General features: G+C 41.5%; 93 protein-coding genes and 1 tRNA gene (1 of these 94 running past the window's edge). 73 read left to right on the top strand and 21 right to left on the bottom strand.

Features of this window, described 5'->3' with window-relative positions; all coding sequences use genetic code 11:
- Window positions 1-736, bottom strand: partial view of a S1C family serine protease gene (locus tag H1A14_RS17935; RefSeq protein WP_228527851.1) — the 5' portion only. 713 nt of this gene lie to the left of the window's left edge; the window shows 736 of its 1,449 coding nt (coding positions 1-736); it begins with the start codon at window positions 734-736; its stop codon lies beyond the left edge, outside the window.
- 272 nt (window positions 737-1,008) lie between these two features.
- Here H1A14_RS17935 and H1A14_RS17930 point away from each other — a divergent pair, with 272 nt between their 5' ends.
- The 9 genes from H1A14_RS17930 (at window position 1,009) to H1A14_RS17890 (ending at window position 16,189) form a co-directional block, all read left to right on the top strand.
- Window positions 1,009-2,175 (top strand): 1-deoxy-D-xylulose-5-phosphate reductoisomerase, encoded by a 1,167-nt coding sequence (locus tag H1A14_RS17930; protein ID WP_194777667.1) that lies wholly within the window; start codon window positions 1,009-1,011, stop codon window positions 2,173-2,175.
- Window positions 2,176-2,178: 3 nt separating this feature from the next.
- Window positions 2,179-3,498, top strand: a complete 1,320-nt coding sequence (rseP, locus tag H1A14_RS17925; protein WP_194777666.1) for an RIP metalloprotease RseP — start codon at window positions 2,179-2,181, stop codon at window positions 3,496-3,498.
- 204 nt (window positions 3,499-3,702) lie between these two features.
- A complete protein-coding gene (locus tag H1A14_RS17920) occupies window positions 3,703-4,917 on the top strand; it encodes a hypothetical protein (protein ID WP_194777665.1) in 1,215 nt (404 codons plus the stop codon).
- Window positions 4,918-5,790: 873 nt separating this feature from the next.
- Window positions 5,791-8,409 carry a glycosyl hydrolase-related protein gene (locus tag H1A14_RS17915; RefSeq protein WP_194777664.1) on the top strand — a complete coding sequence of 873 codons (2,619 nt, stop codon included), beginning with the start codon at window positions 5,791-5,793 and terminating at the stop codon, window positions 8,407-8,409.
- Window positions 8,410-8,635: 226 nt separating this feature from the next.
- A complete protein-coding gene (locus tag H1A14_RS17910; protein ID WP_194777663.1) occupies window positions 8,636-10,630 on the top strand; it encodes a right-handed parallel beta-helix repeat-containing protein in 1,995 nt (664 codons plus the stop codon).
- Window positions 10,631-10,693: 63 nt separating this feature from the next.
- On the top strand, window positions 10,694-13,246 hold the full coding sequence (locus H1A14_RS17905; protein WP_194777662.1) for a glycosyl hydrolase-related protein: 2,553 nt from the start codon (window positions 10,694-10,696) through the stop codon (window positions 13,244-13,246).
- 126 nt (window positions 13,247-13,372) lie between these two features.
- Window positions 13,373-14,296 carry an ROK family protein gene (locus tag H1A14_RS17900; RefSeq protein ID WP_194777661.1) on the top strand — a complete coding sequence of 308 codons (924 nt, stop codon included), beginning with the start codon at window positions 13,373-13,375 and terminating at the stop codon, window positions 14,294-14,296.
- A 19-nt stretch (window positions 14,297-14,315) separates the two neighbouring features.
- Window positions 14,316-15,257 carry a DMT family transporter gene (locus tag H1A14_RS17895; protein ID WP_194777660.1) on the top strand — a complete coding sequence of 314 codons (942 nt, stop codon included), beginning with the start codon at window positions 14,316-14,318 and terminating at the stop codon, window positions 15,255-15,257.
- A gap of 8 nt (window positions 15,258-15,265) precedes the next feature.
- Window positions 15,266-16,189 (top strand): SIS domain-containing protein, encoded by a 924-nt coding sequence (locus H1A14_RS17890; RefSeq protein ID WP_194777659.1) that lies wholly within the window; start codon window positions 15,266-15,268, stop codon window positions 16,187-16,189.
- Window positions 16,190-16,331: 142 nt separating this feature from the next.
- Here the strand turns inward: H1A14_RS17890 and H1A14_RS17885 are convergent, their stop codons facing one another.
- Window positions 16,332-17,201 carry an AraC family transcriptional regulator gene (locus H1A14_RS17885; protein ID WP_194777658.1) on the bottom strand — a complete coding sequence of 290 codons (870 nt, stop codon included), beginning with the start codon at window positions 17,199-17,201 and terminating at the stop codon, window positions 16,332-16,334.
- Window positions 17,202-17,547: 346 nt separating this feature from the next.
- Between H1A14_RS17885 and H1A14_RS17880 the strand changes: the two genes are divergently transcribed.
- The 10 genes from H1A14_RS17880 to H1A14_RS17835 all read left to right on the top strand — a co-directional run bounded on the left by H1A14_RS17880 (window position 17,548) and on the right by H1A14_RS17835 (window position 29,643).
- Entirely contained in the window at window positions 17,548-18,480 is a 933-nt protein-coding gene (locus H1A14_RS17880; protein WP_194777657.1) for a sugar phosphate isomerase/epimerase family protein, read from the top strand.
- Between the two features lie 23 nt (window positions 18,481-18,503).
- Complete coding sequence (locus H1A14_RS17875; protein ID WP_194777656.1) at window positions 18,504-19,703, top strand: Gfo/Idh/MocA family protein; 1,200 nt, start codon at window positions 18,504-18,506, stop codon at window positions 19,701-19,703.
- Window positions 19,704-20,050: 347 nt separating this feature from the next.
- Window positions 20,051-20,908 (top strand): phytanoyl-CoA dioxygenase family protein, encoded by an 858-nt coding sequence (locus tag H1A14_RS17870; RefSeq protein ID WP_194777655.1) that lies wholly within the window; start codon window positions 20,051-20,053, stop codon window positions 20,906-20,908.
- A 101-nt stretch (window positions 20,909-21,009) separates the two neighbouring features.
- On the top strand, window positions 21,010-22,395 hold the full coding sequence (locus H1A14_RS17865) for a sugar porter family MFS transporter (RefSeq protein ID WP_194777654.1): 1,386 nt from the start codon (window positions 21,010-21,012) through the stop codon (window positions 22,393-22,395).
- 25 nt (window positions 22,396-22,420) lie between these two features.
- Complete coding sequence (locus H1A14_RS17860; protein ID WP_194777653.1) at window positions 22,421-23,263, top strand: sugar phosphate isomerase/epimerase family protein; 843 nt, start codon at window positions 22,421-22,423, stop codon at window positions 23,261-23,263.
- Between the two features lies 1 nt (window position 23,264).
- Window positions 23,265-24,119 carry a sugar phosphate isomerase/epimerase family protein gene (locus H1A14_RS17855; protein WP_228527850.1) on the top strand — a complete coding sequence of 285 codons (855 nt, stop codon included), beginning with the start codon at window positions 23,265-23,267 and terminating at the stop codon, window positions 24,117-24,119.
- Window positions 24,116-26,233 carry a glycoside hydrolase family 36 protein gene (locus tag H1A14_RS17850; RefSeq protein WP_194777652.1) on the top strand — a complete coding sequence of 706 codons (2,118 nt, stop codon included), beginning with the start codon at window positions 24,116-24,118 and terminating at the stop codon, window positions 26,231-26,233. The genes H1A14_RS17855 and H1A14_RS17850 overlap by 4 nt, the downstream gene beginning before the upstream one ends.
- Window positions 26,234-26,310: 77 nt before the next feature.
- Window positions 26,311-27,600 (top strand): polysaccharide pyruvyl transferase family protein, encoded by a 1,290-nt coding sequence (locus tag H1A14_RS17845; protein ID WP_317174905.1) that lies wholly within the window; start codon window positions 26,311-26,313, stop codon window positions 27,598-27,600.
- A 38-nt stretch (window positions 27,601-27,638) separates the two neighbouring features.
- On the top strand, window positions 27,639-28,196 hold the full coding sequence (locus H1A14_RS17840; protein ID WP_194777651.1) for a hypothetical protein: 558 nt from the start codon (window positions 27,639-27,641) through the stop codon (window positions 28,194-28,196).
- Window positions 28,197-29,298: 1,102 nt separating this feature from the next.
- Window positions 29,299-29,643 (top strand): hypothetical protein, encoded by a 345-nt coding sequence (locus tag H1A14_RS17835; protein ID WP_194777650.1) that lies wholly within the window; start codon window positions 29,299-29,301, stop codon window positions 29,641-29,643.
- 146 nt (window positions 29,644-29,789) lie between these two features.
- Here H1A14_RS17835 and H1A14_RS17830 read toward each other — a convergent pair whose 3' ends face one another.
- Together H1A14_RS17830 and H1A14_RS17825 are read right to left on the bottom strand one after the other, a co-directional pair.
- Window positions 29,790-30,581: a DUF481 domain-containing protein gene (locus H1A14_RS17830; RefSeq protein ID WP_194777649.1), complete on the bottom strand. Its 792-nt coding sequence runs from the start codon at window positions 30,579-30,581 to the stop codon at window positions 29,790-29,792.
- A gap of 18 nt (window positions 30,582-30,599) precedes the next feature.
- Complete coding sequence (locus tag H1A14_RS17825) at window positions 30,600-35,513, bottom strand: sigma-54-dependent Fis family transcriptional regulator (protein WP_194777648.1); 4,914 nt, start codon at window positions 35,511-35,513, stop codon at window positions 30,600-30,602.
- A gap of 151 nt (window positions 35,514-35,664) precedes the next feature.
- Between H1A14_RS17825 and H1A14_RS17820 the strand changes: the two genes are divergently transcribed.
- The 21 genes from H1A14_RS17820 (at window position 35,665) to H1A14_RS17725 (ending at window position 56,596) form a co-directional block, all read left to right on the top strand.
- Window positions 35,665-36,369 carry an SDR family oxidoreductase gene (locus H1A14_RS17820; protein WP_194777647.1) on the top strand — a complete coding sequence of 235 codons (705 nt, stop codon included), beginning with the start codon at window positions 35,665-35,667 and terminating at the stop codon, window positions 36,367-36,369.
- Between the two features lie 159 nt (window positions 36,370-36,528).
- Window positions 36,529-37,542 (top strand): alpha/beta hydrolase, encoded by a 1,014-nt coding sequence (locus tag H1A14_RS17815; protein WP_194777646.1) that lies wholly within the window; start codon window positions 36,529-36,531, stop codon window positions 37,540-37,542.
- 220 nt (window positions 37,543-37,762) lie between these two features.
- Entirely contained in the window at window positions 37,763-38,479 is a 717-nt protein-coding gene (locus tag H1A14_RS17810) for an alpha/beta fold hydrolase (protein ID WP_194777645.1), read from the top strand.
- Window positions 38,480-38,797: 318 nt separating this feature from the next.
- Window positions 38,798-39,385 (top strand): YdeI/OmpD-associated family protein, encoded by a 588-nt coding sequence (locus tag H1A14_RS17805; RefSeq protein ID WP_194777644.1) that lies wholly within the window; start codon window positions 38,798-38,800, stop codon window positions 39,383-39,385.
- 113 nt (window positions 39,386-39,498) lie between these two features.
- The gene (locus H1A14_RS17800) at window positions 39,499-40,068 is read left to right on the top strand and encodes a Crp/Fnr family transcriptional regulator (protein ID WP_194777643.1); all 570 of its coding nucleotides are present in this window, start codon (window positions 39,499-39,501) and stop codon (window positions 40,066-40,068) included.
- 77 nt (window positions 40,069-40,145) lie between these two features.
- A complete protein-coding gene (locus tag H1A14_RS17795; protein WP_194777642.1) occupies window positions 40,146-40,925 on the top strand; it encodes a hypothetical protein in 780 nt (259 codons plus the stop codon).
- A 174-nt stretch (window positions 40,926-41,099) separates the two neighbouring features.
- Window positions 41,100-41,621: a hypothetical protein gene (locus H1A14_RS17790; RefSeq protein ID WP_194777641.1), complete on the top strand. Its 522-nt coding sequence runs from the start codon at window positions 41,100-41,102 to the stop codon at window positions 41,619-41,621.
- Window positions 41,622-41,723: 102 nt separating this feature from the next.
- Window positions 41,724-41,843 (top strand): hypothetical protein, encoded by a 120-nt coding sequence (locus H1A14_RS23445; RefSeq protein ID WP_394355336.1) that lies wholly within the window; start codon window positions 41,724-41,726, stop codon window positions 41,841-41,843.
- A gap of 162 nt (window positions 41,844-42,005) precedes the next feature.
- Complete coding sequence (locus H1A14_RS17785; RefSeq protein ID WP_194777640.1) at window positions 42,006-42,380, top strand: cupin domain-containing protein; 375 nt, start codon at window positions 42,006-42,008, stop codon at window positions 42,378-42,380.
- 172 nt (window positions 42,381-42,552) lie between these two features.
- On the top strand, window positions 42,553-43,059 hold the full coding sequence (locus H1A14_RS17780) for a GNAT family N-acetyltransferase (protein WP_194777639.1): 507 nt from the start codon (window positions 42,553-42,555) through the stop codon (window positions 43,057-43,059).
- A gap of 393 nt (window positions 43,060-43,452) precedes the next feature.
- Complete coding sequence (locus H1A14_RS17775; RefSeq protein WP_194777638.1) at window positions 43,453-45,198, top strand: hypothetical protein; 1,746 nt, start codon at window positions 43,453-43,455, stop codon at window positions 45,196-45,198.
- Window positions 45,199-45,453: 255 nt separating this feature from the next.
- Complete coding sequence (locus H1A14_RS17770; RefSeq protein WP_194777637.1) at window positions 45,454-46,083, top strand: DUF4145 domain-containing protein; 630 nt, start codon at window positions 45,454-45,456, stop codon at window positions 46,081-46,083.
- A gap of 153 nt (window positions 46,084-46,236) precedes the next feature.
- On the top strand, window positions 46,237-46,935 hold the full coding sequence (locus H1A14_RS17765) for a hypothetical protein (RefSeq protein ID WP_194777636.1): 699 nt from the start codon (window positions 46,237-46,239) through the stop codon (window positions 46,933-46,935).
- Between the two features lie 25 nt (window positions 46,936-46,960).
- Window positions 46,961-47,383 carry a DUF1761 domain-containing protein gene (locus tag H1A14_RS17760; protein ID WP_194777635.1) on the top strand — a complete coding sequence of 141 codons (423 nt, stop codon included), beginning with the start codon at window positions 46,961-46,963 and terminating at the stop codon, window positions 47,381-47,383.
- Between the two features lie 184 nt (window positions 47,384-47,567).
- Window positions 47,568-48,452 (top strand): AraC family transcriptional regulator, encoded by an 885-nt coding sequence (locus tag H1A14_RS17755; protein ID WP_194777634.1) that lies wholly within the window; start codon window positions 47,568-47,570, stop codon window positions 48,450-48,452.
- A 72-nt stretch (window positions 48,453-48,524) separates the two neighbouring features.
- Window positions 48,525-49,076 (top strand): carboxymuconolactone decarboxylase family protein, encoded by a 552-nt coding sequence (locus H1A14_RS17750; protein WP_194777633.1) that lies wholly within the window; start codon window positions 48,525-48,527, stop codon window positions 49,074-49,076.
- Complete coding sequence (locus tag H1A14_RS17745; RefSeq protein WP_194777632.1) at window positions 49,070-49,900, top strand: oxidoreductase; 831 nt, start codon at window positions 49,070-49,072, stop codon at window positions 49,898-49,900. Before H1A14_RS17750 ends, H1A14_RS17745 begins: the two co-directional genes overlap by 7 nt.
- Window positions 49,901-50,773: 873 nt before the next feature.
- Window positions 50,774-53,257, top strand: coding sequence for an endopeptidase La (lon, locus tag H1A14_RS17740; RefSeq protein WP_194777631.1), 2,484 nt, complete (start codon window positions 50,774-50,776; stop codon window positions 53,255-53,257).
- Window positions 53,258-53,291: 34 nt separating this feature from the next.
- Window positions 53,292-54,263 (top strand): type IX secretion system protein PorQ, encoded by a 972-nt coding sequence (gene porQ / locus H1A14_RS17735; protein WP_228527862.1) that lies wholly within the window; start codon window positions 53,292-53,294, stop codon window positions 54,261-54,263.
- Window positions 54,264-54,367: 104 nt separating this feature from the next.
- Complete coding sequence (gene hslU / locus H1A14_RS17730; RefSeq protein WP_194777629.1) at window positions 54,368-55,768, top strand: ATP-dependent protease ATPase subunit HslU; 1,401 nt, start codon at window positions 54,368-54,370, stop codon at window positions 55,766-55,768.
- Window positions 55,769-55,858: 90 nt separating this feature from the next.
- Entirely contained in the window at window positions 55,859-56,596 is a 738-nt protein-coding gene (locus H1A14_RS17725; protein WP_194777628.1) for an SDR family NAD(P)-dependent oxidoreductase, read from the top strand.
- Between the two features lie 51 nt (window positions 56,597-56,647).
- Here the strand turns inward: H1A14_RS17725 and H1A14_RS17720 are convergent, their stop codons facing one another.
- Entirely contained in the window at window positions 56,648-57,136 is a 489-nt protein-coding gene (locus tag H1A14_RS17720) for a SixA phosphatase family protein (RefSeq protein ID WP_194777627.1), read from the bottom strand.
- 91 nt (window positions 57,137-57,227) lie between these two features.
- Here H1A14_RS17720 and H1A14_RS17715 point away from each other — a divergent pair, with 91 nt between their 5' ends.
- The gene (locus tag H1A14_RS17715) at window positions 57,228-57,422 is read left to right on the top strand and encodes a cold-shock protein (RefSeq protein WP_194777626.1); all 195 of its coding nucleotides are present in this window, start codon (window positions 57,228-57,230) and stop codon (window positions 57,420-57,422) included.
- 48 nt (window positions 57,423-57,470) lie between these two features.
- On the opposite strand, the gene H1A14_RS17710 is transcribed toward H1A14_RS17715, so the two are convergent.
- Window positions 57,471-57,887, bottom strand: coding sequence for a hypothetical protein (locus tag H1A14_RS17710; protein ID WP_194777625.1), 417 nt, complete (start codon window positions 57,885-57,887; stop codon window positions 57,471-57,473).
- A gap of 172 nt (window positions 57,888-58,059) precedes the next feature.
- Between H1A14_RS17710 and H1A14_RS17705 the strand changes: the two genes are divergently transcribed.
- Window positions 58,060-58,407, top strand: coding sequence for a hypothetical protein (locus H1A14_RS17705; RefSeq protein ID WP_194777624.1), 348 nt, complete (start codon window positions 58,060-58,062; stop codon window positions 58,405-58,407).
- Window positions 58,408-58,432: 25 nt separating this feature from the next.
- Here the strand turns inward: H1A14_RS17705 and H1A14_RS17700 are convergent, their stop codons facing one another.
- Entirely contained in the window at window positions 58,433-58,720 is a 288-nt protein-coding gene (locus H1A14_RS17700) for a hypothetical protein (protein ID WP_194777623.1), read from the bottom strand.
- Window positions 58,717-60,426, bottom strand: coding sequence for a helix-hairpin-helix domain-containing protein (locus H1A14_RS17695; RefSeq protein ID WP_194777622.1), 1,710 nt, complete (start codon window positions 60,424-60,426; stop codon window positions 58,717-58,719). Before H1A14_RS17695 ends, H1A14_RS17700 begins: the two co-directional genes overlap by 4 nt.
- Window positions 60,427-60,543: 117 nt before the next feature.
- Here H1A14_RS17695 and H1A14_RS17690 point away from each other — a divergent pair, with 117 nt between their 5' ends.
- From H1A14_RS17690 to H1A14_RS17675, 4 genes are read left to right on the top strand one after another with little or no spacing between them, the layout of a single operon-like run.
- The gene (locus H1A14_RS17690) at window positions 60,544-60,954 is read left to right on the top strand and encodes an EVE domain-containing protein (RefSeq protein ID WP_194777621.1); all 411 of its coding nucleotides are present in this window, start codon (window positions 60,544-60,546) and stop codon (window positions 60,952-60,954) included.
- Complete coding sequence (locus H1A14_RS17685; protein ID WP_228527849.1) at window positions 60,951-62,567, top strand: transcriptional regulator; 1,617 nt, start codon at window positions 60,951-60,953, stop codon at window positions 62,565-62,567. Before H1A14_RS17690 ends, H1A14_RS17685 begins: the two co-directional genes overlap by 4 nt.
- Window positions 62,568-62,600: 33 nt before the next feature.
- Window positions 62,601-63,143, top strand: coding sequence for a bifunctional pyr operon transcriptional regulator/uracil phosphoribosyltransferase PyrR (gene pyrR, locus H1A14_RS17680; RefSeq protein ID WP_194777620.1), 543 nt, complete (start codon window positions 62,601-62,603; stop codon window positions 63,141-63,143).
- Window positions 63,144-63,152: 9 nt separating this feature from the next.
- Window positions 63,153-64,076 carry an aspartate carbamoyltransferase catalytic subunit gene (locus H1A14_RS17675; RefSeq protein WP_194777619.1) on the top strand — a complete coding sequence of 308 codons (924 nt, stop codon included), beginning with the start codon at window positions 63,153-63,155 and terminating at the stop codon, window positions 64,074-64,076.
- Window positions 64,077-64,090: 14 nt separating this feature from the next.
- Here H1A14_RS17675 and H1A14_RS17670 read toward each other — a convergent pair whose 3' ends face one another.
- Window positions 64,091-64,693, bottom strand: coding sequence for a hypothetical protein (locus H1A14_RS17670; protein WP_194777618.1), 603 nt, complete (start codon window positions 64,691-64,693; stop codon window positions 64,091-64,093).
- Window positions 64,694-65,075: 382 nt separating this feature from the next.
- Here H1A14_RS17670 and H1A14_RS17665 point away from each other — a divergent pair, with 382 nt between their 5' ends.
- From H1A14_RS17665 to H1A14_RS17650, 4 genes are all read left to right on the top strand, one after another.
- Window positions 65,076-65,792, top strand: coding sequence for an ABC transporter ATP-binding protein (locus H1A14_RS17665; protein ID WP_194777617.1), 717 nt, complete (start codon window positions 65,076-65,078; stop codon window positions 65,790-65,792).
- Window positions 65,785-67,434: a putative ABC exporter domain-containing protein gene (locus H1A14_RS17660; protein WP_194777616.1), complete on the top strand. Its 1,650-nt coding sequence runs from the start codon at window positions 65,785-65,787 to the stop codon at window positions 67,432-67,434. Before H1A14_RS17665 ends, H1A14_RS17660 begins: the two co-directional genes overlap by 8 nt.
- 192 nt (window positions 67,435-67,626) lie before the next feature.
- The gene (locus H1A14_RS17655) at window positions 67,627-68,994 is read left to right on the top strand and encodes a cystathionine beta-synthase (RefSeq protein ID WP_194777615.1); all 1,368 of its coding nucleotides are present in this window, start codon (window positions 67,627-67,629) and stop codon (window positions 68,992-68,994) included.
- Between the two features lie 185 nt (window positions 68,995-69,179).
- Window positions 69,180-71,753 carry an ATP-binding protein gene (locus H1A14_RS17650; RefSeq protein ID WP_228527848.1) on the top strand — a complete coding sequence of 858 codons (2,574 nt, stop codon included), beginning with the start codon at window positions 69,180-69,182 and terminating at the stop codon, window positions 71,751-71,753.
- A gap of 2 nt (window positions 71,754-71,755) precedes the next feature.
- On the opposite strand, the gene H1A14_RS17645 is transcribed toward H1A14_RS17650, so the two are convergent.
- From H1A14_RS17645 to H1A14_RS17635, 3 genes are all read right to left on the bottom strand, one after another.
- On the bottom strand, window positions 71,756-73,102 hold the full coding sequence (locus H1A14_RS17645; protein ID WP_194777614.1) for a sigma-54-dependent transcriptional regulator: 1,347 nt from the start codon (window positions 73,100-73,102) through the stop codon (window positions 71,756-71,758).
- 95 nt (window positions 73,103-73,197) lie between these two features.
- Window positions 73,198-73,524, bottom strand: coding sequence for a hypothetical protein (locus H1A14_RS17640; RefSeq protein ID WP_194777613.1), 327 nt, complete (start codon window positions 73,522-73,524; stop codon window positions 73,198-73,200).
- Window positions 73,525-73,813: 289 nt separating this feature from the next.
- Complete coding sequence (locus H1A14_RS17635) at window positions 73,814-74,542, bottom strand: lysophospholipid acyltransferase family protein (protein WP_194777612.1); 729 nt, start codon at window positions 74,540-74,542, stop codon at window positions 73,814-73,816.
- Between the two features lie 151 nt (window positions 74,543-74,693).
- Here H1A14_RS17635 and murI point away from each other — a divergent pair, with 151 nt between their 5' ends.
- Both murI and H1A14_RS17625 read left to right on the top strand, forming a co-directional pair.
- A complete protein-coding gene (murI, locus tag H1A14_RS17630; protein ID WP_194777611.1) occupies window positions 74,694-75,506 on the top strand; it encodes a glutamate racemase in 813 nt (270 codons plus the stop codon).
- A 194-nt stretch (window positions 75,507-75,700) separates the two neighbouring features.
- Window positions 75,701-77,584: an amidophosphoribosyltransferase gene (locus tag H1A14_RS17625; RefSeq protein WP_194777610.1), complete on the top strand. Its 1,884-nt coding sequence runs from the start codon at window positions 75,701-75,703 to the stop codon at window positions 77,582-77,584.
- A 51-nt stretch (window positions 77,585-77,635) separates the two neighbouring features.
- On the opposite strand, the gene H1A14_RS17620 is transcribed toward H1A14_RS17625, so the two are convergent.
- The 3 genes from H1A14_RS17620 to H1A14_RS17610 are packed head-to-tail and all read right to left on the bottom strand — an operon-like array spanning window position 77,636 to window position 80,182.
- Window positions 77,636-77,992 (bottom strand): response regulator, encoded by a 357-nt coding sequence (locus H1A14_RS17620; protein WP_194777609.1) that lies wholly within the window; start codon window positions 77,990-77,992, stop codon window positions 77,636-77,638.
- Between the two features lie 40 nt (window positions 77,993-78,032).
- Window positions 78,033-79,400 carry an ATP-grasp domain-containing protein gene (locus tag H1A14_RS17615; RefSeq protein ID WP_194777608.1) on the bottom strand — a complete coding sequence of 456 codons (1,368 nt, stop codon included), beginning with the start codon at window positions 79,398-79,400 and terminating at the stop codon, window positions 78,033-78,035.
- 29 nt (window positions 79,401-79,429) lie between these two features.
- Window positions 79,430-80,182: a sulfite exporter TauE/SafE family protein gene (locus H1A14_RS17610; protein ID WP_194777607.1), complete on the bottom strand. Its 753-nt coding sequence runs from the start codon at window positions 80,180-80,182 to the stop codon at window positions 79,430-79,432.
- A 191-nt stretch (window positions 80,183-80,373) separates the two neighbouring features.
- On the opposite strand from H1A14_RS17610, the gene H1A14_RS17605 reads away from it, so the two are divergent.
- Window positions 80,374-81,420, top strand: coding sequence for a M42 family metallopeptidase (locus H1A14_RS17605; RefSeq protein ID WP_194777606.1), 1,047 nt, complete (start codon window positions 80,374-80,376; stop codon window positions 81,418-81,420).
- A 57-nt stretch (window positions 81,421-81,477) separates the two neighbouring features.
- On the opposite strand, the gene H1A14_RS17600 is transcribed toward H1A14_RS17605, so the two are convergent.
- Both H1A14_RS17600 and H1A14_RS17595 read right to left on the bottom strand, forming a co-directional pair.
- Window positions 81,478-81,924 (bottom strand): hypothetical protein, encoded by a 447-nt coding sequence (locus H1A14_RS17600; protein ID WP_194777605.1) that lies wholly within the window; start codon window positions 81,922-81,924, stop codon window positions 81,478-81,480.
- Window positions 81,921-82,517 (bottom strand): acyl carrier protein phosphodiesterase, encoded by a 597-nt coding sequence (locus H1A14_RS17595; RefSeq protein ID WP_194777604.1) that lies wholly within the window; start codon window positions 82,515-82,517, stop codon window positions 81,921-81,923. The genes H1A14_RS17600 and H1A14_RS17595 overlap by 4 nt, the downstream gene beginning before the upstream one ends.
- A 75-nt stretch (window positions 82,518-82,592) precedes the next feature.
- Here H1A14_RS17595 and H1A14_RS17590 point away from each other — a divergent pair, with 75 nt between their 5' ends.
- From H1A14_RS17590 to lpxB, 14 genes are all read left to right on the top strand, one after another.
- Window positions 82,593-84,527 carry an AAA domain-containing protein gene (locus tag H1A14_RS17590; RefSeq protein ID WP_194777603.1) on the top strand — a complete coding sequence of 645 codons (1,935 nt, stop codon included), beginning with the start codon at window positions 82,593-82,595 and terminating at the stop codon, window positions 84,525-84,527.
- A 158-nt stretch (window positions 84,528-84,685) separates the two neighbouring features.
- On the top strand, window positions 84,686-86,473 hold the full coding sequence (lepA, locus tag H1A14_RS17585) for a translation elongation factor 4 (RefSeq protein ID WP_194777602.1): 1,788 nt from the start codon (window positions 84,686-84,688) through the stop codon (window positions 86,471-86,473).
- Window positions 86,474-86,639: 166 nt separating this feature from the next.
- Window positions 86,640-87,005 (top strand): four helix bundle protein, encoded by a 366-nt coding sequence (locus tag H1A14_RS17580; RefSeq protein WP_194777601.1) that lies wholly within the window; start codon window positions 86,640-86,642, stop codon window positions 87,003-87,005.
- 201 nt (window positions 87,006-87,206) lie between these two features.
- Entirely contained in the window at window positions 87,207-88,094 is an 888-nt protein-coding gene (locus tag H1A14_RS17575) for a bifunctional 5,10-methylenetetrahydrofolate dehydrogenase/5,10-methenyltetrahydrofolate cyclohydrolase (protein WP_194777600.1), read from the top strand.
- Window positions 88,095-88,181: 87 nt separating this feature from the next.
- Window positions 88,182-88,811, top strand: coding sequence for a 7-carboxy-7-deazaguanine synthase QueE (locus H1A14_RS17570; RefSeq protein WP_194777599.1), 630 nt, complete (start codon window positions 88,182-88,184; stop codon window positions 88,809-88,811).
- 4 nt (window positions 88,812-88,815) lie between these two features.
- Window positions 88,816-90,738 (top strand): OmpA family protein, encoded by a 1,923-nt coding sequence (locus H1A14_RS17565; RefSeq protein WP_194777598.1) that lies wholly within the window; start codon window positions 88,816-88,818, stop codon window positions 90,736-90,738.
- A 560-nt stretch (window positions 90,739-91,298) separates the two neighbouring features.
- The gene (locus H1A14_RS17560; protein ID WP_194777597.1) at window positions 91,299-94,280 is read left to right on the top strand and encodes a SusC/RagA family TonB-linked outer membrane protein; all 2,982 of its coding nucleotides are present in this window, start codon (window positions 91,299-91,301) and stop codon (window positions 94,278-94,280) included.
- 13 nt (window positions 94,281-94,293) lie between these two features.
- The gene (locus H1A14_RS17555; protein WP_194777596.1) at window positions 94,294-95,751 is read left to right on the top strand and encodes a RagB/SusD family nutrient uptake outer membrane protein; all 1,458 of its coding nucleotides are present in this window, start codon (window positions 94,294-94,296) and stop codon (window positions 95,749-95,751) included.
- Window positions 95,752-95,763: 12 nt separating this feature from the next.
- Entirely contained in the window at window positions 95,764-96,606 is an 843-nt protein-coding gene (locus H1A14_RS17550; protein ID WP_194777595.1) for a Calx-beta domain-containing protein, read from the top strand.
- A gap of 161 nt (window positions 96,607-96,767) precedes the next feature.
- A complete protein-coding gene (locus tag H1A14_RS17545) occupies window positions 96,768-100,226 on the top strand; it encodes a S8 family serine peptidase (RefSeq protein WP_194777594.1) in 3,459 nt (1,152 codons plus the stop codon).
- 1 nt (window position 100,227) lies between these two features.
- On the top strand, window positions 100,228-100,929 hold the full coding sequence (locus H1A14_RS17540) for a hypothetical protein (protein WP_194777593.1): 702 nt from the start codon (window positions 100,228-100,230) through the stop codon (window positions 100,927-100,929).
- 126 nt (window positions 100,930-101,055) lie between these two features.
- Window positions 101,056-101,475 carry a 6-pyruvoyl trahydropterin synthase family protein gene (locus H1A14_RS17535; protein ID WP_194777710.1) on the top strand — a complete coding sequence of 140 codons (420 nt, stop codon included), beginning with the start codon at window positions 101,056-101,058 and terminating at the stop codon, window positions 101,473-101,475.
- Between the two features lie 106 nt (window positions 101,476-101,581).
- Window positions 101,582-102,004: a four helix bundle protein gene (locus H1A14_RS17530; protein ID WP_228527846.1), complete on the top strand. Its 423-nt coding sequence runs from the start codon at window positions 101,582-101,584 to the stop codon at window positions 102,002-102,004.
- A 78-nt stretch (window positions 102,005-102,082) separates the two neighbouring features.
- A complete protein-coding gene (gene lpxB, locus H1A14_RS17525) occupies window positions 102,083-103,189 on the top strand; it encodes a lipid-A-disaccharide synthase (RefSeq protein WP_194777592.1) in 1,107 nt (368 codons plus the stop codon).
- A 157-nt stretch (window positions 103,190-103,346) separates the two neighbouring features.
- Here the strand turns inward: lpxB and clpX are convergent, their stop codons facing one another.
- From clpX to H1A14_RS17505, 4 genes are all read right to left on the bottom strand, one after another.
- A complete protein-coding gene (gene clpX, locus H1A14_RS17520; protein ID WP_194777591.1) occupies window positions 103,347-104,582 on the bottom strand; it encodes an ATP-dependent Clp protease ATP-binding subunit ClpX in 1,236 nt (411 codons plus the stop codon).
- 2 nt (window positions 104,583-104,584) lie between these two features.
- Window positions 104,585-105,256, bottom strand: a complete 672-nt coding sequence (locus tag H1A14_RS17515) for a ClpP family protease (protein ID WP_317174904.1) — start codon at window positions 105,254-105,256, stop codon at window positions 104,585-104,587.
- Between the two features lie 89 nt (window positions 105,257-105,345).
- Complete coding sequence (locus H1A14_RS17510; protein ID WP_194777590.1) at window positions 105,346-106,674, bottom strand: trigger factor; 1,329 nt, start codon at window positions 106,672-106,674, stop codon at window positions 105,346-105,348.
- Between the two features lie 114 nt (window positions 106,675-106,788).
- Window positions 106,789-106,870 (bottom strand) — tRNA-Leu (locus H1A14_RS17505).
- Between the two features lie 168 nt (window positions 106,871-107,038).
- On the opposite strand from H1A14_RS17505, the gene H1A14_RS17500 reads away from it, so the two are divergent.
- The 6 genes from H1A14_RS17500 to H1A14_RS17475 all read left to right on the top strand — a co-directional run bounded on the left by H1A14_RS17500 (window position 107,039) and on the right by H1A14_RS17475 (window position 115,130).
- Window positions 107,039-109,258 (top strand): RelA/SpoT family protein, encoded by a 2,220-nt coding sequence (locus H1A14_RS17500; protein WP_194777589.1) that lies wholly within the window; start codon window positions 107,039-107,041, stop codon window positions 109,256-109,258.
- 59 nt (window positions 109,259-109,317) lie between these two features.
- Complete coding sequence (locus tag H1A14_RS17495) at window positions 109,318-109,785, top strand: Fur family transcriptional regulator (RefSeq protein WP_194777588.1); 468 nt, start codon at window positions 109,318-109,320, stop codon at window positions 109,783-109,785.
- Between the two features lie 103 nt (window positions 109,786-109,888).
- A complete protein-coding gene (locus tag H1A14_RS17490; protein WP_194777587.1) occupies window positions 109,889-110,233 on the top strand; it encodes an STAS domain-containing protein in 345 nt (114 codons plus the stop codon).
- Window positions 110,234-110,360: 127 nt separating this feature from the next.
- Window positions 110,361-111,632 (top strand): adenylosuccinate synthase, encoded by a 1,272-nt coding sequence (locus H1A14_RS17485; protein ID WP_194777586.1) that lies wholly within the window; start codon window positions 110,361-110,363, stop codon window positions 111,630-111,632.
- Window positions 111,633-111,804: 172 nt separating this feature from the next.
- The gene (locus tag H1A14_RS17480) at window positions 111,805-114,105 is read left to right on the top strand and encodes a PKD domain-containing protein (protein WP_194777585.1); all 2,301 of its coding nucleotides are present in this window, start codon (window positions 111,805-111,807) and stop codon (window positions 114,103-114,105) included.
- The gene (locus H1A14_RS17475) at window positions 114,102-115,130 is read left to right on the top strand and encodes a PorP/SprF family type IX secretion system membrane protein (RefSeq protein WP_317174903.1); all 1,029 of its coding nucleotides are present in this window, start codon (window positions 114,102-114,104) and stop codon (window positions 115,128-115,130) included. The genes H1A14_RS17480 and H1A14_RS17475 overlap by 4 nt, the downstream gene beginning before the upstream one ends.
- The last annotated feature ends 213 nt before the right edge of the window (window positions 115,131-115,343 follow it).

Genomic DNA, 115,343 nt, shown 5'->3' with positions numbered 1-115,343 from the left:
TGCCCACCAATCTGCCTTCCACATCGACCAAGGCCCCGCCTGAATTTCCGGGGTTGATGGGCGCATCTGTTTGAATAAAGGACTCCAAAGGAAAGTCTCCACCCAGGATATTGATCTGCCTTTCTTTGGCAGAGACTATGCCTGCCGTGACCGTGGAAGTCAGGTTAAAGGGATTGCCCACCGCCAATACCCATTCTCCGATTTTCAGATCCTTGCTGGTGCCGAGTTGGATTTGGGCCAGGTTTTGGGCCTCAATTTTCAATACAGCGATGTCAGTATTTTTGTCAGTACCTATTAGCTTAGCAGGATAAGTTCTTTTTTTGTGTACCACTTCGATGGTCTCCGCTCGGTCTATGACGTGGTTGTTGGTGATAATGTAGCCATCCTGACTGATGATTACCCCCGAACCGGTACTTACCCGCTGGGAAGGACCGCCGCCGAAGAAGAAGTCAAACATGCTGTATCTTCTGGGGTCCGTGCCTGAAAAATTCTTGATAAAAACCACTGATTCCGTACTGTTTTCAGAAGCCTCCACGAAGGAAACCGGCATGTCCCTGATCATTCTTTGAACAGGTTCTTCCAGATTCACCCGATAGCCATCTGTATCTGAGTAGGGCAGTGAGGCAAACGCTTCGGGGTGAGGAGCATGGAAGAAAGAGACAAAAACCCAGGCACCAATAAATCCGGCAACAAGGGCAATAGTGAAAGTGAGTACGGGTTTGGATATGTTCATCATTGGACTACCTTACGTGCTTCGAATGATTTGGATGAATTAATTAACAAATTTTAAATTTTTTTTAATCCATCATGCTGTTGTAAAGCTGTTTTGGATCAAAAATGCTTCATTTACCCGATTTCATAAAAGGTGCCAAACTGACAAAAAAATAAAATATGGAAAAAAAAGCAGGCAAAACGCCCTTAACCTTGTAAATTTGTCAGCGTATTGCCATAACTTTTGCTTTTCATGGGATGTTATCCCTTAAAGCCCCTTTCGGAAAAAACAGATACATGTCAAATAGAAAGCGGATAGCCATTTTAGGCTCCACAGGAAGCATAGGTACACAAACACTCGAAGTAATCAGAAATCACCCTGAACGATTTGAAGTAGAGGTACTGACCGCCCACAACAATGCGGATTTACTGATCGCGCAGGCATTGGAATTTCAGCCCAACTGTGTGGTGATAGGCAATGAGGACCTCTATGTGCAGGTCAAGCAGGCCCTCGATCCCCAATACATCAAAGTGTATGCGGGGGAAATTGCGCTGACCCATGTGGTGGAAATGGATTCCATAGATATGGTATTGACAGCCTTGGTGGGTTATGCCGGATTGATCCCTACTATACACGCGATCAGGGCCAAAAAGCCCATTGCCTTGGCCAACAAAGAAACTTTGGTTGTGGCGGGGGAATTGATCACCCGATTGGCAAGGGAAAATGCGGTGAATATTTATCCCATTGACTCTGAGCATTCGGCGATATTCCAGTGTTTGGTAGGGGAGTTTCACAACCCTATCGAAAAGCTCATCTTGACTGCCTCTGGGGGGCCATTTAGAGGCAAAGACAGGGATTTTCTAAAGACTGTGACCAAAGCCCAGGCTTTGAAACATCCCAATTGGGATATGGGGGCCAAGATCACCATAGACTCCGCCTCTTTGATGAACAAAGGGCTCGAGGTGATAGAAGCCAAATGGTTGTTTGGGGTGGATGCCAAGCAGATTGAAGTGATCGTTCATCCTCAGTCTATCGTGCATTCTTTGATACAATTTACAGATGGATCCATCAAAGCGCAACTCGGACTACCCGATATGCGTATCCCCATTCAGTTTGCTCTTTCTTATCCGGAAAGGATACCGTCTGATTTTCCCAGGTTTGATTTTGCTCAATATGCCTCCTTGACATTTGAACAACCGGACCCGAAGACCTTTCAAAACCTGCAATTGGCATACGATGCCCTCAACCGGGCAGGCAATGCTCCCTGTATTTTAAATGCGGCCAATGAAATAGCTGTGGCTTCATTTTTGAAGGAAGAATTGGGCTTTCTGGAAATGTCGGACCTGATCAGAGCCATGATGCATGAAGTAGAGTACATCAGGCACCCTTCCTTGGCAGATTATGTTGAAACTGACAGGATGACAAGAATTAGGGCCAAAGAATATTTAAAGCGTAAAAATTAAGAAATGGATACATTAGTGATGGTAGCCCAACTTCTGTTGGGGTTGTCAATTTTGGTAGGATTACACGAGTTGGGCCACCTGCTTACCGCCAAGATGTTTGGCATGCGGGTGGAAAAATTTTCCATCGGTTTTCCGCCAAAAATTGTCGGTTTTAAATGGGGAGAAACGGAATATTCCATCGGAGCCATACCCTTGGGAGGTTTTGTGAAAATCTCGGGGATGGTTGATGAATCTTTAGATACAGAAAAACTTTCCGGGGAACCGGAACCATGGGAATTCAGGGCCAAGCCGGCCTGGCAGCGTTTGATTGTGATGTTAGGAGGAATTATCGTCAATGTCCTTACCGGGGTTTTGATCTTTATTGCCTTGGTGTACAATCGAGGAGAAACATATTATTCCAGGGATCAGGTCATTGAGCACGGCATAGTGGCTTTTGACATTGGACAGCAGATTGGCTTTCAGGACGGGGATAAGGTCTTGGACATCAATGGTCAGCCTTATGAAAGCCTCTCTGATCTCAGCAGCGGAGATGCCCTGCTTAGCGATGAAGGATATTACACAGTAGAGCGCGACGGCGAGGTAATCCGAATAGATATTCCACGAGGTTTCATCAATTCTTTTTCCAATCAGAAAAGCATGTCTCAGTTCATTGACATTGCTATACCGTTCGAAATAAGGGAAATTGATCCCAAAGGAAATGTAGCCCATCTTGATTTAAAGGAGGGGGATAGGGTAGTGGCAGTGAATGATAAGCCCATTCGTTATTTCAGTGACTTCAAACAAGTTCTGGAAGAAAACACGGCCTTGTCTGTGCAGATGACCTTTCAAAGAGGAGAAGAGGTATTTACTGAACCTGTAGAAGTCAGTCCCAAAGGAACCATCGGTATCTATGTCAATCCCTATGTAGAACCTGTCCAAAGGAAATATACATTCGCCCAGTCCATTCCAAAAGGAACTGAAAGGGCTTTCAGTGTGGTGATCTTGAATGCCCGTGCTTTGGGTAAAATGTTTACCGGGGAGGTTTCCACCAAAAATGTGAGTGGACCCATTGGAATGGCCAAAATCTACGGTGATACCTGGGACTGGGTGAAATTTTGGAGCATCACAGGTCTGATTTCCATGATCCTGGCATTTATGAATTTGTTGCCCATTCCTGCCTTGGATGGTGGGCACGTCATGTTTTTACTGTATGAAATGATCTCAGGCCAAAGTCCATCCGACCGTTTTTTGGAAAATGCCCAAAAGGTGGGTATGGTGCTCTTGTTGGCTTTGATGGTATTTGCCATCGGCAATGACATCTTAAAGATCTTTACCGGAGGTTAAGCATTGTATTTCTCAAAATTTTAAAGGAGGGTTTTGCCCTCCTTTTTTTGTTTATGACGTAAGTTATCCCGGATGGAAAAGTCATTGTATCAAGCCTTTTTATTGGATTAAAATACATCTTTAGGTTGTTAAAAATATTTTTAGTTGAAAAGCTTTTTATTTCTGGTTTTCTGATTATCATTGCTTGATTTTAACCCCAAGGATATGCCATTCAAATCCATGTTTTTAGGAGCTTTGTTTTTGTGTTCCATGATGCTTACTCCCGCACTTTTCGCCCAAAACCAATCAGATTTCATTCAATTGAATGATGGAGAAAAAAGAACGGGAAAAGTAATCCTGAATGAAGATGACAAAACCCACACCTCCCTTCTGTTTTTAGGGGATAGTGGCAAAAAAGAAAGGTATGGACCGGCCGACCTTCATTCATTTTATGCAGCCGATTTTGGTTTTTTCATTTCCGAATACCTGATTCAGGGAAGGGAGAAGGTTTTTGTACAGGTTTTGGTCAAAGGAGAAAAGGACCTGTTGTATTACAAAGGCCGGTTTTATCTGTCCTCTGAAGGAAAATTTCTGCCCTTGATCAAAGAGAATTTACAAAGCGACGGCAAGCAGAATACTTACGTCACCAAAGAACAGTACAAGGGATTTCTTTCCTATGCCTTTTTTCAGGAATCCTGTCAGTTGGAAATGAATCGGAGGATAGGAGAAACTGGCTTAAGAAAAAACCAATTGATTGATTTGTTTGCTTTTTACCACGAATGCGCAGGAAAGGATTTTCAGGTGTACCATGTTAAACAATCATCCATCAGGTTCCAAAAAACCTTGGCAATAGGGTCTTCTCAGTTGACAACGGATAGTGGTATTGAAAGCATAAATCCTTCTATTTCTCTACAGTCAACTGTCCGGATGCATTTCCCCAGAATCACCAACCGATTTTTTCTGGAAGCAGGCTTGAATTTCCAGGAATTTGATTTGGAGTACCGGAGTGAGACTGTCAATGTAAATACGTATTACCTTACCGAGGAAGACTTTGAATTGAGAATGATAGGTATTCCGATTACCCTGAATTATACATTCTATTCCAATCGAAATCTAAAGCTTTACGGGGGGCTTGGGGCAAGCTATTATTTCTTATCCAAAAACACGAATTGGATGCAAGGGACCAGAACTCAGAAGTACGTTTTCGTGAATAGGGATGATGATATCACCTATTTTGATCCCCTTCCACTTGAATTCCCCAAAACCAGACTGATGAGAAGCCTTAAAGCCGGGGTAGAGTTTCCTGTCAAAAAAATCGGGGCCTTGATGTTCGAAGTTCAACTTGACGCCACCAACAGGTTGCTGGCTGAACAGGGATTGAATGGGAACAGCAGGGTGTTCAGTTACCTTACCAGTTACAGGTTGGGATTTAGGTTTTGATCGGGAATTCAACCCTATATTATATTCAGATGTAAAATTTGAAAAGTATTTCAATCCATTGAGACAATTTTATTGAGAAATACGTCACGATAGATAAATACTGTCATGAAATCCTGTGGTCTATTGTTTGCTTTTTCCCTCCTTTGCATGACTTCATGTCATGAAAGAATGGAACCAAGTTTTGCCTGTTCTGTTTCAGACCCCATTGAAAACATTGGATGGCTTTCAGAGCGGGTTCAAGAGTTGGAAGCAAACCTGTTTCCTTCCTATTTTTATATAATCAAGGCCAGTTACCTTTCGAAAACTGTATTTGTAATCCTAAGCTGTTGTCCAAGCTGTTCCTCTCCTAAACCTTCAGTTATAAACTGCGAAGGGGAAACAATCGGCCACTTAGGGATAGATGAGGGTGGGATTGACTATAGTCGTTTTAAAGATGTCGAGGTTATTTGGAAGGGAAAAAAATTTGCCTGTATTATATAATGTCTCCAACATGGAGGTGTTTAGTAATGAAGTTAGAGGTGATTTGCATTAACAACATTTTAACTTTTCAGAATTTCCAATTCCATTTTCCACATTGGTTCATCCATGGTGTTAGGCCGTTGATTTAGCGTTTGCTGACCCTATCACCTTATTTTTTTCTACCCTTTTGATCAACATCTGATGAAATTGTATTACAACTGGCAATTGGAGTACAATTTTTTTTAGGGTTACTCTGGTATTTTTGGATTGACCAAATTACTGTTTCCTTTAAGCCTATTCCGCTTTGTTTTTTAATCTTTTATTTATCTAAAAGACAATGAAAATTTTGCCTATGGATTAAATACAAAGCGATAGGAATAAAGGAAAACATCAATGGATCAAAAAACCTTGAAAATGAAGAAAAACGTTTCTACGCTCATTACAATTGCTGTTGTTTTGCTCTCTGTTCCATACACGCTGTATGCTCAGCAGGTCAAGAGATTGTATATCGCCATCGATGACCACACAGATTATATGTGGACAGCCAATGAGGTAGATTACGATTCCGCTTTTGTCCATATGTTAGATTACTACTTGGATGAGATTGATGCGACCAAAGACAATCCTTCTGACTTTCAGGCGAGGTTCAATTGTGATGGGAGCATTTGGCTCCAAGCCTATCAAAAACACAGGACAGCCAAACAATTTGATAGGTTAATTGCTGCCATCAAATCCGGTCATATCAGTAGTCCGCTCAATGCGGTCATCAATTGCTTTGGCTCCCAACCTACTGAGGCGGTGATCAGGGGGATGTTTTATGCAGGTCAGTTGGAAAGGGATTATGATGTCAGATTCCGCATGGCAGGAGGGATGGAAAACAACACTATTCCTTTGGGATTGAGCTCCCTTTGGGCCGGCTCCGGAGCAAAATACAGTTGGTATGGAATCGGCGGATATGCCAGTCAGATGTCCTATGAATACCGGGAAAACCGCCGCAACCAACTTTACCGATACACCGGTTTGGATTCTTCCAGTGTGATCATGAAATGGTACACTTATCAGGAAGGTGTATTGACACCATTTGGTAGTTATGCCGAAACCAGGACCACCTTCAAGTCCACGGATGTGGTCAGTGAATTGGCGACGCTGATTCCCCGAATGGAGAAAATGGCGGATACCATTTCTGCAGAATCAAAGTATCCATACAATGCGGTGGGGAATTTCGGGTATGGTCATGATGACCTTGAAACTTACCGGGCACCGGAATTTATCCAAGTTGCCCAAAATACGACAACTCCGGAAAGGAAAGTCAGGGTTTCTGTTTTGGAGGACTTTTTTGAGGACATAGGAAAAAACTACCCCAGCCTTCCTTCCGAGACCTTGAGCTATGGAAATGAATGGGATTTATATACCGCTTCCATGAACGAGACCACTGCAAAAATGCGAAGGTCTACAGAGAAGTTGCGTACTGCTGAGGCTCTTGCCACAATTGTTTCCTTGAAAAAACCTGGATTTGACAAACAGTTGAAAGCATCAAGGGAGAAAGCTTGGGATTCATTTGGGCTGTATTGGGAACACGATTGGACAGCAGATAGCAAAGTTGCGATTGCTGAAAGGGCGGATTGGCAGATCAGGTTGCAGGAAAACCTTGAAAACTATGTGGATTCCCTTCAATTGCTTAGTGCCGATCATCTAGGGAGTCTGATCAACAGTGACAATCAAAACAGGTTTTATGTCTTCAATCCCCTTAGCTGGGAAAGAAATGATTATGCGGATTTTGAATACAGTGGGCAAGATCCGGTCAGGGTCATTGACCTAACCGATAAAAAAGAAGTTCCAAATCAATTGATCCAAAAGGGGGATAAAACCTACATCAGGATAGCAGCAACCAACATCCCCTCTATGGGATATAAAGTATTTGAAATCCAAAAAGGAAATCCAAAGCAAGGGAAAAACCCGTTCACAATTTCGGGAGAATATGTTTCAAATGAATTTTTCAAAGTAAGACTCAGCCCTTCAGGTGCCATTACGGAAATCATTGATCTGAAAGCCAATAACCGTCAACTGGTCAATACCTCAAATGGCAGGTTTGTCAATGGTTTGGGAGTCAATGACCCGAATGTTGGAAGTAAGATTGAAATCGAAAATGAAGGCCCTGTTTCCGTCACTTTGAAGGCTATTTCAAATGATCCGGTCAAGCATACGGTAAGGGTAACGCTATTTGCAGACCTACCAATGATTGAGATTCAGGACAGTATACAGGAAAATTTTAGAGATGTGAATACCTGGTCTTTTGACTTTGACCTCAATAAGCCTACCACAAGGCATGAGGAATTAGGTGCGATCTTAACCGTAAAAACTGAAGATAACGGAGGTCATTATTCTTCCCAACAGGCAAGGTATGATTGGCAGACCTTCAACCATTTTGCCACTTTGAGTGAAGACCAATATGGTGTCACCATTTCCAATATTGACTGTAGTTTTTTCAGTTTGGGAGAGAGTGGTGTTTATTCCTTGGACGAAACCTCATCCTATCTACAGGCTTTGGCAGGCGGTCAGGTGGATACCAAATGGGAGGATGGCAATGCGTTGGGATTCCCCAACCAAAATGGGCAGACCGACTTTCTGTATCAATTTGCCCTGAAAACACATCAGGGAGATTTCGATCCCATTGAGGAAATGAGATTCTCTCTAGAACACCAAAATCCCCTTTTCACGGGCAAAGTGACAGGGGATCATTTACAAAGCAATGAAACCACCTATTCGCTTTTAACCATCGATAACCCAGATGTTTTGCTTTGGAGTGTTAAGCCTGCAGAAGAAGGAATTGAAAAGGGCATCATGGCGAGATGCTGGAATATGAATGCAAATCCATTGACGATCAAAATCAAACTGAAACTTCCCATCCAACAAGCTTGGCAAACCACGCATATAGAAACTGATTTGGTGGAGTTGGAGCCAAGTGGGAATACCTTGCCTGTCGATTTCAACCAACATCAGCTCAAAACTTTTAGAATCATTCCCCGAAAGTAAATAAAACCAAAAAGTAATAGTGAAAACAAAATATGTATGTACTCAATAATACCAGTAAAATGGTAATTCAATATAATTCTTGGAATTAGACTGACATGTCCGGTACATCCCTGCCTGCCGGCAGGCAGGGGTCATCGGTCATCGGACTTCCAATAAATCCGAAATAAAAAAATAGTTTTCTTACAAAGAAGCTGAAAACCATTAAAAATTCTTAACCCACAAACCTATGATAGCCTATTTCGATTCTTTTTCAGATTTCCTGAAAGCAAACCTTAAGCTTGCTTTCAGGATTTCATTTTCATTTATGCTGATCTTGGCGGTTGTTTTCACAGACACCCAAGCCCAAGCCATATACACCACCGACTTCAACAAAGAAGAACATTACTGGAAAGATTATGAGCCAAAAGCCCAATGGGACAGCTTATCCGCCTTTGTTGACAATCAAAAGTTATCGGCTAAAGCGGAATGGGGAAAGTTCGGCACGGTGGACATTGCAAACACCACCATTCCTTCTGATGGTTTAAAACTGACCATCCATGAACTCGGAACAACCAAGGAATGGAAAGCATCCCTGAATTCCGGATTGTTGCCTATCCAAAACCAGGAAAAAAATTTGGGGAAACTGACCATCAGTTTTGACCATGCGGTTTCCACCAACCGTCCCATCCTCGTCAAAATCGAATCTTTTGACAAGGAAAAAAGGAGGACAGGAGCACTGGAAAAGCATGTATATCCGGCCACTTCTGATTTTTATCTTCGCTCAACCATGGAACTTTCGGAAATGCAAGCTTCAGGGACGGGGAAATTCAACCCGGAGGATCCATTCGTACAGTTTAGCTTTCAAATCAGCAACTTGGAAATAGCTGATTTCAATGAAGACTCCGTCGCCCTTCGAATCGATAATTTTGCATACAGCAAACCTGCTTTTTATGTAAGTCCACAGGGAAATAACAACAATGACGGACGTACGGAAAAAACAGCATTTGCAGATCCACAGAAAGCATTGGATGTAGCAAAAAAGGGAGACATCATTTTGTTAATGGATGGCACCTACCAAAATCCTGACCCGAAAAACTCCAATCAACTTGCTGTGGCGCATTTTAGACGTCCCGGAGGTCCAGCTGCCTATATTACCCTAAAAAATTACCCTGGTCACAAACCTGTGATTTTATGTCACGGAAGCGATGGCGTGATGATTTCACAGGGAAGTAAATACGATTTTAGTGAGACCCCGCTTTTTTCCTATCTCGAAATCCGGGGATTGACTATTCGTGGTAATAGTGAAGAAGTTTTCACGCTATATCCAGATGAAATCGGACACCCCACAAAAAATACCGAAACCAAGGGGATTAATATTGATGCAACCTATGCACCGACAAGGATGTACCATCATATCAGAATTGCGGATAATATGGTGGAATACTTTGGGTCAGATGGGATTTTTGCTTCAGCCATTGATTACCTAACCCTTGAAAACAATATCATCCGGTTTAACAATTATACTACTGTTGCCTATGCGATGGCAGGATTTTCCTTGATGATGTATTCGGATTTTGACAAGGTGGATAATGTGACCAAAATTTTGGTGAGAGGAAATGAGGTTTATGGTAATCAGCGCAAAGTACATAAGAAAATAGGTGAGCCTAAAATTTTCAATGGCAATGGGATGCTGTTTGATGCCAATTCTGAAGAGTACCTCTATCCCGATGCATACCTTGGAAGAACGCTGATCCAAAATAACCTTGTTTATGGAAATGGAGGAGGAGGTATACAAAATTGGGGAAGTCACCGGTTGGACATCGTCAACAATACCTTATACCACAATGGGATTACTCCTGACCTCAAATGGGGAAACTTGGGATTTGATTTTTGTAAGGATGTCAATGTAGTCAACAACATAGTGGTTGCCCTTGATGACCGTCCTTTGGATAGATGGCTGGAAAAAAGGGAAGATAGAAATACGGCAAATATTGTCAGGGTCAACAACCTGTATTTCGGTGGTGTCATACCCAATGTCAAAGGGCAGGGAGACATCGTAGCAGATCCGCTTTTCGTCAATCCCACTTTGGATCATCATACCGCTGACTTCAACTTAAAAGAAAATAGCCCTGCTATTGGTGCCGGGATTTTTCAAAAAGAAAATATTCCGGTCATCGATATCAATGGCAAATGGAGACAGATAAAAAGCACAGGCGTGACATTGGGATCATTGGAAAAGTAAGTGTTCGAACATAAGTAGATTACTTGTCCTTGTTTCTTTTCTTTCCAGACTAAATATTAATTAATGAAAAGTATACCAATTGTTTTATTTGCCTTGTTAGCTGCTGGAATAACCCAAACATTTGGACAGGTCACTCCTAAGCAAGTCTACATTTCCAATGACGACCATACGGATTATATGTGGACGGGAAACGAGGCGCAATACAGGGAGGCGTTTATGAAAATGTTGGATTATTATATCGCACAAAGTGACAGCACCTTATCGCTGCCATCTCCGTATCAGGGAAGATTTAATGCCGATGGGACTTTTTGGTTGTGGGAATATGAAAAAAACAAAAGCCCTGAAGCTTTTCAAAAACTGATAGACAAGATCAAATCCGGTCATATCAGTGTGCCTTACAATGCCTTGGTTTCATGCTATGGCGCCAATAACGTGGAGGGGGTTTTGAGGGGGATGTATTACGCCGGAGAACTGGAAAGGAAATATGGATTGGAACTGGATCAAGCTGTGGCGATGGAAAATCAGACCCTACCCCTCGGTTTAGGGTCCCTTTGGGCAGGGTCGGGTGTGAAGTACAGTTGGAAGGGCGTATGTGACTGTGCGACCAAAGTTTCTGGATTGAGTCAAAGGGATAAGGAAATCTATTGGTACAGTGGATTGGACAGTTCGCAGGTATTGATGAAATGGTATTCCATCGTACCGGGCAAGGAAGGAAACAAGCAACTTGGTGGCTATGCTGAAGCTCGGGATCCTGCATTGGCAGTTGACCAGTTGAGTGAATTGTGTGAGGCACCGAATTATCCTTACCGGATTGCAGGGGCTTTTGGATATGGTTGGGATGACTTGGAAACCACCACGAATGCCTTTATCAAAACTGCCCAGGAAAAAACCACTGCTGACCAGCAGGTGATCGTTTCCAACCAATCTGATTTTTTTAAGGCATTCAAAGCAGCCTATGGACACCACCTGCCCAAAGAGTCTTTGGCTTATGGAAATGAATGGGACGTCTATAGTGCCTCCATGGCAGAGGTTTCATCCCAAGTCAAGCGGTCCATTGAGAAATTGAGGGCAGCTGAAGCCATGGCTACAATCGCACTGCAAAGTAACCTGACTTTCTTGGACCATTTGGAAGAAAAAAAGAGGGAGGCTTGGATGGCTTTGGGTTTGTATTATGAGCATGACTGGACGGCTGATGGACCTGTATCACGCGACGAAAGGGCAATATGGCAAAGGAAAATAGAAGCGCAATTGACTGATTATGTAGATGAATTGTATGAACTGGCACAAAAGGAACTGGGTAAGCAAATCAAAGGGAAATCCAACAAAACCCGTTTCTATGCTTTCAATCCTTTGGGTTGGACAAGGACAGATTTTTGCGATTTTCCTTACAACGGACCCACAGATGTCAAAGTGATTGATCTGGATTCAAATCTTGATGTACCTTTCCAATTTATTAAGGAACAGGGATTTAAATCCATCCGGATTTTGGCAAAAGAAATCCCATCGGCAGGGTATAAAGTTTACGAAATTAGGAAAGGTAAATCAAGGCCATTTTCAGCAGCTGCAAAAGCTGAAGGAGAGTTTATCGAAAATGATTTTTTCAAACTGAAGCTTACAAACCAGGGAGTCATCACCAGTTTGATTGATAAAAAGAATGGTAATAAAGAGTTGGCTTCACAGATCAATGGGAAATTCATGAATGACTTAGGTTCGGGTGATAAAAGTGGGGAAGAATTAGAGGTGCTAAATTCAGGACCCGTTTCTCTGACAATTGTGGCTAAAGGAAAATCGCCTTTGGCACATACCACCAAAATTACGCTTTTCAAAGATATCCCAAGAATTGACATCCATAATCAGATTACCGAGAATTTTGGAGAAACCCATTCCTGGACTTTTTCCCATAGTCTGGAAGGGTCGGAAGTATGGCACGAGGAACTGGGTGCGGTCATCAAAGCCAAACCCTATACAGAAGGTGGACATTATGCAAATAAAAACGGAAGGTTTGATTGGTTGACATTAAATCATTTTGCAGCGATTGAAGCAGGGGATATTAGCCTGACCTTGTCCAATCCGGATTGTTCCTTTATGAAATTGGGAAATAGTGAGTTGGATAATCTCGATTCAAAAACCCCACAACTCTCCATTTTGGCGGGAGGACAGGTAGATGGAAAAGGCTTAGGGATTTTGGACCAAGATGGGGATTCCCTTTTTATCCAAAGATTTGCATTGGGAACACAGCCGGTTTATGAGGCTGCATCCTCCATGCGCTTTGCATTGGAACACCAAAACCCATTGGTTTCCGGTCCGGTTTCCAATGAAAAGGGAGAATTACCAGAACATACCTACTCGTTTTTGAACATTGAAAACCCCAATATTTTGCTTTGGAGCCTCAAACCTTCCGAAGATGGAAATGAAAATGGATTTGTAACCAGATTCTGGAATCTTGGAAATCAGGATCAAACCACAAAAGTTTCTTTCCATAAGTCCATAAGCTCAGCATTCCATACCACCCATGTGGAAACAGATATCAGTCCGGCAACAGTTGGGAGTGGTGTTTTGCAAGAAAAAATTGGCCAAAATCAGATCAAGACCTTTCGAATCAAATTCAATAAATGAAAATAAAAATCATGTCCAAATGCTCAAATGTTGGCAAACATCCGTCATCGGTCATCGGACAATTTACTGAAACAAATATTTGATGATTGTCCTTAAACAATAGATAAACATTAGACTAAAGCACCCATGACCAAACTAGCCATAGGAATAGATATCGGAGGGACAATGACCAAAATTGGTTTGGTGCACCTGGATCAAGTCAGGGTCTTGGAAATCTTTCTAACTAGCACTGAAAAAGTAGATGCCAACAGTTTTATCAGCAACCTTAGCCAAGGAATCGGTACCCTAAGGGAAAAGGCGAAAAATGTATTCCATGCAGATGTGGTGGGCATCGGAATCGGAGTTTCGGGATTTGTTTTTGAAAATGGGCTGGTGGATACAACCTACGGTTTTCAACAGTTTATGGAAGATTATCCTTTGGCAGTTATCATCCAAAAGTTGACAGGCTTGACCTGCAAAGTGGACAATGATGCAAGATTGGTTGTATTGGGGGAGGCCTTGGCAGGAAAAGGGGTAGGTTTTGAAAGGGTTATGGGATTGACATTGGGTACAGGCTTGGGAATTGGTTTTGTGAATCGTGGCAAGTTGTATGATGAATTGCCATTTGCCCATATGGCAGGACATATGACGATTAAGGAAAATGGGGAGAAATGCTATTGTAGTAAAACAGGATGCCTTGAATCACTGGTCTCAGCCTCAGGATTGATGGCAAAAGCAGATAGTCTGAACTGGTTTACCCAAAATCCCCAATACCATAACGAACTCAAATCCCTGTTTGAAGCAGCACAATCAGGCAATGTACCTGCAAGACAAATCATCGAAGAACTCATCCAAAATCTCAAAATTGGGATATCTAATTTCATCAATATTTATGCTCCTGAAATGATTGTATTGGGTGGCGGCATGTCCAAAAGCCTCCATCCATACCTCCCACAAATAAGTCAGATCAAGGATTTGGCGCCATTTAAAAATTATAAGGTCCAGATCAGCTGCTCCGATTTGGGAGAAAAAGCAGGGGTCATTGGAGCAGCCGCACTATTCAAAAATTAATTAAATAAAAATGAAAAACATGTTTTTATCAAACGTACCCCGATGGTTGCTTTTCTCTATACTGGCAGCATTCTGTTGGGGAGTATGGGGCATATTGGCAAAGTTCGTTTCAGCAGACATCAGTCCCTTCACCAACCATATTTTATTTACCATTGGGATGTTGTTTACAGTGCCTTTTATTATCAAAAAGTGCAAGAAAAGTACTTTCAATTTAAATGGGATTATATGGGGCCTTGTAGCGGGCATCCTGGCCGTCATCGGGAATGTTGCCGTTTACCAATCTTTTGGAAGTGGGGGATTGGCTGCGGTCGTAATTCCTGTCACCAACCTTTATCCTTTGGTGACGATCGTGATCGCTTTGTTGGTGTTCAAAGAAAAGATGCATTGGATGAATGGAATCGGGATTTTAATCGTGGTTCCGGCCATCATCATGTTGTCGGGACAGGCTGAAATTTTCGATGACCCATCCCTTTTCTTTTCCAATCTGGGTTTGAATACCTGGTTGATATTTGCTTTGATTGCGCTGCTTTTTTGGGGGTTGTTCAGTGCAGCCCAGAAGGTGGCCACCAATTACATCTCCGCGGAGTGGTCTTACCTCAGTTTTATCGGTTCTTCGATTTTGATATCGCTGGGATTTATCGCTTTCGGTTATGTCCATTTTGATTTCAGCAGCCAAACCTTGATGGTGGGCTCTTTGGTGGGCATGTTGAATGGATTGGGCGTACTGTCAAGTTTTGTGGCGTATAGTTCTCAAGGAAAGGCTTCAAAAGTAACTACCATTGCCGGCGCCTTACAACCTGTCTTTACGATTGCCTTGGCCATCTTGCTTTTAGGAGAAAGGTTGTCCATCATAGAGACCATCGGGATCAGTCTGGCCATTTTAGGTTCTTTATTCCTTTCGGTTGAGAAAGAAAAAGAAGTTATCCCCTTCGATAATCCTTATATTTATAAAAATCAATAAGACATACGATGGAAAATATTCTCCAGGAATTGATGGGTATTCCTCAAAGAGCAGAGGATTTTTGGCATAAAGCTCCGGATTACAAATTGCCTTTGGGTGTTCCCTATTTAGGGATGGGCTCATCTTACTATGCCCCAATGGCTTTCAAATATATGGGCATTGACATTCACCCTGAGATGGCTTCTGAGTATTACTATTACTTGAAAAAAGAAAAGAAGCTTCCCAATGCCGTGATCATTTCCCAGTCAGGTAAAAGTACTGAGTCGCTTTGGTGTTCGGCTCTATTTGAAAAATACATCAGCATCACCAATGATCCCCAAAGTCCGCTTTCCACATCCCCTTTTTCATCGGAAACCATTGAATTGCGGGCTGGTGAGGAACTGTACTCCTCTTCCAAAACCTTTGTCAATACGTTGTTGGCCTTGTTTAAGGGTTTTGGATTAGACGCCTCAGGTTCGGTTGAGCTAATGATAAAAAATTTTGATGCATACATCAAAAAAGGAGAGGAGATGGCTGATCTGTTATTTGATCAGTGGAATCAAAACCACATCCATGGCATTTATATCTTGGGAAGCGGGCCCAATATAGGGGCGGCCATGAACGCCGCTTTGATTCTGAGTGAAATCACCAAAAAGAATTTCCATGGCCTTTCTATGGCCCAATACGACCACGGTCCAAAAGAAACCGCCAAGGGAAGTGTGGTGATTCAGATCCTTGCAAAAGGGCAGGCTTATGAAAGAGCCCTCAAACTCAATCAAACCATTCAAAATGCAGGAGCAATAGTACTTACAATAGAAGAGCCTGCCGCGTCAGAAAATTTTTCTATCCTTCATAACATCATCCCATTCAACTTTATGGCTTATTTCCTTTCCAAAAAACTGGGGATAGTGGATGTTTTTGAGGTGGGGGGAAAGGTGACAGAAGTGGAGTAGGGTTTTCTTAAAGAAGTGGCTTTTTCACTAATACCATTCCTTGTTCATATAAGTTGAAATATTTTTTTCTGTGTACTTCGGTAAGGCGTAAAGTTATATCAAGGTGTTGAAGTTTAAAGGAAGAAGCGGATAACCATTTTTTTCACTTATGAAACTGCCTGGTATAAGCCAAAGGATTGATCTGGTATTTGTTTTTGAACTGACGGTTGAAATTGGAAAGGTTGTTGAACCCGCTTTCAAAACAGATTTCGGAAACACTCTTGTTGTTCTCCTGAAGCAGTTTGGTGGCATGGTTCAGCCTCACTTCATTGACAAAATTGACAAATGACTTTCTTGTCCTCTGGCTGAAATACCTTGAAAAAGAATTGGGAGACAAATTGACGAAATCTGCGACTTCATTGATGCTGATTTCATTTTTGAAATTGTTCATGACAAATTCAAAGATTTTGTTCATCCGGTCTGACTCAGCTTCGTTCTTGCCGATCATGTGGGACTGGGAAATGGGTGTGAGGTCAGCAGATTCGGATAGCAGATTGAGGATTTCCAATAGCTTGATCCATCGTGGCATCCCTTTTAGGGAAAGCATTTCATAAAGTATGTTGATACATTCAGTCTTGGTTTCCCCATGGATGTCCAAGCCAAGTTGGGATTTGACAAACAGGTTTTTGATGTTTTTTGCCTCTGGAAGGTCAAGAAAATTTTCTCCAAGGGATTTTTCAAGAAAATGGATGACTATGGACCTCGCTTCTTTTACACCTGATTTTTCTTCCTCGTAGTAGAATTCATCATTTCGATACAAATGGGGAAGATTCGGTCCAATAAATGCCAGGTCACCTTCATCAAAATCTGCAACTGAATCGCCAATAAATCGCTTCCCTGTGCTCTCCTGCACCAAGACAATTTCATACTCGGGATGAAAATGCCAAGGCGTGGGGAAAAACTGGTATTCGAAGGACTTGACGACAAAGGATTCCTCCGGCTCAGGCGGTAAATGCTCCAGTACTGCTTTCAATGGATATGTATTTTGATAAGGATCTTGCCAAAATTAAAGATATATTGAATAAATAGTACCATTTTGAAACAGAAATAATGTAGTCATGACAAATCAGGTTAGCTAATTTTATAAATTAAGGTTTACATTCATGGTCTAAAGTGATGAATCTCCTTCTAAATAAATCTCATAACCTTAAAATTTGCTATGGTGGAAAAGGTGAATTCAAATTCTCCAAAAGGTTGAAAAGCTTTTTTGAAATATAAATTTTAGGTTGCGATAGTGGATTGCGATACCTAACTGGATGAAAGGATCATATTTAGTTGCTTATTGATTGCTTTAATACCTACAATAGCCCAAGAACCGAATGAAAAAATCACCCTCCCAATCCCGAAGATCCTTTCTACACAAGTCTGCACTTACATCAGCAGGATTGATTTTTTTGCCTCAGATGGTAAACTCAGCGAGCAGTATGGATTTGAAACCAAAAATCCCAATTTACGGTCACCTTTGGGTGTACGCAAGCAAGTTTCCGCCAAACTGGGATGCTTACCCTGATTTGGAGACTGTATTCGCTGATATGAGTTATGCTGGCTTGGATGGAGTTGAATTGATGGAGTCTATCCTAAGGCATGAAGATGCTGTGTCAAAGCTCAAAGACTATAAAAACAAATACAATATTGCTGTATCGGGGTCTTCATATGGTGTGGGGATGAACCTGTGGGATGCTGGCCAACACCAAAAAATCGCAGATGATTTGGCCTTAGTTATTCCCCGATTGGCTGAAGTTGGAGGCAAAACCTTCGGAGTATCAGTAGGAAAAGCCGATCAAAAAAAATCGGAAGCTGAGTTGGATGCACAGGCAAAAACGCTGAAAGTCCTGATGAGCATCTGTGAAGATCATGGGATAGTGGCAAATCTCCACAACCATACTTATGAAATCGAAAATGACTTACATGATCTGAAAGGCACCTTGGCTAGAATCCCTGACCTTAAATTGGGACCTGACATCAATTGGCTGATCAGAGGTGGCGTCGATCCAGTAACATTTATCAAAACCTACGGAAAACAGATAGTATATGTACATCTTCGTGATCAATATGACCATGGTGAGTGGACAGAATACTTGGGACAAGGAAATACTGACTTTGAAGGCATTGCCAATGCTTTACGAGCGCAGGGATTTGAGGGTCAAGCTGCCATTGAACTGGCTTTTCCAAATGATTTTAGTCCCACTATTCCCCTTAAAGAAAGTTGGAAGCTAAGCAGGAAATTCGTCAAAAAAACTTTTGGCTGGTGATTCACAAAAAAAAACGCAAGACTATGAATATTTTAATGTTAGGATCAGGCTTTATAGCCCGTTTTTATGCTACCTCTCTTCACGCGCAAAGGAGGATAGACCGTGTCACAATGGTGTATTCGAGAAACAAAGATAATGCAGCGAGATTTGCTACGGATTTTGGTATTCAGCATTATACCGACAACATGGAGGAGGCCATTTCCAATCCAGATATTGAGGTGGTAATCATATCGTTGCCCAACCATTTACATGAAGAAGCTGTACAAGCTTGTGCTTCAGCCAAAAAACATGTTTTATGCACAAAGCCGCTGGGAAGAACAGCGGCTGAAGCTAAGAGAATGCTCCAAATGGTGGAGGATGCAGGGATATTTGCTGGATACTTGGAAGACTTATGTTATACGCCGAAGTTTTTGAAATCACTTCAAACGGTTAATTCAGGTGGATTAGGCAGAGTGCTCTGGACAAAATCCCGAGAAGCCCACCCCGGGCCACACAGTGATTGGTTTTGGGACAAGGAAAAATCGGGAGGAGGGGCAATGATCGATCTTGCCTGTCATTGTATCGAAATCGGAAGAAATTACATCGGAAAAAATGTAAGACCCATAGAAGTGATGTGTTGGGCAGATACACAGGTACATCCTATTGAGGCTGAAGACCACGCCATAGGGTTGGTTAAATATGCCAATGGAGCCATCAGTCAATTTGAGGTAAGCTGGTGCTTTAGGGGTGGGATGGATTTGAGGGATGAAGTCATGGGGACTGAAGGTACCATTTGGATCAATAATTTTCTCCGGACGGGATTTGAAACTTTTACCACTGGTGTAGGGGATGATTATGTGGCTGAAAAGGCTGAGGTAAACAAAGGTTGGTTGTTTCCAGTAGGCGATGAGGCACACGAATTAGGGTATCCGAATATGTTTACGGATATGTTTTCTGCCATAGAAGAAAACCGCGAACCATTGGAAACTTTTTATGATGGATACATCGTCAATGCGATCTTAGATGCAGCTTATAAATCAGCTGTGACTAGACTTTGGGAACCTGTACTAATCCAAGATTGGAGAGGAGAAGAACAGACCAAAACCCACAAATCAGAAGTATCATACGACGATGCCCACTTTCTGATCAAGGAGGAAAAACTACCCAATGGAGATATGAAATTTATCCTAAAGCATAAAAATACAGGTGAACTCTCACAAAAAGTCATACCATCAAAAAAATAAATATGGTTATCCGATTCTTTGCCAGTAACCCAATATTCATCTTCAAAAGGGTTGGAAGTCCGAAGTCGGAAGTCACCCACATTTTGTCGGGCAGGCCCGCCATGATCACTTATTTCTGGTGGAAGAGCTTTGATGTTGGAATGAATTGATTTCCAATAGATTTATTTACAAAATGATGCTGCAGATTCAAGCGGTAGATTTTCCTGAACTGCATTCAATTCCCAAGAATTCTGATAAGGTCCTATTAAAATTATGGAAATATTGAATAAATAGTACCATTTTAAATCAAAAACAATGTAGTCTTCCAACGATATGCGCAGTAATTTTCACCATTAAATTCGATAACAATGACCTATTCAAACCTAACTCCGGCTCAAGTATCTGATTTCAATCGAGATGGCTATGTCCTGATTAAAGGATTTTGCTCCAAAGATGAAGTGAACAAAATGTACCAATCTGCGATTCAGGACGATGCCATGCGAAAAAATGCGCTAGAGGTGAACGACCTTTCTGGCAAGAAAAGCAAGCTGTCATTGTGGTTTAAACCTGGCAATGATGTCTTCGGGTACTTGACCCGGAGTAAAAAAATGGTGCATTCGGTTGCCCAACTGCTCGACAGCGATGCTCCTGTTTGTCATTTTCACTCCAAACTGATGCAGAAAGAACCTAAAGTAGGAGGTGCATGGGAATGGCATCAGGATTATGGTTATTGGTACAAAAACCAGTTTATGTTTCCTGACCAGATGATGAGTGTGATGGTGGCATTGACAGAAGCAAACAAGGAAAACGGATGCCTACAAGTCATCAAAGGCTCCCACAAAATTGGGAGGGTCAACCATGGATTTTCCGGTGAACAAGTCGGTGCAGACCTGGTGATGGTAGAAAACTCGCTCAAGACCATGGAGTTGGTGTATTGTGAAATCCAACCGGGAGATGCTTTATTCTTTCACAGCAACCTGCTTCACAGATCAGAAGCCAACCTCTCAGAGCACCCACGTTGGTCCATTATTTCCTGTTACAGTTCCCAATCCAACCTGGCCTATAACGAAACGTCAACATCCTGGAAGACTCCTGTAGATATTGTACCCGATGAAGCCATTTTGGCCTGGGACGCAGATTCACTTTCAGAAGCTGACTTTTTAAGGAAGGAAAATGATCCTGCATTGAAAGAAACAGGTTGGGAGAAAAATGTGAAGTCATCCTAGCATTATTTTCATCAATTGCAATACCAATTACATTAAACCCAAATGGAAATGTCTGAAAATAAACTTTTTAGACTAGGATTTCCAGAAACCAAAATCAATAAATGGCAATCATCCTCACCCATTCCAATGAAATAACCGCAGATATTGATATCAATTACAACCGGAAATTTGTCTACCTCATCAGTGCTGTAGTGGCTTTGGGCGGAATCCTATTTGGTTTTGACCTGGTCATCATTTCAGGTACGGTGCCTTTTTTTACGGAATACTTTGGGCTGAACGAAGCTTCCACCGGATGGGCAGTGGGTTGCATCAATCTGGGCGCGGCCATTGGTGCTTTGGTAGCAGGAAAACTCAGTGCAGCCATTGGCAGGAAAAAAGTACTCTTATTTTGTGCCTTTCTGTTTGCCGTCACCGGCGTGGCAACAGGTTGGGCGGGGGATTTCACTTGGTTTATCCTGGCAAGGCTGGCAAGTGGCGTTGCAGTTGGGATAGCGGCATTGGTCTGTCCGATGTATATCGCAGAAGTGGCACCCGCACCGATGAGAGGCCGCTTGGTTTCTTTTTATCAATTGGCCATCGTCTCCGGATTATTGTTGGCTTACTTATCCAACTACCTTTTGCTCAATACCGGAATCAACAATTGGCGCTGGATGTTTTCCTCTCAGACCGTGCCGGCCATGCTGTTTTTTGTTGGACTTTTTTTCATCCCCGAAAGTCCAAGGTGGTTGGTCAAGAAGGGAAACAGGTCTGCGGCAAAACAAGTGCTTTCAAAAATCGGGGGGAATGAATACGGCGAATCAGAGACCCAAAATATCCAAAACAGCTTTTTGACCGAAGTCAAAGAAAGCCTCAAGGACCTATTCAAAATGGACGTCAGGCACATTGTCTTTATAGGAGCGATGGTGGCCATCTTCTCTCAGGCAGGAGGACAAAATTCGATCTTTTCCTATGCCCCGGTGATTTTTCAACAGGCAGGTGTCGCGACTGAGGCCGCTTTTCTCCAATCAGTGATCATCGGATTGGTCAATTTTGTATTTACTTTTTTTGCCATCTATTTTATAGATAAAATCGGAAGAAGAAAACTGTTGCTCTACGGTTCGATCTTGTTGTGTTTCGATGCTTTGGCTTTGGCATGCTGCTTTTACGCTGAAGCATCAGGCCTATTGATATTGGTTTTTGTATTGGGATTTATTGGCATCTATGCCGCTACCCTTGGTCCGGTGACCTGGGTGATCCTTTCAGAAATTTTCCCCAATCGCATCCGGAGCAATTCCATGGCATTGGCCACCTTGTGCCTTTGGATTGCAAACTTCTTTACCACGGCATCATTTCCGGTTTTAAAGGCAGAATTTGGGCTCTTTGGCACTTTTGCCATCCATGCCGGAATCTGCTTTGTCTATTTTCTTTTTGTAAAAAAGAATATCCCTGAAACCAAAGGAAAGTCCCTTGAGGAAATTGAGACCCAGTTAATCAAAAAGTACATATGATAAAATTTTTCAACCCCTTTCTTATATGAAGCTGCTGTTCTTTTGCCCTCTTTGGGGTTCGGAATCCATGCCTTTTGAGCAATTTCTGCATCAGGTAAAAGATGCAGGATATGACGGGGTGGAAATGAGCTTTCCTTTGGAGGAAAAGGAAAGGGATGCAAAAGCTGAATTGATAGATTCATTTGGACTAAAACTCATTGCCCAACATTGGGAAACCGTGGACAGGGATTTTGATTTGCACCGCCGCAATTTTGAACTCAGGCTTTGCAATCTGGCAAAAACCCAACCCCTCTTTATCAATTCCCAAACAGGAAAGGATTATTATTCCTTTGATCAAAATCGAGCGCTGTTCGATTTGGCAAAAGGTATTGAAAAGGAAACCGGGATTCCGATTGTCCATGAAACCCATCGGGGTAAATGGAGTTTTGCAGCACATATCACCAAAGCATACCTTGCACAGCTTCCTGACCTTAAAATCACCTTGGATTTTTCCCATTGGTGTGTGACGGCGGAGTCTTTTTTGAAAGATCAAAAAGATGCGGTGGAGCAAGCGATCCGTGCCGCAGCACATCTCCATGCCAGGGTGGGCTATAGTGAAGGCCCTCAGGTTCCTGACCCAAGGGTTTCAGTTTGGGAACCTGCTTTAAACCATCATTTGAATTGGTGGGATCAAGTGATCGAATCAAACAAAAATCAAAAATTCTTTACCGTAACCCCGGAATTTGGAGCGCCACCCTATATGGTGCTACATCCTCTGACCGGCGACCCTTTGGCGGACCAATGGGACATCAATGTGTGGATGATGAATCTAATGAAAAAGAGGTATTCCAAGGTATCTGATCCGGTCTCTTTTAAAGAAAATAAATAACATGATGATCAAGCAATTAACCTTTTCTGTTTTGGCATTTCTCTTATTCTTTGGAAACACAGCGGCACAAACCCTACTGTTTCCCGACACTCCCGGAATGGTATCCTATACCTATCGCAACAGCTTCCAGCAGGATGTAGCGGCGACGTTGGATACCCTTCAGGCCATGGGCATCAAAGACATGGAATTTTCCAATCTTTTTGGCAAATCAGCTGCTGAACTACGGGCTATGTTGGATGAAAGAGGGATGTATTGTTCGTCCTTTGGTGTGAGCTACCAAGATTTGATGAACAAAACTGATCAGGTTGGAAAAGATGCCAATATATTAGGAGCAAAATATGTCCGTGTGGCCTGGATTCCCCATGATACTCCTTTTGACTTGGCTGCGGCTGAAAAGGCAATAGCTGATTTCAATATGGCTGGGAAAATCCTGAAAGACAAGTTTGATCTTGTTTTCTGCTACCATAACCACGGTTATGAATTTCACCCTCATGAAGTCGGGACCCTTTTTGACCTCATGATCCAAAAAACCGACCCCAACTATGTAAGCTTCGAAATGGACATTTTGTGGACATTCTTCCCTGGAGCCGATCCGGTCTACTATTTGGAAAAATATGGAGATCGATTCAAGTTGATGCATTTGAAAGACCTGAAAAAAGGAGTGGACGGAAACCTATCAGGTGGCACTCCTGTGAAAAATGATGTGGCATTGGGAACTGGCCAATTGGATATTCCGGCGATTCTGATCGCTGCAAAAAAAGCAAATGTGAAGCATTACTACATTGAAGATGAAAGCCCCACTTATTACAAGCAAGTCCCTCAAAGCATGGAATATTTGAAAAGTCTGAAAAAATGAAAAAACTGCTGTCCATACTGGCCGTATCCTTAATTTTCAATGTGGAATCATTTGCCCAATATGCCAAATGGACGGATGGCGAATTGATGCTCAACAACGGCGTCGTCGAAAGAAACATTTCCCTACCAACGAATGATGGGAAGTTTATCACAACTGCCTACCAACCACTTGACGGTGAATTCAACTATTTTACAACTAATAACATTGACTTCCAATTTGAATTTGGAGAAGAACTCTATTCGGGGAACAGTCAATGGAAACTGATCGGGATTGAAACTGCACAGGATTCCTTTGAGGGAAACGGAGCTATGGTCACGCTTCAAAGCCACGATGACCAACTTCAGGTGGCTGTAAAATTTTTGCTCTATCCCAATCTTCCTGTCATCAGAAAAAGCCTGACCGTTAAAAATCTTGGTCCAAATGAAGCTGCCTTGGAATCTGTGGATGTGGAGCGGTTTTCTGTTACCGGTTATCTGCCTACCACATTCAGTTGGATGTACAGTGATTATGGCAGACGGAAGTCCATCGGTCCTTATGAAGGCAATATGCAGGATGCATTGCTTATCGTCCACAACATGGATTGGGAAGCAGGGATACTTATTGGCAATGAAGCAACAGGTGTCTTGAAAAGAACTTCTGTGTTTTGGGAATCCCCGGAAATCTCAGCAGGACTGACGCATAAAGAGGCAAGATTTCCCTTTCGGAAATGGATCAAACCCGGCGAAACTTTTGAAACACCTCAGGTCTTTACCATGGTTTACAACAAGCAACGGGAACCCAACGATATCCTCAGCCTGACTTTACCGGATTTTGTGAGGAAACACATGAGGATCCGGCTTTCGGAATTGGATGAAAAGCCCACTTTTGTGTACAATACCTGGGAACCATTTAAGAAAGATATCAACGAAAAGCTGATCATGGAACTGGCTGATGCCGCAGCGGCTGCCGGGATGAAGGAATTTGTCATTGATGATGGCTGGCAAAACAATTATGGGGATTGGGGCATCGATAAGACCAAGTTCCCCAATGGCCTCAAACCCGTGTTTGACTACATCAAATCCCTCGGCATGAAACCCGGATTATGGATCAGTGTCGGTAGTGCAGCTCCGGACAGCAAGGTTTACCATGCACATCCGGAATGGTTTGTCCGAGGAAAAGACGGGGAGTTCAGCAATCTCCATATAGAAATAGATGATACCGATATCAGATCGGCATGCTTCAGTACCGGCTGGAAAGACTACATCAAAGATATCTTATTGGAATTGACCTTGGATCATGGTTTGGAATACCTCAAACTTGATTTTGCAGTGGTATCGAGTGCCTATGTGTTTAATCCTGAAGTATCCGGTTGCTATGCAGAAGACCATGATCACCACAAGGATCACCATGAATCCCTGTATGTGAATTATGAGCGCATGTGGGAGCTTTTTGATGCGCTTCATGCCGCTAAGCCCGACTTGTTTATCGACTGTACATTTGAAGCCATGGGAGGTTTGCAACTGATCGATTTTGCCATGCTCAAGCATGCGGAAGGGAATTGGCTGTCCAACTATGATGGAACCAAAGGGGAGAAGACAGATTTACGGGTCAGGAACATGGCTTGGTGGAGGTCGCCTGCCATGCCCGCCACAGCCCTTGTCATCGGCAATCCACAGATGCAGGACAAAGGATGGGAAATGCATATCCAATCCATCGCAGGGGCTTTACCAATCATGCTTGGCGATCCAAGACAATTGTCTCAAGAGGACCTTATTAAGTACCGAGGCTATGCGGATTGGCTCCAAGCCATGGAACAGAAGCACAGCATCATGAGCTTCAGGCAGGATCTGTTTGGTTTTGGCGAGCCGATGGAGGGACATTGGGACGGCTTTCAACGGATCAATACCGATACCAAAAGCGGCGGGATCGTGGGAGTTTTCAGACATGGTGCGGCTGATCCCAACAGAAAGGTTTTGGTCAAATACCTTGCACCTGAAAAAATGTATCAGGTCAGAAATTTAGATGGAAAATTGATTAAAAGCCTGACCGGTCAAGAAATGGAAAAATCGGGATTTGAGGTCGAATTAGACAGCAAGTATGAAGGACGATTATTTGAAATTGAAACATTAGATTAAATTGCATCTAAAATGAGATATTAAAGCTGATGAAAAGATGTTGGATATTTGGGTATGTTTATGAAAAGAATTAAAACGTGAAAAGAAGAGTAGCAATTGGTAAAATCGGGACTATATCCGCTTCCCTGTTGATTTCAGATATGCTGTTTTCCAGCTGCGGACACAGCAATTCTTTAAAGGGCAAAACCATTTTATTGGTGTCCGGATGGCAAGATGTAAACATTGGAGATATCGCGCATACGCCTGGTTTGCTGAATGTATTCCAAACCTATATGCCGGAAGTCAAAATCATCCTGTGGAAAAGAAGCAAAAGTGAAGAGGTGGGAAAACTCCTCAAAAAGAATTTTCCAAAGGTGGACATCCTTTACGGAAATGTCGATAAGGAAAAAAATGTAGACAATCCCGAAGTCATGGAAGCCTTGGAAAAGGCAGATGTGATGGTGCATGGATCGGGACCTATGTTGGTGGGTGCGGACAACCTGTCATTCTGGATGGAAAATACCGACAAGCCATTTGGGGTTTTTGGAACCACGCTTCAGAGCCCCAGCGAATACCATCAGCACATTTTAAAAAAGTCAAGTTTTATCTATACGAGAGAAACCATTTCCATAGAGCATCTTGAAAAAGTAGGCATCAAGGGCGAACATATCAAGTTCGCTCCTGATGCCACCTTTTTTATGGATATCAGAGACGATAAAAAAGGTGATCGGTTTTTGGAAGAGGCAGGGCTGGAGGACAGGAAATTTATATGTGTGATCCCGAGATTAAGGTTTACCCCCTATCACCAATTCAATCCCAACAACAACGGCTGGTCTGAGGCCAAAATCAATGAGGTTGAAACCGTCAATGCGGCAAAGAAAGAGATAGACCATGCCAAATTGAGGGAAGCCATGATCGCCTATGTCAAAGAAACCGGTAACAAAGTTCTGGTGTGTCCCGAAATGACCTATCAGGTAGATATCATGGATGAATTATTAATCGATCCTTTGCCTGATGACATCAAGCCATTTGTGTTGAAGAGAGGCTATTGGTTTCCTGATGAAGCGGCCTCTGTGTACCGAAAGGCATTGGCAGTATTGAGTTTTGAATGCCATTCCCCAATCATTGCAGCGGTAAACGAGACGCCGTTTTTCTACCTTAGGCAACCTGAGGATACGATCAAAGGGCATATGTATTATGACCTTGGTTTTGATGATTGGACCTTTGAGATTGAACAAACCGAAGGAAGTCAGATTACCAACCGGCTCAAAGAAATCTGGACTGACTTTCCCGGTGCCCAAGATTTTCTGAAGAAAAATATGGGACATGTTGGTGATATTTATAAAGAAAGTGTGGAAGAATTGAGGAAGCTTATCTCATTGGCATAATTTATCTTTGTGACATTCTCAATCAAAATTCCAACGATATGACCAAGAAAATCATCCTTTCTACCCTCGTATCCACCGTGATACTTTTCCTTTGGAGCGGATTGACCCAAATGTTTCCATGGGGTGTGCCCACTGCGCAAAGTGTTTTCTCGCAATCTGAACAGCAGACGGAAAGTTTTCAGACCGCCGATCTTATTGAAGTTCCTGCCAATAGCCTGACAACCGATAAGTTTGACGAGCAATTTGTCAACAAAATCAGCACTTTGACGACCGACCAAACCTTCTCTTGGATCATCAGCAAACCTGTGGGCTATTACAGTGCCAGTGACTATTTTATCAAAGAGATAATTACCCAGCTTATTGTCGCCTTGTTCTTGGCAGCTATGCTTGTGCTGACCATTGAACTTCCCAATCAAAAAAGGTTGCTTCTCATTACGATCAGTGGGTTACTTGCCGTTACCGCCATTTACGGGCAATTGATGAATTGGTGGGGAGTTCCTGCCATCTACGCTATGGGTGCTGGGATCAACCTGATCATCGGTTGGGTTTTATCGGCTTTTGTATCTACCAAATTCATCATCAAACGAATAAAATAAATGAAATGTCAGTCCAAGAATTTTTGAGTACCTACGATCCCAGAGTTTAGGAGGTTTTTTTTCAGCTTAGAAGAATAGCCAGAGAACTACTTCCCGAAATGGAAGAGATTTTTTTTGAAGGTTAATAAGCTTGAAGCTCAAAGCTGAAAGCTAGTAAATTAAGAAATCAGGATATCAGAGAAAAAGCTCAAAGCTCAAAGGTGAAAGCTGAAAGCAGAGAAACAGGGTATCGGAAAACTGATCATAAGCTAAAAGAAATAAGCTGAAAGTGGGTAAAAAAAGATAAAGAGGATATTAGAACATCAGGGGAACAACTGGAAGTGGGCCAATTACAAACTAAAATCACAATCTTAGTGTCAAATCGTTCCACAGACCGCGCGGTGGGTGGCCGGAAAACCGAAGAATAAAAGCTGGAAGCTCGAAACTCAAAGCTGAAAGTAGGGAGACCAGAAAACAGATAAACAGAATATCGGAGGAAAAGCCATGTTTTTTCGTCACTCTGCCTGCCTGAGGTAGAGGATCGCCGAAGAGTCTTCGATCTTTCGAAGCGTCACCTAAAACTTTACCGTCACCCTGAGCTCGCCGAAGGGACTTCGTCCTTCGGAGCGAATGGTCTTCGTATTTCTGCCATTCCGTCAGGAGGACTTCGGCAGGCTCAGCATGACGCGATGGTGAGAGCCCCATCATTCTATAGAATGCGCGGTGGGTGGCCGGAAAACCGAGGGTGCGTTTGGCCTTGTGGGTGGAAGGTTTTTTTCCCGGCTAGATCTTTTGGTTATTATAAATCATGCCAAAAGAACAGAGGAAATAAGGTATTTCAAACCAGTTAAAGCAAGCCAAAAATTTTGACGGTAAGTTTACCAGACCAAAAAGACGACCATTGAAAACGGCTGAGCTAAATGTTTTCAGAACGGAAGATCGTTCGTGCCTAAAGCACTTTAAAAAAGTAAATTAATCGCAATTCCATGATTTAAAACCCACGGTTATTAGACCGGTCGCTCCTACGGAGCTATAAATTGTATAAACAAGCTAAAAATTGAAAAGGATTACAACCTTTTCCACCTTCTTTTACGTTACCTTTATTGGAATAAAACAAAAAATTATGGAAATTTTTATAGCTGTATTCATCGTAGGTTTCCTGATTGCTTTGATATTTTTTCCTTTGGCATATTTCACAAGGAGAAGTTCGGATATCAGGCTGTTGGGAGATCAGATGGAGTTTCACTATCCGATGAAGAAAAAAGAAATCAACTTAAATCAGGATCTTAAAAGCTGGAACATCCAAGAAGCAAATTTCCTTTGGATAGGTAAGGTCTTCTCCATCAATATGGAGCTTGAAAGCGGTAAGTGGCACCATGTGAACACCCGGTTCAACAGAGAAAGCTTTGAGCAAATTTATGCTTACCTGGATTCTACCTATTCTGAAAGAAGAAAAAAGACTAAATAGCCATACTCCCATTCTTGGGGTGGCTGGTGTTTGAGGTAGAGGACCTTAAAGCAATGATTTGGAAAGCGATGCGGCAAAGAGGTTTTGATACACTTTCCTTAATAAAATATTCGGGAAAATTCAGGTCCTTAGGTCAGCCACTTGCCTTAGTATTTTTCAGGTTGCTTATTCGATTTAAAAATGTAGGAAAGCCCCCAAATCCAGAGTAAATCATTTTGCTTTACACGGGAATTGGTCACATTTTCAAATGCATAGATTATTCTAGTCTGTAATGAAAAGGATTTGATCAGCTTTTGGTCAAGGCCGAAAACCATATGATACCTATAATTTACCCTCTTTTCCAACGATTGTTGCCAATAAACTTCATAGTTTAGCTTTAACGAATTCTCATTGAATTCATGGAATCCGCTCAAATAGACGGTGTTCCAGTATGATTTGATTTGGTTGTTTCCGTTAAATTCGATGAAATTGAAATTCCTATCCGTAAACGTTGATTTTTCATAAAGTAGATTTGAAGAGAGCTTGATATTATGCGCTTGTTTTTGCAGGAGCTGATAAGTCAATCCCAAACCATAGAATGCTCTCAAGTCAATATTCCTTCTAAAATTGGTGGAAATATACCCTATGGCATAAGGATAAACTTTATTCAGCGGCTTATAATAAAGATAGTTTCTACTTGTCAAGTCATCATCTGCTTTGTTGTCGAAAATCTCCTGATAGAGATGGTTGTTCTGGGTTTTGAAAACAAAAGCTGGAGAAATCCATGATGAAAAATCAAACTGAGAGGCAATGCGTATTAGCTCGACATTACCGGTTTGAAATGAACCTCCAGAACGAAGTTGCAACTGAATCTGAGCCGTATCACTTTCATTGATCTGTGCTCTCAGGGAATACACACTCAGAAAAATGAACAATAAGCTAAGGAGGACTTTATTCATCTGTGGTCGCCATTTTGATTATTGGTGAAGCCTCCTGATTCCTAGTTTTTTCATCCTGAACTCCAGCGTACTGGGTTTTAAGTCCAACAATTCAGCAGCTCCGCCTAGCCCACTGACTTTCCAGTTGCAATGCTTAAGCGCTTTTAGGATATGTGTTTTTTCATTGTCGGCAAGCGTGCTAAGATGCCCATTATCTTCATAGTTTTCTCTGTCCTGATGAATCTTAGGAAGATGGATTTCTTTTAAGATTCGCTCTGTACTCAAAATGCAGCTTCTTTCTAAAACATGTTCCAGTTCTCTGATATTGCCCGGCCATGGGTAACTCGTCAGCTGGGTCATCACTTTATTGGATACACCTGCCACCTGCTTTCCTAATTTTTTTTGATACTTACCCAGAAAATGATGCACAAGAGGGGGAATGTCTTCTTTTCTTTCCCGCAAGGGTGGAAGGTGAATAGGGAACACGTTTAGCCGATAATATAAGTCAGAACGAAATTTTCCTGCCTGAACTTCCTTTTGCAAGTCCCGGTTTGTGGCAGAAAGGACTCTTACGTTGGTTTTAATCACCTTGCTTCCTCCCAATCTTTCCAGTTCCCTTTCCTGAAGCACACGAAGTAACTTTGCTTGAAGGTCCAAAGGCAATTCACCGACTTCATCCAAAAAGATGGTGCTTTCATGGGCAAGTTCAAATTTGCCTATTCTACGCTCTATGGCCCCTGTAAATGCCCCTCTTTCATGTCCAAAAAGTTCGCTTTCTATCAATTGGGCAGGAAGGGCTGCACAGTTTAATTTAATTAATGTTTTGCCTCTGCGATCAGAAGCCTCATGTATGGCGCGCGCGATTAATTCTTTACCGGTACCGGTTTCCCCTGTAATCAATACCGTAGTATCGGTTTTCGATACCAGCTTGATGTTGTGATAAATATTTTGCAGGGCAGGACTTTCTCCAATGATTTCACCGAAGTTGTATTTTCCCAGAATTTCTTCTTCCAAGTAAGCATTCTGCTCCTCCAATTTTTGATTAAGGTATTCTATTTCCTTTGCGCGTTCTTCTAACTCAGATGAAGAAATAAGATTGGAGATGGTGATGGCTACCAAATCCCCTATACCTTGAATCATGGGATAAATATCTTCCGGATTGGCAAGTTCATCCTGCCAATGCCAGAACATGGCTCCAAAAGGCTGTTCATTGAGTCTAAGTACATAGACGGTGGTACTTTCGGTACCTGCTTTATGCATCAAATTTGCCCAAGCGTGATCTGGGTGGCTTTTCAAAATATCTGCTACTTTGGCATAAAAGGGAAGCCTTTTCTCGAATACCTGTTCTCCGGATATAAATGGATCAAGATGAAGTGGAACATTTTTATTGAAGTTGCCCCTATATTCTTTATCCGCTTGATAGATAGCCAATACTTCAGGGCTTGATTCATGCTGTACTGCTTTATAGCTTTTTTTGTCTTCTGAAAGCAATGTCAGGACAATCCCTTCTGCATTGATCAGTGATTTTATCCTTTCAAATATCAATGCCGTGACGCCATGAATACTTCTCTTTAATGAGAGTTCTGTACTCAGGCGCAGCAAGAGTGCTTTTTCTTCTGCTCTCTTGGTGATGTCTTCATTTGCAAGAATATTGGCAATGGCAACAGAAATTTGCTCACTCAAACTTTGAAACATAAACAAATTTTCTTCTGAGTAAAAGTTCTCCTGCTTGGAATTGAAACAAATTGCACCGATTTTTTTGCCGTTGGCATACATGGGACCACCGATAAAGTGTTTTAATCCATAGGCAAGTCCCGCATTAAATTGTGATTCGGCAAAACTCCCTTTGGATAGTTCAGCTTCAGTTTCCATGGAACGGATAACAATTGTTTCCTTCATCCACCAACTATCAATATTTGATTCGCTTAGTTTCCAGGGTCCGAGGTCATTGGAATTTTCAAGTGCCTGTTGGAGGTCATCTGGATATGCATGGCTATCTAAAACTTCATAAATCACATCTCTATCTAGATCTGTGATAAATAGTCCTGCACTATCAAAAGGAAATACCGGGGTGATATTTCCGTAGATGACTTTTAATAAATCTTGTTTGTTGGAGATCCTGGAGATGGCGCCAGAAATTTTTAGAAGTCTTGATTTTTCAATTTCTCTTTTTAGTATTTCTTCATTGGCAAGGATATTCGCCAGTGCAATAGCAATTAAATCTGTGATAGATCGTGCCAAGGAAATTGTTTTCTCTGCGATATTTTCTCTGCTTTCAAAATGGTAATGCTGGACACCAATTATTTTACCCCCAACTTTTAATTTGATATATAGGTTAAATTCAATTCCGGCAGTTCTCAATATTTCTATTGATTCTGGGTTTGATCTTGCTAAGGGCTTTTTTTCTTCCAAGGTGAGGGTACAGACATCACCTTGCTGAAGAACCCACTCATCAGAAGTATCTTTTATGGGTACGTACACATGAAAAAGTTTCTTTAAATTTTCCGGAAGCTCGTTGGACACCACATCACTTGAAAAAAGGTAATAACAGTATTTCGAATAATCGGGCGAATAAATTGTAGAAACTGAGGCTTTAAATCCAAGGATTGGTTTGACCTTTTCAATCATCACTTTCCAAAGTTCATTTGTATCTCGGATAGTTGCGATTGATTCGCTCAAGCTTAATAAAACAGATTTCTCTTTTTCACTTTCAAGGATTTCCTCTTTCGTCAATATATTGGCAAGGCTAGATGCAATTCGATCTGCAAGTGCCAATAAAAGCGTTTCCTTTTCAATTGGGATTGTTTGATGTTTGGTGAAATTTAGGCTAAATACCCCAAAGATTTTTCCCCGCTGAACCAAAGGGCACATCCATGCAGAAATATAACCTCCTTTTTTTAGGTCTTCCAATAAATGACCGTCTGAATAGGTAGAATAATCCTTTTGGTAGTTAAACACAATGGGTAATTTTTTTGTGTCAAACTGTTGAAGGATCCATTCCACCACTGAATTTTTGAGGGGTAACAATTGGTTGTCTTTGTAATAACCTTTGTTATTCAAAAAATCATTTACTTCCGAATTGTCGATGTGCGGATATACTACAGAAAGATCATAAACCCCCTTGGCATTTTCGTCAATGACTAAAACACCTGTATCATAAAAATTGAAGATGGGTTTCACTTCTCTGATAATGACCTGCAACAATTCATCTGCTTTGGTTGTGTTGCTTAGTTTTTGGCTGATGTTGAGCAGTATGTCTTTTTCTTTTTCCCTTTCTAATAGTTCTTCGTTGGCTAAAATGTTAGAAAATGCAAGTGCCATAATTTCGGCAATCTGCGTAAACAGGCTTAATGAGGCGGCATTAGGTTTGTTTTCTTCCTTAAAAAGGAGGTTGAATAAGCCCAAAGTTTTTCCACCTGTTGTCAGTGGAGAACAGATGTAGTAAACCAACCCATGTTCTATTTCCAATTTCAAAAGGTCAGTATTCCGGTTTAAGGATAAAACATCTTTAAGTTTACCTATTTCCGGTTTACGATACATGTAATGTTCTACAATGGAATCAGGAAATGGAATGGTTCCATCTTCGACATTGTAAACCCCCTTATAAACCTCTCCATTGAAAAATTTGGCCTCTTCCAAATAGGGTATTTCCTGAGAATACAAATTGTGGTAATCAATGAAGTATTTATGGTCTTTATCAACAATACTAAAACCGGCATCATCATGATGAAATATTGGCCACAGCAACTCATTGATGCTTTTTAATAGATCGACCTTATTGTTGATTTGTGAAATTGAATTACTGATATCCAGGAGAAGTGATTTTTCTTTTTCCCGCTCTTTTATTTCCTCATTGGACAAAATATTGCTAACAGCCGAGGCAACCATATTGGCAATAACCTTGAATGTATCAAAATATTTAGGTGAATAAGTTCCTTGTGTTTGTGAATCAAAAAAAAGGGAACCTATTGTTTTTCCATGAGATATTAATGGTGTAAACATAAATTCTTTTAACCCGGCATCAGTCATGATGGTAGCAAATGGATGGTTTGCCTCAATCACTTCTTTTATTGAAAAGATTCCTGTGGAATTAAAAGCTATTTCTGTGAAGTGATCCAAAGGAATATAATCCGTAAAACCTGCAAGGTTTAAATTTTTTGCCGCATCAGTCTCCTGAAAATTTTCAATATTCGTCCAGTCTTGCCAATGGGTCCCCGCTTTATTTAGTACAAGAATACCCGTGTCATCGATGGGTATGATTGGTTTTATTTCATTGATAATCGTCGTAAATAATTCCTTTCTGTTGTCAATAGCTGCAATATGCTCGCTGATATCCAAAAGGATGGCTTTGGTACGGTTTTCATTTACTAGTTCTTCTTGGGCCAGAATATTGGCTACAGCAACCGAAACCTGTGCTGCTATTGCCTCAAATAAATTGAAGTGTTCCTGTTTAAAATGATTTTTTTTTAGGCTATTGAGCCAAAAAGTTCCGTAGGTAATACCATTTGATTTTAATACGGTAACCAAGCCCTCCTTATAACCAACTTCTTCAAGAATCTCAAAAAATGGATAATCGAATTCCTTTAAGCGTAAGTTATAATCTTCAATTATGGGTGAATTGCTCTTTTCAAGTCTTTTAATCACATCTTCCAAATAGGAACCTGGGTGTTTGATGCGTTTTAAATCAGTATGTTCCTGTAATTTTTTGTTTGCATTTGAATCGTCCCAGCCAGGAATATTTACAGCCATATCATAGTGATACATGCCATCTTTTTCAACAATCAAAATACCTGTATCATCAAAAGGAATTAGCTGACTTACCTTCTCACGAATGGAGGCTAAAAGTTCAACCGCGGTTTTCGCTTCGGTAATGGCCTTGTTTATTTCCAAAAGTTGGTTCAATTCACCAACAGTGAATTTATTACCTGTTTTGTTTTCTCTACTGAAATCCATAAAACTTGTTTCCTTAAATATTGGGATTCATCCTGTGAATTCCCAGTATGTTGTGATTATCAAATTGTTAATTTTTTACATAAGTTATTGAATATCAAATAGATATAAAAATGGCACGATTAGAGTATAAAGGGTTCAAAAGCGAGGACCTATGAATGGATTTCAAGTAGCTCTAGTAACAGGAGCCAATCGGGGTATAGGACTGGAGGTGTGCAGGCAGTTGGCAGAAAAGAACCATCAGGTAATCCTTACCTGCCGTGACCATGTAAAAGGCAATGAAGCAATAAGAAGTCTTAACGGCCTGTCTCCAAAAGTACTGTTTCATCCCCTTGATGTAACTAGCCCTAAAAGCATCGCTATTCTGGAGAAGTTTGTCTCCCGGGAAATTGGACGATTGGATATACTGATCAATAACGCGGCGATCAATTATGATACTTGGCAATCAACCCTGAATGCAGATTTGATACAGGTTGCCACTACGTTGGAAACCAATCTGATGGGTCCTTGGAGAATGATACAGACCTTTTACCCCTTGATGGAAAAGCACCATTTCGGGCGAATCGTCAATGTGTCGAGTGGGGCGGGTTCCTTTTCATCCCTCACTCCCGGTACACCGGCATACAGCATTTCTAAAGCCGCCCTAAACATGCTTACCCTTAAAGCGGCAGGTGAACTGAAAGGCTTCGGGATTCTGGTCAATGCCGTTTGTCCAGGCTGGGTTCGAACTGAAATGGGAGGACCATCTGCACCCAAAAGCCCGGCACAGGGAGCTGAGGGGATAGTGTGGGCTGCACAATTGCCTGATGGCGGGCCAAGTGGAAAGTTTTTCAGAGATCAAGCAGAAATCAAATGGTGACTATTTTGAAAACACAACGATCCATCTTATTGACAATGGTTTTGGTCTTACGGGGATCATACACAAATCCTACTGGACTTTTACTACAAAAAGGAACAGGTCAATCTATCGCAATCTTATCTCAAAGCATTTTCATAAACATTTAAATTAAGATAAATCATGAAACTTCTAACATTAATTCTTGGAGTAACGCTAATTATGGGATGCTCTGATAACAATAAAGATCTAAATGAAAATACGATGGAAAAAATAACAGGAAAAGTAGAATTTAAAGCTGGTAAAAACAAAGTGACTTTCACAAGTGGTGGCGAAACATTGGTAGGTGATTTATATCTGCCTACTGATTACAAAGAGGGGAAAGTCTATCCTGCAGCACCTATCTTGGGCCCAATGACCTTTGCCAAAGAGCAAGCTCCAACAGAGTACGCACAAAGGTTTGCCAATAAAGGCATGGTGGCCTTAGCTTTTGATCCTCGCTATCGTGGAGAAAGCTCAGGAGAGCCAAGAGAATTAGAAGATCCCATTGCTAAGGTGGAAGACGCTAAGGCTGCTGCACATTATCTAAGTTCTCTACCCATGGTTGATAAAGAAAAAGTGGTTGGGTTTGCTGTTTGCCAAGGAAGTTCAGCCATGTTAAGAGCGGTATCGGAAGAAGATATTTTTAAAGGATTGGTAACAGTAGCAGGTCATTACCGAGATCGCGAAGGAGATATTCAGTGGATGGGCACTGAGGATGCTTTAGATAAGCGCCTTGCAGAAGGCAGGGATGCCTTAAAAACTTATCAGGAAACTGGAGAGGTCATAAATGTGCCGGCTGTTGACGAAACAAGGATGGATGTTGGGATGCCTGGAAAATTTGTTTATGACTGGTATATCCAATGGGCCAATAAAGGCATCTGGGTTAATAACTATCCGAAAATGAGTGATGCTGCTTTATTGGAGTTTGAATCTTTTTCGGCTGCTCAAAACCTTCAAAAACCTTATTTGATGATCCATAGTGACAATAGCTTTCTGCCTGCTGTAGCCAAAAGACAGTTTGAAGCAGTACCTGCTAGTAAAAAGAAATTGCAATGGGAAGACGAAACCGGTCACTTTCAGTATTATGAGGATCCGGTAATACTGGACAGAACTGTTGATCAGGCAGTGGAATGGTATACTTCAATATTCCATTAATCAGGCGCACAACTAACCGACATTTCATAGGAATGGAGATCGGATTAAAAATCCAAAAATCATCTAAGAGGACCTATGCCAAAACATTTTCACATCAAGTTTATCAAAAATTAAAATCTACATCAGTATGAAAAACTCAACAATTTTAGCCGCTGCTATGCTTCTGTGCTCAGCCGCTGTTTTCTTCGCGTTCAATTCAAAAAAACAACCTCCAAAAACAATGAAAACCTACGTATTAGTACACGGCGCATGGGCAGGTAAATTTGCCTGGGATCAGGTAAAAACCGCTTTAGAAAGTAAAGAGGCAAAAGTAATTACATTTGACCTGCCTGCACATGGTGATGACAACACCCCTGTAGCCGGCATTACCCTTGAAACTTATGTGGATGTGGTGACCGACATCATAAACCAACAGGAAGGCAAGGTCATCCTGGTCGGGCACAGTATGGGAGGGATGGTGATTTCACAGGTGGCAGAAAATATACCTGCAAAAATTGAAAAATTAGTGTATGTATCCGCTTATCTGCCTGCAAACGGGCAGGATATCGAGACGCTCTCAGCAACAGATGCGGGCAGTTTAATAGGCCCTAATTTGGTTTTTCTTCCGGATTATTCAGCTTCTACCATCAAGCCTGACATTGCGGTAAAAGTATTTGCAGATGATTGCACGGATGATGTGAAGCAATTGGTGCTGGAAAAACATAAGGCGGAACCTTTGGCTCCTTTTCAGGGTAAAGTTACTTTGACGGAATCTAACTTTGGCGCCATCCCAAAGTATTATGTGAAAACAGCAAAAGATGTAGGGGTGAGTACTGCCAATCAAGAGCGCATGATTCAAGCCAACGGCACTTTGAAGCAAGTATATACCATAGACAGTGGACACAGTCCCTATTTTGCCAAACCCACTGAATTGGTAAAAATCTTGAAAGAGGTTTAAAACCATGAAAATTTACTTGATGTGAATGGAACAGCGGGATCACACCCGCTTTTTTTAAACTATTTTTTAGTGAGGGTTGGGCTAAAAATTCTTTGTAATTTAGCTGAAAACAAATGGTGCAGGATAATAATACCACGTGTTTTGTATATTGAGATTGGAAATGACTGAGTAGGTTTATCGAGTAAACTTTTACCTATTATTAGGAGAGAGGCTTAATTGCAATTCCAGTTGTTTGGGCCACCTATGCAAGTTTGATAATTGTTGGAGAAATGAAACCTGTAAAAACTAGTTTAATTTTGAAGAAATTTTAAGTTGGTAATGGAAATTTACAACGGCATTCAGGCTTTTCACGCCAAGACCAGAATGGAATGGCGAAAATGGTTGGAGGAAAACCACCAATCAGAAAAATCTGTTTGGCTTATCATTTATAGGAAAGAAAGCGAAATACAGAGTGTTTATTACCCCGAAGCGGTGGATGAGGCATTGTGTTTTGGTTGGATAGACAGCAAACCCAACAAACGGGACGAAAACAGCTACTATCAATTCTTTGCAAAGAGAAACCCTAAGAGCAATTGGAGTAAAGTGAACAAACAAAAAGTCGACAAACTCATCGCGCAAGGACTTATGGAAAGTGCAGGAACTAAGATGATAGAAATTGCCAAGCAGAATGGGACTTGGACTGCGTTGGATGAAGTAGATAATTTGACAATTCCGGATGATTTGCAGGAGCTTTTTTCAAAGAACAAACCTGCATTCGAAAATTGGGAGAACTTTGCACGGTCATCAAGAAGGGGGATTCTTGAATGGATAATGAACGCCAAAAAAGCTGAGACCCGGCGAAAGCGGATAGAAGAAACCGTATCACTCGCAGAAAAGAATATCAAAGCAAATCATTATAGACAATGACCAACAAGTGGACAAAAAATATCGGTACACTGTCGCTACAATTAGAAGACGTTTTGGGGATGAACTTTGAAGAAAAGAATCTAAAATTGCCAACAAGTTCAAAAAATTGACCATTGGAAGAGTTACTTTTAAAAATAGGCAACTACTCCAAAGAAGAGATAGACGCATTGAAAAATGTCGCCAAAAAAATGGCATTGCCTAAAAGCACGGTATTCTTTAGGGGCGAATCGGTTTTTAACAGGTTGTACTTTCTGGAAAGTGGGATTGTCAGGTCTTACAGGCTGATTGACGGTGAGGATTTTACTTACTTTTTCTTTTTTCAAAATGAATTTGTAGTTGATTTTGAAAGTTTCCTTAAAGATGAAAAGAGCCCTTTCTTTTTTGAAACTTTGGAAGACTCAACCGTCTTTTGTTTTGAAAAAAAAGATATCTACATGTTATATGATTTATATCCCAAATTTGAAAAGATTGGAAGAATTATGGCTGAGAATGCCTATTTAAGTGCAGCCAGCAGATTAAAGCAATATCAAACGGATAGTTTGAAAAGCCGTTATTTGCGATTAATGGAAAAGAACCCCTCCCTGTTACAGAAAATCCCACAGCATTATGTTGCTTCCTATTTGGGCGTCAAGCCACAAAGTCTGAGTAGGATAAAAGCAGAAATTTCGGGGAAAAAGTATTAGTTCACCTATGTGAATGCTATCCCTTAAAGGAATCTTCACCTTTGTTCTATTAAGTTTCACATCTGAATTTATAAGTTATGAAATCAAGAGAACAAAGAAAAACCGTTACGTTCCTACACCTAATCATAGGTGGGTTTTTGGCAGCCTATGTGTATTCACCCATTGGTGAACTTGCTTCCATTCAATTGTTGGTAAAAGCTTTATTACTCCCACTGTTGATTTTTTCAGGCTTATGGCTCTGGAAAGGGCATTTGGTCAAACAGTTGTTTAAAAGCAAGACAACGCTTTTGTCACTTCTGACCGTATTTTCTTTCCACTTTGCCACTGCCCAGGAAACAACAACCAAAGAAGTGGCAAGCAAAAGGTGGGGGATTGAGTATAGCCCGGTTGGCTATGGTTTGTTTAGGATTTCCCAGGGCAAAGTAACCTATGCCTTAAATGTAGAAAAAAAGTTCAAGACCGAATTGGGTTTGGGTCTATTGGTACAGCCTTATTCGGCCGCCAAAGGCAGTGAATCCTTTAACCAAGACGGAGCGTACTCCGCATTCATGGCATCTGTTGCGGTAAGACAATATTTTTGGAAGGGTTTGCATCTTGAACAGGTAATCAATTTGGGTAGAGGCAGTATCCGAAATAGCCTTGTAACCGGTAATGATTATGATGCTTTCGTTGTATTCTCGCAATCCTTCTTGGGTTATAGGTTTGATTTCCTCAAAAACAGGAAAGTAGGATTTTATGTGATTGGACAAATGGGAATGGGCTATGTGCCTGTTAATACCAATCAATGGCCTCGTGTAGAAGAAAATGGTTCATCCATATATCCGCTTGGTGATTTGAAGGTAGGAATCAGTTTCTAAATAAAAAAAGTGTTAGATCAAAGTTCAACAAAGGACTTAGTTGGGTAAATGCCTTTTTTTCCTTCAGTTAGTAGGTATTTAAAATATTTTCCAGTAATTGGTGAAGGTTGGAGCCTTTAGTGGGAAACCAGATTATTTCTGCGTTATAGGTAAGCTCTTAAAAACATTTTATTGATGACTATCAACTTTGCAAACATTCAAAATCCCATAATTGAAATGCATGATTTTGAATTAAAATGGCGGTTTACTGAAGAAAAATATGACATTTTGCCAGCGTCAAATCTTGACCAGATAAAGCCACTTAGTTATGAAGCCGCTGACTTTTTACATCAATACATTAGAAGTACTGAGCTTCATGCAGATGAACCATTCAAGAAAAGCCTTTTCCAAAAAGTTGAACACATGTATATTCTAGAAGGAAATGAAAAAGAAGTAAAAAATTGGCTTTACCAAAGGGGTATTCCAGTCGATAAAAATGTATTGGTTTCTTGGAGCAAAGAAGTAGGAGTGATGGTGCCGTGGAAAATATTAATCGAACATTTTGATTCATTTTACTATGCCGGCAGTGATGACTTGACTGTATTAGACGAAAGTTCAGCTTGGGCATTATTATTTGCTCATTGGGACACCATCTTTTTTGGAACGAAAGAAAATCTTAAAAGAACAAAAAATCCGGTCAGTCAAGAAGACTTCTAGTTCCTTTTCGGAAATGATTAAAAAGGGGCATACCTATTACACACGGACAACTCAAAAAAATGATGTCGAGAAACCGAAAAATGTTTGGAACAGAAATAAAAAATGATTGCTGAATCTCTGAATATAGTGCTCGAAGATGGAGATAGTTCTGATTTGGTAGTAGCCTTCGGACATATTGCAAAATCCATCGGAATAACTACAATGGAGAATAAAATGGAATGAAGGGTCCAAGTTTTTACAAAGCATTTTCAGACGGAGCAAAACCACAATGGAAGTGCTTAAAGCTATTGGTAGAAAAACGAACGAAAACCAACGTCAGCGTAAAAAAACTACACCAAAACATCGTGTATAGGAATTATAGGGTTTAGCGTTAAATGAAAGAATATGAAGGAAATCAAGGCTATCAACATTATGGAGAAGTTCTCATTGTTTGAAAAACAATGGACACCCCACATTATCGGAGAACTCAATGGACAATATGTGAAACTTTGTAAACTCAAAGACGACTTTGTCTGGCATAGTCACGAAAACGAAGACGAACTTTTTATGGTATTTAAAGGGACCCTCTTGATGGACTTCCGGGATGGAAGAACAGTCGAAGTTAAGGAAGGAGAAATTCTAATTGTTCCGAAAGGTGTCGAACACAAACCCCATACAAATGGAGAAATTGTATTTAACCTGCTCTTTGAACCAAAAGCCACTTTGCATACAGGAACCATGGAAAGTGAACTGACCGTAAAAGAATTGGGGTGGATTTAGAGGGACTAAAACAACAACCCAATGACGGCGGGTACCCGCAAGTGGGGCATCTCAGGGAATGAAATTGGTTTGGCTATTTTATTAAATTTACATGCGCAACGTAAGGTGAGGCTATTAACTTCCCGCGGGTTTATAAATGCGAAAAATGCTGTCCAATCATAAAACCATTCCTATGATAAAATTAAGACCAGCGACTATCAATGACCTTGAATTGGTAAAACATTGGGACAGGCAACAACATGTGATTGATTGTGACCCGGATGAGGATTGGAACTGGGAAATAGAGCTAAACCGAAACCCTCCCTGGAGAGAACAGCTCGTGGCTGAACTGAATCGAGCGCCCATCGGATTTTTACAGATCATTGACCCGTTTTTGGAGGAAACGCATTATTGGGGAGAGGTGCAGCCAAACCTGAGAGCTATCGATATTTGGATAGGGGAGGAAAGTAACCTCAACAAAGGATATGGAACCACCATGATGGAACTTGCCATTCAAAGATGCTTTCAAGATCCAGCGGTAGAAGGAATTCTAATTGACCCTTTAAAATCGAATACCAAAGCACATAGATTTTATCAGCGATTGGGTTTTGAATTTGTCGAAGAAAGGGTATTTGATGAAACCCCTTGTTACATCTATGAATTGAAAAGAAGGAAACCAATACACGATAGGTTTGAGTAATAGCTTGCTAACCTCAACTACTACTCATCATTTGCCTTTAGAACAATTCCACCATTTACTTTTTCGGAGTCTTACCTTGTCAGGTTAAGCGGGTTTATTAAGCCAGAGTATCGTTTGTTATTTTGATAAATATAAAAATACCGTGGATTTAGTATTTTTTGAATGGAAGATTTTGTTTAGGTTTATAGATTACAACTTTTTTAAGTAATCTAATAGGATTTACTGGGGCGAAATCATTTCAAATTATTTCATTTAATGGATTGAAAATTTTATGATAGTTCGTTTGTAAAATTGAATTATTTAATGGACTAAAAAACTAGATTTATTGCTAAATATTAAATATGCAAAGATTTTTCACGTTTGGCACAAGGTAACATATGGCATTTCATAAATATGATAAAAGCACTGGAAATAATAGATTTTAAAAAGATTTTTGATACAGAAAATAGTGAAGATTATCTTAATCGAATTGAGAATATTCCTCAAAGTTTATTATTAGATGCAACTTCTTATTTGACTAGTTTCCATTCCGGTAGTGATTTGGTTGAAAACCATAGCAGTTTACTTTCAAAATGGTTTGGGAAAGAAAATTTCGAATTTGCAAACGAGATCAATGAAAAGATAATTTTTTACAATAAATCCAAATCTACAAAAACAGGAATTTTAAACCCCAGAACAAGCCTAAAATTATTTGAGTCAGTTTTATCTAGTAATAGAAATGTTGATAAAATAAGTAATGAAGATTTCGAAAAATTATTGTTTAAAATTTACCTTGCTTTAAACGAGAAGTTAAATAAAAATGACGATTTAATTATCGAATCAGTAAAGAATTTTCAAAACTATCCACAATTTATTAGTCTAGCCATAGCCACCTCATTGCCTACTTCTGACATTTCAAATTATAACCTTAAATCAGTATTTATTGGACAGGTTATAAAAGCTGTATTTCTATTTGAATTTCTAGTTAAACAAGCTTCTGCTGAGTTACTTTTAAAATGTTTTTTTGAAAGGTTTAATGTAATTGATTTTAAAGGTTTTCTTCAGAAATTATTGCCTTTTGCATTTCTAGTGATGTCGCCTAAAAAGGAAGGTTCAATTACAATTAATGTATTAAAGGATGAGAGTTATCAATCAAATATTGACTTTCTTGATAAGCTAGTTGTTAATGACATTGATTACAAAAAAAGCGAGAATGACTATTTGACACTACGAGCAAATCCTTTGTTTAAAATAGAAGAATCAAGTTACCGAGTTATTTCCCCACTATTTGCAATTGAGAAAATCTTTAATGGATTATACTTTATTTTAAAAGAGATAAATGATTCAATTGATGAGCAATTACAAATTAATCTTCGGCAATTAATCACTTATGAGTTTTCAGAGAAATATTTGCTTTACAAAATTATTGAAAGAACTTATCCCAAAAAATACTTCAAGCTTTCTGGAGATCAAATGAACACGCCTGGTGTTCCAGATTATTACATACGAAATGGGAATAAGGTATTTCTATTTGAATCAAAAGATGTATTTATTAGATCTGATGTAAAGGAAAGTTATGATTTTAAACAGTACGAGAAAGCACTTAAATCAAAATTATATTTTGAAGCTAAGGGGAAAAAGGAATCACCAAAGGCTGTTCGCCAATTAGCAAATTTTGCAAAAACTCTTCTTAAAAATGAATTTAAATTAGACAGTTCTTATAAACCTAAATCATTAAAAATTTATCCTATTATCTTATTGCATAATAGACAATTGGATATTATGGGTTTAAATAATCTTATTAACATTTGGTTTGATTTGGAAAAAGATAAAATTGAAAAATCAGGTTTGTCAACAAAAAAATTACGATATCCAACAATCATTCATATTGACACTTTATTTGTAATGCATGAACAGTTAAAATCAGGTAAATATAAGTTGGATACTTTATTAGATGATTATCAAAACTTGATTAATGGTAAAACATTGAAAAAGAAAAAGTTTCAAAATGAACATCAACAAAAACAATTTATTCAAAACCGGCTTGCATCTTTCAATATGTACTTTGACATCAGATATAGTTGGAAAGTACCTTCAATATTTAAAGAAAAAGGTATTGATATTTCGAAAAATCCAGATCCTAACAACATGTACATTTAATGGTAGGTTAAGTGTTGAATATAAAAATAACTTAACAAACATCGATGAAGGTTTTTGACCCTAACCTATTAATCTGTCATAATATGTTTCTTAATGGCAGTGGAATGAACAAAAAATATTTCTTTTGAAAGTTAGGGTCCTTTATCGAAAAAGAAATTAGACTTATTCTCATACACCTAGAAAGCTACAATGGTTTTTCCAGGTATTCAAATTGGTTAATGCCAATTAAGAAGACAGAAAGTAGAACTTAAAAATATGAAATATATTCAACCTCAGGTTTTTTTAAGTTCATTCACTTGTCCTCATTGTGGAGCGATTGCAAAGCAAGACTGGTGGATGAAACGTTGGTCGGGCGACCAACCCAATTCCAATAAAGATATTCACCCATTAAGAGTAGGGACGTGTCATCACTGCCAGAAGACGACCATATGGGTTGAAGACAAAATGTACTTTCCTGACACTGGAAATGCTCCATTTCCAAACCCTGAAATGCCTGAACCTGTATTAAAACTTTATATTGAGGCGGCAGCAATTAGTTCAAAATCACCAAAAGGTGCGGCGGCTTTGTTGAGACTTTCAATTCAAGTGTTATGTCAAGAACTTGGTGAAAATGGGAAGAATATCAATGCTGATATTGGAAACCTTGTTAAAAAAGGACTTCCTTTAATTGTTCAACAATCATTGGATATTGTTCGTGTTACGGGAATTGACGCTGTTCATCCTGGACAAATTGATACTGATGATCAAGAAATGGTTGAGCAATTATTCGATTTAGTAAATATAATTATTGAATATATGATAGCATTGCCTAAAAAAGTAAGTGGATTATACTCTCGTTTACCTGATAACAAAGTAAAAGGGATTACAAATAGAGATGGTAAATAGAAAAATTTGGTTCTTGCAGCATCTACTAATCGTAGCGGTTCTTTGGCTAATTTAAGCTTTCACCTTTTCGGGGCATGCAGTGCTTCTAATGAAATTATGTATTGAAAAATTCTTGCCTCTCAAAGGATTAAACCATTGTGATCAAGCAAAAATATGAGTAAAAGTTTTATTGCATCGATTTTGGCAATGACATGGCTTTGTTCCTGTGGACAAAACAGGTATTCTACGACAGCTGAGGAGGCTATTGATTCTGAGATAGAAGCCCCGGCAAAAAACAGCCTCAAGCAACTGCCACAAAACCAGGATTTTGAAAGATTTATTTATTCAGATACGACCTATGCATCTGCCACAGGAAAAGGAATAACCATACAGAACAGCTTTCCAAAAGGTGGAAGTATTGCACCTGATGGCACGCAATATGTTGATTCATTGGGAAAGCGATACGCATTTGCTGTATTTTGGACCCGGATAATCAATGAGACCAATGCTTCATTGGAACTGGATATTCATTTTCCTACTGATTCATTTGCTATTTTTACTCCGGCAGACGCCTACTTAAAATTGTTTTTGCCAACAGATCCCTTGACCTATGATAAATTATCATCGTATAACTATGGCCTAACTGAAATAAAATCCTTTCTGGACAACAACTTTCATAAGGCTGCCCATCTGCAAAGAACGATTCATTCCGGGGAAGAACATGTTTTCTATGTGGCCACGCTCTCTTATCAGGCAGAGGGAACACCAAGAGCAGGACTTTTTTGGAAAGAACATGACCTTCATTACAGCATGAGCATATCACCCAATGGTTCCGGAACCATTCCATTAGGGAAGCTTACTTTTAAAAAATGAGCCATGATATCAAATTAGATAAAATATGAATGCAATATGGACAGATCTCAATTGGGGAGCAGTAATGGTTGCAACAATTGCCTACGCTGCTTTTAGTGGCATTTGGCACAGACCATTTGCTTTTGGAAAAAAATGGGAAAACGCAATGGGTTTTAACAGACCGGAAAATTGGAAAGAGACGACAATTTACTTTATAGTGCCTTCCATAGCTTGTTTCACAACTTCCGTCGCAATAGCAATTTTAATAAACCTGCTAAACGTAAATAGTTGGAATGGGGCATTCACATTAGGACTGCTGACTGGAATTGGATTTGCAATGGCTGTTACCTTTACAAATGCGGTGATTCCGACCATGAAAAAGCCTTTGGTATTTGGGGCAATTACCGGATCAGCCCACGCTTTGGGAATAACAATCGCAACCTTAATCATTTATGCCATAACAACATAGAGGTCAAAAAGCCTATCCGACAGCACCTGAACCCTACTGTGAAAGAACTGGTAGCTCTTTGTAAAATAAGGAGTGTTTCGTAGGAAGTTCAATGCTAAAAATTCTTCCCTGAGGGTAGCTGCCAACGCGTTGACTTTCAGGCTAAATCCGATACATCAAACCAACCTATTTTGAAATCTACAGCATGAAAAGCATCTTTCCATTTTATACCATCGGACACTTTATCAATCAGCCGACAAACAACACAGCGTTTGAACTGCTTCGGTTTGATAAAATGAATGAACCCAATGTGGACGACTTTCATAAACATAGTTTCTATGAAATTCTCTGGACAGAAAAAGGCAAAAGCAAACAGATCATTGACTATACCGAATATGAAGTCAAGCCAAACAGCTTATTTTTTATTTCGCCCAATCAAGTGCACCATTTTGAAGAATGGAAACCGCTATCCGGTGGGACGATATTATTCACGGAAGATTTCTATCTTCTTAATCGGACCAACAAGGATACGCTGTTTGAACTTAGCTTCTTGGACAACCTGTATGCAAACCCCTGTATTGAATTTAACAAAAAAGATTTTGGCGAAATCTTACATCTTGTTCATCAAATTGAAACGGAGCATAACCGAAAAGACAAAAATCCTGCAATCCTTCAGGCATTTCTACACATTTTACTTGCGCAGGTGCAACGCCACATCGAAATCAACGGGCAACCCATTACCTCTAAAAAATACCTTGTACAGTTTAAAAAATTCAAGACTGCTTTAGAAACTCATTTTTGGGAAAACAAAACAACAAAATTTTATGCCGAACAATTACACATTACTCAACATCATCTGAATGTAATCTGTAAAGAAATCACCAGCAATACAGCCACGGCAATCATTAGGGCAAGAAGTATGCTGGAGGCCAAGCGCCTTCTGACTTTTACAGGTAAAACCATTTCAGAAATTGCTTTTGAGCTGAATTTTACCGACAGCTCCTATTTTACAAAGACTTTTAAATCCATCACCAAACAGACACCTCAAGACTTTAGAAACGAAATGTCCGAAAAATACCGGACAAGGTAGCTTTGGTCATAACAAACCTGCCTGGTTTCATCCCAATTTTGCATTGTCCATTAAATCATTAAAAAAAAGACAATGACAACATTCACAGTTCCCAACAGAGGAGAAGTATCTGAAAACAACCAAGCCATTTTTGATCACCTGCAAAAAGGACTGGGCTTTGTGCCTAACCTGTATGCGTATTACGCCAAAAACGAAACGGCATTAAGTGATTATCTGGCTTTGCAAAACCGCAAATCAACGCTTAAGGCCAAAGAAAGAGAAGTGATCAATTTGGTGACAAGTCAAATTAACGGCTGTCAATACTGTCAAGCGGCCCATACGGCCTTGGGAAAAATGAATGGCTTTACAGAGGAGCAAATTATGGAGTTGCGAAAAGGTATCGCTTCATTTGACAGGCAATTGGATGCTTTGGTCAAATTTGCGGCATCCATTGTTGCAAACAAAGGGAAAGCAAGCCAAGAAAGTAAACAGGCATTTTTTGATGCAGGCTACACAGAAGCCAATATGATCGATGTGGTCATTGTAATTGGTGATAAAACCATCAGCAATTACATGCACAATTTGACCGGTTTTGAAATTGATTTTCCTTTGGCCCAACCCATTTCAGTACAAACAGTATGGTAAAGAGAGTTTGGTTTATCACAGGTATTTCACGCGGTTTGGGCAAAGCACTTGCCCAAACCGTGATTGAACAGGGCGATTTTGTAATCGGTACATTCCGGAATCAAAATCAGGCATATAGTTTTAACAGTCAATATAGGGACGAAGCTTTAGGGATGGTCTTAGACATAACAAAACCCGAACAAATTGAGGAGGCCTTTCAATTCATCAAACAAAGATTTAAAAGAATTGATGTATTGGTAAACAATGCTGGTTTTGGTTTTGCAGGTGCGATAGAAGAAACGAGCATGGTAGAGGTGAGAAATGTTTTTGAAGCTAATTTTTTCGGCACATTAAAGCTAACACAGACTTTTTTGCCCTTATTTAGACAACAAAAAAGCGGACACATCATTCAAATTTCGTCTCACGGTGGTTTTAAAGCCTTTGCAGGTTTTGGGATCTACAATGCGAGCAAGTTTGCTTTGGAAGGGTTTAGTGAAGCGTTGGCACAGGAAATTGCACCATTGGGTATTAAGTTAACCCTTGTTGAACCCGGTCCTTTTAGGACTGATTTTGCCGGTACTTCATTCCAACAAGCCAAGGTTGCTATTGACGATTACGCCAGCACAGCAGGAGTATTTAAAGAACGGATGAAACAGATAAACGGAATGCAGGAAGGTGACCCGGAAAAAGGAGCAAAAGCAATTTATGATATCACAAATTTAGACAACCCGCCTTTGCGGCTACCACTTGGGAAAATTGCGGTATTGAGTTTGACCTCAAAATTAGAAAGTGTAAAGTCCGACCTTAACAACTTTCGACAGGTTGCAGAAAGTGTGGTTTTCTGAGTCATAAGTTAATGTAGGGCTGAAAGTGGGGAAATCAAAAAAACAGAATATCGGAAAATGAGCCCAAAGCCTGAAGCTGGAAGTGGGAAGAATCAGATAAACAGGCTATCGGAAAAACAGAAAATCAGTGGTAAAGCTCAAAGCTGTAAGCTGAAAGTGGGTAAATTAAGAAAATAGGATATTGGGAAAGCAGAGCAACAACTGGAAGTGGATGGTACTTGTAGAGGGCCTGCGGAGAAAATGAGAGATAGCAAAGTGCCAGATGCACGGCCGATTTTATAACTACCTGTATTAACAGTTGGCAAACGGATATTCCCCGCTCAAAAAGTCCGGTAGGGACGGCAGATCTTTTCCGTGTCGGAACGGAAGATCGGTCGTGCCTACGGGACTTTTCACATAGGAATATCCTTGAACCCATGGGTTGAAACCCATGGTTATTAGATCTGTCGCCCCTAAGGAGCTGTAATCTGAAACTACTTGGTATTCAATAAAATACTTGACCAAATTCAAATTAATCAATGCCTAAAAAATTTTAAAGCCACAAATTTTTGGCTTCAAAGCGCCTGCATGCTAAAAGTACCATAATTTCTTGGAATTTAGCCAAAACCTAACGTATCCCTTACGAGACCTTTACTAGACTACTACGTATCTACTGGAGATCCCCATTCATCATTCATCATTCAAAATTCCCAACCCATAACTTGTAAATCGTAACTCGTCAATCGTACCTCGTAAATCCAAATTCCTTCCTGCCATTTTGGAAATCCCTTAACATTGGCATAGGCCTTGAATTAAATGGAAGAACCTTTGTAAATTGAAGGTTCTTCTTTTATCTTAAAAAAAACCTGACAAAATAGCAGGCATCGCCCGAATATGAGCAAAACATCAAATCAACTATATGAATCCCTAATGTCTGGAGATTATGCATCGGAAGGTGACCTGATCCAACTCATCACCGACGATGAGATCAACGAGGATGGTACCGAAGAGGTGTTTAGTGATCTCATTCCGATATTATCCGTGAGAAACACAGTACTTTTCCCAGGTGTGGTCATACCCATTACGGTAGGCAGACAAAGGTCCATCCGCTTGGTCAAAAAAGCACAAAAAGGGGACAAAATGATCGGGGTATGCGCCCAGATCCACCCCAATAATGACGACCCCTCATGGGATGACATCTACCATGTAGGCACCGTGGCCAAGATCATCAAAATGATTGTGCTGCCGGATGGCAACACCACAATCATCATTCAAGGCAAGAAAAGATTCAGAATTACGGAGACAGTTTCTGAGGACCCTTACTTTGAAGCCAAAGTCAATTATCTGGAAGAGAATTTTCCCGAAGGCAATAAAAAAATTCAAGCCCTGGAGGAATCGCTGAAAGATGCAGCCGCCAAAATCCTGCAACTGAATCCGGAAATCCCCAGAGAAGCCCAAGTGGCTTTGGATAACATAGACAGCACCCCGTTTCTTACCCACTTTCTATCTTCCAATATCAATGCGCCCGTAGAGTCCAAACAGAGGTTACTCGAAATCAACGATGGCATCGACAGGGCTACATTGTTGTTGGAGCTGATGATGAAGGACATACAAATGCTGGAACTGAAAAGTGAAATCCACAAAAAAGTCCATACCGATATTGATCAACAGCAAAGGGACTATTTCCTGAGACAACAGATGAAAGTCCTTCAAACTGAGCTCGGTGAAGAAGGGCCGGAAAAGGAAGTGGAGGAATTGAGGGCTAGGGGAAGGAAGAAAAAATGGCCTATGGAAGTAGCCAGGCATTTTGAAAAAGAACTGGATAAATTGCTACGGATCAATCCCTCTGCAGCTGAGTTTCCCATTACCATCAATTATGTAGAAACCCTTGTGGATTTGCCTTGGAATGAGGTTACCAAAGATAATTTCGACCTTAAGCGGGCCATGGCAATATTGGACAGGGACCACTATGGATTGGATAAGGTCAAAGACAGAATCATAGAGTACCTAGCGGTCTTGAAATTGAAAAACGACTTGAAAGGACCGATCCTCTGCTTGTATGGACCTCCGGGTGTGGGTAAGACCTCACTGGGAAAGTCCATCGCTGCGGCCTTGGGAAGGAAATATGTGCGCATGTCTTTGGGCGGGGTTCATGATGAGGCTGAGATCAGGGGGCACCGCAAAACGTACGTGGGGGCCATGCCCGGAAAGATCATACAGAACATGAAGAAAGTAAAGGTCTCCAATCCTGTATATGTGTTGGATGAGATCGATAAGCTGAGTTCTGATTTCAGGGGAGACCCATCTTCTGCTTTTCTGGAAGTCTTGGACCCGGAACAAAACAGCACCTTTACCGACAACTTCCTGGAGGTGGAATACGACCTTTCCAAAGTCCTCTTTATCGCTACGGCCAACTCACTGGACAACATACAGCCGGCCCTACGGGACCGTATGGAAATCATTGAGGTGACGGGCTACACCATGGAAGAAAAGGTTGGAATTGCTAAAAAACACCTGATTCCCAAGCAGAGAAAAGAACACGGACTCAAAGGAAAAGACCTCACTTTCGAAAGGGCTGCGCTGGTCAAAATCATTGAAGATTATACCCGCGAATCCGGAGTGCGAAACTTGGAGCGTTTGGTAGGAAAAGTGATCAGAAATGTGGCCAAATCCATTGCCATGGAGGAGGAATACACCAAAAAAATAGGTGTGCAGCAGATCCGGAAAATTCTCGGAGGCGAGGTGTTTGACAAGGAAATCTACCAGGACAACAGTGTGGCCGGCGTGGTCACTGGTTTGGCTTGGACATCAGTAGGCGGGGAAATCCTGTTTATCGAGACCTCCCTCAGCCGGGGCAAAGGAAAACTGACCCTATCCGGTCAGTTGGGAGAGGTGATGAAAGAATCGGCCATGACGGCACTTTCCTACCTGAAATCCAAAGCGGATAAATTAGGCATTGATTATCGGGTTTTTGAATCCTACGACCTGCATATCCACGTGCCTGCCGGGGCTGTGCCCAAGGACGGTCCTTCGGCTGGCATTACCATATTGACCGCAATTGCCTCCCTGTATACCCAACGAAAAGTAAAATCCAAGTTGGCCATGACCGGGGAAATCACCCTGAGGGGAAAAGTCATGCCGGTGGGAGGGATCAAAGAAAAAATCCTGGCTGCCAGAAGGGCGGGCCTGAAGGAAGTAATCCTTTGCAGCAAAAATAAAAGAGATATTGAGGAAATCGATGAACAATACCTGAAGGGTATCGTGTTTCATTTTGTGGATACAGTAGACGAGGTATTGGAAATTGCCCTAATGAAAGAAGTGGTAGAGGATCCCATCAGATTCCACATTGAAACTCAGGTAAAAGCGGTTGAAAATTAAGAAAATATACTTTTGGATCGGTTTTGTGGGGTGGATGCTTTTCTGCCTCCATCCTTCCATGGGGCAATCCAAAAGGGCATTTTCATTTATTGACAATCCTTCCTTTACCAAACTGTCCGGATTGGGCGGGGTAAATCTCACAGCGGGGAACGACCCACTGATGTTCACTTCCAATCCAGCATTATTGGACAGTACCCATCTGGACCTTGCCGCTTTCCATTACCTGAATTTACCGGGAGGGGTCAATGTAGCTACCTTAGGATACAATCTGAAAGGGCCTGCAAATGGCATTTTAGGAATAGGTCTTCAATACTTCAATTATGGAGAATTTGAGGGATATGATGCCACCGGATTTCCTACCGGCACCTTTAATGCCAATGAATTTGCCTTGACCTTAGGCTATGCAAGACAACAGGGTGTGTTCCGATATGGAGGTAATTTAAAATTGATGGGATCTGTGCTTGAAAGCTACCAAGCTTATGCATTGGCCTTTGATTTTGGAGTCAACTATGTGCATCCTGTGCAGGATTTGGTTTTGGCCATCAATGCAAGAAACATTGGTTTTGCTTTCAAAGACTATCTGGAAGGCATGCCATTGGAATTGCCGAGCGACCTCAGGATTGGGGCGAGTTTCAAGCCGGAACACATGCCAATCAGGTTTCATTTGGCTGCAAGAAACCTAATCGGAGATGAAAAGGACTTTTTCATCCCAGATCCAGCCAATGTAAATGCAGGCATCGGTTCCGGAGACAAGCTTTTCCGAAGACTAGTTTTTGGGGCTGAAGTCTTGGCTCACGAAAACTTTCACCTGCGATTGGGGTACAACCACCTGATCAGAAGGGAATTTGCAGGATCAGAAAATCCGGGTTCAGCGGGTTGGACAGGAGGGTTCTCTTTTCGGGTGAAGAAATTTGAATTTTCTTACGCAAGCATGTTTTACCAAGTGGCAAGGGCTTCCCACCTTTTCGGGATCACCACTAACATAAGGGAACTGAGGACGTTTTAATATCCTTAGCCATTAAAGTAACATTGAAAAGAATAACCATAGCAATCTAGAGGAATTTTGATCTTTAAAATTTGACGAATTCCAAAGATGATAAACTAAACCATATGAAAGAGATTCAACATTTGACACCCAAACAGATTGTAGCCGAGCTGGATAAATACATCATTGGGCAAAATGACGCCAAGCGCAATGTGGCGATAGCCCTGAGAAACAGGATCAGAAGGATGATGGTCAAGTCTGACCTACAGAAAGACATTGTCCCCAACAATATCCTCATGATCGGATCCACAGGGGTCGGTAAAACAGAAATAGCCCGAAGACTGGCTAAAATCGCCTATGCCCCTTTCACCAAAGTAGAAGCTTCCAAATTTACGGAAGTGGGATACGTAGGAAGGGATGTGGAAAGCATGGTCAGAGATCTGGTAGAGCAGTCCATCCATTTGGTCAAAGAAACCAAAAATGAGGAAGTAAAAGAAAAAGCCCACATACTGGTGGAGGACATTATTTTGGATATCCTGATCCCTCCTGTCAAAGCTGCTGGATTCACCCGTTCAAACAGCAGCAATTCGGCAGACTTTAATGTAGAAAATGCATCTGAGGCCGAATTGAATGAAAAGACCCGTGAGCGGTTTCGGGAGAAACTGCAAAACGGTGAATTGGAGGACAGAAAAATCGAAATCAATGTCAAGCAATCTCCTCCGGTAGGGATAGGTATGATCGGCAACGGCATGATGGATGATGCCAGCATGGCTGGTCTGCAAGACATGATCAGTGGCATGATGCCGAAAAAAACAAAAAGGAGAAAGCTTACCATAGCCGAAGCCAGAAAAGTGCTGATGGAAGAGGAAACTTCCAAACTCGTGGATTTTGATGAGGTGAAGGAAGAAGCCATTCATTTGGCAGAAAACAACGGCATCATTTTCATCGATGAAATTGATAAAATCGCCTCCAAAAGTGGAAAAGGCGGGGGCGGACCGGATGTGAGTAGGGAAGGGGTTCAGCGTGACCTGCTTCCCATCGTGGAGGGCAGTGCGGTCAATACCAAATATGGGGTAGTCAATACCGACCACATCCTTTTTATAGCGGCCGGGGCATTTCATGTCAGCAAACCTTCTGATCTGATTCCAGAGCTTCAGGGCAGATTCCCAATCAGGGTTGAACTGAACAGCCTGACGGAAGAGGATTTCTACCGAATCCTCAAGGAGCCAAAAAATGCTTTAACCAAGCAATATATTGCCCTTTTTGAGGCAGAGGAAGTTTATCTGGAGTATACAGACGAAGCCATTGCGGATATTGCTAGGATTGCCTTTAAAATCAATGAAGAGGTTGAAAACATCGGGGCACGAAGGCTTCAGACCGTCATGAGCCATCTGCTCAATGATTTCCTGTTTGATGTACCGGATACCATACAGGCCAATTCCAAAATCATGATCACCAAAGAAATGGTAGAGGAAAGGCTGAGCAAATTGGTCACCAACAGAGACCTTTCACAATATATCTTATAAATCAACTTCTAGCAGTCAATGGTCCAGATCATTTCCTATTTTGGCATGGTCTGGGCTATTTTTTTGTTGGACATCTGAAAGCATTTCAAAATGACAAAGAAATCATTGTATATCGTTACCGGAAGCAGCAAAGGGATTGGTGAAGCTTTGGTCAATGAATTATTGCAAGCACCCACCAACCAAGTGATTGGTATTTCCCGCTCCGCAGCTTCATTTGATTCCAATGCCTACCACCATCTTTGTTGTGATTTGGGTGATGGGAATGCCTTTGAGGACATCTTGGATGATATTTTTCCTCTAGGGGATTATGAAAAGATTGTTTTGGTCAACAATGCCGGTTGGATTGGGCAAATCGCTCATTTCGGCAAGCTGAAACATGAAAGTATCCAAACCATTTTTCAGATCAACACCATTGCACCGGCGATCCTGATGAATGCATTTGTCCAGAAATATGCCGATCAAAAACATGCGGAACGACTGGTGATCAACATCAGTTCCGGAGCTGCCAGAAAAGCCATAGATGGCTGGTCGGGCTATTCAGCCTCTAAAGCAGCCCTGAATATGCTCAGTGAAACTGCACAGGCGGAATCCGAAAGGAATGGGTCAGGAATCCGGTTTTTTGCCTTGTCTCCTGGGGTGGTTGATACTGGAATGCAGGAGGATATCCGAGCTGCATCAGCAAGTGAATTTTCCCTGTTGGAAAAGTTCAAGGGATTGAAATCCCAGAATGAGCTCAGTGATGCCGCTGGGGTTGCCAAAAAAATCCTTCATTTGATCTTTCATTCGAATGAGTTTGATGGGGTGCTTCAGGATGTTAGGGACTTTTAAAAGGATTTTCAAGTTGCTTCTTTTGCTTAAAAAATCAGACATAAATTTAGATTAGGATTTTTTGGGATAATCAAAAAACCATACTTTGGCATTCTTCGGCCCTATTTTTTTCCAACTGTCTACGTCAAACTGAAATCCGAATTGTCCTGAAGTGGGGAGATTTTCAAGGTGTCCTCCCAGGCTTTCGACCAATGAATTGAAACCGGGATTGTGTCCGAAGATAAACAGTGTGGCCACTGAATCCGGGGTTTTCTGAATGGTTTTCATGATTTCCGAAACACCGGAATGGTATAGGTCGGTGGTCAATCGGAGTTTTTCTTTGGGAAAATGAAGATTTTCCGCGGTGATCAATGCGGTGGATTTGGCCCGTTCAGCAGTGGATGAAACCATGGCATCGGGGAAGATGCCCCTTTTTTTCAATCTTTGTGCCATCCGGGGGGCATCCCGGAGTCCCCTTTCTGCAAGGGGCCGTTCATGATCGCTTAAGTAAGGATCATCCCATGCGGATTTGGCATGCCTGATGATTACAAGATTTTTCATAACTGCAATTTACCATTTTTTCGTTTTGATTTTTTTACAATAATATTTACATTTATTTTTCATTTATCTACATTATACCATTATTCGTATCATGCTTACCGGAACAATTAAATTCTACAACGATGCCAAGGGTTTTGGATTTATCGTTGATGACGATTCTCAGAGTGATGTTTTTGTTCATGCAACTGGATTGGTGGACAAAGTGGCTCAGAATGACAAAGTAACCTTCGATGTGAAAGAAGGCAAAAAAGGACCAAATGCTATAAACGTAAAAAGGATTGATTAGCTAATTTTGGACCAGTCATGGTAAAGTCCTTCCTGTAAGGACTTTTTTTTATGTCATTCTGTTTTTTCGGGTTAGGATTTTTATAAAATCGATGTGCCTGAAACGCAAGGCAGACCAATCTCCATCCAAGCTGACCTGTCGGACTCCCTCAAATCCATGATCGCCTAACACCTGCCAGCCTTTGTCCCGGTTGATCCTTACCTGATACTTTTTGGAACTTCCCTTTGGATAGGCCATCCAGAAAACCTGGTCTTTCCTGATAAATGGTTGAATGGTTTGGAAACTGGTCTCAATGTCTTTTTCCGACTGTACGAATGCCAGAAAAAAATCCGCCTCAGCCATATCGTTTGCCACTAAATCCCTTTGTTTCCAACTTTCAACCCAGTCTTTCATTTCATCAGGCACAGCAACAAGTCCTATTCTCATCCCAGCTTTGAAGTTCATTTTTTTCAATAACTCATCCATGACCACTGTTTTTTTAAAAAAAAATTCTTGGATACCAAAATAGATTACCCGACTACCAATTTATGACTTTTGTAAATGATTTGATAAAAAAAGTTAAACAAAAAAGCAATGAGAATTTTAGAAATGCTTGAATCGGAACTTTTAGAGGGGTTTTTCGTCTTTTTTGGTAGGTATGGAATTGAAGAAAACATTTTATCAAGGCAAAATAATTACGACCAAAGATAGGGTTTTAGGGAAAGTAGTGGACATCATCTCTGATCCGGTACACGCAAAATATCCCATGTTGGTCATAGACGTTAACCCTCAGGCCATGGCGCTCTTTAAACCCAACCAATTTAAATTGCTGCCAGCGTCCTATGTGTATGAGTTGGGTGAAACCCTCGTGGTCCGTTCAGACGTGTCACCTTTCATAAAATTTCCTAAACTGAAAGAAACCGAAATTGATTCCAATAATGATTTTTTGAAACTCCAGGTGATAGAACATTTTGGAACGCCAGACACTTGGGGGGTGGTCTCTTGAGGCTACACTTTTGTGGTAATCGCTATCAAATAACCATGAAAAAATAGATCAGTGCCACAGCCAAGACAATGATCATCCTCTTGGCTTTATCCTTGATTGGCTCTGGAATTTTACGTCTCCTCAACACCAAAATTGCCATGCTTAGGGCCAACAGCTGTCCTGCAATTCCCAACCCACCCAGATAACTGGGCTTTAGGGTATCAGATAAAAAAGGAAAATTTTGGTCAATCAAGGGTATGATGCACAATAGAATGCTTACCACTCCGATTAAGAAGGCCCTTCTGAGCAATACACTTTCTTCAGTTTCTTTCATTTGGGATTTTTTTCCAGTTTCCTTTGCATGAAGTAGTTTTTCAGTTCTTCGGCGGACAAGGCATTCAATGTCATTTCCTTGGTCAGACCGCCTTTTCTTCCCACCAACACGCCGTATTTCATGTGGGCATAGCCTGCTTTTTCATGGGCATCTGGATTGATGGCGAGTTTGACCCCTTTTTCCATGGCATAATGCACCCATCTCCAATCCAAATCAAGTCTCCATGGATTGGCATTGATTTCTATGACCACCTGATGTAAAGCGCAGGCATCTATGATGGTCTTGTGGTCGATGGGATAGCCATCCCTTCTGAGCAATAACCTTCCTGTAGGGTGGCCCAATATGGTGGTGTATGGGTTTGAAATGGCATTCAGCAGTCTAGAAGTGGCTTTATTGATGTTCATCCCCAAGCTGGAGTGGATGGAAGCTACCACAAAATCAAAACTTTGCAAAACTTCTTCTGGGTAATCCAAGCTACCATCCAGCAAGATGTCGCTTTCAATGCCTGAAAAAATCACAAATGGACTCATGGTTTTATTTAAGTCCTCGATTTCCTGCTGTTGCTTTTTCACCATTTCGATTTCCAATCCTCCGGCATAGATGGCTGTTCTGCTGTGGTCAGAAATGCCCAGGTATTCGTATCCCAATTCATAGGCATATTCAGCCATTTCTTTCAGGCTGTGTTTACCGTCGCTGTAGGTAGAATGGTTGTGTAAAATCCCCTTTAAATCAGAGTCCATCAACAGCTTAGGCATCACCTGGTCTTTGGCCCATTTGTGTTCAAATTGGCCTTCCCGCAATTCGGGCAGGATGTATGCGAGTCCTGCTTTTTCATAAGCCTCTTTTTCCGAACCGAATGCATGCAGGCTAAAAACCTCAGCAAGTGTTTTGCCCTCCTCTGTAGGTAACAAAAGATGGGAAGGACTGCCTGTTCTGATCAGCTTTTCTGAAATGAACTTTGAAGGTTCACTGGCATAAAAATGGACCTTCACTTCAGGTTCCAAAATTTTCCCTCTCCAGGTGAATGGGCTGGATTTCACGGTATCCTGTTCCAAAATCTCTATTTCCCCCAAGATTCTCCAGACTTCTTTTCTATCCTCGGTTTTGACTAAGATTTCCACTTTGTCAATGATTTCCATATTTCTGGCAAACTCACCTACCAAGGCTACATTTTCTTTCCCCAACCTATCTTGCAATTCCATCAACAATTGCTGAACTACTTCATCCAATTCGGCGTAATGCCATTTGCCTAGGTTTGAAGCCATGAAGTCCAAAGATTGGATGATGGTTTCCTGCGTTTTTTCTCCAAAACCTTTGAGTTTGGCTACCTGTCCTGCCTGACAAGCCTCCATGAGTTCATGGGTTGAGGTGATATTCAGTTCCTCCCAGAGCGCCTTTACTTTTTTTGGTCCTAAGCCTTTGAGGTTCAGTACCTCCAACAATCCTCTGGGGGTTTTTCCCAGCAAGTCCTCCAGATAGGGAAAAGTTTCAGTGTCTATAAGATTAAGAATGACCTCAGCCAAGCTTTTCCCTATGCCATTGATTTTTTGCAGGGCTTCCTGATCCAACTTGGTCAAGTCGATATCGCCCCGTTCTATGGTGTTCAGGGCAGTCTGATAACTTCTGATTTTAAAACTGTTTTCATCATGAAGTTCCATTAGTTTAATGGTCAGCTTCAATTTTTTGGCTATGCTTTTATTGTCCAAGGTTTCAGGATTAGGTTGGAGAGTTTAAGACAAATGTCCATAATAAATGTTTCAAAATAAAATCATATGCCTTAACTTATGGATTCTTGCATCGTATTTAAGGTATAGGTAATTGATATGAACTATTGGTTGGTAAAGTCGGAACCCGGGAGTTATAGCTGGGATGATTTGAAGCAAAAAAATGAAGAGGTCTGGGATGGTGTGCGGAATTATCAAGCCAGGAATTTCCTGAAGGAAATGAAACTAAAAGACCCTGTTCTTTTCTACCATAGTGGCAAAGATAAGGCCATAGTGGGCATTGCTGAAGTTACTCAGGAAGCTTTTCCTGACCCCAAGGATCAAGATGCCAAAGACTGGGTTGCGGTGAAGATCCGAAGTGAAAGGGATTTAAAAGTGCCCGTAACCCTGGATAAGATCAAGCAGGAAGACAGTCTTTCTGAAATGCTTTTGCTGAAACAAAGCAGGTTATCTGTAATGTCAGTTGCGAAAGAAGATTTTGAAACAATACTTAAATTGTCTGAGTCATGAAAAGTCTGCTTTTCATATGTATTTGCATGATTGGATGGGCGGTCCCCGCAATGGCCCAACTCCAGTTTGTGCAACGCTATGAAGTGGAAACCAAATTTTCGGATGACGATTTTTTGACGGTGCCTATCCGTCAGGGTCTTTTTGGTTTTAGAACCCACGATGAAAAAGGATTTTCCGGAAAAAGAAACCTTCAATATTTCATCACGGATTTTCAACTTAGTCCTTCTGAAATCCAGGAATTTCGGCTTAAAGATTATTATGACATTTCCGGTTTTGACATGGATGATGAAAAGTTCTATGGACTGTTTCAAAAAGGGGTAGCCCTAACTTCAGAAAAATATATCTTTGAAGTCGATGTTACCACCGGCAATGGTTTGGAATACGCTGTGGAGAATATTTTGGCCATGGAATTGGTGGACTTTTTGGTCATGGACGGGCATGCCATTTTTATGGGCATCATGGATTATAGACCAGTGATCCAATTGTACGACCTGGATACCAAAAACATTTTTACTGTGGAAGGCATCTACGCCAAAGATGCCAAAATTTTGCAGCTAAGGAAAGACCCATCGTTGGGCGTGATCGATGTAGTAACCACACGAAGAGATATTTATAAAAACAAAATACTGACCATACTCACATTTGATATGGAAGGCAACAAGGTAAGGGAAGTGAAGATGGATGGCATGGAAGATCCTGAAATGGAAGTGATAGAAGGGATCCTTACCCCTATCATAGACTATAAGCAGGCCATGATAGGTCCTTTCGGTCTTAAGAGGCGCGAGGCATATTACGGACTGATCTTCACGAAGATCAATGAATTTGGAGAATATAACCATACCTACCATACCCTAAGGGAGATGGAGAATTTTTACAACTACCTGAATGAAAAAGCCTTAAGGAAAAAGAAACGAAGTCTGGAAAAAGATTGGGACAGGGGACGGGATTCTCAGATCCGAAATGTGCTTGCGACCCGGGAGGTCATCAACCTGGATGGGATGAGATTGGTCTACAGTGACCAATACTCCCCTTCCTCGATGCGCTATGTACCCAGAGACGGGATGTATGCCAATAGCTTTTACCGTCACTATCCCTACAACAATTTCAACAACCGTTGGAACTATGGGAACCTCAACAGCATGTATTATCCTGGTTATCAGCCTCATCAGTCCATGTCTGAGTACAAATACATTTCAGCCCATTTTATGCTTCTGGACACCGAAGGCAAGATCATTTGGGACAATGCGGTGTCCTTAGACAATGCCGTGATCAACAGCCCAGCCAAATTCGGCGAGGTAAGTTTCGATGGGAACACCCTTTTCTATTTGTACCTTGAAAACCTCACCCTCAAATTAAGCATAATCAAAAATGGCCGACTGATATTGGAAAATGAACCCTTTCAATTTGAATTGGTCAATGAGGAGGAAAGAATCAAAGAAAACCAAGATCAAAGTATGTCCCTGATGTGGTGGTATGACAATTATTACCTGCTTTCAGGAAAACAAAGGATTCGCTACCTGACAGAAAGTGGCAAAGAGGGGAATAAGGAAGTTTTCTTTCTTACCAAAATCAGGGTGGACGATATTATCCCGGTGGAAACGGTGGGGAGATAATTTTATTTTTATATTTGCAGACAAATCTGCCTCATGCAAAAAAGACTTGTTTTAGATCAACAGCAAATTGAGATCACACTCAAGAGATTCTGCCATCAACTGATCGAAAACCACGATGATTTTGATAATACAGTCCTATTGGGCTTACAGCCCCGTGGTATTGTGGTGTTGGACAAAATCGTTAAACTTTTGGAGGAAATTTCAGGGGTGAAAGTCCCATCGGGTTATCTGGATGCCACTTTTCACAGAGATGACTTTAGGAGGAGGGATTTTCCCCTCAAAGCCAATGAAACCAAAATCGATTTTCTCGTCGAAGGAAAAAAAGTCGTATTGGTCGATGATGTGCTTTACAAAGGACGTACGGTGCGGGCAGCCATGGATGCCATGATTGCTTTTGGAAGACCACAGAAAGTGGAACTGATGATTCTGATAGATAGAAAGTACACAAGAGATTACCCCATTCAGCCGGATTACTGTGGCAGGCAGGTCAATACCTTGGAGAGTCAATATGTAATGGTGGAATGGAAAAGCAAAGGGTTTGAACAGGATGCCATTTGGATCACAGAGAAAAGCTAACAGCCAAAGATGACGGAACTCAGCAGCAAACATTTATTGGGAATAAAAGATATCACGGCCGATGATATTCAATTGATTTTCGAAACAGCTGATAATTTCAAAGAGGTACTCAACCGCCCCATCAAAAAAGTCCCCTCCCTTCGAGACATCACCATTGCCAATATTTTTTTTGAAAACTCCACCCGCACCAAGCTGTCCTTTGAACTGGCCGAAAAAAGGCTTTCTGCGGATGTGATCAATTTTTCGTCTGGAAACAGTTCCGTCAAAAAAGGAGAAACCCTGATTGACACGGTCAACAACATTTTATCCATGAAGGTAGACATGGTGGTCATGCGCCACAGCAGTGTCGGAGCACCTTATTTCCTTGCCAGAAACATCAAGGCCAACATTGTCAATGCGGGTGATGGAACCCATGAACATCCGACTCAGGCCTTGTTGGACGCCTTTTCCATTCGCAGGAAGCTGGGAGACGTAGCCGGGAAGAAAGTGGCCATCATTGGGGATATCCTCCATTCCAGGGTAGCACTTTCCAATATCTTTTGCCTTCAAAAACTGGGAGCAGAAGTGATGGTCTGCGGTCCCATCACCTTGTTGCCCAAGCACATTGCCAGCTTGGGAGTTAAGGTGGAATTGGATGTCAGAAAAGCATTGGCCTGGTGTGATGTGGCCAATATATTGCGGATTCAACTGGAGAGACAACAGATCAAATACTTCCCTTCTCTGAGGGAATATACGCTCTATTACGGTGTCAACAAAAAAATGCTGGATGCGCTGGACAAGGAAATCGTCATCATGCACCCAGGTCCCATCAACAGAGGTGTGGAGTTGAATTCAGATGTGGCAGACAGTGAGCATTCCATCATTCTGGATCAGGTAGAAAATGGCGTGGCCATCCGAATGGCTGTTCTGTATTTGCTGGCGGGCGTTAAATAGAGTGAAGGGGCATATTAACTTCCCCACTTTCCACCACCTACATAAAATCCAATACTGATGCCAAAATAGGCATTGGATACCCTGCCAATGTTCTGCCCCTGTAGATTTTGGATGTTTGATTTGGGTATGCTGTTGTATTCCAGACCAACCCTCAACTTGCGGTATTCAAATCCTCCCCTTAACATCCCTCCCAAAGCGCCCCTTGACTCCAGGGTTCCAAAATCTTCTTCAGGGATAGTTGAATCTACTTCGATGTTGGCAAAAGCATAATACCCAAGTCCAAATCCCAGAAAAGGAACAAATTTCCCACCCGATCCATCAAAATAATAATCCATGGTGGCCAAATAGGAACCATTGGCGGCTACTTTCCCACGGTAATCCTCTGTAAAATCATCATAAAACAAATCCCTTGCCATCACTGCCCCGCCGATTCTGAGACCTAAATTGATGTTGTCTGCAACGTTGTATTTCGGCTCCAGATAGAAGAGGATGCCACCACCTCCTTCAGTGGGAATGGTGTAACCTAAGTCTAAACCCACACGGAATTTACCTTTTTCCTGGGCAAAGGCGAAAGAGAAGGAAAGTACGGCAAGGATCAATAACAAGTATTTTTTCATGATTTCTTATTTTTAATTGATTGGAAAAATTTGATGAGGAAATACTTATTGAAAATACGGCATATTTTTGAAATTCCAGAGTTTCGTTTGATAATTGTAGGTATTGAAGGATAAAAGATGTTTTTCCGTTTCAAATCCATTGTTGTCTTTTCTGCAGGCTATTTGCAGAAACTTATGGGAAGTACCCATGAATAAAACATCTGCACTTGGTTTGGGTTGACCTAATCTAGTGTTGGTGATTTCGTGAAATTGTAAAAAAGGTGGAGCATCAAATTGAATATCATTAAAAAAATGCAACCATCATCAAAAATCAATTAACGAAACTTAATTGATACAATGAACTTGGTTTTTTGTTAATTTTCAGGATAAATTACAATATGGAATGCTGGAAGTAAAAGGATTGGTCAAAAAATATGAAAAGGAATTGGCAGTGGATCACATTGACTTTTCCTTAGATGGTGGTGAGGTGGTTGGCTTATTGGGCCCCAATGGGGCAGGAAAAAGCACCACTATCAAATGCATTGTTGGGTTGCTGCGGAAAACATCCGGGGAGATCTTGATAGGTGGACATGACCACTTGTCTGTTCAAGCTAAAAAACTGTTCACCTATATTCCAGAAACACCCCATGTCTATGATTTATTGACTGTCAAAGAACACTTTCAGTTTGTTGCCCAAGCCTATCACATCAAGGACTGGAAAGTTAAAGCAGAGGAATACATGCATATCTACGACCTGGTGGATAAACAGGATAAATTGGGAAGGGATCTTTCCAAAGGCATGCGTCAGAAAGTTTCCATATGCTGTGCATTGTTGCCTGATCCACAGATCTTGTTCTTTGATGAACCCATGATCGGGCTGGATCCCAAGGCCATCAAAAATACCAAACGGCTTTTCAAAGGACTTCAGGAACAAGGCAAGACCATCCTGGTCAGTACTCACCTGATAGACAGCGTTGAATCCATTGCAGATAGAATCATGATTATGAAACGGGGCAAAATCTTGGGCAATGATACCTTGATCAACCTCAAATATCAATTTAGCGGCGACGAAAATTCGACCCTAGAGGACCTTTTCCTTGAATTGACCGGAGATGAATGATTTTAAGCTGTTATTGAGAAAAGATTTTTTCATTGTCAGAAACAACATCAAATTGATTCTGAAAAATCCCTTGCGATTGATTCCCTACACGTTGTTTGTAGGTTATTTTTTCTTTATTTATTTCCTTAGGACCAAAGATAGGGAAGAAGATGAATTGGGTTTGGAAGACGCAATGGATGGGGTGCAAGGATTGGAGGGTGCAGATACCATGGACTTCGGGGCCATCAATTTTTCTGGAGGCCTGACCCTTTTGGCTTTGGTTTTTTTGGTTTTCCAGCTTTTCAGAGCGACCAAAAAGAATGTGACATTTTTCAGCATGGCCGATGTCAACCTGCTCTTTACCGCACCTGTCAAGCCATCCAATCTCCTGATTTACTATATGGTAAGATCAATCATTCCTGCTTTGGGAGGCGGGTTGATTTTTGTGGTCTACGGGGGAAGTCAGCTGGCTGGTACCTTTGACCTCAACTTGCTCAATCTTGCCTTGATGGCTTTAGGAATCGCTTTTTTCTTCTTTATTTTAGCACCCATCAAATTTCTGGTCTATACACTCCATACCAAATATGGCATTATCAGCTATTTCAAAAACGGGGTGTTTATTTTGGGCATTTGCTTGTTTCTGCTGATCCTGATTCCTGGATTGATGGCAGAAAAATTTTGGCAAGGCATGTTTGTGTGGATCTCTTCTTCTGCTTTCGATTTTTTCCCGATAGTCGGTTGGAGCCGTGCCCTGGTAACTTATGTTTCTCATGAAAATCTGGGCTATGCCATGCTTTTCATGGGGCTTTACGGCTTGCTGTACTATGTGGTGGTAAAATCAGTGGTGTACCATGCGGGGTACTACTATGAGGATGTTTTGGAAAGCACCAAAAGCAATGAAGACAAGCAGGAAAAATTGAAAGGGAAACAACAGGTTTCTGAATCTCAGTTTAGCCTTAACACCAAAAAGGCCTTGAATCTTCCCGATTTTGGAACTGGAGCCAAAGCACTTTATTGGCGGAATTTTGTCCATGCCTCCCGGCAGGATTTTCATCCGATTTTTGGCATTTATTCCCTTTCGATGGCGGGTATTGGCATCATCATGGCCATCGTTTCCCATTTTGATTGGTTTTCCCATACCGTTCTGTATTTCTATTTGCTGGGCCTGGTGGGAATCTATTTTATGGCCGGAATGGGCAGAACCAATGTGGGAGACCTAAAAAAGCCTTATTTTATCCTTATTCCGGACACATGGCCCAACAAATTATGGAATCTGGTCAAGCTGGATGTGATACAGACTTTGGTTTTTGGGGTCATCTTGATTGTTCCATCAGTTTTGATCGCCCGGTTGCATTGGGGTTTGATTCCCACTTTTTTACTTGTTTTGATTGAGTTTTACCTATCTGGCTTTGCCATCATGCTGACCACGCAGGTGGGGTTTCAGGAGGGCTGGGACAGAAAGCTTATGAAACCCTTGATCATTGGGGGGGTATTTATCTTTGGCATCTTGCCTGCATTGGGTATGGCCATCTTCGTATTTATAGTGACCAAACAAACGGTGTTTGCCTTTTTGGCCCTTTCCATTGGCATGGCCATCGTTTCAGGTGTGTTGCTCAACTTGACCTTGGATATCATCAAGCGGGTGGAACTGAAAGAAGTTTAATGTTTTGAAACGAAGGAAACCTTCTTTGATCAAAGCATTGTTATTCTGGCAGCACAAGGGGTTAGTATAGCCATTTGTTCTTGTGTGTGGATAGTAGAAGGGTAACCTTCCAAATTAAATTCGGGAATTCCATCCTTACCGCGACAGGCTTTAAAAATATTCGTAAATTGCACCCCAAAGAACCCAAATATTATGATATACAATTCAATTATTGAAACCATAGGCAATACCCCCATGATCCGGCTGAATAAAGTCAACAAAGGGATCAAAGGGGAGATTTTGGTGAAAGTGGAATACTTCAATCCCGGCAATTCCATGAAAGACCGGATGGCGATCAAAATGGTGGAGGACGCGGAGAAAGAAGGATTGCTTAAGCCTGGAGGAACCATCATAGAAGGTACCAGTGGGAATACCGGTATGGGCTTGGCACTGGCGGGCATCGCTAAAGGGTACAAATGTATCTTCACGATGGCTGACAAACAGTCCAAAGAGAAAATCGACATCCTGAAAGCAGTGGGTGCAGAGGTGATTGTTTGCCCGACCAATGTTTCGCCTGAGGATCCCAGATCTTATTATTCTGTGGCCAAGAAACTCAACAAAGATATTCCCAATTCATTTTACCCCAACCAATACGACAACCTCTCCAATTGGAAGGCACATTATGAAACTACCGGTCCGGAAATTTGGAGGGATATGGAAGGCAAGATTACCCATTATGCTGCTGGAGTAGGAACAGGTGGCTCCATGTGTGGTACGGCCAAATACCTGAAAGAGCAGGATCCAAAAGTAGTCTCCGTAGGCATTGATACGTACGGTTCAGTATTTAAAAAGTACAAGGAGACTGGAGTATTTGATGAAAATGAAGTATACCCCTACCTTACCGAGGGCATTGGGGAAGATATTTTACCTAAAAATGTGGATTTCTCACTCATAGATCATTTTATCAAAGTCACCGATAAAGACGCTGCTGTGATGACCAGAAGGCTTTCAAAAGAAGAAGGCCTGTTCGTAGGCTGGTCTTGTGGCGCTGCGGTACATGGTGCTTTGGAATATGCCAAAGAAAACCTCAAGGATGGGGATAGAATGGTAATCATTCTCCCTGACCATGGTACCCGCTATCTGGGCAAAATTTACAATGATGATTGGATGAGGAACCATGGATTCTTGGAAAACAAAAGTTTCGGTACTGCCAGGGATATCATCTCCAATAGAAACGGCAACTACCAATTGGTGGTGGCAGAGAAAAACGCAAGTGTTAAGGATGCCATTGCCATGATGAACGATAAAAGTGTATCCCAAATACCCGTTTTGGAAAATGGACAGGTAATCGGAAGCATTACCGATAGTAAATTGCTTACCAAGATCATTGATAATCCAGAACTCAAGGATGCTCAGGTATCAGAAGTAATGGAAGAATCCATGAAATTCGTCGCTTTGGACAGTACACTTGATGTACTTTCCTCCATGGTAGAAAAGGAAAAGGCAGTGCTGATCAGAGACGAGAACCACCGCATCCATATCATCACCAAACATGATATATTGGATGCTGTAACCAAATAGCATTTAAGAATCCAGAAAAAGGGGCTACTGCCCCTTTTTCACTTAATGCCAATCGAAAGGGAACGCTTCTTGGCAAAAACTGAGTTTGGCTTTATCAATCAGACACTTATGTTTCCTTTCTGAATTCACCACTTTTATTAAGATGAGCTCCATCGCTTGTAATAATGGAATGGTTATTGTAAATTTTGATAGAAAAAAATAATTTGAATATTTTGAAGTCCACCCCAAAAATAGGAGGCAAAATCATCATCGGTTTTGTATTGGCGTTAACCCTTGTCATCAGCCTGAGTACAATCACCTACATTAGTGTCAAAAGGTTGCTGAGTACAGTGGAGGAATTGTCGGCGCCAAACGAGAGAATGGGGGAGCTCAATGGTTTATTGGCAGATATTTATCAGTTGGACCGGATCAAGTCGGGGAATTTCGGACAGGACAGTACTACTGAAATAGAGGGACTTCAAAAGATTGAAAGAAGAATAAACCTCCTTTTGGGATCAGCTGCGGATACCGCAGAGATCAGTGGGCTCAATAAGATAGGGTTGAATGTCAACGAACTCATCTCAGTCTATACCAACCTTCAAGAGGTCAAATACAACTTGGCCAACAGAAACTTCAGTGAAGAAGCCCTCCGGAATATCGAATTAAAAATCAAAAGACAGGAGGAGGTCAACCGACTCAGCCCACTGGGCAGACTGCGGGCAAAGACTTACCAAATCGGAGAGATCAGTGTCCCTGATTCTTTGATGGGCAAAAAATCCGATTCCCTTAAAAAGAAACCATCTTCTGTCCCTTCCATTTCTTCTCAAGAAAGGGATAAAATACTTGGATTTTTACGGAATTTTGAAAAAAACGATACCTCTAAAGTGGACATGCCTTTGGATCAGGCCGGGGTGGATGCCATATTGAAAGGGTTGAAGGGTGTGGTAACGGACATTTATAGAGATGAGCAGCGGCTTAGGCAGGATCTCGCCACACTGGAAAGTACGCTCCTCGACAAAAACCGGGAAATTTTCTCCAGTATTCAGGAATTGATTTCTTCCATGCAGGAGGACATTCTCTACGATTCCAGACAGAAAAACAATTCAGCCTATCAACTCACCTATAATGTGTCTCTTTTACTTGCTTTTTTTGTGATTTTGGGAACGATAGGCTCCGCGGGTTTTATATATAACATTCTTAAAGAAATAGGGCAGGCCAATACCTATAGAAAGCAACTGGAGGAAGCAAAGTTACGCTCAGATCAACTGGCTAAAGCCAAACAGGATTTCTTGGCCAATATGAGTCATGAGATCAGAAACCCACTTCACGCCATTCAAGGTTATCAGGCCGCATTGGAAAAATCTGGCGTGCAGGAGGAACAAAAGGAATTTGTCAAAATGATTGGCTTTGCCTCAGACACTTTGATTTCCATTGTAAATGATATCTTGGATTTTTCAAAATTGGAGGCTGGGAAAATTCAAATTGAAAGCGAACCCTTCGATGGCAAACACCTTTTTCTTTCCATCAAGAGTTTCTTTGCTTTAAAAGCCGAGGAAAAGAAATTGGGCTTCAATTGGGATATCAGTCTTCCGGAAAACAAATGGTTGGTTGGGGATAAATTGAGAATCAACCAGATTCTTAACAACCTACTGAGCAATGCCCTAAAATTCACCCAAAGCGGGGAGGTCAATGTGGTCGTAAAGTATTTGTCGGGCGGGGCCATGCTGTTACAGGTTCAGGATACTGGTATGGGGATGTCAGAGGAAGTAAAGAACAATATTTTCAAAGAATTCAATCAGGGGGATTCTTCTGTGTCGAGAAGATTTGGCGGTACGGGTTTGGGCCTGAGTATTGTCAAAAGGCTGGTGGAACTTCAGGAGGGAAACATTTCTGTAGAGAGCCAAATACAAGTAGGAACTACCATCACGATACAAATCCCATGTCAATTGGCTGCTCCATTGAATACAGAAAAGGTGGTCAACAAGGTTTGGTATTCTTTAAAAGGTGTCAAAATACTTTTGATTGACGATGATCCGATAGGGATCAAATTTGCAAAGTTGCTGCTTGAAAGCAATGGGGCCGAAGTCGTTACTTATTTGGGTGGTCTTGCATATACTGAGAATTTTGAGGAGCAACACTTTGATATGGCCATTCTTGATATTCAGATGCCCCAAGTCAGTGGCTATCAAGTATTGAGGATGCTCAAGTCCAATCCGAAATATGAACAAATGCCGACTATGGCCATCACCGCCAATGTTTTTGCTGAAGACAGGGAGAAGCTGTCAGACGCAGGTTTTGACGCCATGGTTTTGAAGCCTTTTAACGAGGATGAGCTCATCCCTAAAATAGGCGAGCTTTTAGGATTGAAAGCCTATTCAGATGTAGCTGTTGAGTCTCCTGTTGTCCATAAAACCACTAAGGTAAACGATGCTGTTTTAGACTTTGATGTTTCCGATTTGAAAGGCTTTTGTATGGGAGATGAAGCCATGTTGTATGAATTGTTGCAGGATTTTTACGAAGAGACTACAAGCAATTTACTTGAAGTAGAGCGGTCATTGGAAAAGGGGGATTTCACCCGGATCATGGAAATTGCCCATCAACTTTCCAGTAGGCTTGGCCAATTGAAATTTTCCTGTGCCCATTTAGCCAAAAATATAGAATTGGATATCAAAACGGGAAAAATGGAGCGCATTGAGGAAAAAACGATGACAATGATGCAGGAGACAAAACTGATTTTGGAAAAAGTATCCCATGAAATGGGGTTAAAAAGTCTGACTTAAGTTTATTCAATACCGTATTTTTCCATTTTATTGTAGAGTGTTTTCCTATCCATATTGAGTTTTTTGGCGGCTTTGGATTTATTGAACCTGACTTCCTCCAAGGTTCTCATGATAATCTGTTTTTCCTGCTCCATCAAAGATAATTTGAGATTTTGACTTTGAGGCAATTCATTGAAAGTTGGCTCCAAGGAAGTTCTGTAAATATCTGAAGGCAGCACTGTTTTTTCTATCATGTCACTTTTACTGAGCAAAACTGATCTTTTGATGATGTTTTTAAGTTCTCTAAGATTTCCAGGCCAAGGATACCGGTTGAAAATCTCCCTGACCTCTTCTGAAAAACCCTTGATTTCTTTGTTCAGGATCTGATTGCTTTCATCCAGAAACTGATTGGCATATTCCCAAAGATCCTCACCGCGATCCCTTAAAGGAAGGGCTTCTATACTGAATTCATTCAGCCGATGGTACAGATCTTCCCGGAAAGTACCTCTGCTGATATTTTCCTTTAGGTCTTCATTGGTGGCACAAAGAATCCGCACGTCTATAGGAATCTCTTTGGTGCCTCCTACTTTCCGGATTTTTCTTTCTTGAAGCGCTCTAAGCAGCATGATTTGATTTTCATAGCTGAGGTTTCCCACCTCATCCAAAAAAATAGTCCCGCCTTTGGCTACTTCAAAATGGCCGGTTTTATTGTCTAAAGCACCGGTAAATGCACCTTTAATATGACCAAATAATTCACTTCCAGCCAGTTCATGTGGCAAAGCACCACAATCAATGGCAATAAAAGGTCCAGCCTGTCGGTCAGAAAGTTCATGGATTCTTTTGGCGATATATTCTTTCCCGGTTCCTGTTTCTCCAATAATCACCACACTGAGGTCTGAAGGCGCCACTAGTCGGATATGTTCCTCTATCTGAAGAGAAGGCGCATCTTTACCTACAATGTAGGAAATATTGGGAGGCGGGGGAGATGGGGTACCGGTTTTGACCGCCTGTGATTTTTTGATGGCCTCTTTGACCGTCATCAGCAGTTCATCGGGGTTGATGGGTTTTGTGATATACTCATGCGCACCCATTTTCATGGCTTTGACTGCGGTGCGAATATCCGAATAACTGGTAATCAGAATGACCCCAATGTTTTTGTTTGTTTTTTTGGTGTGGGATAGTACCTCAATGCCTGTCCCATCCGGAAGTCTGAAGTCAGTAATGACTAAATCTGGATTGAAGCTGTTGATCAGACTTAAAAAGTCGGCTATTTTCGGTACGGATGAAACTTGGAAATTGTTTTTTTCCAAAAATTTCTTGATGATATTAGAATAGGTAAGGTCATCCTCTACCAAAAGGACTTTATGCATAGTCTTAACGATACTTTTGGTCTAAGTTATCACAAAAAAATAAAACATCCAGATAAAATCTGGATGTTTTACACAAAAGTAGATAGGTTGGTAATTTAGTCAGTAACTTCAGTTCCGTCTTCGTTGAACTTTTTGCTCATGGTTTCTTCACCTTGGCCAAAATCAACTTTGTAATAGACTTTTCCGTCATCTTTGGTCATTTTCCACGCCTTAGAAATTGGAAGAGCTCTTACCTCAGTGTGTTGAGCGATGCTAGTTCTCACGGCTTGCGGTAATTCGTCGGCCATGATCTCTTTTTTGTCTTTATCTTGTTTCTTTTGAACCGTCTGCTCAAAAGAGATCATGTTGGTAGTAGTGGCATCTCCAGGGAGTTGGGTACCACCGAAAAGCATCATTGCGGTAATAAGAATGGCTGCGTTCATAGTTGTAGTTGGTTTAGTGTAATAATTGGTTAAGCTTTCGAAAATAATAAAGGACATTTCAAATAATTGTCAAAACTCTGAAATCAAAATACACTTACTTCAAATATTAAAATGTTATCTTAGAATTTTAAAATTTTCAACAAGATATCTGTCACACCTTTATTGATAATCTTGAAATCATATATGCACACATGGTGCCAAATCTGAATAACCCCACTAGATCGATTTAAAAGAGGTTCCTAAAAACTGTCCCGTGTAACTATGCCCCAACTTGTGGTCAGGCACCTCATTATTCATGGGTAAGGATCATTGCTTCAAGCCGATTGTAGCATTTCTCCTTCAATTCAAGGATGGCTTCTTGACTGTTGCTGATGGGAGGAACAATGGGTGCGGAGAAATAAATGTCGATGATGCCAGGGTTTAATTGAAGTGTTCCTCTCTTTAGCAATCGGTCTGCCCCAATAATAGCCATTGGAAGCAAGGGGGTTTGTGTTTCTATTGAAAGCCTAAAGGCTCCCAACTTAAATGGCAACAGGGTTAATTCTGAACTGTTTCTTGTCCCCTCAGGAGCAACAACCAAGGAAATGTCTTTTTTAAGAAATTCAAGTAGTCGGTTAAGGCTGGCTTTTTTAGATTCGGGACTGTTTCTATCCACCCATACAGCGACCCTGGAGGTAATGGTGCCGAAAACCGGAATTTTGGAAAGTTCTTTTTTACCAAGTGCCCTTATTTCTTGTGGGATGGCAATGGGAATCACCGGAGCATCAAGAAATGAACGATGGTTGAATATAAAAATATAGGCTGTTTGCGGATCAATATGCTGAAGGCCGTGAACCCTGTATCGGATTCCAACCAGAAAAGACCAACTTCGGGCCCACCAGCGGATAAAGAAAAAGGCCGGTTTACCACCTTTTTCTGATATCAATATGGGCAGCATGATAAAGGGACAAAATAGAAGCATGAGAAGGACAAATATCAAAATTGCATAGGCTGTAAAAATGAACTTGAATATTTTCATCCTAACTTGATTTTACTATATTTACCGATATAAATCGATCATTTAACTCTTTGCTTGCAATAGACCCTTGAGCTTTTGAGCTTGAGGGTTTTGTTTTGAATTTACCGAAATATACAAATTAAGGTCATTTGTTGTCAAAAGGGGGAAAATTATGTCAAAAAAGGCAGCTGCGCCCATTGGGATCTTCGATAGTGGAATTGGCGGGCTTACCGTAGCCAAAGCTGTTAAAAACCTCATGCCTATGGAACAGATCATCTATTTCGGTGATACTGCCCACTTGCCTTATGGGGACAAAAGTACAGCGGCAATTCAAGCCTATTCTGTAAAAATCGCGCATTTGCTTTTACAAGAGAAATGCAAACTGATCCTCATTGCCTGCAATTCCGCTTCTGCAGCTGCGTATGAACTGGTAAAAGCCTATGTGGGAAGCCAAGCCAAAGTGCTAAATGTGATCGATCCGGTGGTAGATTATATCCGAGAGACATATGGAGATCAGAGGGTAGGGTTGATTGGGACCAAACAAACAGTCCATTCGGGTGTCTATCAAAGGAAGATCGCTGAGCTAAATGAAGGGATAACATTCTCTGCATTGGCTACACCTCTTCTCGTTCCCATGATTGAAGAGGGTTTTTATAAAAGTGACATCAGCCAAACCATCATCGGTAACTATTTGAACAAACCTGAGCTGAAGCATCTAAAGGCTTTAATCCTTGGGTGTACCCATTATCCATTGATCAAGCATGAAATCGAAGAACTTTATAAGGGAAAAGCGGAAGTGATCGACAGTTCGGAAATTGTTGCAAAGGCCACTAAGGCCTACCTTGAATTCAACAATCTCCTCCATCAAGAAACACCCAAAAAGGATCGATTTTTGGTTTCTGATTATACCATGTCTTTTGAGCACGCCACTCAGATTTTTTTTGGACAGGAGGTGGAGCTTGAAAAATTCCCGCTTTGGGAATGAATCTCAATTCAACATTATCTAATTGTTAAGAATCGGTTTTTGGTCTTGGGCTATTTTGTCACAGGCATAAATAAGGAAATCCTTTCATGGGTCTCCAAGAGGAAATATGTCCGGATTGGAATTAATTTTTATTAATTTATATTCTTAAAAAAGACTTAACTTTGTATTCTTAATCAACACTACTCCTTTACCCAATGAGTGACCAAATCAAACATGAATGTGGCATAGCGCTCATCAGGCTTCGAAAACCGCTTCAATATTACATTGAGAAGTATGGGACCAATATGTATGCAGCGAACAGGCTCTACATCCTCATGCAAAAACAGATCAATAGGGGACAGGATGGTGCCGGAGTTGCCAACATAAAAATTGACACCAAACCAGGTACCCGATACATCAGTCGGTACAGGTCGGTTGAGGCAGAAGCGGTCAATCAAATTTTTGACAAGATTTCCAAAAAGTATAAAAAAGCCAAAAAACACCACAAAGAAGCAAACTTTATGGACGGGGATTGGCTGAAGCACAACATTTCTTTTTCAGGAGAAGTATGGCTGGGACACCTGAGATATGGCACCCATGGGGAAAACAGCATTGAAACCTGTCATCCCTTTCTCCGACAAAACAACTGGAGGAGCCGAAATTTAGTCATGGCTGGAAATTTTAACATGACCAACGTGGAAGATCTTTTTGGCAAATTGGTTGACTTGGGACAGCATCCTAAGGAAAAAACGGATACTGTTACCGTAATGGAAAAAATAGGTCATTTTTTGGATGAAGAAAATCAAAGGATTTTTGATAAGTACAAAGCCAATTACTCCAATGAAGAAGTGACTGAGGTGATCGAGAAGGAGCTTGATGTAGCAAGAATTCTCAGAAGATCTTGCAGGGATTTTGACGGGGGATATGCCATGGCCGGTTTGATCGGGAATGGGGCAAGTTTTGTGGTTAGAGACCCGTCAGGCATCAGACCAGCTTACTATTATGCAGATGATGAAATCGTGGTGATTGCATCTGAAAAACCCGCCATTAAGACTGCTTTTAACATTGAATATAAAGCCATTCAGGAAATAAAGCCGGGACATGCCTTGGTCATCAACAAGGATGCCTCCTATGCCGAGCATGAAATCATACCCGCTTTGGAGAAAAAATCCTGCAGCTTTGAAAGGATTTATTTTTCAAGGGGAACTGACCCTGATATCTACAAAGAAAGAAAAGATCTCGGAAAAGCTTTGATTCCCCAAGTTTTGAAAGCAATAGATTTTGACTTGAAAAATACGGTTTTTTCATACATACCCAATACTGCTGAAACAGCTTTTTTAGGGATGATCGAAGGATTGGAGGATTACCTCAGTGCCAAAAGAAGAGAGGTGCTGCTGGAGGGTAAACCGCACCTTGGGGAAATGGAGGAATTGCTCAATTTCCGGCCACGGGTTGAAAAACTGGTCAGTAAAGACGTAAAATTACGTACTTTCATCACCAATGACAGTGACCGTGACAGCATGGTGGCCAATGTCTATGACACCACTTATGAAGTCATCCGTTCGGGTATTGATACTTTGGTGGTCATTGATGACAGCATTGTCAGAGGCACCACTTTGGAAAAAAGTATTTTGACCACTCTGGATAAATTGAAACCCAAAAGAATCATTATCGTATCATCCGCCCCGCAAATCCGCTATCCGGACTGTTATGGCATAGACATGTCCAAGATGAGGGATTTCATTGCCTTCAGGGCAGCACTAGAATTATTAAGGGATCAAAATAAAGGTTTTGTCTTGGATCAGGTGTATGAAAAGTGTGTGAATAACCCCACCTCATCTGAAAACCATGTCAAAGAAATATACGCTCATTTTACCGATGAGGAAATTTCTGATAAAATTGCGCAGATCATCACCTCCCAGAATATAAAGGCAGAAGTAAAAGTCATCTATCAAACAGTGGAAAATCTGAACAAGGCCTGTCCAGATCATTTGGGAGATTGGTATTTCACGGGGAATTTTCCTACCGTGGGAGGGGTACAGGTGGTCAACCGATCATTTGTCAATTTTATGGAAGGCAAACTGGTCAGGGCTTATTGACATTTCAAACATCATAAAAAAAGGCAGCCTTTTTCAATTGGCTGCCTTTTTTTATTTTAAACTGTGTATGACTTCCAGCAGTTCGTCAGGATTGATGGGTTTGGATACATAAGCTTCTGCACCCAGTGATTTGGCTTCATCAGCAGTTTCTGTATCGCCAAATCTAGAAATAAGGATAACTTTCATATCAGGATATTCCTTTTTAATCTTTTTGAGGATCTCTAATCCATTTTCCCCTGGAAGCCGATAATCTAATATGGCCAGGTCATATTGGTTTGATTCCATCAATGCATAAGCATCCGAAGCTTTTTGGGCATCATTTGTAACAAATTCTTTTTTTGACAAAAAGCGGGTGAGCAATTTGCAAAAAACCACATCGTCTTCTACGACTAATATTTTATGAATCATGTTGGTACGGTTAAAAGCTAAAATTACAATTACATTCCATTTAATCAAACAGACTGATGGCATTTTGGTCGATGGCATACACTGCCATACAACTCTGGACAAATCCTTTGATCAATTCGTCGATGCCCAATCCCAATAGTCCAAAATTCCTGATATCAAAAAGCATCAGCCTTTCGTCGGCATAAGTCCAGCCATCTTCCCCTTTTACAGAAAGGTTGGTTCCATACACTTCCCATGAGTTCATGTTTTCGGGCAATGGCTGATTCAGGGGAAATCTTGACCGGCGGGAATAGATGGCAAGCGGCCTCAGACCCTCTTGCGTAGCGTGCATCATCAACCTGAGATCAAAAGCATAGCTTCTGCCCTTGGTGTCGGGGATAGTTCCCACATGGTACCAGGTTTTCTTGGGATCAAACCCTCTGCTGTAATTGCTATGGATGAGTTGCTGTACTAAATAAAGATCATTCTTATTTAATTTGGGTAAGGTTTCTTTCAATTCTTTGTCACTTATAACGGTGTACACGCCTTGTCCGGCATTGCTGTCGGGTACTTTTATTACCATTCCACCTCCCAAAGCCTTAAAATGCTCCTCCAGTTGATCAAAGGCTACATTTCTATAGGTAGTAGGGGTAAAAATGGACAATCCGGCTTCTTGGAAATCCTCATTGAATTTATCGTAAGCTCTGCTAGCGACTTCTTTGTTCCGTCCCCCAGCCAAGCAGGCCTCTATGGGATTGAGCAAGAGGGTTTTTGAATGCTTTGGAAGGCGATTCCAGGGTTCTTGGGTGACGTATCGAAAAGCAGCCCTCACCGGTTGCCAATTTTCTCCGGAATCCCGGACATGCATTTTTCCATCAATGAACTTCACTGGAGGATCCTGATCGTCTTTGTCAAATTTAGCCAGATAAACTTCTTCCTCAAATACATCAGCTACCGTCGCAGCGTAGCCAATGTTTTCCATGGGATTCTTATCATAAGCCACAGCCAAAACCCCGTCTTCCTGATGAGCCTCCACCATTGGTTTGAAGGTGTTTTCTATAAGTCTTCTGTATCCACCCTGTTCTACATTCAGGTCAAGTAAAGGCATTGATTTTTGACCACTGGGACAGCTGTTGGTTTCAATGATAGCCAACTTTCTGTAACCTTCGTGGTTGGTGACATGCATCATATCGGTGCCTGCCCATCGGAAATATTTCGGTTGGTATTTCAGGATTTTTTCCAGTTCAGCAGGATCAGCGGAGGGATGGAGTCTGTGGTACCTCTCGATCATCTGTTCATGGGACAAGTTCAAAAAATAAGAGACCAAAGGGTGGATGTTGGAATTCAAGACCCTGGGATACCAATGGTCGGTAGCCTCAAAATCCCCCGGTTCTACAAGGTGTACGTTTTTAGAAATAGATAATTTCATAAATCAATGAATAGAAATTGTAATAAATTTTAAATTGCGTGAATGATTTCTTGGATGAAATCTTTGTTTTTCCACAACATCAACACCCCGCTGACCACCATACTGGCCACTACAATGTTTCTGAAGAAGTTTTCTGACATCTTGGTGAGAATAAGTTTGCCAAAATACACCGCCACCATAGAAGCAATACCAATTAAAATTCCATACTTTAAGACCTCACCCGTAACATATCCATAGTATGCATAACTGATGATTTTGGTAGAATGGAGCAGGATGGCATTGGCTGATCTGGTACCAAGCAAAGATTCCTTACTGATGCCATAATTTAAGTAAGCGGAATTCATCAAGGGTCCAACCCCACCAATCAATCCAGATAAAAAGGCAACTATCAAGCCCATGGGGGCAAAGTGCCAGGCTTTTATCTTAAACCGGCTCTGAGCAGGTGCTTTTCCAAATTGAAATACAGTAGAGATCAACAACAATCCAATCAACAACTGTAAGTATTCAGAAGATAAGGCTGCAAACATCCGAGCACCCAGTATGGATCCAACAATTGTGGAAGGAAACAACCACATGAACAGCTTCCAATCAATGTGCTTCCAGAAGAAAGCTACTTTTGAAGTACTGCTCATGCCTATGCTGATGGCCATGACTGGTGCGACTGCTTTTACACCTACCACTACAGCCACCAATGGCATAAGCAATAAGCTTGCCCCACCTCCTGTAATGGTGCTTAAAACGAAGACTACAAAAGCTCCGAGTAATATAAGAAATAGTTGCATTGGAGATAAATTGTAAATATCATCTAGGGAGCTTGACCTTTGTCAATCAACCCTTCCGCAACTCAAGTGAAAATTTCGTACCAATTTTTTCCCAAATGAAAGATATACCTCTTAACTTGCCTAAGAGCGCAAGGGGAATTCATTTCCCAAATTGTAGCTGTGGAATATTTGAGAACATTTAGAAAAGAAAGATGAATATATCCTTATTGAAAAAGGTTTGTGAAATAGCAGGTGCACCGGGCTTTGAAAAACGAATCAGAGATTTGGTCTTGGAAGAACTTCAGGGGTTGGCAGATGAGGTGTCTGTGGACAACTTGGGGAATGTACTTGCAATAAAAAAAAGCAAAAAAAGTGAAAAAAATAAAAAAGTGATGGTGGCAGCCCATATGGATGAAATAGGTTTCATCGTCACCCACATTGAAGAAGGGGGATTTTTGAGGTTCCATACACTTGGAGGATTTGATCCTAAAACCCTTACGGCCCAGCGGGTGATTGTACACGGCAAAAAAGATTTGGTGGGGGTTATGGGTAGCAAACCCATCCATGTGATGTCATCCGAAGAAAAAACCAAGCTCCCTAAAACCACCGATTTTTTTATCGACATGGGCATGTCCAAGTCCGAAGTTGAAATGCATATTAAGGTCGGTGATCCCATTACCAGAGACAGAGAATTGATAGAAATGGGGGATTGTGTCAATTGCAAATCAATAGATAATAGGGTTGCCGTCTTTATCCTGATAGAGACACTCAGACAGTTGAAAGATCCTGCCTATGATGTCTATGCCACTTTTACGGTTCAAGAAGAAGTGGGGTTGAGAGGAGCCAATGTGGCTGCCCATAGTATCAATCCGGATTTTGGGATAGCCTTGGATACCACCATCGCCTATGATGTACCAGGTGCTGCTGCCCATGAAAAAATCACTGAACTGGGCAAAGGTACCGCCATTAAAATCATGGATGCCATGACCATCTGCGACTACAGGATGGTGGCTTTTATGAAGCAGACTGCTACACAACACCACATTCCGTGGCAGGCTGAAATCCTCACCGCCGGTGGAACCGATACCGCAGGGGTGCAAAGAATGGGAAAACAGGGATCCATCGCGGGGGCCATATCCATACCCACACGACATTTACATCAAGTGATAGAAATGGCCCATAAAGCAGACATTCAAGCAAGCATAGACCTCCTTAAAGTTTGTCTGGAAAAAATGGATCAATATGATTGGCAGCATTAACCCATTAAGCGGTCAAGGACGATTTTGATTTAAGCTCGCTAAGGGTCTTATAGGCAATCACTTCACTTTTTTCTTAGGGGCTTTTTGGTGGAGGTACTTGACAAGCTCCTCATAGGAGGAGTGTTCTTGGTTGCTGATGCTAAAGGATTTCTTGTCTTCGAACACAATGGTCAGCTGCTTGAATTTTCTTTTGTTCACTTCTACCAATTCCTCCTGCCAGGCAAGTATCCCTTCTACAGGGTAGGACTTATTGATACCTTTCAAGGGTAACCTTACCTGTATCTTACCTTGACCTGCTGACAAAAAGCGGTATCCGGCCATCATTTTCACCAAAAGCATCAGGAGTACCAGGGTGATCAAGGAGGTGCTGATCAGATAAAACGCCAAGCCAAAGCTTCCCTTGGTGGCAAAATCATTCAGCAGAAAACTCAACCCTACGATCAAGATCAGGACAACAAGTCCCAAAGAAATGTAGGTGCCTTTTTTGGGTTTGATTTGGATCATATTTCTGATTTTAAAACGGCAAGCCTTATTTTGGCAAAAGCCACCAAGTCTTCAAAAAACGCAATAAAGAGTTCCCTGATCACCTCATGGTGTTCTTCCAAAAAGAGATGGGCAGTTTCCATATTCGATTTGAAACTGGCTCTTTTGGCCATGCCTTCCATGGCCCTTTTGATGCCGGCTATGTTTCTGTAGGCATAAAGCCAATTTTGTTTTTTCATGTAATAAAAAGTATGGAGAAAGTTTTTAGGCAGTATTTCCGGGTAGTCTTCAATGATTTCATAGACTTGAAATGAAAATTCTTCTAAAGGAATTGAATGGTAATTGTCCCAATACTTGGCCAAAAAATAATCAAAATACATGTCAGTGATGATTGTGGCATATCGACCGAACTTGGGTTTCAGCATGGTCTGGATTTCTTTGACCGCTGGATGCCTGTCCGTGTAAAAATCAATTTCCCGGTGCAACTTTACGCCCACAACAACGTCTCTGTCGTAAATTTTTTCCAGATTTCCCCGGACAAAGTCTCCGATAAAATTACCCAAGAGGACTTTAGGGTCTCCAAATGACAAATATGCATGTGCTAGAAAATTCACAAAGAAAGTTTCTGTTTGGAATATAAAACAATAGGTAAAGGTAATGTATTAAATTGAGTGCTTAAAATGAATACAATGGTTAAAATTCTGGATGAATTGACTGGTACTTTGAATCTGCTGCGGAAAGAATGGAAAGAAGACTTGGTTCAATTCCAAAAGAAAAATCTTCAGACCTCCCTTGATGAAAAAAAGAAGTCGGGGATTTGTTGGTATCCTATAGGCCTCAAAAGGACCAAAATTGCCTATGGTGACAGGCACATTGTAGAAGTGGAAAGGTTGGGACAGGATTATTCCCATGGTTTTCAGTCGGGGAAATCTGTGAGCTTGTTTTCCAATGCTGAGAACTCCGATCTCCAGCATGACAGGGTGAATGGGGTAATCAATTACGTAAGCGGAGACAAGATGGTCATCACCCTCAATGGAGACGCATTGCCTGACTGGCTACGAGGAGGCAAGCTAGGGGTAGATCTGCTCTTTGATGAGGCAAGTTACCGGGAAATGGAATCCGCAATGAAAGCAGTATTAAAGGCGGAGAAAGGGCGATTGGCTTTTTTGAGAAATGTAGTCTTAGGGGCTGAACCTGCTACTTTCAGTGAAGACGAGTCGATTCGCTCAGAAAGGCTAAACGAAAGCCAGGAAATGGCCCTGAATAAGGTGTTGTCTGCCAATGACCTAGCCATCATCCATGGCCCCCCAGGGACTGGCAAAACCACCACCCTGGTTGCCTCCATACATCGGACCCTAAAACAGGTGCCCCAGGTGCTGGTCTGTGCGCCAAGCAATGCGGCGGTGGATCTTTTGGTGGAAAAACTAACCGATGCCGGAGTCAGTACCACCCGTTTGGGTCATCCCGCCCGAATAGATGAAAAAATTCTTTTACAAACCCTGGATGCCAAGATCAGCCAGCATGAAAGCTACAAAGCCCTAAAAAAAACCAGGAAAGAGGCGGCATCCATGGCTTCTATGGCAAAAAAGTACAAACGTAATTTCGGTCAGGCAGAACGTGCTCAAAAAAGAAGGCTTTTGGATGAAGCAAGAAGACTCAAGGATGAGGCTGCTCAGCTCGAAGATTATATCACACATGATGTTTTTCGCCAAACGCAGGTGGTGGCTACTACCTTGGTGGGAGCTGCCCATTCCCTTTTGAAGGGGTTCCAATTTCCAGTAGTATTTCTGGATGAAGCCGCGCAAAGCCTGGAGCCAGCAAGTTGGATCCCATTGTTGAAATCCGATAAACTGGTCATGGCAGGGGATCATTGCCAACTGCCACCAACGATCAAAAGTCTGGAAGCGGCCAAAGCCGGGTTATCTGAAACCCTCTTCGAAAAAGCCATTGAAAGGCAAAAGGAAAGTGCGGTTATGTTGACTTTGCAATACAGAATGCCTGATTTGATCATGGGATTCTCAAATCAATATTTTTACAAAGGTGCATTGAGGGCCGCTCCAGAAACCAAAAATCATCAACTTGGGGACCATGAGCCGGTCATGCGGTTTATTGATACCGCAGGAAGTGGTTTTAGAGATCAACTCGAAAAGGATAGCCTTAGTACTTTGAACCCGGAAGAGGCAAGATTTACCCTGACATTTTTGGAAAACCTATTGAAAAGGATTGGTGTTTCTAATTTCAAAACCCAGCAATGGAACATCGGTCTGATCGCACCCTATGGTGCCCAAGTGAGAAAATTTAAGGAATTGGTTTTTCAGTCCTATGAGTTTCCCAACATCAGGGCTTTCACAGATTTGGTACAAATAGATACCATTGATGGTTTTCAGGGTCAGGAAAGGGATCTGATGATCATCAGTTTGGTTCGGTCCAATGACAAGGGAGAAATCGGTTTCCTTGCTGACATCCGGCGCATGAATGTGGCCTTGACAAGAGCCAAAAGAAAACTGGTGGTCATCGGAGACAGCAGTACCTTAAGCCAAAACGCATTCTATGCCGCTTTTTTGGATTATGTGGAAGCAAACCAACTCTACGAAAGTGTGTATGAATACCTGAATTTGGAATGAATATAATTTTCAGGTAAAAAAGAGGGTGGAATGTTCTTTTTCTATCCTGTGTTGAACTGAAATCAGACAATGGCTCCTCCTTTGTACCGATTAGATAATTAACGGAGGTTATACCATTAAAACACCAAGTATTTACTATTTTTGCGCTCAGAATGGATATGCAAAGAATTAGAAATTTCTGTATCATTGCCCATATAGATCATGGCAAGAGTACACTGGCGGATCGCCTTTTAGAATTTACCCACACCGTAACCGGTAGGGAAATGCAGGAACAACTGCTGGACAACATGGATTTGGAGCGGGAGAGGGGAATCACCATCAAGTCTCACGCCATACAGATGAAATATACCCATGAAGGCGAAGAATATACGCTTAACCTGATCGATACACCAGGTCACGTTGATTTTTCATATGAAGTATCCAGATCCATCGCTGCCTGTGAAGGTGCATTGTTGATCGTGGATGCCTCTCAAGGTGTGGAAGCCCAAACCATCTCCAACCTTTATCTGGCTCTAGGTCATGATTTAGAAATCATACCGGTTTTGAATAAAATCGACCTTCCCGGTGCCGATCCGGAAGTGGTGGCAGATGAGGTAATCGACCTGATCGGCTGTGATCGAGAGGATATTATCCTGGCATCTGGCAAGGAGGGCATAGGCATCAATGACATCCTGGATGCGGTAGTCAAAAAAATCCCTGCACCCAAAGGAGATCCTTCCGAACCTTTGCAGGCCATGATTTTTGATTCTGTTTACAATCCTTTCAGAGGTGTGGAAGTGCTTTTCCGGATTTTCAACGGTACTATCCAAAAAGGAGACAAAATCAAATTTGTCAACACGGGAAAAGAATACGATGCCGATGAAATAGGAATTCTTGGGATTCAGCAAAAACCCCAACAAAGCCTTTCAGCCGGAAATGTAGGCTATTTGATTTCCGGAATCAAAGTGGCCAAAGAGGTCAAAGTAGGGGATACCATCACCCACATCAAAAGACCCTGTGAAAAGACAGTGAAGGGATTTGAAAATGTCAAACCCATGGTTTTTGCAGGAATCTATCCGGTAGATACCACGGAATTTGAAGAACTCCGTGCTTCTATGGAGAAGCTGCAGTTGAATGATGCCTCTCTGGTTTGGGAACCGGAATCTTCGGTTGCCTTGGGATTTGGTTTCAGATGTGGTTTTTTGGGTATGCTGCATATGGAAATCATTCAGGAGAGACTTGAGCGGGAGTTTGACATGACCGTGATAACTACGGTTCCTTCGGTTCAGTTCAAGGCCCTGATGAATGACAATACCTATCAATTGGTCAATGCACCTTCAGACATGCCCGAACCCAATCTTTTCAAGCACATTGAAGAACCATTTGTCAAGGCTTCCATCATCACCGCTGCAGAATATGTGGGTGCGGTGATTACCCTCTGCATGGAAAAAAGAGGCTTGATCAAAAACCAGGTGTACCTTACTTCAGAAAGGGTAGAATTGACTTTTGACATGCCCTTGGCAGAAATAGTCTTTGACTTTTTTGATAAACTCAAAACCATTTCCAGAGGCTACGCCTCTTTGGACTATGAGTTGATCGGTTACAGGGCCTCCCACATGGTCCGATTGGACGTCATGCTGAATGGAGAACCTGTGGATGCCCTTTCTTCTATAGTGCATAGAGACAAAGCGTATGAATGGGGCAAGCGCCTGTGTGAAAAGCTTAAGGAACTCGTTCCCCGTCAGATGTTTGAGATAGCAATCCAAGCAGCCATCGGATCTAAAATCATAGCAAGAGAAACCGTAAAAGCCATGCGGAAAAATGTGTTGGCCAAATGTTACGGAGGGGACATTTCAAGAAAGCGAAAACTTCTGGAAAAGCAGAAGAAAGGCAAGAAAAGAATGCGTCAGGTAGGCAACGTAGAAGTACCCCAAGAAGCATTTATGGCGGTGTTGAAGCTTGATTAGTAAAAGCAATGAGGTAAGATCGAATACTTCTGAATTCATTATTCGAAATTCAACATTCATTATTTTTGAATTTCGAATTCAGAACCCTGAATAATGAATAATGAATTGGGGGAACCTATTGTTATTTAGATATTTAGTTAAATAATAAAATATTTTTTCAGTTCAAATGAAAAGGGAGTTTAATCTTGAAGATAGGCTGATAGATTTTGCGGTGGACATAATCGCACTAGTTGAATCTTTGCCGAATACCAAAGCCTCCAATCACTTAGGTGGTCAATTAATGAGGTCTGGCACTTCTCCTGCATTAAATTACGGAGAAGCACAAAGTAGTGAATCTAGAAAAGACTTTATTCACAAATTAAGGGTTATCTTAAAAGAATTGAGAGAATCCTTAACATGTATTAAAATCATCATGAAATCAAAGATTCCTTATGAAATGAGTAAGATTGAACCCTTGTACAAAGAGTCAAATGAGCTCATTTCAATATTTGTAAAAAGCATTGATACAGCCCAGAGAAATAACTTAAAGTAAATCTATAATCCTTTCCCAAATCCCAAACTCGTAATTCGTAATTCGTAACTCGTAACTCGTAACTCGTAATTCGTAACTCGTAACTCGTAATTCGTAACTCGTAACTCGTAAATCCCAAATCCCAAACTCGTAATTCGTAACTCGTAACTCGTAACTCGTAAATCCCAAATCCCAAACTCGTAACTCGTAAATCCAACAACAATGTTCACGACCATAAACGGTAAAAAAACTTCAGAAGAAATCAAATCCGAAATCGCAGCAAGGGTAGCCAAAATCAAAAGAGAAGGAGGAAAAATCCCTCATTTGGCGGCAATACTTGTTGGAAACGACGGTGCCAGTCAGACTTATGTCGGGGCTAAGGTGAAATCCTGTGAGCAAGTCGGATTTGAGTCTACCCTGGTCAGGATGGATGCGGATGTTACTGAAGAAGAATTACTGCGTGTCGTAGAGGACATCAATGCCAACCCTGAAATAGACGGCTTGATCGTACAATTGCCCTTGCCAAAGCACATTTCGGTAGAAAAGGTCACCAATCTGATCAAACCGGAGAAGGATGTAGATGGATTTACCCCTACCAATGTGGGTAGAATGGCACTCAACTGGCCCACCTACGTATCGGCCACTCCTTTTGGGATCATGGAATTGCTCAAAAGGTATCAGATCCCCACCTCAGGCAAGCACTGTGTGGTGATTGGCAGAAGCCATATTGTGGGCTCACCGATGAGTATCCTGATGGCCAGAAATACTGATCCAGGCAATGCAACGGTGACCCTAACCCACAGCAGGACAAAAGATCTGGCATCTATAGCCAAAACCGCCGACATTCTGATTGTGGCTTTGGGTAAGCCAGGGTTTGTCACGGCGGATATGGTCAAAGAAGGTGCGGTGGTCATTGATGTGGGCATCCATAGGGTTCCCGATGCAAGTAAAAAAAGCGGATTCAAACTGGTAGGTGATGTTCTGTTTGATGAGGTTGCACCCAAATGTTCAGCCATCACGCCGGTTCCGGGTGGGGTGGGGCCTATGACAATCGCCTCATTGCTTTACAATACCCTATTAGCGGCAGAGCAACAGGTTTACAGGCCATAGTAAAGGGAGGGTTTTTTCTCCTCTCGAGAATTGACTACCTTTGCGTCCCATTCATTAGCGGTTCGATAACCCGCTCTAACAAAAATTATGAAAGAACTGAAAGAAGCGATTGCCCAAGGGACCATGTTACCCGTCATGGAAGCCTTTTATACCATACAGGGAGAAGGGAGTTTTACAGGTCATCCAGCCTATTTTATTCGGCTAGGGGGCTGTGACGTCGGTTGTGTTTGGTGCGATGTGAAAGAAAGCTGGGAAGCGGCCAAATGGCCTGTTTTGCCTGTTGATGAGATTGTGGAAGCTGCCTTGGTTTATCCATCTCGATTGGTGGTGATCACAGGTGGAGAACCCTTGATGTATGAATTGGGGCCCCTGACAAAAAAACTGAAGGAAGCTGGTTTTGTCATTAATCTGGAGACCTCTGGAGCCCATCCTTTTTCAGGTCATTTCGATTGGGTATGTTTTTCTCCAAAGAAATTCAAAAAACCACATCCTGATATTTTTAAAAAAGCGGATGAGCTCAAAGTAGTGATTTTTCACAAAAGCGATTTTGAATTTGCCTTGAATCATGCTGCTCAGGTCCGCTCAGACTGTAAGTTATTGTTACAGCCGGAGTGGAGCAAGGCAGATCAACACTTAAAAAGCATCGTTGAATTTGTAAAAAATCGTCCAAATTGGAATATTTCGCTACAAACTCATAAATTTATGGATATTCCTTAAATGAATGAAGCGAAGTATTCTGATCATTTGCCTGCTTCTCACCCAAATAACCGCATTCGCCCAGGAGTACGCCATCATTGATGGTCGGGCGATCAAGTTGTACAAAGAAGGTGAAGAACTCCTTTCTCAAAGAAGGACAGATGAAGCCATTGCCAAATTTAAAGCGGCAACTGACAGAAGTGTGGATTTTTTGGAAGCGTACTTAACCTGGGGTCAGGTGCTTTTGACGAAGGGGGATTTTGTTGGAGCACTTCAGGTAGCTGAAAGAGGGGTTAGCAGGATTCCTAGAGTCAATAAAAACCAAGAAGAGTATCAGTCTGATTTTGGATGGCTTCAGTTGAATATTTATTTAAAATCCGGAAAATTTGAAGAAGCCATCGCTGAGTTTAAGGTTTTAGATCCATTATTGGGCCCGACATTCAAGCAAAGCCCCTATTATGAGCAGGTTAAAAACCAGATAATTTTTATAGAAAAGTCCTTAGAGAATACATTGACCATAGATAAGCAGCGGCTACCCGAGCCATTGAACAATTTCAGGTTACAGTATTTTCCGGTTTTAACAGCAGATAGTCGAAAAATTCTGTTTACCAAAAGGGATGGCCTGAATAACTTTGATCATGAAGATATTTTTGTGGCTTACTTGGACGATGGTCAATGGTCCGTACCCGAGCCGATTTCCAGAACCATCAATACCCACTACAACGAGGGGACCTGTACCATTTCAGCAGACGGCAATATTTTGATTTTCACTTCCTGTGATGCACCTGATTCCTATGGAAGCTGCGACCTATATGTTGCTTACAAGGAAAACAACCAATGGCAAAGACCCATCAATATGGGTAAAAACGTCAATTCCCGATTTTGGGATTCGCAACCTTCGCTTTCGGCAGATGGCAGCATGTTGTTTTTCTCCAGCAACAGACGGGGAGGTTTCGGTGGCAATGATATTTGGTATACCCGTCGAATGGCGGACGGAAAGTGGTCGGAAGCCGAAAATCTAGGACCATCCGTTAACACCGCTAAGGATGAAGTATCACCTTTCATTTATTTCAATAATGAATTGCTGTTTTTTGCTTCAGACGGTCATATGGGTTTTGGAGGGATGGATATTTTTTATACCAAGGTGGAAAATGGATTTTTTGGAAAACCTGCGAACATGGGGTATCCCATCAATGATCACCGGGATCAATTGGCCTTATTCATCACAGCCCAGAGAGATTATGCTTATTATACAGAAAACACCTATCTCGCAGGCAAAGTGGACAGTTCTTTCATGTACCGTTTCCCATTTCCCCAAGAAATAGATTTGGGAAATAAGTTGGTGGTGACGGAAGGGAAGGTCTTGGATAAGAAAACAGGTCAGCCTATCAATGCAACGCTATCCTTGGTGAGTTTGGACAATGACAGTACCCTGTATCAATTCAAATCAGATGGCGAAAACGGAGAGTTTTTGATGTTGTACCCTGACGAAACCTTTTCAGGCCTGTATGTGGAAAAACAGGGATTTCTTCCCAGGATTTACAATGTAGAAGGGGATGGATTAAAAGATCAGAAAAATATGGAGATCTCTTTGGTTCCAATTGCGGCAGGAGAACTGTTTTTATTCGAAAACATCTTTTTTGATTTTGATAAGCATGATTTAAAGCCTGAATCCTTCAGTTCTCTGAGCAGACTGAATAAGTTTTTGAAAGAAAATCCCCAGGTCAGTATACAGATCGTAGGCCATACCGATAACGTAGGAAAAGAAGAGTACAACCAACAGCTCAGTTATTTGCGTGCCCAAAGCGTAAAAGAATTTTTATTGGGAGAGAAAATTGATTCGGTTCGGATCGAAGTCAAAGGTATGGGGGACAAACAACCGATTTTACCTAATGAAACCCCAGAAAACAGGGCCAAGAATCGAAGAATTGAAATTGTAATTCAATAGAAAATATTAAAAACCATTCAATTTCCGAATGATAGTTATATCTTTTTTTATTTTAAATTGTCTTTATTTTTGATTTTTTTTAAAAAACATCATTTTCAATCTTGGGATGTGATTTTATGAACTTCAAGATTGATTAAACTATTTTACTGGGAGTCAGTAACTTATGACAATAGTTTCAAAATCATTTATAACTTATTAATTATGCATTAAATGCAAATTTTTTGGTATAAAATGGTTTTTGTAAAATTTTTATACATTATAATACATTAAAATACTTATTAAAAATATTGGAAATGTATAATTTGGAATGAAATGATGTTTTTAAGGTTAAATAAAATTAAAATAAGAATAATATTTTGTTAACATGACATCAGATGATAAAAAATTACACCTAATTTTTTAAAAATAACTATATTAATAATAAAGTTTGGATTATTTTAGAATTACCTTATACCTATTTTATTAATTTAAATCGAACATTATATTAATTTTTTAAATGGTATTGGATTTTAAGAAGAGAATGGATAAAATTGGTAATCGTTAAACTAAAATAAATTAATATGAGGAAAGTTTTACTACTAGGAATTATGCTTCTTTTCGTAGGTGTTTCGGCATTTGCGCAGGGACGGGTAATTACCGGAAAGGTTATTTCATCGGAGGATGATATGCCTGTTCCGGGTGTTACGGTACTCGTAAGAGGAACCACCGTGGGCACTGCTACCGATATGGATGGAAATTATTCCATCAATGTCCCGGAGGGAAGCAATGTACTGAGTTTTACTTTTGTGGGACTTCGTTCCCAAGAGGTGAACATAGGCAACAGATCGACTGTCAATGTGACCATGGACTCAGATGTTCAGTCTTTGTCCGAATTTGTGATCACTTCTTACGGTGATCAGTCCAAGAGAGAGATTACTGGAGCCATTTCTTCTGTGAAAGGGGAGATTTTTCAGGATTTACCCATGCAGACGTTTGATAGAGCCATGCAGGGACGTATTGCCGGTGTACAAGTTACTTCCACAAGCGGCCAACCAGGCGGTACACTTAATGTCAGGATCAGAGGGGTTGGTTCTATCAATGCAGGCAATGATCCCTTGTACATTATTGATGGTGTGCAAGTACCCTCAGGTGGATTATCCACGCAAGGTTCCCAAAATGCATTAGGATCTGTCAATCCCAATGATATTGAATCTATTGAGGTGCTGAAAGATGCTGCTGCAGCCGCGATCTATGGTGCTCAAGCTGCCAATGGAGTGGTATTGGTGACTACAAAAAGAGGTACGAAGGGTGCTACCAAAGTTAGGCTATCCGTTCAGGAAGGTATCGTTCAACCTTTGAACCTGTATGATGTCATGGATTCCAGGGAATTGGCGGGCATCAAACGTGATGCTATTGTGAATGCCGGTGGAACAGCAGCTGGAGCAGCTGCTATCTTCGGAGACCCGAATGATCCCAACCTCTTCAACAATAGTTGGGTGGATGCTTTGTTTAGAGACGCTAGGCTTAGTGTCTATGATCTTTCTATTCAGGGCGGAGATGATAAAACCACCTTTTTCCTTTCTGGTTCTTACACCAACCAAGAAGGACAGGTGATCATGTCAGATTATCAAAGGGCTACAGCGAGGTTAAACCTTACACACAGGCCAAACAGGAAACTGACCATCAATGCCAACATATCCTTGGCTTATCAAAACACTTTTGGTTCAATTGATAGGGGTAACTTTGTAAACGGGCCTTTTGTGGCTGGATTTTCGGCAAGACCAAATGTCCCTATATTCACTGAGGATGGTGCCTTTGCTCCCTATCCTTCCGCTCATTTGTTTGGATACAATATTGTTCAAGGCGTCAATGAGGAATTGAGACGTGGAATTACTTTTCAATCCATCTCAAATATGCAGTTGAATTATCAATTTACTCCATGGTTAAGTTTTACAGCTTATGCGGGACTTGATTTTTCTGATAATAGGGATGAAAACCACAGACCTGCAACCATTCCGGCATTTTCATCTTATGGCGGATCTGCCTCTTACACGGACAGAAGAAATTTCAACTTCAATACCAACCAAAACTTCAATTTCAACAAGAAATTCGGAGATGTTCATAATGTCAGCGGTATTTTAGGTTTTGAATACAAAGGTACGACAAGCGAAACCAATAGTGCGACTGGCCGAGGGTTTCCAAACCCTACTTTAAGGTACCTGCAAAATGCTGCCGTTCCTTTTGCGGTGACAGGTTTCTTTACTGAATACAAAAGAGCTGGCTTTTTTGGCCAAGCCAAGTATGATTATGACGACCGATATACTGGAGAAGTTATTTTGAGAAGGGATGGACACTCCAGGTTTGGAGAACAAAATAGATGGGGAACATTTGGGGCAGTGTCTGTAGGATGGAGGTTGACTTCAGAGCAATTCCTTAATGATGTAACTTGGTTGGATAACCTGAGAATAAGGGCATCTTATGGTATTACAGGAAACTCGGAGATAGAGAACTTCGCATCAAGGTCTTTGGTAGGAGCTGGAGGTCAGTATCTAGGTCAAGGAGGATTAAGAGTGACCCAACTTGGTAATGACCTTTTGACTTGGGAAGAAGCAGAAACCTTCAACATTGGTCTGGATTGGACCTTATTTAATGGTCGGATCATAGGAACTGTTGATTTCTGGAGAAGGAACTCTAATGAACTGTTGTTTAATACAGCGCTACCTTTGGATGCTGGATTCGGGACCATTACCAGAAATGCTGGAAGTGTAAGGAATCAAGGGATCGATTTTGATATCCAAACAGTAAACGTTACCGCTGGGAAATTTCAATGGAGTTCCAATTTTAACATCACCTTTCTTCAAAATGAGCTAACATCCCTTTATGAAGGATTGGACCGTATTGGGAACACTTTGATTGTCGGTCGACCTGTTAGTTTCTGGTACATGGATGAGTTTTTGGGTGTGAACCCTGCCAATGGTCGTCAGATGTTTGCTGATGAAAATGGTGACTACACTTACATTGTAGGTGAATCCTCTGTAAGGTATATCGGGAGTGCTTTGCCAACTCATTATGGCGGATTTGCCAATACTTTTTCATACGGTCCATTGTCCCTTGAGGTGTTTTTCCAATACCAATATGGAAACCTTGCCTTCAATTCAGATTTGTACAATTTAGGAATTGCAGGTTCAGGACCGGATAACCAGTTAAGAAATCAGCTGGATTACTGGAAACAGCCTGGGGATATTACCAATACTCCAAGACCTTTTGAGGGTGCTCAAGCACCTGGTACTTCTACTATTCAAACTTTCTCAACGAGGTTGTTGAGTGATGGAAGTTACATCAGGCTCAAGCAAGTCACTTTGAATTACGGGTTACCAGCTGATTGGACCAGGAAAGTGGGTGTTCAGCAGGCCAACTTATTCGTACAGGGGCTTAATTTAGCCACCTTTACCAAATTCAATGGCATTGACCCTGAAGCCAGTTCCATTGCCGTCGGTAACTCTCTGTATGGCGTATACCCCAATGGACGTCAGATTTCCGCTGGTATTAACCTTAACTTCTAATCAAGAGCCAGATATGAAAAATATATTTAAGAGTTTAATTATACTAGGAGTTGTGCTTCTTGGATCCTGTTCCGACCTTTTGGATACAGAGCCAAGACAAAGTTTGACTCCCCAAGTGGTTTTTGCGGACATAGAGGGGTACGAATCATTTCTCTTTTCCATATATAACAGGGCTATCAGTTTCAATTACTATGGACAGCAGATGATGATTGCACCGGAAATAATGGCGGATAACCTTAGGATCATTGCCAATACAGGAAGATACATAGGCCAGGAAGCCAATGCGGATAGAGCCCATATTAATCTGTGGAATTTTTCCACTGTCAATAATTTTAGGGGCATGTATGCCGGTATCAATGATGCCAATATCTTATTGGCTTCGATTGATGATGTAGATGCCGATGTAGGAAGAAGAAACAGGGTCAAAGGGGAAGCCAGCTTCTTCAGGGCCATGTTTTATTTCGATTTTGCCCGGATTTATGGCTATGAACCTGGCCAAGAGGTTAATGGTTGGAACCTAAGCGCTGTTTTGCGAACCAATCCTACCTTGGGCCTATCAGATGCGGATTTTAGAGCAAGAGCAACCAATCTGGAAGTGTATCAGACGATTGAATCAGATTTGTTGACTGCTATCGAGTTATTGCCTACTGCGGCTTTGGCCACTCCCAATGTGTACAGGATTTCAAGAGGCGCAGCCCAGGCTTTGCTGGCTAGAGTATACCTCTATTGGGGTAGATTTGACCAAGCGGAAACTTTGGCAACTGCCGCAATGACTTCTGCAGGCATTACAGATGCAGGTGCAGGACTTATGGATGAAGAAGATTATGTTGCCGGATTTTCAGTATTTCCAAACCCAGAGTCTGTATTTGAGCTTGAGATTCGGGCGGTGGATTGGTCTGGTGTGGATGGTGTGAACAATTCCATCAGCTCTTTGACCACCAATGTCCTCAGTAGTGCTCAGTTCATCTTAACCGTTTCTGATGAATTGTTGGATTCGTATGAAGAAGGCGATGTGAGAAGAGACATTTGGACTGAAACCACAAGAACTGGATCATCTGAAGTCGTTTACAGGTGTAACAAATGGCTAGGTGCTAAGGGAGATTTCTTGGAAAATCTGCCAATAATCAGAGCATCTGAATTGTTTTTGATCAGAGCAGAAGCACGATACAGAAATGGAAACTTAGCTGGATCTAGAGCAGACATCAATGCCTTGAGAGCAAAAAGAGGATTGGAAAATGTAGATGGTGGATTGGCAGGAAATGCTTTGTTCAATCAGATCCTTCAAGAAAGACGGGTGGAGTTCGTATTGGAAGGGCACCGTTTCTTTGATTTGAAAAGAAATGGATTGGACATCACCAAGCACGGGAATTTCGAGGATGTTCCTTACTCAGATTACAGGATTCTGGCCCCTTTGCCTCAGCCTGAATTGCAATTGAACGAGCTGTTGGAAAACAATCCAGGTTACAATTAAAATTTGAAAGCTATGAAATTTAAAAATTTATATACCGCAATGGTGGTTATGATGGCCTCTCTGGTCACCACCGCCTGTTTTGATGAACCGGGGTTTGAAATTCTTTGGGATGGTTTGGAAGTGGAAATTCACGATGCCAACTTGCCCAATGGAGTTACCCGCAATTTTATCAGGAGTTCTCCTGAGCAAGTTGATGTAACCGAAATCCAAGTCAATGTGGTCGGAGCTGCTCAGTCTTCTCCGATTACAGTGAATTTTGAAGCAGACCCCACTTCAACGGCGATCGCTGGAGTGCATTATGAGTTTGTCACCACGACCCTTACTTTTCAGCCTGGAGAGCTTGTTCAACAGCTGCCTATTAGGATATTGGTCGGTAATATTGATCCTGATGAGGAACCTGATTTGGTATTGAATTTAACTACTGCTACAGGTGCAAAGGTTAGTGCTAACTACGCTTCCTTGCGGATTGGTATCAGGGTGATCTGTCCTTCTGAATTGGCTGGGGCTTATAGTGTATTTTGGACCCGACTCCAAACAGGTGATGGAAGTGGTGGTGCTGCCAATGTTTTACAAAATGTCAATCTTGGCAGTATCGTGAATATCACAGAAATTGGTTTAGCAACTTTCCGTATGGATGACATGTCATTTGGACTTTATCCTGATGGTTATGGTGATGCAGCTCCGGCAGGGAATTTCTCAGATGCCTGTGGAGAACTTCAAGGAGACCCTTCCAATGTAGACCAATATTCTGACCCCTTTACCATTGTTGGAACTGTCGGTGAAGAGGGTGAACTGAATTTTGTCTGGTCCAATACTTGGGGAGATGGGGGTACAGTGATACTTACCAGAGAATAAATCAACAATTTGATTTTCGAAAAGGGGGGAGAAATCCCTCCTTTTGTTTTTTTTTATCCTTATTATTCTACGAAAACTTAAGTGGTCAAAAAGAATTTCTTGGGTAATTGAAACAATCTATTTATTTTGAGAGTACATAATTTGATACATAGCTTAATTGAATGAAAACAATTTTTACTACCCTGGTAATTTTCTTGCTCCAATTGACGGTGGTCTTTGCTCAGGCAACGGACTCATCCGAAAAGGAGTTGGAGAAAGCAAGACAACAGACCTTTGAAAGGCTAAAACGTAATTTTTCTAAATTTCAATTGAGTGAATCCGAGCGGTTTAGGATTGAAGGGGAAAATAAATTTGCTTTGGAAATAAGTCTCCAAGACGGTTTCAAATCAAAACTGCAATACCTCGATGAATCGGGTTCACCGGTTTATTATACCACTTTCAATACCAATTCTGCCGTTACTACCGGTACAAATGCGCTCCAGCCCGGAGGAAGCTTGGGTGTAAACTTAACAGGTAATGGCTTTACAGTGGGGATTTTTGACCAAACCAGACCCAAACCGGACCACCCGGAGTTTCAATCCAGACTCACCCAGATCGACGGATCTACAGAAACCTTAAGTACCCATGCCACCCATGTATCTGGTACCATCATGGCGGCAGGTCTCAATGCCAACGCAAGGGGTATGGCTTATGAGTCTACTGGTTGGGCTTTCAATTGGGAAAGTGATATTTCCAAAATGGCCATGAATGCCTATGATCCAGTCAGTAAAAGAGATGGTATGGTCGTTTCCAACCATTCTTATGGAATAGTGATAGGCTGGTTCAGGAATGCCAGTAACCAATGGCAATGGGCAGGAAACACCAGCATCAGTACAAATGAAGATTATAGGTTTGGATTCTATTCAGCCAAGAGCCAAGCCATAGATGATCTTGCATTTTCAAGACCCTATTACACGGTTGTGTGGGCGGCCGGAAATGATCGTAATGACAGGGGGGATGGGACAAGAGATCCCGACGGTCCTTCAGATACCATAGGTCCTGAGGGTACTGCCAAGAACAACATTACAGTTGGGGCAGTTTCTGCTATTTCCAATTATACCGGTCCAAATTCGGTGCAGATGAGTGATTTTTCGTCTTGGGGACCTGTCGATGATGGACGGATCAAGCCAGATTTGGTCGCTGTTGGAGTCAATGTTTTCAGCTCTTCAATTAATAATGGGCAGAACAGTTATTCGTCACAGAGCGGGACTTCCATGGCTGCGCCGAATGTTACTGGATCTTTATTGCTATTGCAAGAGCTGTATTCAACCAGAAATTCCGGAAATTTCATGCTTTCATCTACCCTCAAAGCCCTTGCGATCCATACCGCTAGAGAAGCGGGACAGGCAGCAGGTCCCGATTACATATATGGTTGGGGTCTTTTGAACGCTGAAGAAGCAGGTAGAATGATTTTGGAAGAAAACGGTACCTCCAAGATCATTCGAGAGGTGATTTTGACTCAGGGACAGACTTATGAATTTCAGTTTACCTCAAACGGTATAGATCCCATAAAAACTACTATTGCCTGGACAGATCCTTCAGGAAACCCCCCATCCCCTCAATTGAATCCAACTACCAGAATGCTGGTGAATGACTTGGATTTAAGGATTTTTGATGATACAGGTAGAGAGTTTTTTCCATGGACCCTGGACCCTAGCCAAGCCGCCAATGCTACCGCTAGAAACAATGCAGACAATAATAGGGACAATGTAGAGCAGGTAGTGATCAGTAGCCCGCAACCCAGAAGATATACCGTCAGGGTAAGACACAAAGGCAATTTGACCAATAATTTGCAGCAATTTTCATTGATTTTTTCTGCGGGTGTTTCGGATGGTGAAGATGAAACCCTCTATTGGATAGGCGGAGCAAATGGCAATTGGAATACCCAGACCAATTGGTCCTTGAGTGCAGGTGGAGCTTCTGCCAACAAAGTACCTGGAGACAAAACCAGGGTGGTATTTGAACCCTATGGAGGACAAAGTAATTTCAATGTCGGATTTACTGGTAATGCCCAAGCATTTAGCCTGAATTTGTTTGGGAATTCAAATGTAGAATTTGATCTGAATGAGAGGGAAATTCGGATTGATGGTGGTTTTAGGGCAAGCAACCTGATCACTGTTGTGAAAAATGGTACGTTGAATTTCACTTCTACAGCTAGCCGAGAAAATGTACTGGGTTTTGGCAACACTGTTTTTGATGATGTACGCATTGGGATCATTCAAGGAACATGGAGAATCATCTCTGCGGAGAGTTTGGATGTTTTGGATTTAAATGGATCTAAAGTAAACATCGCAGTCCAAGAATTAAATCTTACTTCACTACTGACCAGGAATGCGGCAGAATTCTCAGGCACCATTAATACCATCAATTTTAAGAAAGATGTCAACATCGGATCTGGAACGGTGACGCCTTCCTTGCTGGATTATGTCTTTTCAGGCAGTTCTGGAACCTTTGTCAAGCAAACCAATACGACTGTCGGGACATTGGTTGCCAACGGGGGAAATTTGTCACTTAATGCCAACGGAACCCTACAGACAATTGAGGCTTTGCAAGGCAAACTTTTATTGAACCGAAACCTGACTACTGTAGGTGAATTGATTCTTGCCCGTGGTACAGATTTAGACTTAAGTGCAAACAATAAATTGGTGGTCACTGAAAGCATAGCACAATCAGGAAGCGGTACTGTGAGATCTTTGATTTCTGCAACCGGCAAAGGTGAAATTGAACATGATGTGTATGCGAAGTATTGTTTTGAAAATATTGACGTTAGCAATGTTGACTTGATTGGTGATGCCATTATCAACCTAGGATCAACCTCTGTTCTGACCAATGCTGAAAACTGGTTTAATACTGCTTGTAATCAAGTGCTGTTCGCCAATTTTGAATATAAATTCAATTGTGTTGGTGCTATTGTTGAATTCAATAATTTAAGTGAAGGGGACGTTGATCAATACTTGTGGACTTTTGGTGATTTGGGAAGCTCGACGGCCCGAAATGCCACTTTCACATTTGATGCGCCTGGAGAATATCCTGTAAGCTTACGTATATCAAATGAGGAAGGAGAAATCACTTATCAACAGACAGTAACCATTGTCCCTAATGATCTACCGAATACCACAATTGTGGTGAATGGGAATGTATTGACGTCCCAAGCTCCAGGTTCTTCTTACCAATGGTATCTGAATGGTCAAATCATTCCGGGTGCTACGGCCCGAAGTCATACTGCCACCAATGATGGACTTTATCAAGTAGCCATAATTTCAGGTAGCTGCAATAGGGTCTCTGAACCGGTGGTTATTTCCTCCATTCCCAATGACGAACCAGCTTTGAACCGTCTAGGCATATTTGTTGGTCCAAATCCCACCACGGACCGGTTGACCGTCACCATCGCCAATGATCAAATGGGAGAAGTTGAACTTTCTGTTTTTTCAGTCTCCGGAAGATTGGCTGAACAGGTAACCATAAACAAAAATGCCTACGAAATTGAATACAATTTTCATTTAAATGGATCAAAAGGCATGTATATCATGTTAATAAAAACAAATAGTCTCATTTTGCACAAAAAAATAATCAAGAAATAATATGAATAAATTAATCATTGTAGGCTTATTTTTTTTCATCGCATCTGCGAACGCCCAAATCACCAATTTACAAATGAATGGTGTTCCATTAAGAACTTCCGGCTACGAAGGTGTTGAAGGTTCCCCTTATTTGTTTGACGATTGGGGAAAAGCAGAGGTAGTCACCAAAAATGGAGGGATAAAAGACAATGTGTCTTACAAATTAAATATCCATGAAAATGAATTGGTAGTAATCAATGAAAGTGGAAATCAAATAATTCTGGATAAAAATTATGTAGACCACTTTATTGTGGAAAGACCTGCAGAAGAAATCTCCTTGGGAGTAGGGCTAATGAGCAAACTGGTCTTCAAAAACGGTTTTGAAAATATCCGAGGGGTAACTGAAAAAGACTTTATCAACGTTTTGGTGGAGGATGAGCCCTATTCGCTTATCAGGAAGTTTTACAGTGATTTGGTTACTCCACCCAAAAACAGTTATGCACCCTCTCAAGGAAGAATGTTTGTATTTGAACAGACTTTTTATCTTATCAATTCGAATGGAGAGGCGAATTCGGTTCGGAACAGGACCAACAGCTTTATCAGTGGATTGGCTAAAGAAGATAAAAACCTGGCAAAATCAATTGTCAAAGAAGGAAAGCTCGATTTAAGCCGGGAAGATCATATGGTGATCTTTGTCCAAAAGTTAAATCAAGCCAAACAGTAGGGATTTGATCCAAAAAAGCCCCAATCATATCAATGATTGGGGCTTTTCCTTTTAAGATGAATTAGTGGTTAGCTACTTGATTTCAAGACTTTTTCCTTAGATTTGCACCTCAATTGGATAGGAGTGATGATACACGTTTGTAGAAAAGAACATTTCAACGCAGCCCATAAGCTATGGAATCCCAAATGGAGTGAGGAGAAAAACAAAGAAGTTTTCGGACCCTGCGCCAATGTCAACTGGCATGGGCACAATTTTGAATTGATTGTTACCGTCAAGGGATTGCCTGATGAGGACACTGGTTTTGTGGTGGATCTAAAAGCACTCAGTACCCTGATCAGAAAACTGGTGATCGATAAAGTAGACCACAAAAACCTGAATGTAGATGTGGATTTTATGGAAGGAAAAATGGCTAGCTGTGAAAATCTGGTCATGGAATTCTGGAAAATATTGGAACCCGCCGTTAAGGATATCACGCCGAACGGCGGCTTGTACAAGTTGACCTTGTATGAAACAGAGAGGAATTTTGTTGAGTATTATGGGGATTGAAGGTTTTTGTAAAATTGTGAATGGTAAGGTGGAAGGTAAAAGGTTAGAGGTTTATTGGTTAAGAAAAGTTGATTTTTGAGTTCTGTTTTTGTATTTTGGAATTGATTTGAAAAATACTATCCATTTTTTTTCAAAATTTTTAAATATGGCTTTTGTTGGTTCGTACAAAGAATTGGATGTTTATCAATTATCCAGAAAGTTGGCAAAGAAAATATTTGAAATATCAGTGAACTTTCCGAAGCATGAAACATATTCCCTAACAGATCAAATCAGAAGGTCTTCAAGATCAATAGGGGCCCAAATTGCTGAGGCTTGGGCAAAAAGAAGGTATGAAAAGCATTTCATCAGTAAACTGACAGATGCTGATGGAGAGCAGTATGAAACACAACACTGGATTGAAATTGCATTTGATTCAAATTTGGTAACTTTGGAGGAAATGAATGCAATCTTACTTGATTGTCATTCCATAAATAGAATGCTTAACTCTATGATCAATAAATCATCGCAATTTTGTAAAAATGCCTTTTAACGTTAAACCTTTTACCTACAACCTCTAACTTCTTACCTTTTACCATGCTTTTTAACTCCACACTCTGCGGTAAAAAATATGCGATACTACCTAATATCCGGTGAAAGATCCGGAGACTTACATGCCTCTAACCTAATCCTTGCTTTAAAGAAGCTGGACCTAGAGGCTAGCTTTAGGGGAATGGGTGGGGACTATTCGCGTGAGGCGGGAATGTCTTTGGCTGCTCATTATGAGGAAGTGGCGCTGATGGGATTTTTGGAGGTATTGTTGGGATTCAATAAAGTCCTCAAATACCTCTCCTTGATCAAAAAGGACCTCAAGGAATTTCAGCCAGATGCATTGATCCTGGTGGACTATGGCGGATTCAACATGAAAATCGGGGTTTTTGCAAAAGGGGAGGGGGTTCCAGTTCATTACTACATTCCTCCCAAAGTCTGGGCTTGGAACCAAAAAAGAGCCCTCAAACTGAAAGCATTTACGGATCACCTGTATTGCATTTTACCTTTCGAGCAGCAGTTTTTCAGGGATTTCGGCTGCGAGGCCACCTTTGTGGGCAATCCCATCTTGGATGAAATAGCAAAGTTCAAAGCCCATGATTTCTTTCACCAAAAGAACCAGCTTTCTTACCAACCCATCATAGCCCTGCTTCCCGGCAGCCGAAAGCAGGAAGTGAAAAACATGCTTAGGGTCATGATTGCAGTAAAGCCCAAATTTCCCAATGGACAGTTTGTAATCGCTGCGGTGGGAAATTTGCCAAGAAGTATATACCAGCAAGCCGAAAAAGCAGGGATTAAGGTGGTTGTTGACCAGACCTATGACTTGTTGAGCCATGCCAATGTGGCCATCGTCACTTCCGGTACGGCTACCTTGGAAACAGCCTTGTTTCGTGTACCTCAGGTGGTGGTGTACCGCACGAGCGGCATCAGCTATGCCATAGCCAAAAGGCTCATTCGGGTCCCCTTTATTTCGTTGGTGAACCTGATTGCAGAAAGGGAAGTGGTGAAGGAATTGATTCAAGAGGCCTACAGTGTTGATCAGCTTACGAAGGAGCTCAACCTGATATTGGCCAATATTCAGCACAAAGCCCATATCCTGGATGGGTATACAGAGATAAAAGAGAAACTTGGAAATCAATCTGCCTCTGAAACCACCGCTAAAATGATCATTAAAAGTTTGAGAAAATGACTTGATGATTACACGACCAAAGATTGAAGTTAAGCCAATAAGGAAGTTGAGTGTTTCAAAACTTGTTCAGGGACTTATTTGAGTAAAAAGAAAAAACCGCAAAAGACTTCTCTAATGCGGTTTTTTAGTAGCCAATCTGATATCGACAATTCAGTAATCAAGCCACTTGGAGTTTTTTGAATTTGGATTTGTCAAACTGCTCCCGGGCATATTTTTCATCGATAACCAATTCTTTGATGGTGTCATCTGATGGAAGTTCATACATGGCATCGGTAATGATGGCTTCGCAGATGGATCGAAGTCCCCTGGCACCTAGGTTGAATTCCACCGCCTTGTCGACTATGTAGTCAATGCCGCTTTCCTCAAACTGCAGTTTGACCCCTTCCATATCCAGTAATTTTTGGTATTGTTTGACCAAGGCATTTCTTGGTTCTGTGAGGATACTTTTTAAGGTGGCCTTGTCCAATGGATCAAGATGGGTCAACACAGGCAATCTGCCGATCAATTCAGGGATCAATCCAAACGCTTTGAGATCCAGAGCTGTGACATATTGAAGCAGGTTGTTTCTGTCCACATGTTTGCCTTCCACGATTTTGCTGAAGCCCATCGGCTGGGTATTCAGTCTGGAGGCAATGTGTCTGGTGATCCCATCGAATGCACCGCCACAGATAAACAGGATGTTTTCGGTATTGACCGAAATCATTTTCTGGTCTGGGTGTTTTCTGCCCCCCTGTGGTGGGACATTGACGGCAGTACCCTCGAGCAGCTTTAACAAAGCTTGTTGCACGCCTTCACCACTTACATCCCTGGTGATGGATGGATTGTCTGATTTTCTAGCAATTTTATCGATTTCATCTATATAGACGATTCCTCTTTCGGCAGCTTCTACATTGTAATCCGCAGCCTGAAGCAAACGGGTAAGAATGCTTTCCACATCTTCCCCTACGTAGCCCGCCTCAGTCAACACCGTGGCATCCGCAATACAAAAAGGCACTTCAAGTACCTTTGCCAATGTTTTGGCTAGGTAGGTTTTACCGGTACCGGTATCGCCCACCATAATGATATTGGATTTTTCGATTTTGATGTCCTCATCCTCTACATTCACGCTGGTTTTTTGTAACAAGCGTTTGTAATGGTTGTATACAGCCACACTAAGTACTTTTTTGGCTTCCTGTTGTCCAATCACATAATGGTTCAGGTATTCCGTTAATTCCTTAGGTTTTTTGAGTTTGAATTTAGGCTTTTTTTGCTGTTTGTTGGTTTTCTCCTCTTCCCCTAAAATCTGATGGGCCTGTTCTATACAAAAATTGCAGATATGGGCTGAGATACCAGATACCATCAGATCCACGTCTTTCTTATTTCTCCCGCAAAAAGAGCAAGTTATTTGAGCCATTTTTATCTTTTTTTAATCAATACTTCATCAATTAAGCCATATTCTTTGGCTTCAGGGGCTTTCATCCAATAATCCCTGTCTGAATCATTTTCAATTTCTTCGAAGGTTTTTCCGCTGTGTTCGGCAAGGATTTCATAGAGTTCCTGCTTCATGGAAAGTATAAGTTTCAGAGAAATCTCCATGTCTTTGGATTGTCCCTGCATGCCGCCGGAAGGCTGATGGATCATGACTCTGGAGTGTTGTAAAGCGGACCTTTTCTCCTTAGCCCCTCCTGCCAATAACACCGCTCCCATAGAGGCAGCAATGCCGGTGCAGATAGTTGCCACATCAGGCCCTATATATTGCATGGTGTCATAAATGCCCAGTCCGGCCGTAACTGACCCACCGGGACTGTTGATGTAAAGCAACACGTCCTTTTTGGAATCTACTGATTCTAAGAAAAGCAATTGTGCAGTAATGATGTTGGCGATGTGGTCATCCACCTGGGTGCCCAGAAAAATGATCCGGTCCATGATCAATCTCGAAAACACGTCAATCTCCCGAAAATTCTGGGGACGTTCTTCGATCACTGATCGGGTCATGTTTTCGATGTGATGGGTATATTGGTCAAATGCCGTTCCGCTCACCCCTTTGTTATGGATGGCATATTTTCTGAATTCTTCTTTGTTTATCATACAATTAGCAGTCAAATTTTTATTTGTCGTTTACAAAAATAAAAAAAGCCCTTAGAAAAGGACTTTTTATTAACGATTTATTCAAATAATTAGTTTGCCAAAAGCTCACGTAACTTCTCAGAAGTGATATTCTTTTCCTCGAGCTTGATTTTTTCCTTTATTAGTGCAAGCACTTTGTCATTTTGAACAGAGGTCATCATCTGCATGTAATTCTGTCCTTCGTTGCCCTGAAGGTAATTGTTGACAAACATGTCCATATTATCCTCCATCTGCGCACCCATTCCTGAGGCAGCAAACTGTTCCCTGATCATGTCTTTTGTTTTCTCAATCACATCTTCATGACCTGGGGTAATTTTGTTTTCCTCAGCTAATTTATTGGAAATCAGAGACCATTTCAATTGCTTGGCATAGATGGGGTATTCTTTCTCCACATCATCTTCAGTCACTTTTCCCTCATTGGCCCTGATGAGCCACTCCTTAAGAAAATCGTCCGGGAGATCGATTTTTACGTTTTCAGAAACGGTCTCTTTGATTTTTTCTTCGGTGTAAACCTTGACTTCTTTGTTGTAATTTTCATTAAGTACTTCCTTCACTTTATCGATGAATTCCTCTTCTGTACTTACCTGATCCGGACCAAAGACCTTATCATAAAATTCCTGGTCAAAGGACGCATTTTCAGTCCGGTTAATATTTTGAACCGTAAAGGTGTAGTTTCCTTGGATGGTGGAAGCCTCTTCTTCTGAAATGTCCAAAACCCCAGCTAAATCATCGATGATGGCTTTAAAAGGCTCAAAAACAATGACCGCACCTTTTTTAACCCCTATAAATTTTTCTACTGCAACTTCATCAATTTTTGAAAGAGGGAGAGAAAGGGATTTCTCAAAAGAGCCGTCTTCCGATTTTAGGTCGCCATATATGAAATCGTTTTTCTCACTCACCTCCGGGTTAGTCATTTTGCCATACTGTCGGCGAAGGTTTTCAATGGTGTCATCCAGTATTTTTTGGTCAATATCCACCTTGTAATCCACCACCTTGATGTTATCGTCCAATTGGACCTGTAGGTCTTCCACAAAGCCTATTTTGTATTCGAACTCGAACTCTGTTTCTTTTTTCCAATCGATCTTGTCGGCATCTTCAACTACGGGAAGTGGCTCTCCCAAAATCTTCAGGGTTTGGTTTTTAAGGTAATCATTTAAGGAAGTCGAAAGAATCTGATTGATCTCTTCCACCATCACTGAAGTACCGTAAAGCTTTTTTACCATGGAAACGGGAGCTTTGCCAGGTCTGAAACCATTGATATTGGCTTTCTTGGCGTAGTCTTTGAGTTTAGCATCAACTTTTGGTTGATAATCTGCTTCATTTAATTTAATTTTAATTGAAGCTTGATTCGCGGCATGCTTGTCGAGTAAAATTTCCACGGGATAAATAATTTATGTTTGACAATAACTGAAAACCCTCAATCCGATCACCATTCCTTAACCCGAAGGGATTCGGGATTTGGCCTAAATGATTGGATTGAGGGTTGGATTTTGTGCGGATGGAGGGACTCGAACCCCCATGCCTCGCGGCGCTAGATCCTAAGTCTAGTGCGTCTACCAATTTCGCCACATCCGCAATTTGCAGTATTCAACTTCTTTGAATGAAGATGTCTACGCTGGATTTCCCAACGTGGATGCAAAGGTAAGAAGTAAAGTTTTATTTGCAATGTAACAGGTAAAAAAAGGGTAAAAATATTTTTGATTTGTCCCAGATTAAAAAGAGAATTGTTTTAATTTCGATTGTATGATCAAAGTAGATGTAGAAGAGGAAAGAAGGGAGATATTAAAAAGATATAGGAAGTTGTTGAGGTTGGCCAAACCGCTTTTGAAGCCTGGAGATGCCAAGATCATCAAAAAAGCCTTCAATATTTCCAGTGAGGCCCATAAAGACATGAGAAGGAAGTCAGGGGAACCTTACATCTACCATCCTTTGGAAGTGGCTTTGGTATGTGTGGAGGAAATAGGACTTGGCACTACCTCCGTGGTGGCTGCTTTGCTTCATGATGTGGTGGAGGATACCGAATGGGAATTGGAAGATATTGAGCGCGAATTTGGCGCCAAAGTAACCCAAATCATTGATGGATTGACCAAAATCTCAGGGGTATTTGAATACGGGAGCTCCCAGCAGGCCGAAAATTTTCGAAAAATGCTGCTTACCCTTTCCGATGACGTAAGGGTAATTCTCATCAAGCTGGCAGACCGGCTGAACAACATGCGTACCCTGGAAAGCATGCCCAGGCACAAACAGCTCAAAATCGCTTCCGAAACCAAATACCTCTATGCCCCCTTGGCCCACAGGCTTGGCTTGTATGCCATCAAATCCGAACTGGAAGACCTTTACCTTAAATTCACCGATACCGAATCTTATGATTTTATCGTCCAAAAGATCAATGAGACCAGGATATCCAGGAATAAGTTTATCCGGAATTTTGTAGCCCCGATCGAACAGGAATTACTCAGCCAAAATTTCAACTTTACCATCAAAGGAAGGCCAAAGTCGGTTTTTTCTATCTTCAATAAAATGAAAAAACAAAACATTCCTTTTGAGGAGGTGTATGATTTGTTTGCAATCCGGATCATCATCGAGACGGATCTTGAAAATGAAAAGGCCGACTGTTGGCAAGTGTATTCCATTGTAACCGATTTTTACAGACCCAATCCTGACCGGTTACGGGACTGGATCAGCACTCCCCGTGCCAATGGGTATGAGTCTTTGCATAGCACGGTGATGAGTCAGACAGGCCAATGGGTGGAGGTACAGATCCGGTCAGCCAGGATGGACGATATTGCGGAAAGGGGCTATGCTGCCCATTGGAAGTACAAAGACCGAGAGATAGGCTCAAGCAAAACAGGTTCTGGGCTGGATGATTGGATCACCCAAGTAAGGACCCTATTAGAATCCAATGATGGCTCTGCCATTGAGTTTATGGATGATTTCAGGAGCAATCTTTATCATGACGAAATCTTTGTGTTTACCCCAAAGGGAGAATTGAAAGTGTTGCCATTTGGTGCCACAGCGCTTGATTTTGCCTTTGAAATCCATACTGAAGTTGGGGCCAAGTGCATCGGTGCCAAGGTGAATCAAAAACTGGTTCCAATCAACCACAAATTGAAAAATGGGGATCAGGTGGAGATTTTGACCTCCAACAAGCAAAAACCTACTGAGGATTGGCTGAAATCTGTGGTGACTTCCAGGGCCAAAGCCAAAATCAAAGATGCGCTAAAGGAGGATAAAAAATATGCCATCATGGAGGGTAAGGAAATCGTTCAGCGCAAGTTGAAACAGATGAAGATGGAATTCAATTCAGTGACGGTTGAGCAGTTGAGGGCATTTTTTGAAACCAAAACCGCCAACGAATTTTATTACAAAGTGGGAAGAGGCATCATCGAGCCTACTTCCATCAAAAGTTTCAAAGACTTTAAGCAAACCAAGAAACAAAAGAGCGTTCCCCTTCAGCATGTGACTGATGAGACTACTTTTACCAAAGAAATCAAAAATCTGAAAGGACCTGACCACGATCAGTTGCTGATCGGAGAGGACATGGATGTGGTGGATTATATCTTGGCAAAATGCTGCAATCCTATCCCGGGAGATGATGTCTTCGGATTTGTTACGGTCAATGAGGGCATCAAAATCCATAGGACTTCCTGCCCAAATGCACTCGAACTGCTCTCCAACCACGGAAACCGCGTGATCAAAGCCAGGTGGACCAGTCAGAAAGAAATCGCGTTTTTGGCTGGCCTTAAGATCATCGGGACTGATCGGGTAGGATTGATCAATGACGTGACAAAGGTGATCTCCAATGACCTGAAAGTGAATATGAGGTCAATTACGGTAGATTCTGACAGTGGACTTTTCGAAGGGACCATCAAACTGTATGTCCACAGCACCCAGCATCTCGATAGCCTTATCACCAACCTTTCCAAGGTAAATGGCATATTAAAAGTCACCCGTTTTGATTAGATGCCGTAAAGATTAATTTTTTCTAAAATGTTGCGTTATATTTGTAAAAAACAAAAGGAATGGCGCTGAACGAAACGTTATTTGAAGAGGTTAAGAAAATATTCACTGCATACCTGGAAAACAAAAAGCTGAGAAAGACCCCTGAGCGCTATGCGATTCTCGAGGAAATTTACGGTAGAGGTGGACACTTTGATGTGGAATCACTGTACATCAGCATGAAAAACAAAAACTACCGGGTCAGTAGGGCTACGGTATACAATACCTTGGATCTTTTGGTGGAATGTGATTTGGTGACCAAACATCAGTTTGGCCAAAATCTGGCCCAATATGAAAAATCCTACGGCTACAAACAGCATGACCATTTGATCTGTACCGAGTGTCATAAAGTACTCGAATTTTGTGATCCCCGAATCCAAAACATCCAGAATACAGTGGGAGAAATCCTGAATTTTACGATTATCCACCATTCTTTGATTTTGTACGGAAATTGTACCAAAGAACCTTGTGAAAACCGAGTTACAACATAAAAATCGCACATGACAATATCGTTTGTCAGAAGGTTACTTATTTAACATTCGAGATTCCTCCCCACAGCTATCGGGATGACTATTTAAAACAAAACTTTAACAGATGAAAGTCAAATATACAGTCAAAAAAGAAGATGATTTCCTGATCATGACCATCAGTGGAGACCTTATAGGTGATGAGGTAGGCCCAAAGTTGGTCGAAGTCATTTCTGATGCCATCCAGGAAAACTTCAAAAAATGCATTATTGATTTATCCAATGTCAGGTACATCAGTTCCAGTGGCATCGGCGTGCTGATCACCATGCTGACAAAAATGCGGAATGTAGACGGGGAAGTTTATCTAACCTCACCTTCCGAACACGTAAAAAAATTATTGATCATTACCAAGCTCAATAATATTTTTTCAGTGTTTGGCAGTGTGGAGGAGGCGAAAGAAAATGTGGCTTAGTTGGCTTTGCCTGAATCTTTACGTTTAATGGATCTATAATAAATACCTCGTTTTCCTTGCTATTTTTTAACCTTATTCCAAACTTCACGCCTCAAAAAGTATACAAGACAATCGAAAAACAGTTATAATGAAGATGGATGTTCTTTTAGGCCTGCAGTGGGGCGACGAAGGTAAAGGTAAAATAGTAGACTTTCTAGCACCCCAATACGATGTTGTAGCCAGGTTTCAAGGAGGACCCAATGCCGGTCATACGCTCGAGTTTGATGGCATCAAGCACGTGTTGCACCAGATTCCCAGTGGAGTCTTCCGGGAAAATATCCAAAATATCATAGGTAACGGTGTGGTGTTGGATCCTGTGATTCTGAAGAAGGAGATTGATGGATTGAAGAAATTTCAGTTGGCCTTGGACAAAAACCTGTTTGTTTCCAAAAAAGCTACCATCATCATTCCCACCCATAAGTTACTGGACGCTGCTTATGAAAAATCAAAAGGAGATAAGAAAATTGGTTCTACTTTAAAGGGAATTGGACCTACCTATCAGGATAAAATCGGAAGGTTGGCCCTTAGGGTGGGGGATATTTTGAGTGCTGACTTTAGGGAAAAATATGACAATCTGGTTTCCAAACACAAGTCTATACTGGACTATTACCAATATGATTTGAGTGAATTACTTGAACTGGAAAAAGTATTTTTTGATTGTGTGGAATTTTTAAAAAGCCTAAATCTCATTGACAGCGAGTATACAATCAATGAAGCCATCGGCAAGGAGAAAAGCATATTGGCAGAAGGGGCTCAAGGTTCACTTTTGGACATTGATTTTGGGAGTTATCCTTATGTCACCAGCAGCAGCACCATGACCGCAGGCGCCTGTACAGGCCTGGGCGTGGCCCCATCCAAAATAGGGGAGGTTTTTGGGATTTTTAAAGCCTATTGTACGCGGGTTGGAAGCGGGCCTTTTCCTACTGAGTTGTTTGATGGGGATGGTGAAAGAATGCGCAAAGAAGGCAATGAATTCGGATCCACTACGGGTAGGCCCAGGAGATGCGGATGGATCGATCTTCCTGCACTGAAGTATTCCATCATGATCAATGGGGTAACCCAGTTGTACATGATGAAGGCGGATGTTTTGAACATTTTCGAAAAAATAAAAATTTGTACTCACTATGAACTCCCGGATGGTTCGACTTTAAATCATTTGGCATTCGAAATCACCGATTTGGAAGTAAAACCCATTTATAAGGAAGTGGATGGCTGGCACTGTTCGTTGGCTGGTGTAGAAAAATATGATCAATTTCCGCAGGCACTTAAAGATTATGTAGCTTTGTTGGAAGAAGCCCTGAATGTGCCCATAAAAATTGTTTCGGTAGGTCCTGACAGAAAACAAACGATTTTAAAATAGAAAACCATCAATTGAACGAAAAAGCCCAGTCAGAAATGGCTGGGCTTTTTTTGTCCCGTCAAGATATTTTTTTTGCCTATATTTAGAAGCATTATTCACCAAATACCCTTCGATTATCGATTACCTATCACGCGTCCTCCCAATAATAACCTTTCTGACTTCCTTTTTTTGGATGTCCGTTTCTCAGGCACAGGTTGGTTTTCCTTACTGCGAAAATTTCACAGGCACCACCACTGGCTCTGCGACTGTTTTGGGAGGTGATGCCCGTTTGACGGATGGGGTACTTAGACTTACCGATAACCAACAGGAGCAAAATGGGTATGTTTACATTGACATTCCTTTCTCTTCAGCATTTGGGATCAAAACCTCCTTTGAATACTTCAGTTACGGTGGGTCCGGTGCGGATGGGTTAACAGTATTCCTTTTTGATGCCGCAGTCAATAATTTCAGGCCGGGGGGATTTGGAGGTTCTTTGGGATATGCGCAACGCACCCAGACAGCAGGACTGACCGGTGCTTATATAGGAATAGGTTTTGATGAATTTGGAAATTTCGGGAATGCCTTAGAGGGGAAAAGCGGTTCTTTTCAGGGGGGAGCAAATGAACGGCATCCCAACAGTGTGGTCGTAAGAGGCCCGGGAAACGGACTGGACGGATACCCTTTTATTTCAGGTGTAAAAACCACAGAGGCGGGACCGGTTGGATTACCCCCTGCCCAGCAATTTCCAATCAGTTCTGGAGGGGTGGGAACCAATAGAGTTACCGATCCCAATGTGCCGGGATACCGACAGGTTTTCATCAATCTAGAGCCTAACCCCAATGGTCTGGGCTATTTGTTGACTGTAGAAATGTTGGTAACTACAGCACCCGGAGATCCAAGGATGGTGACCATTTTTGACAATGAGCCTTATCCTTTTGAGGCACCAGCTGACCTGAAGATCGGTTTTGCAGCCTCTACGGGGGGAGAAACCAATTTTCACGAAATCAGAAACATGGTGGTTCAGGTTTCCAATGAGGATGACCTAGAGGAGCCTGAGGGAGTAGACATCGATGATGTAGCCTCCTGTGAGGGACAGGAAAATACCTATGAAATTCTTCCAGAAGACATCTTCCTACCCAATGAAAACTCCAATATTCGTTGTATCCAATTTTATGCCTCAGAAGAGGATATTGAGGCAGAAAGCGACGACATTTGTTCCCAAGGCCAGTGCAGGGAAGAAAACCGACAGTTGGAAATACCTGAGGGAATTTTCAGGGCAGCGGCTGAAGGAGGATCTTATACCTTTTTTCCAAATTTTGGATTCACGGACGAAACAGTGAGGGTTTACTACACCATTACGGACAATTATGGTAAAACCTCTCCAGGTAATTACATCACTTTGTTGATTCAGGAATCTCCGGAACCTGTTCAGATTTTTTCTTCAGATTCTGAATCTTTTGATGAAGAACACTACCAAAGCGCATTTAGACTTTGCGAAGGTGAATTACTTCCGTTGCAAGCAGTGGGGAATGAAGATTACTTCCGATTTGAATGGTTTTTGGATAATTCGCTTATAGAGGGAGAAGCTGGTGCTGTTTTGCTGGCAAGTGAAGAAGGGTGGTATAAAGTTTTGGCCTATAATGACAAAGGCTGTCCTGCTGAATCCGGGGAAGTCGAATTGATTTATCCCTCGTTTCCAGATTTAAGGGTTGAAGAGCGCATCGTCAGTTGTGAAATAGGAGGCATTGTCGATATTCGCGAATACATTCAAGGGTACGATGAAAATTTATTTGATTATCGCTTGACTTCCCTTACTGGTACCAACTATGTCAATGACGAAATGGGAACCATTGATGAGTCAGGGCTCTACACGCTCAGCATCAAACACAAGGATTTGGAATGTTGGTCAGCAGAAACAATGATTGAGGTATTGATTCTAGAGGAAGGAATGGAACCGTTTTTTGATTTTTTGGTTCCAGAAACAGGCATAACAAATCCATCTGAAGGGGGTATTTTCGTGCAGGAATTGATCCAATTCACGGATTATACACCAGGAACACCCCTCGCCTGGCAATGGGATTTTGGAGACGGGAGCAGGAGCGAAGAGCAAAATCCTCAGCATGCCTTTCAAAATGTGGGAACCTATCAGGTACAATTGACCGTGTTGGATGACTTGGGATGCACCTTTTCATTTGAGAGCAGGGTTGAAGTAAGCCATGCCTATCGGATCATGTTTCCGGATGCCTTCACACCCAGTGGCAATGAAAACCGAACTTTCAGACCTGAGACAAAAGGATTGGTCAAGGCTGAACTTAGGATTTTCAGTCAATGGGGGGAGATGGTTTACCTTGATGAAGTCACTCAGGATGATGGATGGGATGGAAATATCAATGGATTGCCTGCACCTCCAGGAAACTATGTTTACAGGCTTGATTTTGTGGCAGTAGATGGGGAAAGCGGGTCAAAAACTGGCAAATTCTTATTGTTAAGGTGAAAAAATTAGTTTTCATATTGATCCTATTAGCTTTTTTCCAACTTCAAGGAAAGGCACAGGATGTGCAATATTCTCAATTCTATGCTGCTCCATTGTATTTAAATCCCGCATTTGCCGGTTCGACCGAACTTACCAGGGTAGGGGTGAATTACCGGAACCAATGGCCAGGTCTGGATCACTCTTTCAATGCTTATTCAGCTTATATAGATCACTATATCATGGATTACAACAGTGGTGTAGGTCTGATTGTAAATGGCAGCAGAGAAAGTTTGGCCAATATTTCCAATATGGAGGTAGGGCTTATCTACAGCTATCGGTTACAACTTTCTGACAATCAATTCCTGAGGTTTGGAGGCCAATTGAGCTATGTGACCAGAGATGCAGCATTTGAAGAATTGGTTTTCGGCAATCAGATAGATATTGATAGAGGACAGATTGTAGGCAGCACGCCCATCCTTCCGGGACTTGATAGTAGGCAGCGTTTCTTTGATGTGCATTTTGGCATGTTGTGGAACTCAGAAAAATTTTGGTTGGGGGCATCAGGGCATCACTTGACTTCACCACAGATTGCTTTTTTTGATGATGAGGCCAATAACCTTGCTACCAAATATTCTGTACATGGCGGGGTGAAATGGGACCTTCTCAGCGGTAAGATCAATGATTTTTTCAATAATACTCAGCAACATAGGCAGCTCGCGCTTGCATTCAACTACAAGCAACAGGATCCTTTCAATCAATTGGACATAGGTACGCAATTGTTTCTCGAGCCTTTGATTTTGGGCTTGTGGTATCGGGGTTTGCCCACCAAAAATAATTTACCCAATAGCGAATCCGTGATTGCACTTGTTGGATTTTCATTGCCTGATGGCTTAGACATTGGCTATAGTTTTGATTTTACCACGAGTAAATTGGGATTAAGAAATTCGGGCGGAGCCCACGAGATCTCTTTGCGATACAGTTTTTTTTATGGAGATCCCAGCCAAAGAAACAGAAAACGTTCCATTTTACCTTGTTTCAAATTTTGAAAGGTTATTCCTTAAGCTAGCCTAACTTTCTAGAATTCAGCCATCAAGTTGATGCATTTCCACAAAAAGTTCTAGAAGCTTAAAATTCTTCAAAATAAATTATAATTACCCTTTGCAAGTCGGCAAAAAGTGTTGACCTTTGCAGACCCAAAAGAGGGGGTCGGAGGTGTTCCGGGGGTATTCCCGAAACTTTTCCGGAGAAATTGTTTTGCA

Origin of the sequence: Pararhodonellum marinum, assembly GCF_015354735.1 — a bacterium.
In the GTDB taxonomy this organism is placed as follows: domain Bacteria; phylum Bacteroidota; class Bacteroidia; order Cytophagales; family Cyclobacteriaceae; genus Pararhodonellum; species Pararhodonellum marinum.
Note: the sequence above shows the minus strand (reverse complement) of the source record. Positions and strands in the feature narration are given on the sequence as shown.

Excerpts from the sequence above, each read along its gene's own strand:
- H1A14_RS17930 (WP_194777667.1), top strand. The coding sequence starts at position 1,009 with ATGTCAAATAGAAAGCGGATAGCCATTTTAGGCTCCACAGGAAGCATA.
- rseP (WP_194777666.1), top strand. The coding sequence starts at position 2,179 with ATGGATACATTAGTGATGGTAGCCCAACTTCTGTTGGGGTTGTCAATT.
- H1A14_RS17920 (WP_194777665.1), top strand. The coding sequence starts at position 3,703 with ATGCCATTCAAATCCATGTTTTTAGGAGCTTTGTTTTTGTGTTCCATG.
- H1A14_RS17915 (WP_194777664.1), top strand. The coding sequence starts at position 5,791 with ATGAAGAAAAACGTTTCTACGCTCATTACAATTGCTGTTGTTTTGCTC.
- H1A14_RS17910 (WP_194777663.1), top strand. The coding sequence starts at position 8,636 with ATGATAGCCTATTTCGATTCTTTTTCAGATTTCCTGAAAGCAAACCTT.
- H1A14_RS17905 (WP_194777662.1), top strand. The coding sequence starts at position 10,694 with ATGAAAAGTATACCAATTGTTTTATTTGCCTTGTTAGCTGCTGGAATA.
- H1A14_RS17900 (WP_194777661.1), top strand. The coding sequence starts at position 13,373 with ATGACCAAACTAGCCATAGGAATAGATATCGGAGGGACAATGACCAAA.
- H1A14_RS17895 (WP_194777660.1), top strand. The coding sequence starts at position 14,316 with ATGTTTTTATCAAACGTACCCCGATGGTTGCTTTTCTCTATACTGGCA.
- H1A14_RS17890 (WP_194777659.1), top strand. The coding sequence starts at position 15,266 with ATGGAAAATATTCTCCAGGAATTGATGGGTATTCCTCAAAGAGCAGAG.
- H1A14_RS17880 (WP_194777657.1), top strand. The coding sequence starts at position 17,548 with ATGAAAAAATCACCCTCCCAATCCCGAAGATCCTTTCTACACAAGTCT.
- H1A14_RS17875 (WP_194777656.1), top strand. The coding sequence starts at position 18,504 with ATGAATATTTTAATGTTAGGATCAGGCTTTATAGCCCGTTTTTATGCT.
- H1A14_RS17870 (WP_194777655.1), top strand. The coding sequence starts at position 20,051 with ATGACCTATTCAAACCTAACTCCGGCTCAAGTATCTGATTTCAATCGA.
- H1A14_RS17865 (WP_194777654.1), top strand. The coding sequence starts at position 21,010 with ATGGCAATCATCCTCACCCATTCCAATGAAATAACCGCAGATATTGAT.
- H1A14_RS17860 (WP_194777653.1), top strand. The coding sequence starts at position 22,421 with ATGAAGCTGCTGTTCTTTTGCCCTCTTTGGGGTTCGGAATCCATGCCT.
- H1A14_RS17855 (WP_228527850.1), top strand. The coding sequence starts at position 23,265 with ATGATGATCAAGCAATTAACCTTTTCTGTTTTGGCATTTCTCTTATTC.
- H1A14_RS17850 (WP_194777652.1), top strand. The coding sequence starts at position 24,116 with ATGAAAAAACTGCTGTCCATACTGGCCGTATCCTTAATTTTCAATGTG.
- H1A14_RS17840 (WP_194777651.1), top strand. The coding sequence starts at position 27,639 with ATGACCAAGAAAATCATCCTTTCTACCCTCGTATCCACCGTGATACTT.
- H1A14_RS17835 (WP_194777650.1), top strand. The coding sequence starts at position 29,299 with ATGGAAATTTTTATAGCTGTATTCATCGTAGGTTTCCTGATTGCTTTG.
- H1A14_RS17830 (WP_194777649.1), bottom strand. The coding sequence starts at position 30,581 with ATGAATAAAGTCCTCCTTAGCTTATTGTTCATTTTTCTGAGTGTGTAT.
- H1A14_RS17825 (WP_194777648.1), bottom strand. The coding sequence starts at position 35,513 with ATGGATTTCAGTAGAGAAAACAAAACAGGTAATAAATTCACTGTTGGT.
- H1A14_RS17820 (WP_194777647.1), top strand. The coding sequence starts at position 35,665 with ATGAATGGATTTCAAGTAGCTCTAGTAACAGGAGCCAATCGGGGTATA.
- H1A14_RS17815 (WP_194777646.1), top strand. The coding sequence starts at position 36,529 with ATGAAACTTCTAACATTAATTCTTGGAGTAACGCTAATTATGGGATGC.
- H1A14_RS17810 (WP_194777645.1), top strand. The coding sequence starts at position 37,763 with ATGAAAACCTACGTATTAGTACACGGCGCATGGGCAGGTAAATTTGCC.
- H1A14_RS17805 (WP_194777644.1), top strand. The coding sequence starts at position 38,798 with ATGGAAATTTACAACGGCATTCAGGCTTTTCACGCCAAGACCAGAATG.
- H1A14_RS17795 (WP_194777642.1), top strand. The coding sequence starts at position 40,146 with ATGAAATCAAGAGAACAAAGAAAAACCGTTACGTTCCTACACCTAATC.
- H1A14_RS17790 (WP_194777641.1), top strand. The coding sequence starts at position 41,100 with ATGACTATCAACTTTGCAAACATTCAAAATCCCATAATTGAAATGCAT.
- H1A14_RS23445 (WP_394355336.1), top strand. The coding sequence starts at position 41,724 with ATGATTGCTGAATCTCTGAATATAGTGCTCGAAGATGGAGATAGTTCT.
- H1A14_RS17785 (WP_194777640.1), top strand. The coding sequence starts at position 42,006 with ATGAAGGAAATCAAGGCTATCAACATTATGGAGAAGTTCTCATTGTTT.
- H1A14_RS17780 (WP_194777639.1), top strand. The coding sequence starts at position 42,553 with ATGATAAAATTAAGACCAGCGACTATCAATGACCTTGAATTGGTAAAA.
- H1A14_RS17775 (WP_194777638.1), top strand. The coding sequence starts at position 43,453 with ATGATAAAAGCACTGGAAATAATAGATTTTAAAAAGATTTTTGATACA.
- H1A14_RS17770 (WP_194777637.1), top strand. The coding sequence starts at position 45,454 with ATGAAATATATTCAACCTCAGGTTTTTTTAAGTTCATTCACTTGTCCT.
- H1A14_RS17765 (WP_194777636.1), top strand. The coding sequence starts at position 46,237 with ATGAGTAAAAGTTTTATTGCATCGATTTTGGCAATGACATGGCTTTGT.
- H1A14_RS17760 (WP_194777635.1), top strand. The coding sequence starts at position 46,961 with ATGAATGCAATATGGACAGATCTCAATTGGGGAGCAGTAATGGTTGCA.
- H1A14_RS17755 (WP_194777634.1), top strand. The coding sequence starts at position 47,568 with ATGAAAAGCATCTTTCCATTTTATACCATCGGACACTTTATCAATCAG.
- H1A14_RS17750 (WP_194777633.1), top strand. The coding sequence starts at position 48,525 with ATGACAACATTCACAGTTCCCAACAGAGGAGAAGTATCTGAAAACAAC.
- H1A14_RS17745 (WP_194777632.1), top strand. The coding sequence starts at position 49,070 with ATGGTAAAGAGAGTTTGGTTTATCACAGGTATTTCACGCGGTTTGGGC.
- lon (WP_194777631.1), top strand. The coding sequence starts at position 50,774 with ATGAGCAAAACATCAAATCAACTATATGAATCCCTAATGTCTGGAGAT.
- porQ (WP_228527862.1), top strand. The coding sequence starts at position 53,292 with ATGCTTTTCTGCCTCCATCCTTCCATGGGGCAATCCAAAAGGGCATTT.
- hslU (WP_194777629.1), top strand. The coding sequence starts at position 54,368 with ATGAAAGAGATTCAACATTTGACACCCAAACAGATTGTAGCCGAGCTG.
- H1A14_RS17725 (WP_194777628.1), top strand. The coding sequence starts at position 55,859 with ATGACAAAGAAATCATTGTATATCGTTACCGGAAGCAGCAAAGGGATT.
- H1A14_RS17720 (WP_194777627.1), bottom strand. The coding sequence starts at position 57,136 with ATGAAAAATCTTGTAATCATCAGGCATGCCAAATCCGCATGGGATGAT.
- H1A14_RS17715 (WP_194777626.1), top strand. The coding sequence starts at position 57,228 with ATGCTTACCGGAACAATTAAATTCTACAACGATGCCAAGGGTTTTGGA.
- H1A14_RS17710 (WP_194777625.1), bottom strand. The coding sequence starts at position 57,887 with ATGGATGAGTTATTGAAAAAAATGAACTTCAAAGCTGGGATGAGAATA.
- H1A14_RS17705 (WP_194777624.1), top strand. The coding sequence starts at position 58,060 with ATGGAATTGAAGAAAACATTTTATCAAGGCAAAATAATTACGACCAAA.
- H1A14_RS17700 (WP_194777623.1), bottom strand. The coding sequence starts at position 58,720 with ATGAAAGAAACTGAAGAAAGTGTATTGCTCAGAAGGGCCTTCTTAATC.
- H1A14_RS17690 (WP_194777621.1), top strand. The coding sequence starts at position 60,544 with ATGAACTATTGGTTGGTAAAGTCGGAACCCGGGAGTTATAGCTGGGAT.
- H1A14_RS17685 (WP_228527849.1), top strand. The coding sequence starts at position 60,951 with ATGAAAAGTCTGCTTTTCATATGTATTTGCATGATTGGATGGGCGGTC.
- pyrR (WP_194777620.1), top strand. The coding sequence starts at position 62,601 with ATGCAAAAAAGACTTGTTTTAGATCAACAGCAAATTGAGATCACACTC.
- H1A14_RS17675 (WP_194777619.1), top strand. The coding sequence starts at position 63,153 with ATGACGGAACTCAGCAGCAAACATTTATTGGGAATAAAAGATATCACG.
- H1A14_RS17670 (WP_194777618.1), bottom strand. The coding sequence starts at position 64,693 with ATGAAAAAATACTTGTTATTGATCCTTGCCGTACTTTCCTTCTCTTTC.
- H1A14_RS17665 (WP_194777617.1), top strand. The coding sequence starts at position 65,076 with ATGCTGGAAGTAAAAGGATTGGTCAAAAAATATGAAAAGGAATTGGCA.
- H1A14_RS17660 (WP_194777616.1), top strand. The coding sequence starts at position 65,785 with ATGAATGATTTTAAGCTGTTATTGAGAAAAGATTTTTTCATTGTCAGA.
- H1A14_RS17655 (WP_194777615.1), top strand. The coding sequence starts at position 67,627 with ATGATATACAATTCAATTATTGAAACCATAGGCAATACCCCCATGATC.
- H1A14_RS17645 (WP_194777614.1), bottom strand. The coding sequence starts at position 73,102 with ATGCATAAAGTCCTTTTGGTAGAGGATGACCTTACCTATTCTAATATC.
- H1A14_RS17640 (WP_194777613.1), bottom strand. The coding sequence starts at position 73,524 with ATGAACGCAGCCATTCTTATTACCGCAATGATGCTTTTCGGTGGTACC.
- H1A14_RS17635 (WP_194777612.1), bottom strand. The coding sequence starts at position 74,542 with ATGAAAATATTCAAGTTCATTTTTACAGCCTATGCAATTTTGATATTT.
- murI (WP_194777611.1), top strand. The coding sequence starts at position 74,694 with ATGTCAAAAAAGGCAGCTGCGCCCATTGGGATCTTCGATAGTGGAATT.
- H1A14_RS17625 (WP_194777610.1), top strand. The coding sequence starts at position 75,701 with ATGAGTGACCAAATCAAACATGAATGTGGCATAGCGCTCATCAGGCTT.
- H1A14_RS17620 (WP_194777609.1), bottom strand. The coding sequence starts at position 77,992 with ATGATTCATAAAATATTAGTCGTAGAAGACGATGTGGTTTTTTGCAAA.
- H1A14_RS17615 (WP_194777608.1), bottom strand. The coding sequence starts at position 79,400 with ATGAAATTATCTATTTCTAAAAACGTACACCTTGTAGAACCGGGGGAT.
- H1A14_RS17610 (WP_194777607.1), bottom strand. The coding sequence starts at position 80,182 with ATGCAACTATTTCTTATATTACTCGGAGCTTTTGTAGTCTTCGTTTTA.
- H1A14_RS17605 (WP_194777606.1), top strand. The coding sequence starts at position 80,374 with ATGAATATATCCTTATTGAAAAAGGTTTGTGAAATAGCAGGTGCACCG.
- H1A14_RS17600 (WP_194777605.1), bottom strand. The coding sequence starts at position 81,924 with ATGATCCAAATCAAACCCAAAAAAGGCACCTACATTTCTTTGGGACTT.
- H1A14_RS17590 (WP_194777603.1), top strand. The coding sequence starts at position 82,593 with ATGGTTAAAATTCTGGATGAATTGACTGGTACTTTGAATCTGCTGCGG.
- lepA (WP_194777602.1), top strand. The coding sequence starts at position 84,686 with ATGCAAAGAATTAGAAATTTCTGTATCATTGCCCATATAGATCATGGC.
- H1A14_RS17580 (WP_194777601.1), top strand. The coding sequence starts at position 86,640 with ATGAAAAGGGAGTTTAATCTTGAAGATAGGCTGATAGATTTTGCGGTG.
- H1A14_RS17575 (WP_194777600.1), top strand. The coding sequence starts at position 87,207 with ATGTTCACGACCATAAACGGTAAAAAAACTTCAGAAGAAATCAAATCC.
- H1A14_RS17570 (WP_194777599.1), top strand. The coding sequence starts at position 88,182 with ATGAAAGAACTGAAAGAAGCGATTGCCCAAGGGACCATGTTACCCGTC.
- H1A14_RS17565 (WP_194777598.1), top strand. The coding sequence starts at position 88,816 with ATGAAGCGAAGTATTCTGATCATTTGCCTGCTTCTCACCCAAATAACC.
- H1A14_RS17560 (WP_194777597.1), top strand. The coding sequence starts at position 91,299 with ATGAGGAAAGTTTTACTACTAGGAATTATGCTTCTTTTCGTAGGTGTT.
- H1A14_RS17555 (WP_194777596.1), top strand. The coding sequence starts at position 94,294 with ATGAAAAATATATTTAAGAGTTTAATTATACTAGGAGTTGTGCTTCTT.
- H1A14_RS17550 (WP_194777595.1), top strand. The coding sequence starts at position 95,764 with ATGAAATTTAAAAATTTATATACCGCAATGGTGGTTATGATGGCCTCT.
- H1A14_RS17545 (WP_194777594.1), top strand. The coding sequence starts at position 96,768 with ATGAAAACAATTTTTACTACCCTGGTAATTTTCTTGCTCCAATTGACG.
- H1A14_RS17540 (WP_194777593.1), top strand. The coding sequence starts at position 100,228 with ATGAATAAATTAATCATTGTAGGCTTATTTTTTTTCATCGCATCTGCG.
- H1A14_RS17535 (WP_194777710.1), top strand. The coding sequence starts at position 101,056 with ATGATACACGTTTGTAGAAAAGAACATTTCAACGCAGCCCATAAGCTA.
- lpxB (WP_194777592.1), top strand. The coding sequence starts at position 102,083 with ATGCGATACTACCTAATATCCGGTGAAAGATCCGGAGACTTACATGCC.
- clpX (WP_194777591.1), bottom strand. The coding sequence starts at position 104,582 with ATGGCTCAAATAACTTGCTCTTTTTGCGGGAGAAATAAGAAAGACGTG.
- H1A14_RS17515 (WP_317174904.1), bottom strand. The coding sequence starts at position 105,256 with ATGATAAACAAAGAAGAATTCAGAAAATATGCCATCCATAACAAAGGG.
- H1A14_RS17500 (WP_194777589.1), top strand. The coding sequence starts at position 107,039 with ATGATCAAAGTAGATGTAGAAGAGGAAAGAAGGGAGATATTAAAAAGA.
- H1A14_RS17495 (WP_194777588.1), top strand. The coding sequence starts at position 109,318 with ATGGCGCTGAACGAAACGTTATTTGAAGAGGTTAAGAAAATATTCACT.
- H1A14_RS17490 (WP_194777587.1), top strand. The coding sequence starts at position 109,889 with ATGAAAGTCAAATATACAGTCAAAAAAGAAGATGATTTCCTGATCATG.
- H1A14_RS17485 (WP_194777586.1), top strand. The coding sequence starts at position 110,361 with ATGAAGATGGATGTTCTTTTAGGCCTGCAGTGGGGCGACGAAGGTAAA.
- H1A14_RS17480 (WP_194777585.1), top strand. The coding sequence starts at position 111,805 with ATGTCCGTTTCTCAGGCACAGGTTGGTTTTCCTTACTGCGAAAATTTC.